This is a genomic window from Paenibacillus tengchongensis (genome assembly GCF_008973665.1).
Lineage (GTDB): Bacteria > Bacillota > Bacilli > Paenibacillales > Paenibacillaceae > Paenibacillus_AQ > Paenibacillus_AQ tengchongensis.
The window spans coordinates 1-115,343 of sequence record NZ_WACP01000005.1 but is presented as its reverse complement, the minus strand read 5'-3'; the positions used below and the strand labels follow the sequence as shown (position 1 = coordinate 115,343).

Annotated in this window: 107 protein-coding genes and 1 riboswitch (1 of these 108 running past the window's edge); of the genes, 76 read left to right on the top strand and 31 right to left on the bottom strand. The window is 55.2% G+C overall.

Annotation, left to right across the window (positions count from 1 at the left end; genetic code table 11):
* The 4 genes from pknB to spoVM form a co-directional block, all read left to right on the top strand.
* Positions 1 to 1,206, top strand: partial view of a Stk1 family PASTA domain-containing Ser/Thr kinase gene (pknB, locus tag F1381_RS10230; protein ID WP_151734749.1) — the 3' portion only. It extends 1,008 nt beyond the left edge of the window; only the last 1,206 of its 2,214 coding nucleotides appear in the window; the start codon falls outside the window, past its left edge; it ends in the stop codon at positions 1,204 to 1,206.
* A gap of 122 nt (positions 1,207 to 1,328) precedes the next feature.
* Positions 1,329 to 2,243: a ribosome small subunit-dependent GTPase A gene (gene rsgA / locus F1381_RS10225; RefSeq protein ID WP_151734748.1), complete on the top strand. Its 915-nt coding sequence runs from the start codon at positions 1,329 to 1,331 to the stop codon at positions 2,241 to 2,243.
* 5 nt (positions 2,244 to 2,248) lie between these two features.
* On the top strand, positions 2,249 to 2,917 hold the full coding sequence (rpe, locus tag F1381_RS10220) for a ribulose-phosphate 3-epimerase (protein ID WP_151734747.1): 669 nt from the start codon (positions 2,249 to 2,251) through the stop codon (positions 2,915 to 2,917).
* A 182-nt stretch (positions 2,918 to 3,099) separates the two neighbouring features.
* Positions 3,100 to 3,180, top strand: coding sequence for a stage V sporulation protein SpoVM (spoVM, locus tag F1381_RS10215; protein ID WP_006675261.1), 81 nt, complete (start codon positions 3,100 to 3,102; stop codon positions 3,178 to 3,180).
* 83 nt (positions 3,181 to 3,263) lie between these two features.
* On the opposite strand, the gene rpmB is transcribed toward spoVM, so the two are convergent.
* Positions 3,264 to 3,452 (bottom strand): 50S ribosomal protein L28, encoded by a 189-nt coding sequence (gene rpmB / locus F1381_RS10210; RefSeq protein ID WP_151734746.1) that lies wholly within the window; start codon positions 3,450 to 3,452, stop codon positions 3,264 to 3,266.
* A 193-nt stretch (positions 3,453 to 3,645) separates the two neighbouring features.
* Here rpmB and F1381_RS10205 point away from each other — a divergent pair, with 193 nt between their 5' ends.
* The 4 genes from F1381_RS10205 (at position 3,646) to F1381_RS10190 (ending at position 8,737) form a co-directional block, all read left to right on the top strand.
* Positions 3,646 to 5,424 carry a DAK2 domain-containing protein gene (locus F1381_RS10205; protein WP_151734745.1) on the top strand — a complete coding sequence of 593 codons (1,779 nt, stop codon included), beginning with the start codon at positions 3,646 to 3,648 and terminating at the stop codon, positions 5,422 to 5,424.
* Positions 5,425 to 5,454: 30 nt separating this feature from the next.
* Positions 5,455 to 6,315 carry a DegV family protein gene (locus F1381_RS10200; RefSeq protein ID WP_151734744.1) on the top strand — a complete coding sequence of 287 codons (861 nt, stop codon included), beginning with the start codon at positions 5,455 to 5,457 and terminating at the stop codon, positions 6,313 to 6,315.
* Between the two features lie 15 nt (positions 6,316 to 6,330).
* Entirely contained in the window at positions 6,331 to 8,382 is a 2,052-nt protein-coding gene (gene recG / locus F1381_RS10195; RefSeq protein ID WP_151734743.1) for an ATP-dependent DNA helicase RecG, read from the top strand.
* 67 nt (positions 8,383 to 8,449) lie between these two features.
* Positions 8,450 to 8,737 (top strand): stage VI sporulation protein F, encoded by a 288-nt coding sequence (locus F1381_RS10190; protein ID WP_151734742.1) that lies wholly within the window; start codon positions 8,450 to 8,452, stop codon positions 8,735 to 8,737.
* 86 nt (positions 8,738 to 8,823) lie between these two features.
* Here the strand turns inward: F1381_RS10190 and F1381_RS10185 are convergent, their stop codons facing one another.
* Together F1381_RS10185 and F1381_RS10180 are read right to left on the bottom strand one after the other, a co-directional pair.
* Positions 8,824 to 9,678: a YitT family protein gene (locus tag F1381_RS10185; RefSeq protein ID WP_151734741.1), complete on the bottom strand. Its 855-nt coding sequence runs from the start codon at positions 9,676 to 9,678 to the stop codon at positions 8,824 to 8,826.
* A 73-nt stretch (positions 9,679 to 9,751) separates the two neighbouring features.
* The gene (locus F1381_RS10180; protein WP_151734740.1) at positions 9,752 to 10,114 is read right to left on the bottom strand and encodes a hypothetical protein; all 363 of its coding nucleotides are present in this window, start codon (positions 10,112 to 10,114) and stop codon (positions 9,752 to 9,754) included.
* A gap of 182 nt (positions 10,115 to 10,296) precedes the next feature.
* On the opposite strand from F1381_RS10180, the gene F1381_RS10175 reads away from it, so the two are divergent.
* Together F1381_RS10175 and F1381_RS10170 are read left to right on the top strand one after the other, a co-directional pair.
* Entirely contained in the window at positions 10,297 to 10,707 is a 411-nt protein-coding gene (locus F1381_RS10175) for a DUF2500 domain-containing protein (RefSeq protein ID WP_246187977.1), read from the top strand.
* Positions 10,708 to 10,795: 88 nt separating this feature from the next.
* Complete coding sequence (locus F1381_RS10170; protein ID WP_151734739.1) at positions 10,796 to 13,495, top strand: cation-translocating P-type ATPase; 2,700 nt, start codon at positions 10,796 to 10,798, stop codon at positions 13,493 to 13,495.
* 107 nt (positions 13,496 to 13,602) lie between these two features.
* Here F1381_RS10170 and F1381_RS10165 read toward each other — a convergent pair whose 3' ends face one another.
* On the bottom strand, positions 13,603 to 14,523 hold the full coding sequence (locus tag F1381_RS10165; protein WP_151734738.1) for a C40 family peptidase: 921 nt from the start codon (positions 14,521 to 14,523) through the stop codon (positions 13,603 to 13,605).
* Positions 14,524 to 14,906: 383 nt separating this feature from the next.
* Between F1381_RS10165 and F1381_RS10160 the strand changes: the two genes are divergently transcribed.
* The 9 genes from F1381_RS10160 to F1381_RS10120 all read left to right on the top strand — a co-directional run bounded on the left by F1381_RS10160 (position 14,907) and on the right by F1381_RS10120 (position 25,240).
* Positions 14,907 to 15,986 (top strand): ABC transporter substrate-binding protein, encoded by a 1,080-nt coding sequence (locus F1381_RS10160; protein ID WP_151734737.1) that lies wholly within the window; start codon positions 14,907 to 14,909, stop codon positions 15,984 to 15,986.
* A 63-nt stretch (positions 15,987 to 16,049) separates the two neighbouring features.
* A complete protein-coding gene (locus F1381_RS10155) occupies positions 16,050 to 16,976 on the top strand; it encodes an ABC transporter permease (RefSeq protein ID WP_151734736.1) in 927 nt (308 codons plus the stop codon).
* Positions 16,963 to 17,757, top strand: coding sequence for an ABC transporter ATP-binding protein (locus F1381_RS10150; protein ID WP_151734735.1), 795 nt, complete (start codon positions 16,963 to 16,965; stop codon positions 17,755 to 17,757). The genes F1381_RS10155 and F1381_RS10150 overlap by 14 nt, the downstream gene beginning before the upstream one ends.
* 272 nt (positions 17,758 to 18,029) lie before the next feature.
* Positions 18,030 to 18,821: an SDR family oxidoreductase gene (locus F1381_RS10145; RefSeq protein ID WP_151734734.1), complete on the top strand. Its 792-nt coding sequence runs from the start codon at positions 18,030 to 18,032 to the stop codon at positions 18,819 to 18,821.
* A gap of 189 nt (positions 18,822 to 19,010) precedes the next feature.
* Complete coding sequence (locus tag F1381_RS10140; RefSeq protein WP_151734733.1) at positions 19,011 to 19,742, top strand: MgtC/SapB family protein; 732 nt, start codon at positions 19,011 to 19,013, stop codon at positions 19,740 to 19,742.
* 85 nt (positions 19,743 to 19,827) lie between these two features.
* Complete coding sequence (locus F1381_RS10135) at positions 19,828 to 20,817, top strand: aldose 1-epimerase (protein WP_151734732.1); 990 nt, start codon at positions 19,828 to 19,830, stop codon at positions 20,815 to 20,817.
* A gap of 164 nt (positions 20,818 to 20,981) precedes the next feature.
* Positions 20,982 to 22,790 (top strand): LTA synthase family protein, encoded by a 1,809-nt coding sequence (locus F1381_RS10130; protein ID WP_151734731.1) that lies wholly within the window; start codon positions 20,982 to 20,984, stop codon positions 22,788 to 22,790.
* Positions 22,791 to 22,947: 157 nt separating this feature from the next.
* On the top strand, positions 22,948 to 23,616 hold the full coding sequence (locus F1381_RS10125) for a TraX family protein (RefSeq protein WP_151734730.1): 669 nt from the start codon (positions 22,948 to 22,950) through the stop codon (positions 23,614 to 23,616).
* Positions 23,617 to 23,728: 112 nt separating this feature from the next.
* Positions 23,729 to 25,240 (top strand): copper amine oxidase N-terminal domain-containing protein, encoded by a 1,512-nt coding sequence (locus F1381_RS10120; protein WP_151734729.1) that lies wholly within the window; start codon positions 23,729 to 23,731, stop codon positions 25,238 to 25,240.
* 68 nt (positions 25,241 to 25,308) lie between these two features.
* Here F1381_RS10120 and F1381_RS10115 read toward each other — a convergent pair whose 3' ends face one another.
* On the bottom strand, positions 25,309 to 26,730 hold the full coding sequence (locus F1381_RS10115) for a metallophosphoesterase (protein WP_151734728.1): 1,422 nt from the start codon (positions 26,728 to 26,730) through the stop codon (positions 25,309 to 25,311).
* Positions 26,731 to 26,999: 269 nt separating this feature from the next.
* On the opposite strand from F1381_RS10115, the gene F1381_RS10110 reads away from it, so the two are divergent.
* Complete coding sequence (locus F1381_RS10110; protein ID WP_151734727.1) at positions 27,000 to 27,599, top strand: nitroreductase family protein; 600 nt, start codon at positions 27,000 to 27,002, stop codon at positions 27,597 to 27,599.
* Positions 27,600 to 27,679: 80 nt separating this feature from the next.
* Positions 27,680 to 27,874: a DUF2188 domain-containing protein gene (locus tag F1381_RS10105; RefSeq protein WP_151734726.1), complete on the top strand. Its 195-nt coding sequence runs from the start codon at positions 27,680 to 27,682 to the stop codon at positions 27,872 to 27,874.
* A 76-nt stretch (positions 27,875 to 27,950) separates the two neighbouring features.
* Here F1381_RS10105 and F1381_RS10100 read toward each other — a convergent pair whose 3' ends face one another.
* Both F1381_RS10100 and F1381_RS10095 read right to left on the bottom strand, forming a co-directional pair.
* On the bottom strand, positions 27,951 to 29,219 hold the full coding sequence (locus F1381_RS10100) for a peptidylprolyl isomerase (RefSeq protein ID WP_151734725.1): 1,269 nt from the start codon (positions 29,217 to 29,219) through the stop codon (positions 27,951 to 27,953).
* 223 nt (positions 29,220 to 29,442) lie between these two features.
* A complete protein-coding gene (locus tag F1381_RS10095) occupies positions 29,443 to 29,778 on the bottom strand; it encodes a hypothetical protein (RefSeq protein ID WP_151734724.1) in 336 nt (111 codons plus the stop codon).
* A 222-nt stretch (positions 29,779 to 30,000) separates the two neighbouring features.
* On the opposite strand from F1381_RS10095, the gene F1381_RS10090 reads away from it, so the two are divergent.
* Positions 30,001 to 31,080, top strand: coding sequence for a lactonase family protein (locus F1381_RS10090; RefSeq protein ID WP_151734723.1), 1,080 nt, complete (start codon positions 30,001 to 30,003; stop codon positions 31,078 to 31,080).
* Positions 31,081 to 31,219: 139 nt separating this feature from the next.
* On the opposite strand, the gene hfq is transcribed toward F1381_RS10090, so the two are convergent.
* Positions 31,220 to 31,441: an RNA chaperone Hfq gene (hfq, locus tag F1381_RS10085; RefSeq protein ID WP_151734722.1), complete on the bottom strand. Its 222-nt coding sequence runs from the start codon at positions 31,439 to 31,441 to the stop codon at positions 31,220 to 31,222.
* Between the two features lie 117 nt (positions 31,442 to 31,558).
* On the opposite strand from hfq, the gene F1381_RS10080 reads away from it, so the two are divergent.
* On the top strand, positions 31,559 to 32,209 hold the full coding sequence (locus tag F1381_RS10080; protein WP_151734721.1) for a phosphatase PAP2 family protein: 651 nt from the start codon (positions 31,559 to 31,561) through the stop codon (positions 32,207 to 32,209).
* Between the two features lie 94 nt (positions 32,210 to 32,303).
* On the opposite strand, the gene F1381_RS10075 is transcribed toward F1381_RS10080, so the two are convergent.
* Positions 32,304 to 32,780, bottom strand: coding sequence for a hypothetical protein (locus F1381_RS10075; protein WP_151734720.1), 477 nt, complete (start codon positions 32,778 to 32,780; stop codon positions 32,304 to 32,306).
* Positions 32,781 to 33,057: 277 nt separating this feature from the next.
* On the opposite strand from F1381_RS10075, the gene F1381_RS10070 reads away from it, so the two are divergent.
* Both F1381_RS10070 and helD read left to right on the top strand, forming a co-directional pair.
* Positions 33,058 to 34,089, top strand: a complete 1,032-nt coding sequence (locus tag F1381_RS10070; protein WP_151734719.1) for an aromatic acid exporter family protein — start codon at positions 33,058 to 33,060, stop codon at positions 34,087 to 34,089.
* A gap of 121 nt (positions 34,090 to 34,210) precedes the next feature.
* Positions 34,211 to 36,553 (top strand): RNA polymerase recycling motor HelD, encoded by a 2,343-nt coding sequence (helD, locus tag F1381_RS10065; protein WP_151734718.1) that lies wholly within the window; start codon positions 34,211 to 34,213, stop codon positions 36,551 to 36,553.
* A 158-nt stretch (positions 36,554 to 36,711) separates the two neighbouring features.
* Here helD and F1381_RS10060 read toward each other — a convergent pair whose 3' ends face one another.
* From F1381_RS10060 to fsa, 3 genes are all read right to left on the bottom strand, one after another.
* Entirely contained in the window at positions 36,712 to 37,929 is a 1,218-nt protein-coding gene (locus F1381_RS10060) for an MFS transporter (RefSeq protein WP_246187976.1), read from the bottom strand.
* Between the two features lie 14 nt (positions 37,930 to 37,943).
* Complete coding sequence (locus tag F1381_RS10055; RefSeq protein WP_151734717.1) at positions 37,944 to 38,387, bottom strand: MarR family winged helix-turn-helix transcriptional regulator; 444 nt, start codon at positions 38,385 to 38,387, stop codon at positions 37,944 to 37,946.
* Positions 38,388 to 38,602: 215 nt separating this feature from the next.
* Positions 38,603 to 39,250 (bottom strand): fructose-6-phosphate aldolase, encoded by a 648-nt coding sequence (gene fsa / locus F1381_RS10050; RefSeq protein WP_151734716.1) that lies wholly within the window; start codon positions 39,248 to 39,250, stop codon positions 38,603 to 38,605.
* Between the two features lie 211 nt (positions 39,251 to 39,461).
* Here fsa and F1381_RS10045 point away from each other — a divergent pair, with 211 nt between their 5' ends.
* The 8 genes from F1381_RS10045 to F1381_RS10015 all read left to right on the top strand — a co-directional run bounded on the left by F1381_RS10045 (position 39,462) and on the right by F1381_RS10015 (position 46,419).
* Positions 39,462 to 39,938, top strand: coding sequence for a hypothetical protein (locus F1381_RS10045; RefSeq protein ID WP_151734715.1), 477 nt, complete (start codon positions 39,462 to 39,464; stop codon positions 39,936 to 39,938).
* Entirely contained in the window at positions 39,922 to 40,476 is a 555-nt protein-coding gene (locus tag F1381_RS10040) for a macro domain-containing protein (protein WP_151734714.1), read from the top strand. Before F1381_RS10045 ends, F1381_RS10040 begins: the two co-directional genes overlap by 17 nt.
* Before the next feature lie 69 nt (positions 40,477 to 40,545).
* Entirely contained in the window at positions 40,546 to 41,232 is a 687-nt protein-coding gene (rpiA, locus tag F1381_RS10035; protein WP_151734713.1) for a ribose-5-phosphate isomerase RpiA, read from the top strand.
* 46 nt (positions 41,233 to 41,278) lie between these two features.
* Positions 41,279 to 41,707, top strand: coding sequence for a VanZ family protein (locus tag F1381_RS10030; RefSeq protein ID WP_187355282.1), 429 nt, complete (start codon positions 41,279 to 41,281; stop codon positions 41,705 to 41,707).
* Positions 41,708 to 41,739: 32 nt separating this feature from the next.
* On the top strand, positions 41,740 to 42,180 hold the full coding sequence (locus F1381_RS10025) for a GNAT family N-acetyltransferase (RefSeq protein ID WP_151734983.1): 441 nt from the start codon (positions 41,740 to 41,742) through the stop codon (positions 42,178 to 42,180).
* Positions 42,181 to 42,292: 112 nt separating this feature from the next.
* Positions 42,293 to 42,469, top strand: coding sequence for a hypothetical protein (locus F1381_RS28215; RefSeq protein ID WP_187355281.1), 177 nt, complete (start codon positions 42,293 to 42,295; stop codon positions 42,467 to 42,469).
* Between the two features lie 342 nt (positions 42,470 to 42,811).
* Positions 42,812 to 43,264 (top strand): MarR family winged helix-turn-helix transcriptional regulator, encoded by a 453-nt coding sequence (locus F1381_RS10020; RefSeq protein WP_151734711.1) that lies wholly within the window; start codon positions 42,812 to 42,814, stop codon positions 43,262 to 43,264.
* Entirely contained in the window at positions 43,261 to 46,419 is a 3,159-nt protein-coding gene (locus F1381_RS10015) for an MMPL/RND family transporter (RefSeq protein WP_151734710.1), read from the top strand. Before F1381_RS10020 ends, F1381_RS10015 begins: the two co-directional genes overlap by 4 nt.
* Positions 46,420 to 46,755: 336 nt before the next feature.
* On the opposite strand, the gene F1381_RS10010 is transcribed toward F1381_RS10015, so the two are convergent.
* Complete coding sequence (locus tag F1381_RS10010; RefSeq protein WP_151734709.1) at positions 46,756 to 47,427, bottom strand: tetratricopeptide repeat protein; 672 nt, start codon at positions 47,425 to 47,427, stop codon at positions 46,756 to 46,758.
* A 184-nt stretch (positions 47,428 to 47,611) separates the two neighbouring features.
* On the opposite strand from F1381_RS10010, the gene F1381_RS10005 reads away from it, so the two are divergent.
* The 4 genes from F1381_RS10005 to F1381_RS28210 all read left to right on the top strand — a co-directional run bounded on the left by F1381_RS10005 (position 47,612) and on the right by F1381_RS28210 (position 51,509).
* Positions 47,612 to 49,243 carry a stalk domain-containing protein gene (locus F1381_RS10005; protein WP_151734708.1) on the top strand — a complete coding sequence of 544 codons (1,632 nt, stop codon included), beginning with the start codon at positions 47,612 to 47,614 and terminating at the stop codon, positions 49,241 to 49,243.
* Positions 49,244 to 49,347: 104 nt separating this feature from the next.
* Positions 49,348 to 50,163 carry a Cof-type HAD-IIB family hydrolase gene (locus F1381_RS10000; protein WP_151734707.1) on the top strand — a complete coding sequence of 272 codons (816 nt, stop codon included), beginning with the start codon at positions 49,348 to 49,350 and terminating at the stop codon, positions 50,161 to 50,163.
* The gene (locus F1381_RS09995) at positions 50,160 to 51,158 is read left to right on the top strand and encodes an aldo/keto reductase (protein WP_151734706.1); all 999 of its coding nucleotides are present in this window, start codon (positions 50,160 to 50,162) and stop codon (positions 51,156 to 51,158) included. Before F1381_RS10000 ends, F1381_RS09995 begins: the two co-directional genes overlap by 4 nt.
* Before the next feature lie 192 nt (positions 51,159 to 51,350).
* Positions 51,351 to 51,509 carry a hypothetical protein gene (locus F1381_RS28210; RefSeq protein ID WP_187355280.1) on the top strand — a complete coding sequence of 53 codons (159 nt, stop codon included), beginning with the start codon at positions 51,351 to 51,353 and terminating at the stop codon, positions 51,507 to 51,509.
* A 108-nt stretch (positions 51,510 to 51,617) separates the two neighbouring features.
* Here F1381_RS28210 and F1381_RS09990 read toward each other — a convergent pair whose 3' ends face one another.
* The 3 genes from F1381_RS09990 to F1381_RS09980 form a co-directional block, all read right to left on the bottom strand.
* Positions 51,618 to 51,923 (bottom strand): HNH endonuclease, encoded by a 306-nt coding sequence (locus tag F1381_RS09990; RefSeq protein ID WP_151734705.1) that lies wholly within the window; start codon positions 51,921 to 51,923, stop codon positions 51,618 to 51,620.
* 2 nt (positions 51,924 to 51,925) lie between these two features.
* Positions 51,926 to 52,138: a hypothetical protein gene (locus tag F1381_RS09985; RefSeq protein WP_151734704.1), complete on the bottom strand. Its 213-nt coding sequence runs from the start codon at positions 52,136 to 52,138 to the stop codon at positions 51,926 to 51,928.
* A 143-nt stretch (positions 52,139 to 52,281) separates the two neighbouring features.
* Positions 52,282 to 54,864 (bottom strand): glycosyl hydrolase, encoded by a 2,583-nt coding sequence (locus tag F1381_RS09980; protein ID WP_151734703.1) that lies wholly within the window; start codon positions 54,862 to 54,864, stop codon positions 52,282 to 52,284.
* A gap of 288 nt (positions 54,865 to 55,152) precedes the next feature.
* On the opposite strand from F1381_RS09980, the gene F1381_RS09975 reads away from it, so the two are divergent.
* From F1381_RS09975 to asd, 16 genes are all read left to right on the top strand, one after another.
* On the top strand, positions 55,153 to 56,523 hold the full coding sequence (locus F1381_RS09975; RefSeq protein WP_151734702.1) for an ABC transporter substrate-binding protein: 1,371 nt from the start codon (positions 55,153 to 55,155) through the stop codon (positions 56,521 to 56,523).
* 111 nt (positions 56,524 to 56,634) lie between these two features.
* Positions 56,635 to 57,585: a carbohydrate ABC transporter permease gene (locus F1381_RS09970; RefSeq protein WP_151734701.1), complete on the top strand. Its 951-nt coding sequence runs from the start codon at positions 56,635 to 56,637 to the stop codon at positions 57,583 to 57,585.
* Complete coding sequence (locus tag F1381_RS09965; RefSeq protein WP_151734700.1) at positions 57,582 to 58,445, top strand: carbohydrate ABC transporter permease; 864 nt, start codon at positions 57,582 to 57,584, stop codon at positions 58,443 to 58,445. The genes F1381_RS09970 and F1381_RS09965 overlap by 4 nt, the downstream gene beginning before the upstream one ends.
* Positions 58,446 to 58,587: 142 nt before the next feature.
* Positions 58,588 to 60,312: a sensor histidine kinase gene (locus F1381_RS09960; RefSeq protein ID WP_151734699.1), complete on the top strand. Its 1,725-nt coding sequence runs from the start codon at positions 58,588 to 58,590 to the stop codon at positions 60,310 to 60,312.
* 13 nt (positions 60,313 to 60,325) lie between these two features.
* Positions 60,326 to 61,693, top strand: a complete 1,368-nt coding sequence (locus F1381_RS09955; RefSeq protein WP_187355279.1) for an ABC transporter substrate-binding protein — start codon at positions 60,326 to 60,328, stop codon at positions 61,691 to 61,693.
* Positions 61,694 to 61,715: 22 nt separating this feature from the next.
* Positions 61,716 to 63,314, top strand: coding sequence for a response regulator transcription factor (locus F1381_RS09950; protein WP_151734698.1), 1,599 nt, complete (start codon positions 61,716 to 61,718; stop codon positions 63,312 to 63,314).
* 194 nt (positions 63,315 to 63,508) lie between these two features.
* Positions 63,509 to 64,579 carry a Delta(5) desaturase DesA gene (gene desA / locus F1381_RS09945; protein WP_151734697.1) on the top strand — a complete coding sequence of 357 codons (1,071 nt, stop codon included), beginning with the start codon at positions 63,509 to 63,511 and terminating at the stop codon, positions 64,577 to 64,579.
* Between the two features lie 139 nt (positions 64,580 to 64,718).
* On the top strand, positions 64,719 to 65,855 hold the full coding sequence (locus F1381_RS09940; protein ID WP_151734981.1) for a sensor histidine kinase: 1,137 nt from the start codon (positions 64,719 to 64,721) through the stop codon (positions 65,853 to 65,855).
* Positions 65,852 to 66,454, top strand: coding sequence for a response regulator transcription factor (locus F1381_RS09935; protein WP_151734696.1), 603 nt, complete (start codon positions 65,852 to 65,854; stop codon positions 66,452 to 66,454). The genes F1381_RS09940 and F1381_RS09935 overlap by 4 nt, the downstream gene beginning before the upstream one ends.
* Before the next feature lie 186 nt (positions 66,455 to 66,640).
* A complete protein-coding gene (locus F1381_RS09930; protein WP_151734695.1) occupies positions 66,641 to 68,080 on the top strand; it encodes an SWIM zinc finger family protein in 1,440 nt (479 codons plus the stop codon).
* 41 nt (positions 68,081 to 68,121) lie between these two features.
* Entirely contained in the window at positions 68,122 to 69,954 is a 1,833-nt protein-coding gene (locus F1381_RS09925) for a HEAT repeat domain-containing protein (RefSeq protein WP_151734694.1), read from the top strand.
* Between the two features lie 37 nt (positions 69,955 to 69,991).
* On the top strand, positions 69,992 to 71,095 hold the full coding sequence (locus F1381_RS09920; RefSeq protein WP_151734693.1) for an ATP-binding protein: 1,104 nt from the start codon (positions 69,992 to 69,994) through the stop codon (positions 71,093 to 71,095).
* Positions 71,092 to 73,434 (top strand): DUF5682 family protein, encoded by a 2,343-nt coding sequence (locus F1381_RS09915; protein WP_151734692.1) that lies wholly within the window; start codon positions 71,092 to 71,094, stop codon positions 73,432 to 73,434. Before F1381_RS09920 ends, F1381_RS09915 begins: the two co-directional genes overlap by 4 nt.
* The gene (locus F1381_RS09910) at positions 73,431 to 74,636 is read left to right on the top strand and encodes a VWA domain-containing protein (protein ID WP_151734691.1); all 1,206 of its coding nucleotides are present in this window, start codon (positions 73,431 to 73,433) and stop codon (positions 74,634 to 74,636) included. Before F1381_RS09915 ends, F1381_RS09910 begins: the two co-directional genes overlap by 4 nt.
* A 480-nt stretch (positions 74,637 to 75,116) precedes the next feature.
* Positions 75,117 to 75,563: a hypothetical protein gene (locus F1381_RS09905; RefSeq protein ID WP_187355278.1), complete on the top strand. Its 447-nt coding sequence runs from the start codon at positions 75,117 to 75,119 to the stop codon at positions 75,561 to 75,563.
* 263 nt (positions 75,564 to 75,826) lie between these two features.
* Positions 75,827 to 76,915 (top strand): aspartate-semialdehyde dehydrogenase, encoded by a 1,089-nt coding sequence (gene asd / locus F1381_RS09900; protein ID WP_151734689.1) that lies wholly within the window; start codon positions 75,827 to 75,829, stop codon positions 76,913 to 76,915.
* A 90-nt stretch (positions 76,916 to 77,005) separates the two neighbouring features.
* Here asd and F1381_RS09895 read toward each other — a convergent pair whose 3' ends face one another.
* From F1381_RS09895 to F1381_RS09860, 8 genes are all read right to left on the bottom strand, one after another.
* Entirely contained in the window at positions 77,006 to 78,847 is a 1,842-nt protein-coding gene (locus tag F1381_RS09895; RefSeq protein ID WP_222850432.1) for an ABC transporter ATP-binding protein, read from the bottom strand.
* Positions 78,848 to 78,873: 26 nt separating this feature from the next.
* The gene (locus F1381_RS09890) at positions 78,874 to 79,323 is read right to left on the bottom strand and encodes a MarR family winged helix-turn-helix transcriptional regulator (RefSeq protein WP_187355277.1); all 450 of its coding nucleotides are present in this window, start codon (positions 79,321 to 79,323) and stop codon (positions 78,874 to 78,876) included.
* A 154-nt stretch (positions 79,324 to 79,477) separates the two neighbouring features.
* Positions 79,478 to 80,137 carry a thiamine phosphate synthase gene (thiE, locus tag F1381_RS09885; RefSeq protein ID WP_151734687.1) on the bottom strand — a complete coding sequence of 220 codons (660 nt, stop codon included), beginning with the start codon at positions 80,135 to 80,137 and terminating at the stop codon, positions 79,478 to 79,480.
* Positions 80,134 to 80,964, bottom strand: coding sequence for a bifunctional hydroxymethylpyrimidine kinase/phosphomethylpyrimidine kinase (gene thiD, locus F1381_RS09880; RefSeq protein ID WP_151734686.1), 831 nt, complete (start codon positions 80,962 to 80,964; stop codon positions 80,134 to 80,136). Before thiD ends, thiE begins: the two co-directional genes overlap by 4 nt.
* Before the next feature lie 34 nt (positions 80,965 to 80,998).
* Positions 80,999 to 81,802: a hydroxyethylthiazole kinase gene (thiM, locus tag F1381_RS09875; protein ID WP_151734685.1), complete on the bottom strand. Its 804-nt coding sequence runs from the start codon at positions 81,800 to 81,802 to the stop codon at positions 80,999 to 81,001.
* A gap of 206 nt (positions 81,803 to 82,008) precedes the next feature.
* Positions 82,009 to 83,067 carry an ABC transporter substrate-binding protein gene (locus F1381_RS09870; protein WP_151734684.1) on the bottom strand — a complete coding sequence of 353 codons (1,059 nt, stop codon included), beginning with the start codon at positions 83,065 to 83,067 and terminating at the stop codon, positions 82,009 to 82,011.
* The gene (locus F1381_RS09865) at positions 83,064 to 83,843 is read right to left on the bottom strand and encodes an ABC transporter permease (protein WP_246187975.1); all 780 of its coding nucleotides are present in this window, start codon (positions 83,841 to 83,843) and stop codon (positions 83,064 to 83,066) included. The genes F1381_RS09870 and F1381_RS09865 overlap by 4 nt, the downstream gene beginning before the upstream one ends.
* Positions 83,821 to 84,582, bottom strand: coding sequence for an ABC transporter ATP-binding protein (locus F1381_RS09860; protein WP_151734683.1), 762 nt, complete (start codon positions 84,580 to 84,582; stop codon positions 83,821 to 83,823). Before F1381_RS09860 ends, F1381_RS09865 begins: the two co-directional genes overlap by 23 nt.
* 148 nt (positions 84,583 to 84,730) lie before the next feature.
* A riboswitch (TPP riboswitch) is annotated at positions 84,731 to 84,834 on the bottom strand.
* A gap of 225 nt (positions 84,835 to 85,059) precedes the next feature.
* On the opposite strand from F1381_RS09860, the gene F1381_RS09855 reads away from it, so the two are divergent.
* Genes F1381_RS09855 through F1381_RS09845 form a run of 3 tightly spaced genes read left to right on the top strand, consistent with a single transcriptional unit; the run spans position 85,060 to position 87,378 of the window.
* A complete protein-coding gene (locus F1381_RS09855) occupies positions 85,060 to 85,902 on the top strand; it encodes an amino acid ABC transporter substrate-binding protein (RefSeq protein ID WP_151734682.1) in 843 nt (280 codons plus the stop codon).
* Between the two features lie 23 nt (positions 85,903 to 85,925).
* Entirely contained in the window at positions 85,926 to 86,594 is a 669-nt protein-coding gene (locus tag F1381_RS09850; RefSeq protein ID WP_151734681.1) for an amino acid ABC transporter permease, read from the top strand.
* 34 nt (positions 86,595 to 86,628) lie between these two features.
* A complete protein-coding gene (locus tag F1381_RS09845) occupies positions 86,629 to 87,378 on the top strand; it encodes an amino acid ABC transporter ATP-binding protein (protein ID WP_151734680.1) in 750 nt (249 codons plus the stop codon).
* A gap of 92 nt (positions 87,379 to 87,470) precedes the next feature.
* Here F1381_RS09845 and F1381_RS09840 read toward each other — a convergent pair whose 3' ends face one another.
* Positions 87,471 to 88,145 carry an S-layer homology domain-containing protein gene (locus F1381_RS09840; RefSeq protein ID WP_151734679.1) on the bottom strand — a complete coding sequence of 225 codons (675 nt, stop codon included), beginning with the start codon at positions 88,143 to 88,145 and terminating at the stop codon, positions 87,471 to 87,473.
* Between the two features lie 226 nt (positions 88,146 to 88,371).
* Here F1381_RS09840 and fur point away from each other — a divergent pair, with 226 nt between their 5' ends.
* Positions 88,372 to 88,854 carry a ferric iron uptake transcriptional regulator gene (gene fur, locus F1381_RS09835; RefSeq protein ID WP_151734678.1) on the top strand — a complete coding sequence of 161 codons (483 nt, stop codon included), beginning with the start codon at positions 88,372 to 88,374 and terminating at the stop codon, positions 88,852 to 88,854.
* Positions 88,855 to 89,011: 157 nt separating this feature from the next.
* Positions 89,012 to 89,248 (top strand): hypothetical protein, encoded by a 237-nt coding sequence (locus F1381_RS09830; RefSeq protein WP_151734677.1) that lies wholly within the window; start codon positions 89,012 to 89,014, stop codon positions 89,246 to 89,248.
* Here F1381_RS09830 and F1381_RS09825 read toward each other — a convergent pair.
* Positions 89,185 to 90,045 carry a helix-turn-helix domain-containing protein gene (locus F1381_RS09825; RefSeq protein ID WP_151734676.1) on the bottom strand — a complete coding sequence of 287 codons (861 nt, stop codon included), beginning with the start codon at positions 90,043 to 90,045 and terminating at the stop codon, positions 89,185 to 89,187. The two genes, F1381_RS09830 and F1381_RS09825, sit on opposite strands and share 64 nt — an antisense overlap.
* A gap of 318 nt (positions 90,046 to 90,363) precedes the next feature.
* On the opposite strand from F1381_RS09825, the gene F1381_RS09820 reads away from it, so the two are divergent.
* The 7 genes from F1381_RS09820 (at position 90,364) to abnB (ending at position 97,639) form a co-directional block, all read left to right on the top strand.
* Positions 90,364 to 91,131, top strand: coding sequence for a sugar phosphate isomerase/epimerase family protein (locus tag F1381_RS09820; protein ID WP_151734675.1), 768 nt, complete (start codon positions 90,364 to 90,366; stop codon positions 91,129 to 91,131).
* On the top strand, positions 91,124 to 92,221 hold the full coding sequence (locus F1381_RS09815) for a Gfo/Idh/MocA family protein (protein ID WP_151734674.1): 1,098 nt from the start codon (positions 91,124 to 91,126) through the stop codon (positions 92,219 to 92,221). Before F1381_RS09820 ends, F1381_RS09815 begins: the two co-directional genes overlap by 8 nt.
* Positions 92,222 to 92,289: 68 nt before the next feature.
* Positions 92,290 to 93,375 (top strand): Gfo/Idh/MocA family protein, encoded by a 1,086-nt coding sequence (locus F1381_RS09810; protein ID WP_151734673.1) that lies wholly within the window; start codon positions 92,290 to 92,292, stop codon positions 93,373 to 93,375.
* A gap of 30 nt (positions 93,376 to 93,405) precedes the next feature.
* On the top strand, positions 93,406 to 94,374 hold the full coding sequence (locus tag F1381_RS09805; protein ID WP_151734672.1) for a sugar phosphate isomerase/epimerase family protein: 969 nt from the start codon (positions 93,406 to 93,408) through the stop codon (positions 94,372 to 94,374).
* 117 nt (positions 94,375 to 94,491) lie between these two features.
* The gene (locus F1381_RS28205) at positions 94,492 to 94,638 is read left to right on the top strand and encodes a hypothetical protein (protein WP_187355276.1); all 147 of its coding nucleotides are present in this window, start codon (positions 94,492 to 94,494) and stop codon (positions 94,636 to 94,638) included.
* Between the two features lie 306 nt (positions 94,639 to 94,944).
* The gene (locus tag F1381_RS09800) at positions 94,945 to 96,015 is read left to right on the top strand and encodes an ABC transporter ATP-binding protein (protein WP_151734671.1); all 1,071 of its coding nucleotides are present in this window, start codon (positions 94,945 to 94,947) and stop codon (positions 96,013 to 96,015) included.
* A gap of 190 nt (positions 96,016 to 96,205) precedes the next feature.
* Positions 96,206 to 97,639, top strand: a complete 1,434-nt coding sequence (gene abnB / locus F1381_RS09795) for an arabinan endo-1,5-alpha-L-arabinosidase AbnB (protein ID WP_151734670.1) — start codon at positions 96,206 to 96,208, stop codon at positions 97,637 to 97,639.
* A gap of 80 nt (positions 97,640 to 97,719) precedes the next feature.
* On the opposite strand, the gene fabF is transcribed toward abnB, so the two are convergent.
* Complete coding sequence (gene fabF / locus F1381_RS09790; RefSeq protein WP_151734669.1) at positions 97,720 to 98,958, bottom strand: beta-ketoacyl-ACP synthase II; 1,239 nt, start codon at positions 98,956 to 98,958, stop codon at positions 97,720 to 97,722.
* A 148-nt stretch (positions 98,959 to 99,106) separates the two neighbouring features.
* Here fabF and F1381_RS09785 point away from each other — a divergent pair, with 148 nt between their 5' ends.
* Positions 99,107 to 99,952 (top strand): helix-turn-helix transcriptional regulator, encoded by an 846-nt coding sequence (locus tag F1381_RS09785; protein WP_151734668.1) that lies wholly within the window; start codon positions 99,107 to 99,109, stop codon positions 99,950 to 99,952.
* A 124-nt stretch (positions 99,953 to 100,076) separates the two neighbouring features.
* Positions 100,077 to 101,183 carry a citrate synthase/methylcitrate synthase gene (locus tag F1381_RS09780; RefSeq protein ID WP_151734667.1) on the top strand — a complete coding sequence of 369 codons (1,107 nt, stop codon included), beginning with the start codon at positions 100,077 to 100,079 and terminating at the stop codon, positions 101,181 to 101,183.
* A gap of 129 nt (positions 101,184 to 101,312) precedes the next feature.
* Here F1381_RS09780 and F1381_RS09775 read toward each other — a convergent pair whose 3' ends face one another.
* Complete coding sequence (locus F1381_RS09775; RefSeq protein ID WP_151734666.1) at positions 101,313 to 101,603, bottom strand: hypothetical protein; 291 nt, start codon at positions 101,601 to 101,603, stop codon at positions 101,313 to 101,315.
* A 172-nt stretch (positions 101,604 to 101,775) separates the two neighbouring features.
* Here F1381_RS09775 and F1381_RS09770 point away from each other — a divergent pair, with 172 nt between their 5' ends.
* Positions 101,776 to 102,549 carry an exodeoxyribonuclease III gene (locus tag F1381_RS09770; protein ID WP_151734665.1) on the top strand — a complete coding sequence of 258 codons (774 nt, stop codon included), beginning with the start codon at positions 101,776 to 101,778 and terminating at the stop codon, positions 102,547 to 102,549.
* A 17-nt stretch (positions 102,550 to 102,566) separates the two neighbouring features.
* Here the strand turns inward: F1381_RS09770 and F1381_RS09765 are convergent, their stop codons facing one another.
* Positions 102,567 to 103,493, bottom strand: coding sequence for an amidase family protein (locus F1381_RS09765; RefSeq protein ID WP_151734664.1), 927 nt, complete (start codon positions 103,491 to 103,493; stop codon positions 102,567 to 102,569).
* Positions 103,494 to 103,585: 92 nt separating this feature from the next.
* On the opposite strand from F1381_RS09765, the gene F1381_RS09760 reads away from it, so the two are divergent.
* The 6 genes from F1381_RS09760 (at position 103,586) to F1381_RS09730 (ending at position 111,442) form a co-directional block, all read left to right on the top strand.
* Positions 103,586 to 103,933: a hypothetical protein gene (locus F1381_RS09760; protein WP_151734663.1), complete on the top strand. Its 348-nt coding sequence runs from the start codon at positions 103,586 to 103,588 to the stop codon at positions 103,931 to 103,933.
* 169 nt (positions 103,934 to 104,102) lie between these two features.
* Entirely contained in the window at positions 104,103 to 105,338 is a 1,236-nt protein-coding gene (locus tag F1381_RS09755; RefSeq protein ID WP_151734662.1) for an aminopeptidase, read from the top strand.
* Between the two features lie 365 nt (positions 105,339 to 105,703).
* Positions 105,704 to 107,656, top strand: coding sequence for a hypothetical protein (locus F1381_RS09750; protein ID WP_151734661.1), 1,953 nt, complete (start codon positions 105,704 to 105,706; stop codon positions 107,654 to 107,656).
* 21 nt (positions 107,657 to 107,677) lie between these two features.
* Positions 107,678 to 109,627, top strand: coding sequence for an S-layer homology domain-containing protein (locus F1381_RS28200; protein ID WP_187355275.1), 1,950 nt, complete (start codon positions 107,678 to 107,680; stop codon positions 109,625 to 109,627).
* Positions 109,628 to 109,791: 164 nt separating this feature from the next.
* Positions 109,792 to 110,322, top strand: a complete 531-nt coding sequence (locus F1381_RS09735; RefSeq protein WP_151734978.1) for a sigma-70 family RNA polymerase sigma factor — start codon at positions 109,792 to 109,794, stop codon at positions 110,320 to 110,322.
* Positions 110,312 to 111,442 carry a DUF4179 domain-containing protein gene (locus tag F1381_RS09730; RefSeq protein WP_151734658.1) on the top strand — a complete coding sequence of 377 codons (1,131 nt, stop codon included), beginning with the start codon at positions 110,312 to 110,314 and terminating at the stop codon, positions 111,440 to 111,442. The genes F1381_RS09735 and F1381_RS09730 overlap by 11 nt, the downstream gene beginning before the upstream one ends.
* 42 nt (positions 111,443 to 111,484) lie before the next feature.
* On the opposite strand, the gene F1381_RS09725 is transcribed toward F1381_RS09730, so the two are convergent.
* Positions 111,485 to 112,147 carry a carboxylesterase family protein gene (locus F1381_RS09725; protein WP_151734657.1) on the bottom strand — a complete coding sequence of 221 codons (663 nt, stop codon included), beginning with the start codon at positions 112,145 to 112,147 and terminating at the stop codon, positions 111,485 to 111,487.
* 322 nt (positions 112,148 to 112,469) lie between these two features.
* Positions 112,470 to 113,069 carry a DUF2441 domain-containing protein gene (locus tag F1381_RS09720; RefSeq protein ID WP_151734656.1) on the bottom strand — a complete coding sequence of 200 codons (600 nt, stop codon included), beginning with the start codon at positions 113,067 to 113,069 and terminating at the stop codon, positions 112,470 to 112,472.
* Positions 113,070 to 113,369: 300 nt separating this feature from the next.
* On the opposite strand from F1381_RS09720, the gene F1381_RS09715 reads away from it, so the two are divergent.
* Positions 113,370 to 113,705, top strand: coding sequence for an antibiotic biosynthesis monooxygenase (locus tag F1381_RS09715; RefSeq protein ID WP_151734977.1), 336 nt, complete (start codon positions 113,370 to 113,372; stop codon positions 113,703 to 113,705).
* A 204-nt stretch (positions 113,706 to 113,909) separates the two neighbouring features.
* Positions 113,910 to 114,914, top strand: a complete 1,005-nt coding sequence (locus F1381_RS09710; RefSeq protein ID WP_246187993.1) for a LacI family DNA-binding transcriptional regulator — start codon at positions 113,910 to 113,912, stop codon at positions 114,912 to 114,914.
* Positions 114,915 to 115,343: the final 429 nt, after the last annotated feature.

The following is a 115,343-nucleotide window of genomic DNA, read 5'->3' as shown; positions in this document are numbered from 1 at the left end:
GGAATTACGCTGGCCGTGCTGCTGATTCTGGGCGGGCTGGCATGGTATTTTACCGACAAATTATCGGTTCCTGAGGTTACGGTTCCCGATGTCAGAAATCATATGCTGGAAGATGCAAAAGCCATGCTTGACGAGGTTGGGCTGATCATCGATGAGCCTGTCACAGCGGAGTACAACCCGAACTACGATGAGAATGAAGTTTATGAACAAAGCAAAGTTCCCGGGTCCAGAGCCAAGAAGGGCACCCACATCGCCCTTACAGTAAGTACTGCGAAGGTGCTGACGCCAATGCCGGGCTATACCGGCCAGAATTACGATGACGTGGTCAAAGCGCTGGGCGCTCTGGGTGTAGACCAAAGCCGGATCAAACCGGACGAGAGATACAGCGAGGAATATGGCGAAGGTCAGGTCATCGGAACCGATCCGGCGGAAGGCAGCGAGTTCGACCCGGATACTCAGACGATCACCGTATACGTGAGCAGAGGCAAAGAAAGTGTTGATGTTCCCGATTTGACCGGAATGACGGAATCCCAAGCAAAGAAGTCGCTGGAAGATATCGGACTGGTGCTGGAAGAGGTCAACGAGGAGAGTAGCTTCAGTATGGAAGCGGGCAAAGTAATGAAGCAGTGGCCTTATGAGGAGGGTGAGTCTGCACAGCGGGGCGAGAAATTTACGATTACGCTCAGCACCGGATATCCGCCGGAGGCGCTGAACTATACGTTCCGTGTGCCTGTTATCCCTACAAGTGAAGGTACGAAGACGGACATCCGGATTGTGTATTCCGATGCCAGCAAGGATGGCGAGAAGCAGGAGTGGGGCACGCGTGCGATTGCGAAGAGCCAGTATTTGCCGGTAGACCTCATCCTGGCTCCGAACAAGGACGGCGCGATCACCGTTTACGTAAACGGTGATTATGTCGAGGCCTATGAAGTCCGTTACTCCGATGCCAAAAACGGGACGGTAGATGAGCCGCAGCTGCCGGTGACGGAAACGCCGCCACCAACCCCTGCTCCTGAGCAGACATCGCCGGATCCGACGATCGAGCCGGAAATATTGCCGCCCAGCGACGGCGGCGAAGGCGGCGAGGCCCCGGAAGGCGAACAGACCGGGTATATTCTCAATGACCAGAACAGCCAGACCAACAACGGGAATGGCAATGGGAAAGGTAACGGTAACGGTAATAAAGACAAGCATAAGAACAACTAAACCTTTGATCAGCAACATCCGGCTCGCTGCCGGTCAGGTTGCACCAGCCAAATGACCCTGCGCGACCCTGGTTGCTGGGGTCATTTGCACAATTACAGGACAGAGAGGAAGGCTTGTAATGTATGCCTGAAGGAATGATCGTCAAAGCGCTAAGCGGCTATTACTATGTTAAACCGTTGGAGGACGGAGCGGTTGCGGCCGGTGAGGAGGCGGTCCAGTGCCGTGGCCGGGGCATCCTGAAGAAGAAGGGCCACACTCCGCTCGTTGGCGACCGGATTATGTACTCGCTTACCGAAAACGGGGAAGGCACGGTGGATGAGATTCTTCCCCGTGAATCCGAGCTTATCCGCCCTCCTGTAGCCAACGTTAACCTGGCGGTGCTGCTTTTCTCCGTGCGTGAGCCGGATATGAATTTGAATTTGCTGGATAAGTTTCTGGTTCATATTGAGCACTCCGGACTAAATACGCTGATTGTGCTGACGAAGCAGGATCTGGAAGAGGAGGACGGAACGGAGGATGCCGCATCCGCACAGGTGAAAGAGCTGTATGAACGGATCGGCTACGAAGTGCTGATTACGAGTTCCTTCAAAGGCACCGGCAGCGCTGAGCTGCGCGAGCGGCTTGCGGGGACAGTCAGCGTCTTCGCCGGTCAATCCGGGGTTGGCAAATCGACACTGCTCAATCGGCTGGTGCCGGGCCTGGAGCTTGAGACAGGCGAGATCAGCCTGCGGCTGGGCCGCGGCCGCCATACGACCCGTCACGTCGAGCTGATGGATATCGGCGGCGGCGCATTGGTGGCGGATACGCCGGGCTTCAGCCAGCTTGATTTCCTGGAGCTGGGAGTGGAGGAGCTGTCCGTCTGTTTCCGCGAATTCACTATCTATGCCGAGAAGTGCAAGTTCCGCGGCTGCAGCCATCTGCATGAGCCCGGCTGCCGTGTGATTGAAGCCTGGGAGGCCGGAGAGATCGCGGACAGCCGCTATGCGCATTACAAGCAGTTCCATCAAGAAATGAAAGACAAAAAGCGGAGGTACTAACAGACATGACTATTATTGCTCCTTCTATTTTGTCGGCGGATTTCGCCGCGCTTGGCGCCGAGGTGGCCGAAGCTGAACGCTGCGGCGGCGACTGGATTCATGTGGATGTGATGGACGGCCACTTCGTGCCGAATATTACGCTGGGACCGCCGATTGTCTCGGCGGTTAAGAAGCATACGGCGCTGCCGCTGGATGTGCATCTGATGATTGAGCACCCCGAGCGTTATCTGGCCGATTTTGCGGCGGCGGGAGCCTCGGTCATCACGGTGCATGCCGAAGCCTGCGTGCATCTGCACCGTGTAGTTCATCAGATCAAGGAGCTGGGCCTGATGGCCGGCGTAGCGCTCAATCCGGGCACTCCGGCGGCTGCCGTGCGCGAGGTGCTGGAGGATGTTGATCTGGTACTGGCGATGACGGTCAATCCGGGATTTGGCGGACAGGCTTTTATCCCCGGAGTCCTGCACAAGATCCAGCAGATTCGTGAATGGGCCAATGAAACGAACCATAAAGGGCTGTATATCGAAGTGGACGGCGGAATCGCCGAAGCCACGGCTCCGCTCGTTACGGAAGCCGGCGCGGATGTGCTGGTGGCGGGCAACGCCGTATTCGGGCGCAGCGACCGCGCTGCCGCCATTGCAGCGATCCGGTCAGCCGCAGAAGGCGGACTGCGTTAAAAGCGGGCTTGGTTACAAGGTATAGGCCAAGTTCAAGGTGCATAACATGGTTACATGAGCAGAAACCTCATGTAGCCTTTTTTTATATCAGAAAGCGGGTTGCCGGAGGTTCTGCGGTTCGTCAGTATGCCCAGACAGGAAAGTATCCTACCGTACGGCATGAATTGATGGGAGGGTAAGGGATGAAATTTTACACGTTTAAGCTGCCGAAGTTTTTGGGAGGTTTTGTTAAGGCGATATTGAATACTTTTCAGAAGAGTTAAGAGGCCCAGGCAAGCGGAGAAACAGCAGACATGAAAAAAAGCACCTTACTAATGTAAAGGGTGCTTTTTGCTTCATATTAAGACTAAACGCGTTCTACTTTGCCGCTCTTCAGCGCGCGGGTGCTGACGTATACACGTTTCGGTTTGCCGTTCACGAGAATACGAACCTTCTGAACGTTAACCCCCCAAGAACGACGGTTGCGGTTGTTGGCATGGGATACGTGGTTGCCGCTGCCTGGTTTCTTGCCAGTTACAGTACATTTACGGGACATGAATTACACCTCCTTGTGTTACTAACACCTGCTTAAAACAATACTCAAATATAATATCACAGCAAAAAATGCTACGTCAACTGCTTCAAAAACATTTATTTCTTTTGGCTCTTATAGTACAATATAGCTTAGTGTATTATGTCCAGTTAATCTACGAATTGATTAGGCATAAAGTTAGGAAGGGGAATTCTCATTGAGTAAGCGTTCTATAAATGGAACAGATTTTACCGCAATGGTTCTCGCCGGAGCGGATATGCTGCATCAGCATGCTGAGCATGTCAATTCCTTGAATGTATTTCCGGTGCCGGACGGCGATACGGGAACCAATATGAATTTGACGATGACCGCAGGCGCGAACGAGTTGAAGAAGAATAATACCGCCTCTCTGGGCCAATGCGCAGGGGTTCTGTCCAAGGGACTATTGATGGGGGCCCGCGGTAACTCCGGGGTTATCCTGTCTCAGCTGTTCCGGGGGTTCGGACGTTACGCGGCCCAGTATGAAGAACTTAATGCCCAGCAATTCGCAGCGGCACTGCAGACTGGCGTAGACACAGCCTACAAAGCGGTTGTAAAGCCGGTGGAAGGCACCATTCTGACCGTGGCCAAGGAAGCGGCGAAGCACGCGACATACCTCGCCCGGCGGACGACAGATGTGACTGAGCTGATGACAGAGGTGCTGGCCAAAGCCAAAGAAGCGCTCGCGCATACGCCGGAATTGCTGCCGGTGCTCAAACAGGTAGGGGTTGTCGATTCAGGCGGTCAGGGTCTGGTCTATATTTATGAAGGCTTTCATCAATACCTGACAGGCGCCGTTCCGGCTGCCGCACCGGTTTCTGTTCAGCAGGGACAAGCTTCTAAGCCTGCCAATGTACCTGTTGCGGATAAGCCTGCAGCACCTGCGGCTTCCATGCATGCTTCGGCGCAATCCCAGCTGCATACAGAAGATATTGAATTTTTATATGATATGGAGTTTTTCATCAACCGCCAGCTCGGCGGGACCGCCAATGCGGTTTTTGACGAGGATGCTTTTAGGAAAGCGTTGTCAGTCAACGGGGATTCCATCATTGTCATCTCCGATGACGAAACGATCAAAGTGCATGTCCATTCCAAGACTCCGGGCGATGTACTGAACCTTGCCCTCTTATACGGGGAAATTACCCAGATCCATATTCTGAACATGCGCGAGCAGCACCGCGACCTGCTGACCACAGGGATGGATATCGCGCCGATGCCGGAGCTCTTCGCGGATATGCCGGCGGAAACGAGCAGCGTACAAGCTCCGGCAGTTCCTCCTGCGGACGACCTGGCACCATACGGCTTCATCGCAGTGTCTTCCGGCGAGGGTATATCGGAAATATTCCGCAGTCTCGGCGTAGATGCAGTGCTCTCTGGCGGACAGACGATGAATCCAAGTACCGAAGATTTCGTCAACGCAATCTCTTCGATTTCGGCCAAGCATATTTACATCCTGCCGAACAACTCCAACATCGTGCTGGCCGCCCAGCAGGCGAAGGAACTGCTCGAAGGCGAGCGGGATATTACCGTAATTCCGAGCAAGAGCATTCCGCAGGGCATCGCGGCCGCCTTCGCTTTCCAGGAAGATGACACGGTAGATGTCAATACCGGCAATATGCTGGAGGCAATCGCCCAGGTCAAATCCGGTCAGGTTACCAATGCGGTTAGAGATACTGTAATTGAAGAGCTGCAGATTAAATCCGGACAGTACATCGGCATCAGCAATTCCAAGATTGTTGCCGCTGACGATGATCTGCTGGCGGCCAGCCGCCAACTGCTGGAGAATATGCTGGAGAACGGCGACGAGATCGTTACCGTACTGACCGGCGCTGATGCCAAAGAAGAAGTAACCGAAGCGCTGGGAGCTTGGCTGGAAGCGGCCTACCCGCAGGTGGAAGTGGAGATTCACGAAGGCGGTCAGCCGCTGTATTACTATTTATTCTCTGTGGAGCCGTAAGAGGCACCAAATCAGTTGGGGAGGAAAGTCATGAGACGCACAGTAATCGTCACCGACAGCACTTCAGATATCCCGCCGGCAATGGCGAAAGAGCTTGGCATCGAGGTTGTGCCGCTAACGCTCATGTTCGGCGATGAATCATACCGCGACGGTGTAGACATGTCACCGGAGCAGTTCTACGAGCGTCTTCCCCGCTCGCCGCAGCTGCCGACCACATCGCAGCCGTCACCGGTCGAATACATGAACGTGTACCGCAGCATTCTTGCGAATTACCCGGACAGTCCGATTCTGTCGTTTCATATTTCATCCGGGCTGAGCGGTACCTATCAATCCGCAGTGCTGGCTAAATCGATGCTGGAAGAGGAGGGGGAGCGGATCACGGTTGTGGATTCACTCTCCGCCTCTTACGGTTTTGGTCTAATGGTTGTGCAGGCTGCAAGATGGGCAAAGGAAGGCATGGCACCGGAAGAAATCCTCGAAGCCGCAGAGCGCCTGCGCCGCTCCCGCAAGCTGTATTTCCTCGTGGATACACTCGAGTATCTGCAGAAAGGCGGGCGGATCGGCAAGGCGTCGGCGATTCTCGGCACACTGCTGAATATCAAGCCCATTCTATCGATTGACGAGGAAGGCATTATTTATGCGGTGGAGAAGGTCAGAGGCCGCAAGAAGGCGGTCGCCCGCATGATCGAGCTGTTCAAATCCGACCTGCCGGGAGTGCACAACATTAACGTAGCTGTGGGCCATACGGCGGAGCCGGCAGCCGGCGAAGAGTTCTTGAAGGAGCTCGCAGCTCATTTCACCCTGAATGAGCAAGTGCTGACCAACGTCGGTCCTGTTGTGGGCAGCCATGTCGGCAACGGAACGCTGGCCGTGTTCATCTGGCCCGCTTGAATATAGGGGTGTGTTATGACATTATCTTTGGAATCCATTGAAGTAAAGCAAGTGAACGGCGTGAGCGCTCAAAAGCAAAGTGAGCTTCACGCCTTTGGCATCTTTAATGTGAAAGATTTGCTGGAATACTATCCGTTCCGTTATGAAGATTTTCGTCCGCGTCCGCTGAATGAAGTCAAGCACGGCGACAAGGCGACGCTGGTGGCTAAGGTCATCGGCATTCCCGTACTGCAGCGTTACGGAGGCAAATCACGGCTCAGCTGCAAAATGGTGGCGGAGCCGTGGATGTTCACAGCTACCTGGTTTAACCAGCATTATGTACGCGAGCAGCTGACGGTCGGCCGTGAGGTCGTCATTACCGGCAAGTGGGATCAGAAGCGCAGCCAAATCACCGTCTCGGACTATGAATTTCCCGACCGCGGCGGCGGCAAGACCGGTACACTGCAGCCGGTATATTCGGTTGGCGGCAAAATCACGCAGAGCTGGATCCGCAAGACGATCAGCCAGGGACTGCAGCAGTTCGGCGAGCTGATCCCGGAGATTCTGCCGCAGGCGCTTATACGGAAATATGATTTTATGCCGCGCAAGCGGGCTATCGCCACCATCCATAACCCGGAGGACACCCGCGAAGGCCAGCAGGGCCGGCGCAGGATGGTCTATGAGGAGCTGTTTCTCTTCCAGCTGAAAGTACAGGCGTTCCGTGTGCTTAATCAGCGGAGAATGGACGGTGTGGTGCATACGGTGGACAACGCAACGGTGCGCCAGTTCGTGCGAAGTCTGCCCTTCGAACTTACGGACGCCCAGAAACGGGTGGAGCTGGAGATTCTGCAGGACATGCGGTCGCCATATTGCATGAACCGTCTGCTGCAGGGCGATGTGGGGTCAGGCAAGACGGTGCTTGCGGCGATTGCTCTTTATGCCACTGTGAAATCGGGCTTTCAGGGAGCGCTTATGGTCCCGACGGAGATTCTTGCGGAGCAGCATATGCGCTCCTTAACCCGGATGTTTGAACCGTTCGGCATCTCTGTAGGACTGCTTACCGGGAGCGTAACCGGGCGCAAGCGCAAGGACATGCTTGCTTCCCTGCAGATGGGGATGCTGGATGTCGTCGTCGGTACACATGCCCTGATCCAGGACGATGTTTTCTTCCGCAGCCTGGGGCTGGTGGTCACCGACGAGCAGCACCGCTTTGGGGTCAACCAGCGCAGCGTACTGCGCCGCAAAGGCTACAATCCCGATGTGCTGACGATGACGGCGACGCCGATACCAAGGACGCTGGCGATCACTGTCTTTGGTGATATGGATGTCTCGACACTGGCTGAACGCCCCAAGGGGCGGGTACCTATTACGACCTATTGGGTCAAGCACGATAAACTGGACCGGGTGCTGGGCCTCGTGAACCGTGAGGTGGATCAGGGAAGACAGGCTTATCTGATCTGTCCGCTGATCGAGGAGTCGGAGAAGCTGGATGTACAGAACGCGATTGACCTGTATGTGCAGATGTCGCAGCATTTTCCCGGCTACAAGGTCGGTCTGCTGCACGGGCGGATGACACCGGCGGAAAAAGACGAGGTCATGCGCGCATTCTACAGCAACGAGGTTCAATTACTGGTCTCTACAACGGTTGTCGAGGTAGGTGTGGACGTACCCAATGCCACGCTGATGATTATTATGGATGCGGACCGGTTCGGCCTGTCACAGCTGCACCAGCTGCGCGGCCGGGTCGGACGGGGCAGCCATGCTTCATATTGTGTACTGGTCGCCGACCCGAAATCGGAGATTGGCCGTGAGCGAATGACCGCTATGACGGAGACCGACGACGGGTTCGAGGTGTCCAGGCGTGATCTGGAGCTCCGCGGACCCGGCGATTTCTTCGGCACGAAGCAGAGCGGGCTGCCGGAATTCCGGCTGGCTGACATGACGGCCGATTTCGAGATTCTGGAGCAGGCCCGAGACGATGCGGCGGAGCTGCTGAAGGAGGCCTCCTTCTGGACATCGCCTGATTATGCGGCGCTGCGGAGGTACCTGCAGAGTGAACAAATTTTTCAGGGCGAGGTCATTGACTAAATAGGCACATGCAGGAGCCTCCGGTCATATACTGTGAATGACGGATATGACGGGAGGTGCTTGTCGTTTGGGATATCAGCAATACGGAATCAGCCCGCAGCTGGTGGAACGCATTAAGCTGAAGATGAAGAACACGGCTGTCAAGGACCGCATCAAAAATATGATTCAAGGCATTTCACGGCAGGAATTGCAAGATCCGGCAGTGGTACGCCGGCTGGTGCGGAACGCCGCAGCCGTGCTGAATGAGAAATTATCTTCAACGCAGGAAGAGCAAATTGTCAAGTTCGTCATCGCCCAGAAAATTGATCCGAATAACACCTTTCATCTGATCCGCTTGTGGAACATGTTCCGCTGACTTTAGAATCCCTTCGGATCATCCTTTACGGACCAAAAAGCGTTCCTGCCTTATTGCGGCGGGAACGCTTTTTGGTTTATTGCAGTTTAATGAGAAAAGGGCATCCGTCTCGTCTGACTGCCGATAACAATCTCACCCTGGCGATCGAAGCTGTGCACGATGGTAGTGAGCGCTTCCTCTTCCATGCGGCTGGCCAGACAGAATAAGGTGCCGGGCTGGCCTTCCGGGCCGGCGTCCTGCACCAGCTTGGATTCGCGCTCCAGCTCATCACGCAGCGCCGCTTTGATCTCCGTACAGCGGCTTGTGGTTATCCATACCGGCCGGGAACGGGTGAGGTCGCGCAGAGAGAAGCGGACTCCTTCAAAGGCAAGCAGGTAGGCGAGGATCGAGTACATGGCCTGATCCCAGCCGAACAAGGCGCCTGCGCAGAGCAGAATGGCGCAGTTCAGCAGCATCAGAGCAGTCTCAGCCCATTTGGGCGGCCCGCTGCGCAGAAACATAAATCCCGATTCCGGTGCCGGACCGCCTACGCCGCCGAAGCGGATGGATATGCCAAGCCCGAGGCCGAGACAGAGACCGCCGGCGAGAGCGGCCGGCAGCGGCTCGGTAATGACAGCCGGGAACCGGTGCAGGGCCAGTGAGCCCGCCGTCAGGCAGATCAGACCGAGCATGGTATACAGTGCAAACTTCAGGTTAATCTGCTTGCGTGACAGCAGAATAAACGGCAGATTCAGCAGGAACAGAAACAAGCCAAGACGCATTTCCGTCATATGCGACAGCAGGGCCGACAATCCGGCGATACCTCCGGTAATCAGCTTATGTGGCATCAGGAACAGTTCCAGTCCAACAGCTGCTATAAGACCGCCCGCGATGACAGAAAGTGTGCGCACTCCCTTACGTCTGTGCAGGGGGGGATACTCGCCACTGTAATTTCGTTTCATCTGTGATCCTCCCTTCTTGAAGGGAAATATATTTTGCCCGGGTATATAGAATGGAGAGCTATATATTCAGCCGCTAAGCATAGTCTACAAACTGCGAGGTGAATTTCAGCGGATACAGCAGCATCCGCTTCAGCCGGAGATAAATGACCGGCAGAAGCGATACGGCTAAGACAGCTGTGGCTGAAACGCCGGCATTCCAGGAGGTGGTCCCGTGCTGCGCAGGCCGGATCAGCGGCATATACTTGTGCAGCGTGGTTTTTTTCCACACTGTATGCGTAATTTTATGTTCATAGCGTTTAACTTTACTGGAGTGATCGTCGGAATCCGCTGAATGAAACCTTCCGGCCGAAGCTGCGAGCATGCTGAACAGCAGGAGCGGAATCAGGGCCGCCCGCAACAGGCGGGAGAGCCGGCTGCAGCTAGGATATGTCATCATGGGACCACCTCCTTACGGAATAAAGTATATGTAAAGCATAACATACGATTTTACGTCAGCCAAATTGAAAGCGGATTTTATAAGGCGGCAAACGGCTGTAAAATTGAAACCGGAGCAGATAACGGGCGTATCCAGAAGTAAATGTATGGCAAAAACTTTTTTTGGGGGAAGGATGGGGCATTTTGAGCGATTGGAGTCAAGCAGCGAGTTTTTCAAATCCGAGTCCCTTTGGCTCATTCGGCGGCGGAATACAGTTTTTTGGAACGCTGATTATTTTGGCTGTCATCGGTATATTTGCGTATGGAATCATTAAGGGATTAACGCAGTGGAGCAGAAATAATGCCAGTCCGCTGGTGACGGTCAATTGCGTTGTTGTCGGCAGACGTACTGAGGTATGGGGCGGCCGGGGAGAGACTAGTGCCAAAACAAGCTATTACATAACATTTGAAACGGGTGAAGGTGAACGGCTTGAATTAGAACTGTCCGGTTCTGATTACGGAGTCATTGTGGAAGGCGACCAGGGACGACTGTCTTATCAGGGGACGCGTTTCAAAGGCTTTCAGCGGATGTCTGAGCGTGCTTACAGAGATTGAGCTTCCGTAGAATCTCCGGACTAATTTTGGGTAAAACTCCTTATGAGGGTTTTAATTATAACCATTAGATGCGGAAGGAGCTGGCGGTTTGAATCCTGTTGAAGCTACAAAGACGGAAACGGAAAGCCCCATAGCATTTCATACGTTGGACAGCAATGAGGTGCTGCAGCGTCTGGAGAGCAGCGAGGCAGGGCTGCGCCCGGAAGAAGCGGCTGCGCGGCTGGAGCGCCACGGAAGGAATTTGCTGCAGGAAGCTAAGAAGAAGACCTTATTGGCCAAGTTCATTGAGCAATTTAAAAATGTCATGATCTTCATTCTGCTGGTGGCTGCGGTACTCTCCGGCATATTGGGCGAATGGACCGATACCATCATTATTCTGCTGGTTGTCGTGCTGAATGCGGTGCTCGGCGTCGTTCAGGAGAATAAGGCGGAGCAGGCGCTTGAGGCGCTCAAGAGCATGTCCTCGCCGATGGCCCGTGTCCGCCGCGGCGGACAGGTGACGGAAGTGAAAAGCGAAGAACTGGTGCCCGGCGATATTGTCCTGCTGGAGGCGGGCAATGTGGTTCCGGCCGATGTGCGGCTGCTGGAAGCGGCCTCGCTGAAGACGGAGGAGGCAGCATTGACCGGTGAGTCTCTGCCGGCCGAGAAGCAGACCGGTGTGCTGGACGGAGCCGATCTGGTGATCGGAGACCGCACGAATATGGCTTACATGAGCAGCAGCGTAACTTACGGCCGGGGCGTAGGTATTGTAACGGCCACTGGGATGAAGACGGAGGTCGGGCGGATCGCCGGATTTATCTCTGAGGAAGAGAATGATGTAACCCCGCTGCAAAAAAAGCTGGATGAGCTGGGCAAATATTTCACCTTTATTATTCTTGGGGTGTGCGTGGTTATTTTCGCCGTGGGGCTGCTGGAAGGACGAGAGCTGCTGGATATGCTGCTGACCTCCATTTCACTGGCCGTAGCGGCCATTCCGGAAGGCCTGCCGGCCATCGTCACGATTATTCTGGCGCTGGGCGTGCAGCGGATGGCGGGGCGTAAAGCCATTATCCGCAAGCTTCCGGCGGTCGAGACGCTCGGCAGCACGGAAATTATCTGCTCGGACAAGACAGGGACGCTTACCCTGAACAAGATGACAGTGGAGAAGCTGTATCTGAACGGCGGGCTGATGGATGCGACGGAGGAGTTGCCCGGGGTACCCGGCGGCGAACGGCTGCTTGAGATCATGACACTCTGCAATGATTCCAGCATTGATGAAGGCGCCGGAGCCGGCGGGGGCAAAAGCGGCAAGGCGATTATCGGCGATCCGACGGAGACGGCGCTGGTGGATTATGCCCTGAGCATCGGCACCGACAAGCGGGAGCTGGAGCAGAAGCAGCCGCGCACAAGCGAGCTGCCGTTCGATTCGGATCGCAAGCTGATGACGACGATCCATCAGGTGGAAGGCGGCTACCGGGCCCTGACGAAGGGGGCACCGGATGTGCTCTTATCCCGCTGCAGCCACATCCTTGAGGCGGGTGAGTTGGTTCCGCTGACGGAAGAGCATACGCGCAAGATTGCCGCCGGCAACAAGATGCTTGCGGATGAAGCGCTGCGCGTGCTGGCATTTGCCTTCCGCGACTCTGACGGGCTGCCGGCGGAGCTATCGCCGGAAAGCACGGAGAAAGAGCTGGTATTCGTCGGCCTCGCCGGCATGATCGATCCGCCGCGCGAAGAAGTCAAGGCGGCCGTAGCCGTCTGCCGCAAGGCCGGTGTCCGTCCGGTGATGATTACCGGCGACCATAAGGATACTGCTGCGGCGATTGCCAAGCGGCTCGGAATTATCGAGGACGACAGCGCGGTGCTTACCGGCCGGGAGCTGGATAAGATCAGTGAGCGGGATTTTGCGGAGCGGGTTGCCGACTACTCCGTTTATGCCCGGGTATCGCCGGAGCACAAGGTACGCATCGTCAAGGCATGGCGCGCCAAGGGCAAGATCGTCGCCATGACCGGCGACGGCGTCAATGACGCACCGGCGCTGAAATCGGCTGATATCGGCGTAGGTATGGGAATTACGGGAACGGATGTCGCCAAGGGCGTATCGGATATGGTTCTGGCGGATGATAATTTCACCACCATAGTTGTCGCTGTAGAGGAAGGGCGCAAGGTCTACAGCAATATCCGCAAAGCGATCCAGTTCCTGCTCTCGGCGAATCTGGGCGAAGTGCTGACGTTGTTCATCGCAACCTTGATCGGCTGGCGCATACTGGAGCCGATTCATATTCTGTGGATCAACCTGGTGACGGATACGCTGCCGGCGCTGGCGCTGGGCCTGGAGAAGGCGGGCAGCGACGTGATGGCGAAGAAGCCGCGGAAGGCGAACAGCAGTATTTTTGCCGGCGGGGTCGGCATAGGGATTATCTATCAGGGGATATTGGAAGCACTGCTGACGCTTCTGGTTTATTATTGGGCGCACACCCACTATGATGAAGGCGTTGCTGTTACAATGGCGTTCGCTACGCTTGGGCTGCTGCAGATCACTCATGCCTTTAACGTCCGTTCCAATACGAAGTCGCTGCTGCAGATCGGCTTGTTCTCTAACCGCTACATGCTTGGCGCTTCGGTAATCTCCACCCTGCTGCTGGTGCTGGTCATTATTATTCCCGGGCTGAACGAATGGTTCGGTGTGCAGCATATGACCGGAACGCAGTGGCTGATCGTTGTAGCCGCCGCAGTCGGCATTGTTGTGATTGTCGAGCTGGTGAAGCTGGTGCTCCGGCTCAGCGGGAAGGGTAAGACCTGGGATTAAAGGTGAAACTGGCCGGTTGTTGTCTTTCATAAGCACAAAAACGAGAAGAGCAGCGATTCTCCATAAATATTGGAGAATTGCTGCTCTGTCTTTCAAATGGCGTTATTTTACAGTACCCGTGTCATATGAAGAATTACGTCATGCCAGTATCCCGTATCGAGCTTGCTGATCTGCACACCGGGCTCTCCCCAGGTATGGATGAACTTGCCGTCTCCGATATAGATCCCGACATGGCCCGGGACAGCATCGCTTTCAAATCGGCCGGGGACCGTAAAGAAGATTAAATCACCTACATCCAGCTCACTGCGGGACACGCGTCTGCCTACATTATCCTGATCTCTGGCCAGACGGGGCAAAGTAACGCCGAATTTTTTAAACACATGGCGTGTAAAGGAGGAACAGTCGAATTTCTTGGTTTCTTCATAGGAGCCTGCGCCAAAATCATACGGGGTGCCCAGATACCTCTTGGCATAGGCAACCAGCTCGTCTTTGTCGGCCTCCGATAAACTCTGGATGCGCAGCGTTCCGGGCGCGTCAGCACCTTGGGTTCCGGCTTCCTTATCTACGGGCGGAGTGATATTGATCTCTCCGCTGGTTGGATTCCAGCCCACTTCGGTCTGCAGAAATTTGGATAACGCGGTAGGAGTAACGTAAAGCTGCCCCTTGTGCCGGATCGGTGGGTCAGGCAGGGTGATTTTTTCGCCCAGCGAGAAGGCTTGGCTGTAATTGGGCTTCAGCATATACATGACATCCGTATAGCCGATCTTGGCATATCCACCGCTTGAGGTGTCATCCTTCATCCGGTACCCGATGGATGCGGCCGCCGGCTTCAGCGGAATCCAGAAGGTTCCCTTTGGATCTTTATAATAATTCTTCTCATAATAGCTGCCGGCGATATTGCCTGTAGGGGTTACCGAATTTACTTTGGGTTTAGTGTCCTTGGAATAATATCCGCAGGCCGATGTGCCAGTCATCAGAACTGTGAGCGCCACGATGGCGGCGGATTTGGCTGATTTGCTTGTTGGCATATTAACACGCTCCAATATCAGACTGTATCTAAAGTGTGCTCAGCCTGCAGTGGTTTCATCAGAGCAGGGAAACAAAACATATTGCCTGCATTTCCTGATCCTGCATAGATCGGGATATACATCACTAATGATTAATGTCAAGAATTACTACATACATACCTTTGCCGGTTCGCGCGTATTGTGCCTGTTTTGTAATATCTGGCGCAGTGATTAATGATTGACGGATATTGCACCGCCATATAATATTAGTTTAATAGATTTGCTGTATTAAATGTGAGTTAAGTGTAAGGTTTTGCTTTATCGCTTTTAAAGATGAAAGCGATAATGCTTAACCGCTCCCATTGATGCACGCGCTGAAACCGTAAAAGAAAAGGGGTTATTTCATGAAAAGAAAAAATGTGCTGGCCGGTCTCGGCCTATGCCTGATGCTGGCGATATCCGGCTGCGGGGGCAACAATGCGGCGAATACGCAGAATGCTGCTAACTCCGGCAATGGCGCGGCTAATGCAACGAACGCTCCGGCAAGCGAAGCGCCTGCGGCGCAGGATTCCTACAAAATCGCAATTTCCCAGTATGTGGAGCACCCGTCGCTGGATGCAACGCGGGAAGGCTTCCTGGCTGCGCTGAAGGATGCCGGCCTTGTAGAAGGGGAGAATCTGAAGGTCGATTTGCAGAATGCCCAGGCAGACCAGTCGAACAACATTGCGGTGGCTCAGAAGATTGCCGGAGATAAGAATGATCTGGTGCTGGCCATTGCTACGCCTTCGGCGCAGGCAGTCGTGCAGGAGGTGGACAAGAATACGCCGATTCTGTTCGCAGCCGTTACCGATCCTCTGGACGCCAAGCTTGTCCCGGATCTCGCGCATCCGGGCGCTAACGTAACAGGAGCTTCGGATACGAATCCGGAATCAATTACGCGCCTGATGCAATTCATCGCCGGCCAGTTCCCGGATGTGAAGAAGGTGGGACTGATCATTAATGAAGGCGAGCCGAATGCGGTGGTTATGGCAGGGATCGCCAAGGAAGAGCTCGACAAGCACGGCATTGAGCTGGTGAAAGCCCCGATTACGAACACTTCTGAGGTGAAGCAGGCCGCTGAATCGCTGGTCGGCCGTGTGGATGCGTTCTATATTACACTGGACAACTCGGTTGTCAGCGGTGTAGACGCAATCATCCAGACCGCCAATGAGAACAAGATTCCGTTCTTCTCTGCAGACCGCGATACCGTAGAGAAAGGTGCGTTCGCCACAGTAGGCTTCAAATATTATGACCATGGCTACCAGGTCGGCGAAATGGCGGTGGAAATCCTCAAGAATGGCGCCAATCCCGGCGATATGGCAGTCAAGATGCAGGAGAAGCTGGACCTGATCCTGAATCTGAAGGCGGCGGAAGCCCAGGGCATTGAGGTTACGGATGCCATGAAGGCAGAAGTATCTGATACGGCAGACAGCATCATCCAATAACAGAATTGTATAATGGGGCGCTCTCTCGGGAGGCCCCATGCCGCTTAAAGGAGGAAGTCACCCATGATGAATTCGATGCTGGGAGCCTTGGAATCAGGGCTGCTTTATGCTTTTATGGCACTCGGCGTATATATTACGTTTCGCATTTTGGATTTTCCGGATTTGACGGTGGACGGAAGCTTCACCACCGGCGGTGCAATTGCCGCCGTAATGATTACTAACGGTTATTCGCCATGGCTGGCCACCTTGTGCGCACTGCTGGGCGGAGCGCTGGCCGGCATGTGTACCGGTCTCTTGCACACAAAGGGCAAAATCAACGGGCTGCTTTCGGGCATTCTGATGATGATTGCGCTTTATTCGATCAATCTGCGGATTCTGGGCAAGCCCAATGTCTCACTTATGGGCGAGGACACCCTGCTGAGCCCGATTAACTTATTGGTAGTTATGCCGTTTGTGGTTATCCTGGTCAAATTGCTGATGGACGTATTCCTCCGTACTGACCTTGGTCTGGCCCTGCGGGCTACCGGCGACAACGCCCGGATGATCCGCAGCTTCGGTGTAAATACCGATACGACAACCGTTCTGGGAATTAGTCTCTCCAACGGTCTTGTTGCACTCTCTGGTGCGCTGATCGCCCAGGACACCTCCTTTGCCGACAGCTCCATGGGGATCGGAATGATTGTCCTCGGCCTTGCCTCGGTTATTATCGGCGAAGCGATCTTTGGAGCGGGAAGTGTATTCCGGGCGACTCTGGCTGTCGTGCTGGGCTCGATTGTTTACCGGATTGTTGTGGCGCTTGCGCTGCGGGCTCCGGGAATGGAAGCATCTGATCTGAAGCTGATTACGGCAATAATCGTTATTATTGCGCTGCTGTTCCCTTCTATTCAGCGCTATGTGAAGCAGAAGAAGACGGCCCGCAAACGCAGCGCAGAGCTTGCCGAGCAGGCGATTGCCCGCAAGAGAGGGGGAACCGCCAATGTTAAGGCTTGAGAATGTATCCAAGCTGTTCAATCCCGGTACACCGGATGAGAAGATTGCGCTGCTCGGTATCGATCTGGAACTTACGGCCGGCGATTTCGTGACCGTAATCGGGAGCAACGGGGCCGGTAAATCGACCCTCATGAACATCATTTCCGGGGTTATGAAGCCTGATCTGGGGGATGCAAGAATCGAGGGCAGCTCCATCTGCCACCTGCCGGAGTACCAGCGCGCCCGCTGGATCGGCCGGGTCTTCCAGGACCCGATGGCCGGAACGGCGCCGCATATGACCATTGAAGAGAATCTGGCGATGGCTTACAAGCGTGGACAGAGCCGCGGGCTTTCCATTGGCGTCAACGGCGGAAGACGCAACCTGTTCCGGGAGCAGCTCAGCCGGTTGGGCATCGGGCTGGAGAACCGGCTGCGGGCCAAGGTCGGCTTGCTGTCAGGCGGGGAGCGGCAGGCGCTCAGTCTGTTGATGGCTACCTTCACCCAGCCGCAGATTTTGTTGCTCGATGAACATACTGCTGCGCTTGATCCGGCGCGGGCGGAGCTGATTACGAGGCTGACCGAAACGATTGTGCGCGAGATGAAGCTGACGACACTGATGGTGACCCACAATATGGAGCAGGCCATCCGCCTGGGCAACAGGCTGATTATGATGGATAAAGGCTCTATTATTCTGGATATCGACGAAGAGCGCAAGCAAGGCTTGACCGTGGAGCGGCTGCTCGGCGAATTCGAGAGCATCAGCGGCCATAAGCTGGCGGACGACCGGATCGTTCTCGGCTAGACCGTATAACTGGCGGGAACGGTCCGTGCCGTCTGAACCGCTGTTGGACACTAAATCAAAAGACCCGGGGCATGAAGTGGCAGCATTTCTGCCTTGCCGGGTCTTTTTTTGCTTGGGCGGCTGCTTTCCTATTCTCCGATTCAATACCGGGTATGCGAGGTAAAAGTTAAGGAAAGTACTTATTCCGTAACCTTTACACCAAGTGAATGCCGGAAGGCAACACAGAAATCTACAGCAATTCGCCGGCAACTACCCAGGAGGAGATGACGAAGATGGCAGACAAGAAGCTTGAGGGCAAGGTAGCGATCATTACCGGAGGCGGTTCGGGCATCGGCAGAGCGACTGTGCTGGAATTCGCCCGCCAAGGGGCGAAGGTGGCACTCCTCGACCGGACACCGGAGAACGCCGAGAAGGTCCGGCGCCAGGTAGAACAGGAAGGCGGGGAAGCAGTGGTCATTGAGTGCGACATCGCCGAGCCGCAGCAGGTTGAAGCGGCTGTTAAGCAGGCGGCGGAGCGGTGGGGCAGACTGGATATCGTGTTCGCCAATGCTGGCATCAACGGCGCAATGACGCCGATTGAGACCATGGATATAGAAGCGTGGGATCAGACGATTCATATTAATCTGCGCGGCACATTCGCCACTGTCAAATATGCGATTCCTTATTTGAAGGATAACGGCGGCAGCGTGCTGATCAACAGCTCGATCAACGGCAACCGCGTCTTCTCCAATGTCGGCTTCTCGGCCTACAGTACAACGAAGGCCGGACAGGTTGCCTTTATGAAGATGGCTGCGCTGGAGCTGGCTCAGTATAAAATCCGCGTCAATGCGATTTGTCCCGGAGCCATCACCACCAATATCGACGATAATACGTTCCCATCGGAGGATCTGAAAGAAGTTCAGATCGAAGTGCAGTTCCCCGACGGCGGCCAGCCGCTGGAAAAGGGGCCGGGGCGGCCTGACCAGGTGGCCAGACTGGCGCTGTTCCTGGCGTCGGACGATTCGGATCATATTACCGGCACCGAGATCTATTGTGATGGCGCGGAGTCGCTCCTGCACGGCTGATCCGTCTACTTGACCGGGCTGCGGCATAGACTGTAATATAATATTCCGCCGGAAGAAACGGACCCGTGCATTGCTTACTAGTTGCCCGCCTTCACTTGGACCGGGCAGGAGCAGCGGCGTGGTCCGTTTTTACTGTGTAAGCCGGTTCTATTAACCTGCTGTAACTTATCTGCGTCTGGAGGTGGAGCCATGAATATATGGGACATCGATGTCCATACGGAATCTATAGTGAAGCTGCTCGTGGCCATGCTGTTCGGGCTGTTCATCGGTATCGACCGGCAATTAAAGCAAAAACCGCTGGGCATCCGGACCAGTATGGTTATCAGTATTGCCAGCTGTCTGGTCACACTGGTATCCATTCATGCCTACGACAAGTTCGGCGGCGCCGAGCATCCCACCATGGATCCGATGCGTCTGGCGGCCCAGATCGTCAGCGGAATCGGATTTCTGGGGGCGGGGGTGATCTTGCGCCGCGGCGGCGATGCGATTTCCGGCCTGACCTCGGCCGCGCTGATCTGGACGGCATCGGGAATCGGCATCGCGGTCGGGGCGGGGTTCTACGTTGAAGCCGGATATGCTGTGATTCTGCTGATGTTCGCCGTCAATCTGGTCCCGCTGCTGATCAAAATGATCGGCCCGCAGGTACTGAACAAGCATGAAATTTCGGTCCAGATCATTATGGAGCCGGGCTACCAGCTCACGGATGTTATCAACAGAATCGAAGGTCCGGAAGTCGGAATGCACAAGAAAGCGAAAGTGACCGGACGGACCATCCGCCGCATCCGGATCAAGGATCTGGAGGACGGCAGACAGATGATCGATATGGTATTATCGTGCTCCGATCGTGATTATGCTACGGAAGTTTACAATGATGTAAAGAAAATCGAGCATGTGATGAGCGTCGAGGTAGAACAATTGTAAAAATGGCGTGCCGTCTCCTGGGCAGATGTGGTAATCTATTCAGGAGACAGTCATATTGAGATTATGGAAGGAGAATCATGCAATCATGGCAATTAAAGCTTTTGAAGGGCAATATGAAGGAGAATATGCCGTCTGGCTGCAGGCCGGGCGTTATGAGGCAGCGGTGCTGCCGGGAATCGGCGGTAATCTGATTTGCTTCCGCGATACCGAAAACGGTTACCGGTTCCTGCATGAACCAGGCGCAGAGGAGATGGAGGCTTTTAAAGCCAGCCCTGGCATCCACGGGATTCCGGTGCTGTTCCCGCCGAACCGCTACGAGGATGGAGAGTTTCCGTTCAATGGACAAACCTACCATCTCCCGGTAAATGAAGAAGCAACAGGCAACCATCTGCACGGCTTCCTGCATACTGCCGCTTGGGCGGTAGAGGATTTTGGCGCCGGCAAGACGGAGAGCTATGTAACCGTAGCAATCAAGGTGGATGAGAGCCACGCCTCCTATCAATACCTGCCGTTCAAATATACGGTGAAGCTGCGCTACGCCTTAAGTGAAGGTGGCTTGACCCAGCACCTGAGCGTACATAATGACGGTGATGTGCTGATGCCATGTCTGCTGGCGTTCCATACCGCCATTAACGCTCCGTTCGCACCGGACAGCTCCGCCGGGGATTACCGTGTGAAGGCTACCATCGGCGAGCGCTGGGAGCTGAGTGAGCGCATGCTGCCGACCGGTAAGTTCCAGGCGCTGACCGCCGAGGAAGTCTCGCTCAGAGGGGAAGGCGTCAACCCGTTCTTCGGGCCGATGGACAATCATTACACCGCCGTTCCGCAGAATGGCCGCAACAAGATGGAGCTGACGGACACCAAAGCCGGCGTGACGCTGGTCTATGATGTCGGTACCTCCTACAAGCAGTGGATGATCTGGAACAACGGGGCCACCGAAGGCTTCTTCTGTCCGGAACCGCAAATTAACCTCGTTAACGCGCCGAAGGTTGATCTTCCGGCAGAGGAAATCGGCTTGTTCAGCCTGGCGCCGGGAGAATATTGGGAAGAGACAGCACGCCTGTATGTGAAGTAGTACACCCTGATAGTGTCTGGAAGGACGGCAGATCGATTGCTGTCCTTTTTGGTATGTGCGGATATGACTTTATCCTCGCCGCCGGCAGCAGCATGACTTTTTAATCAAAATAACGTATACTGGTCGCTTGAACACTGCTTAGACCAACCCGGGAGTGGATAGCTATGCGACTGCGTTATAACCATCAAGCCGGCAGAGGATTGCGGCGGCTGGCTGCCGTACTTTTGCTCAGCGGCTTTATATTGAATTTCATCTTACAGCTGGCCTCATTTAACCTGGATGTCTATGCCGTATTGGCCTGGATAAGCGAATATTACTGGCTCTTTCTCGCAGGTGCGTTGTGCCTGTTCCTGCTGCTGCTGTGCAGCTCGGTGATTCTGCCTAATCTGTATACAGGTCCTGCGGTCACCGGGTTCTTGCTCATTGCAGTTGCTGCAGCTGCTTACAAGAAGCAGGGGACAACAGGGGAGCCGCTCTTCCCATGGGACCTGCTGATGCTCAGGAATGCTCCGGAAATGCTCCGGATTACGCAAGGGATGATCTCTCCCCTGATGCTGGCAGCGGCGGTGCTGCTCATCGGCGTCCTGGTATGGCTGATCCGCAAGCTGCCGACGATACAAGTGCGCATGACGCTGCGTCTCGCAGTCTTGTTAGCAGGACTGTTCGGCATTGCCGGCTTTGTGGATATGGTCTCTGCCCAGTCTCCGCTGACGGCAACGATGAAATACGAGAACCTGTTCTGGAACCAGAAGGTGAACTATAGCCGGAACGGATTTGTGTTTGCCTTTACGGGCAACCTGCGCCAGAATCTGCTGGAAGAGCCGGAGGGCTACAGCCGGGAGGCGATTGCCGTGATAGCGGACAAATATGCCGCAGAAACGGGAGAAACCCGGAGCGGGCTACAACCGAATATTCTGTTTATGATGGATGAAGCGTTTTTTGATCCGGTCCGGATGAGCGCTTATCAATATAGCGAAGACCCGCTGCCATTTATCCGTCAAGCTGCGGAAGACAATCCATCCGGTTACTTGCTGTCCCCGGAATTTGGCGGCAATACGGCCAATGTGGAGTTTGAGGCGTTGACCGGGCTGTCGATGTATTTTTTGAATGACGGAGCCATCCCTTACCAGCAGCGAATAGTCAAAATGGATACGCTGCCGTCCATTGTAAGCATCCTGAAAGCACGCGGATACACCGCACAGGCGCTGCATCCCTATGACAGAACCTTTTATAACCGCAACAGGGTGTACCCGACTCTTGGCTTTGATGAATTCACCAGTGAGGAGGACATGCCGGATGCAGAGCGGCTCACGCCGAACGCCTATATCTCTGACCGGGCCGCCGTTGCCGAGGCTGTGGGCAAGCTGAGGTCTGCTTCCGGGCCGGCGTTTGTTCATCTGGTGACGATGCAGAATCATTTTCCCTTTACCAAAGGCCAAAACGGCCCCAATACGGTCAGTGTAACTGGAGTGCCGGAGAAGAACCGCGACGAACTGGAGACTTATGCGCAGATTACGAAGCTGACCGACGAAGCGCTTGTCTTTCTGCAGCAGGAGCTGCAGACGATTCAGCGGCCGACCATTGCCGTCTTCTGGGGAGACCATCTGCCAGCGCTCTCTGACGGGATATACACCGCTGCGGACTGGAACGGTAACCCGCGGCTGAAGCATGAAACAACCCTGCTGATCCTGGCGAATTTCGAACTGGGAGAGCAGCAATTGGGCACGTTAAGCCCAGTTTTTCTTGGACCCGAGGTGTTCCGTTTGACCGGACAGGACATGCCGCCTTTCTACCGGATGCTGACAGAGGTGCGCAGCGAGCTGCCGGGTTTGAGCAAAAGCGTGCTGCTCGGCAAGTCCGGCGAAGAACTGCGGGAATTAAACGCGCATCAGCAGGCATTACTGAACGATTACCTTCTGGTGGAATATGATCTTCTTGAGGGCGGGCAATATGCCGCTGACCTGATGTTCTGAGCCTGTACCCAGGCGAAACTTGAACCCTGAACCTGCGTAAGTGGAGGAAGGGTTCTTTTTATTTGCAAAATTTGCTTCCTGCTGATGGCCAAGTGTTGCGTTTCATCGTAAACGCAGGGATAATTACTAGCAAACACCCTAATACAGGAGGCTGCAGATGCAAATTATCGCCATGCTGACGATGCTGATCGACCATGTCGGCTATATTTTTTTTCCGGATGATTTAAGGTGGAGGTACATTGGGAGAATTGCCTTCCCGATCTACTGCTACTTGCTGGTGCAAGGGCATATACATACTTCATCGAAGAAGCGTTACATGGTCAGGCTGTTGATCATTGCGCTGATTTCCCAAATTCCGTTTAATCTCGCGCTGACGCCGGACGGCTGGAACGTTGTGTTCACACTGCTGCTGTCTGAAATCGTGCTGATTGTTCTGGATAAGCTGCCGAATGTGTGGCTGGGGATTCCGGTCGTTCTTGCCGCGTTCGTGGTTATGGACCATTTCCCGATTGACTATAACGCTTACGGGCTGTTCCTGGTGCTGATTTTCCGCTATCTGCGTTCGTATTGGCTTGTTCTGGGCCACTTCGTTCTGAACTTTATCTATCTGTTCTACTATTATTGGGAAGTCCAGATGCTGAGCATCGTTCCGACGCTGCTGATCGGTCTAATGCCGGCCTACCTTAAGGCGCTGGAAGCCCGCAGATTGCCCCGCTGGGTGTGGTGGTCCTTCTATCCGGCGCATCTCGCTATACTTGCGGCGATCAAGATTCTGGATTCAGGTGAATGGGTAAATATGGATTGGCGAAGTTTATTCCTCATTTAACCGATGTTGTCATCCACGGCAACGTTTATGCTCATCCAAGACAGGTCCTTCCTCTATCGAATAGAGCTGATGGATATACGCAATTACACATTTCAGTCAAAGGAGACATGCTATGAGGACAATGAAGGCAAGAAGCAAGTGGCTGCTGCCGCTGCTCGCGCTGGTACTGATTCTGGCCGGCTGCCAAAGCGTGGCGGGATTTGATGTCAACAAGGCGCTGCTTGGGGATCTCGACGTGAAATCCTCGGAATCTAGTACCACTTTATCTGTAAAAGCTGTACCCGCAGCGGGAATCAGCAGTGATGACCAGGCTGTGGTCGATCTGATCAATTCATTTTCGCTTGATGTGGCTCACGTAAAGCTGCAGGATAACGGCAATGTATCTGCCGCGGGTACACTTCATTACAAACAGCTCGCCATTCCGTTTGCTTTCTTTGTGGATACGGAAGGCGTTGTATTTACGGTCGAGGGAGCGAAACAGCCGTTCTATGCGCCGATAGCCGGATATGACGAAGAGCTGAATCTGGAAGGGCTCGATGAAGCCAAGGCGCTGGAGGTTTCGAAGCTGCTGACCAGCTTTGTGGTGAAGAATCTTCCGAATCCGGGCACGATCAGCGTCTCTTCCGTTAACGAAGCCGTTTATGGACAGAACCTCAACCTGACGAAGCTTCATGCGGAAATTACTGGTGAAGAGCTGCCTGCACTGTTAAAAAGCTTCCTGAAATCCGTGTCGCAGGATACCGAGGGCTTCAAGAATCTGATCAGCGGATTGTACGACTATCTGCTTCCGGTGCTGACGGCGGCCGGACTGGATGCCGAGCTGGATAATCTCGGCTTCGGCGATATTCCGCTGGAGGACAAAGAGGCTGTAGTTACGGTATTGCATGATGCCGCCAAGCTGGCGGTTGATACGCTGCTGCTTGTCTATGACAAGCAGGTGCAGGCGATGTATGAAGATTCCGATGTCGGAGTCATTCTGGGTAAGGATACGAAGCTGAACATTGATCTCTTTGTGGACAGCGGCTTCCATATCCGCAAGCAGAATATTAACCTGAACATTGCATTGCCGGCAGGTGAAGATCTGCCGCTGCAATCGATCTCCTTCCAGCTGGAAAGTGAAGTCTGGAACGTGAACGGAGCCGTAACGGCCGATCCGATCAGCACCGAGGGAGCGATCGATATGATGAGCGCAGAACTGACACCGGGTGAGACGCTGCGCAGCTTCGAGGAAGACTCGGCAGTCTATGGACTGCTGAAGAACGATCTGGGTATCACCGCCCGTTCGCTCTATATCGAGCCGGAGGATGAGTATTATTATCCGATCGTCGAGGGTGGCACCACTTATGTGCCGCTGCGCTATGTGGCCGAAGATCTGGATGCAACGGTAGAATGGGATGCTGCCAACCGGGCCATCGTAGTCACTGAAGACGTATACGGCGATCAATTGATCTTCCGTATCAACTCGGACCAGGTGCTGGTGAACGGCACAGCAGTGAAGCTGCCGAAGCCGGTATTCGTTGATGAGTACGGCGATGCTTATGTGTCGCTGCGGTTCCTGGCAACCGCGCTGCATGCGACAGTGGAGGTGTACGAGGACGGATACATCCTGGTGAATCGTCCATAACCGCAATTTAAAGCAAGGGCCCGCAGCCATACATGGCTTGCGGGCCCTTGCTTTTAGGAATTATTTAACTAAGGTTGAGGAGCGTCCAGCACCATTTCCAGCGACACATTGCTCTCGCTCTTCTCATCCGCCATACTGCGGATATAGCCGGACATGAAGCCGCCCTCCGTCTGTTCCCACAGCTTAAAGCCCGGCATGGCCTTGATTTCCGTCAAATGCTCCTTGGCTGTCCCGGCAAAATAATAGACGTTCAGCCTGGCCATGGCTTCGGCCATGGATGCCCGCTCAGAAGCGCTGAATGAGCTCTCCGCCAGCCGCTGCAGCGATTTGTTGTAGGATGAGGAAGCAAAGTTATCCTCCGCATATGAGCTGAAATCCAGCAGGTTAGGGTCACTGCTGCCCTTGGCAGCCGCCCAGCCCTCTACGTCCACTGCGGTGCTGGTATAAGTGACCTTCCGGGTGAGCGGATCAAAGGTCATGGCCCCGTATTGATGAGGATTTACAGCGTAGGCGCTTGTGGCGATATCATATACCGGAGATGTTACATCAGTATTGCCGGCACCTTGATCACGCCGGATATCCTGCATATGGATGTGGCCGGAGAGCACCAGATTAAGGCCGTCCTGGCGCAGCTGTCCGAGCACCTCCTGGCTGTTGTTCAGGCGGAAGCCAGACACCTGCATCGAGGTGTGGTTCAGCAGATTATGGTGCATAACGGTGATAACCGAAGCCTGCGCCTCGGAAGCCAGCTTTGCACAATCCTCCATCCATTCCAGTGTGGAGGGAAGAATCCGGCCGTCCGTCTGCGGGAAGCCGTATTGTTCATTCTTGGCGTACTGGGCGCTGTCGATCATTAGCAGCCATAGCCGGGGAGCGGCTTGTACCAGATAGCTGAGGCTCTTCTCATCCCGGGAGAGCGCTTCGTCATAGCCGAAATCGGCATAGAGCTTGTCAAAATCCTTATCGGTAATATGCTTGGCAACGATCTGGTTCTCTCCGCTGAAGGAGCGGGCCCACGGGTTATTCAAGTCGTGGTTGCCAGGAATGACATATACCGAAGTACCTGCCTGCTCAATCCGCTTCAGCTTCTTCACCAGTTCCTTGTGGCTGCTTGTTTCTCCGTTATTGGTCAAATCCCCGCTGAGAATCAGGAAGGCGGGCTTCTTCTGCTCCGCATCATACACCAGCGCTTCCAGCAATTCATCGCTATAAGGCAGCATTTTGCCGTCGCCACCGTTTACATAGGCTTCAAAAGCCGCTCCGCCGTCAACCAGCTTCTTGTCCAGATAATGCGTATCGGTCGCAACCCAGAACGCGACGGGGCCTGCAGACTCTGCTGTCAGAGCCTCGACTTTAGCCGAAAGGGCGGAGGTGGCAGTTTCGTCCTTGCAGCCTCCCAGAAGCATTACTGCGGCCAATAGGGGCAAAGCGATGAGGTGTCTCCGTTTGTGGTTCTTCAGCGGTTGCAGGATCTGTTTCGTAATCTTCATTGGCTTGACCTTCCTTCAGCTTATGTGCCTGTTATTGTAGCCTATTTCCGCCGGCTAATGTTTATCTGAAATGTGAACAGTGTTTCTGTACAGCCGGATTGCTTTAAAGAAAAACAGAGAGTATGCATAAACATTCCGATAATCGCGACAATATAATGTGGAACAACCTGCAGCAAAGGAAAATTTCTGAAAAAGCTGTTGTGCTCACAAAATAAAAGTGTTATTATGTTAAAAAGTTAGTTACTAAAATAAATGGAGGTAGTTATTTTATGTCGAAAAGCTTTTTAGATGCAGTCAAAGCCAGACGTTCCGTGTATGCCATTGGTAAAGATGCTGCGATTTCCGATGCCCAGATCCAAGAAATCGTGGAAACGGCGGTTTTACATAGCCCGACTTCCTTTAATTCGCAAAGCTCGCGCGCCGTTCTGCTGCTTGGCGATAAGCACGATAAGCTGTGGGATATCACAACAGAGACGCTGCGCAAGATTGTTCCGACCGAACAATTCGAAGGCACAGCCCAGAAGCTGGCTTCGTTCAAAGCAGGACACGGTACGGTTCTTTTCTATGAAGACCAGAACGTTGTGAAGAGCCTGCAGGAGAACTTCGCCCTGTATGCCGAGAATTTCCCGGTCTGGTCCAACCAGTCCTCCGGGATTCTGCAATATGTGGTGTGGACTGCGTTCTCTGAAGCCGGACTCGGCGCTTCCCTGCAGCACTATAACCCGCTGATCGACGATGAGGTCAGAGAGACCTTTGATATTCCAAGCGAATGGAAGCTCATTGCGCAGCTGCCTTTCGGCAATGTCGTTACTCCTCCGGGCGACAAAGAGTTCCAGCCGATTGAAGAGCGCGTGAAAGTGCGGAAATAAGCTTACGGTTTGCAATAAGCATGTTTAGAACCTCCTTAGCCGGGCTAATTATTGCTATAGCCCACTAAGGAGGTTTTACTATGCCTTGGAATAAGGATGAATATCCGGATTCACTGAAGAATTTCACAGCTCCGGTCCGTAATAAAGCAATTGATATTGCCAATGCGCTGCTGGAGGACGGATATGAAGAGGGGCGGGCCATTTCGATTGCGACCGCACAGGCCAAAGAGTGGGGCGAGAATCATGACAAGCAAGTCCGCAAGAAAGGCCACTGATTGCTGGAAGCCGCGGAATGCAACAAAAAAGGACAGGCATGGGAGCCTGTCCTTTTTTGCTGACATGGTTTAAACGTTATTCCGTTGCCGGGGCTTCGGAAGCAGCAGGAGCTTCAGAAGCTGCCGGAGCGTCAGATGCGGCTGGGGCTTCGCTCTCTTCCGGTTTATCGGTCAATGAGTTGGTGATTGTCGCATTTGTCGTCAGATCCGAGAGCCAGGTGGAAGACATTTCGGACACCTTCTGTGAAGTGAGGGTCTTCTTGATTTCGTCTTTCTTTTCTTCCAGTGTATATTCCTTGGCTTCCTTGCGGTCGGTTACTTTAATGATGTGGTAGCCGTAATCCGATTTAACCGGTTCGCTGGTTTCGCCGACCTTCAGGTTAAAGGCCGCATCGGAGAACTCGGCAACCATATCGGCACGTGTGAAGAAGCCCAGATCGCCGCCATTATCCTTGGAGCCGGTATCGGTTGATTTTTCCTTGGCCAGCTCAGCGAAGTCAGCGCCTTCTTTCAGCTGCTTCACGATGGCATCAGCTTCTTCCTTGGTCGCAACCAGGATATGCGAAGCTTGGACCTGTTCTTCCTCGGAGAAGGAAGCTTTGTTGTCGTTGTAGTAAGTGGAAATATCTTCGTCAGTTACCGTAACCTTAGGTTCCAGCAGCTTGCGGATTTCGACCTGCAGCGGCATTTGCGCCTTCAGATCGTCCACGGTCATGCCGCTTTGCGCCAAAGCGGTATTGAAGGCTTCTTCGCCGCCGAACTGAGTCTTGAGATCCTCAATCTCCGCATTGATATCTTCATCCGTAACGGTAACGTTGGCTTTCTTCGCTTCCTGGTCCACCAGTGTAGTCGTGATCAGGTTCTGCAGTGTGCTTTCGCCGCCGGCTTCGACCAGCTTGTCATAGAACTGGCCTTTGGTAATGTCTGCGCCATTGACTGTCGCTACGGCTGTGCTGTCATCGTCCTTCTGGAACGGCGGCTTGATCAGCACAATAATCAGCGCGGCGGCGAGAATGATCGAAGCGATCATCCAGCCTTTGCCGCCCTTGCCTCCCGGAGCGGAGGACGAATCAGCAGGCTCGCCGACCTTAGTCATCACAGGAACATTGGCGTTGCCGGAAGCGGGGGTGGCTGTCTTGACCGGCTCCGCAGGTGTAACCGGTTCTACCGTACGGTCTGCCGCCTCAGCGGCGCCGGAGTTTACAGCAACCGGTTCAGCAGTTTCCGGTGTAATGCTCTCCGGTCCTTCGGATTTCAAATCGGAAGAGGCTGTTTCTTCCGGTGTGTTGTTCAGTGTTTCGTTTGACTCCAGGTGTTCATTGCCGTTTACATCTTTTTTGTCCATTAGAATTAATGACTCCCTTCAATAATAGGTGATGCCTGTCCTTTCTACAACTTTACCAGAAAAAAGGATTTCAAACCTTAAGAAAGTATAAAAAAGTGAAGAACCTTTTTAAGTTTGCTTTAAGTTTGCAGGCATAAAAAAAGCCGGAACAGCAGGGGAACCCGTGCCGCTCCGGCTTTTACAGCTTCTGCGAAAGCTCCTTGGCTCGCTTACGCCACAGTGATTACGAGTGCAATTGTTGCAGTAAATGACGGATATTCTCCTGCTTCCGCCGCGGGATCCGCACATTCTTGGCGTAATGGCCCTTCTCCCCGAAGTAAATGCAGTCATCCTCAATGCCGCTGATCTTGTTCAGGTTGACATAGCAGCCGCCGTATACATGATAGTAATTGGCGCTCGACAATAAGCGGTTCAGTTGTTCGGCAGTCATTCTTTTTTTAATATTGTAGTTTCTGCCGTGAAAAATGACCAGGTCGTGGTCACCGACCTTAAAGAACAGAATGTCCGTCTCCACCTCGAAGTCCTCATATACATTTCTGGTCTCGAGCAGGCTGCTCATTCGTGTTCCCCCTTTATAAAAATAGACATGTATGTTAGCGCTTTCATTATAGCATAGATTTTTTGTTTTGAGAAGTCTTATTTTTGAAATGTTTTTTGTCATTCTATCCAATGTATTTGTCATAGGAGTCGAAAAATTGTAAATTATAAAGATGGCCGTATTTTTCAATGATCTGGAGCAGCCTTGTTTCCAGTTACATCTTGCCTAAGGAGGATGAGTTAGATGAATCATCAGAAGCAGCTGTTATTTGTCGGTTCTTATGCGGCAGCAAGCGATAACGGGGTACAGGTATACGAGTTCGACGGCGCAGCCGGAGGGACCTTAACACTGAAGGACAGCGTCACAGGCATCATCAATCCTACCTTTCTGCATGTCGATATTCCGGGGCGCAAGCTGCATGCCATCGGGGAACGGCTGAATGAGGCGGGCGGGAAGGAAGCGGAGGTTGTAACCTATGCCATTGATCCGGCAACGGGGACTTTGAACGAACTGAAGCGTACCGCCGCGATGCCGGCGACGGAAGACCGTAAGCAAACGACCGCATGCCATATCAATCAGGACTCCGGGAATGAATATATGATTGTCTGCAGCTATCACGGTGGGATGGCCGGACTATTCGCCATGGACGAAGACGGGCTGCCGGCACGTCTTACCGATACGGCCGTACATACCGGCGAAGCGAAGCCTCATCTGCACTCAGCGATCTTCAGCCCGGACGGACGTTTTGTGTTTCTGTCCGATCTCGGACTCGACCTGATCCGTACCTACAAGATCGACAAGGACAGACAGCGGCTGGAGGCTGTCAGAGATACCACGCTGCATCAGGGAGCAGGTCCGCGCCATTTCCTGTTCCATCCGGATGGCCGCAAGGCTTACGTCATCAATGAGCTGGACAGCACGGTTACCTCTTTCCGCTATGACAGCGAGACAGGTGAATTAAAGACACTTGCTACGGTCTCAACTTTGCCGGAAGGGTACAGCGGGGATAACAGCTGTGCGGAAATTGCCATTTCGGAAGACGGCCGGTTCCTGTACGGCTCAAACCGCGGCCATGACAGCATTGTCGTCTATGCTGTCGGTCCTGAGGCAGAGGAACTGACGCCTGTGGAATATGTGGCGACCCGGGGCGGACATCCGCGCCATTTCGCCCTGCTGCCCGGCGGCGATTTCCTGGTGGCTGCCAACCGGGACGGCAACAATCTGGTGGTATTCAGCGTAGACCGCGAAAGCGGAAGGCTGACTTTCACCGGAAATACGGCAGAGACGGGCAAGCCGGTCTGTGTGAAGCCCGTGATTTTTTAACTGCTCAGGGCTGAGGCCGCAAGCGGCGCCAATAGCATGACCGGACGCAAAATGCAAAAGGAACACCGGTAGACGCCGGTGTTCCTTTTGGCTTCACATGATTTCTTCCAGGCGAAGCGATGCGTTCCGGAAGTGCCGGTTACTTGAGCGAGACCGGCTTGAGGGGAACGACCGTCGAAATCGCCGATTTGAACAGCACATTCTGTCTGCTGTCGTTCTGCCCCTGCAATGTGATGGTATACGCATCATAAGAAGTTATAAGACCCTGCATTTTTACACCGTTCGTTGTAAAGATCGTCACGGGCATCTTGCTCGAAATACACTGGTTCAACAAGCGCTCCTGCAGCTTGAGAGTTTCCACTTTGGCAGCACTCCATCTTTTTTAGGAATTGTCTTCTCTGTTTGCATTATAACATGGGAAGGGCCCGCTCAGGAAAGAGGCACAAATAAATAACTGACACAGAATAAGGAGGAAGACATGTTATCTTACCGGAGCTGGTCCGCCAGCTTTCGTTATCTCTTGTGGTTCATGCTCGGCTTTGCTTTAATTGTCACACTCGTGGTGATGGAAGGGACGCTTGCTTTTGACAGACGCGTTATCTCCTTTGTCCAAGGTATGGAAAACACGGGTCTGACCTTTCTGGCCGAAGGCTTGTCGCTGATCGGTTCAACCAAGCTGGTGATCGGTATTTCACTGGCTGCCATGGCGCTGCTCTTCTTTATACTGAAGCACCGGACGGAGCTTGTGTTCTTCCTGGCCGCCGGGCTGGGCTCGCAGCTGCTGAACTCAGCGATGAAGCTCTGGTTCCGGCGTGAGCGTCCAACCTTTCACCGTCTGGCAGAAGCGACAGGCTACAGCTTCCCGAGCGGGCATTCCATGGCTGCGTTCACCTTATACGGAGCGCTTGCCTTCCTGCTCTGGCGGCATATGCGCTCAGGAAGGGAGCGGCTGCTGCTGCTGCTGTCTGCGGTGCTGATAACGGCGGGAATCGGCTGGAGCCGGATTTACCTCGGTGTGCATTACCCGAGCGATGTCATCGGCGGATATGCGGCCAGCGGCGCCTGGCTGATGCTGTGCATCGCCTGCTTTGAGGCATACCGGCGACGCCGCGGGCGCAGAAACGTATAAATGGCATAGTGCAGCGGCCGCGCACACAAAAGGCGGATGCCCGCATAACCTGCTGCGGCAGCATCCGCCTGTGTCTGTAAGTCCGACCGGTCAATCAGTGGCTATGCCCAGGCATGGGCTTGGTACCGTGGAAGCTTTCAGCGTTGCTGATTGTCAGCTTCAGCATGGCCGGCAGTCCGGCCTTTAGCTTGGCTGCTTCCTCTTGTGTAAGGCGGCCTTCCTTGACGGATTCGTCCACCTTGCCGCCGGCCGCTTCGCTCAGCTTTTGCAGATACTGCTCCTCGCTCCAGCCTTTCTTCTCCTTGGCGAGTGCATAGAGGGTTGTACCGCTCTTCAGCCTGCTTATTACTTCGGAGCGCTCCATGTCCAGCAGCCTGGCTGTTTCATTGAGGATGAAATAGCCGCCGGCGCGGAAGCCTTTGCCGTGAGGGTGCGGATGCCCTTTCTGCATAGGACTGTAGGCTGCGGCTGCGGGCGTCTGCCCGGCAGTTTCCGCAAGCGCCGCTCCGGGAGCAGCGGCCAGTATGAGCGCAGCGGTAAGGCCGGTGATTTTACGGATAACGCTATTCATGGGTTCACCTCTTTTCCGTGACTGGATGGGTTGTGTACAGGTACATCCCGGTGAAGACCGGCAAGCCGGGCCGCCCTAAAGTGCAGGGCAATTCGCCGGCCTGCATCATGGGTAAATAAACCATGTACCCTATTCAAAATTCACCGAACAGCCGAAGGATATACATAACCCGGGGAAGAATAAATGGGAGCAGATACTCCCGAAGCTGGTTTTTATACGATGACCATTCAACAAGGTGCCGCTACATAATGTACAAAAAGTTGGAGGAGGGATGAGTTTGGCCTTCGGTGCCCGCATACTTAAAACAGGGATGGCAGTGACATTAGCACTCTATTTATCCGTACTTTTCCAGTTCTCTTCGCCTGTCGGTGCGGGAATCGCCGCGATCTTCGCCTTGCAGCCTTCGATCTACAGATCCTGGCGCTATTTTCTCGACCAGATCCAGACGAGCACTATCGGAGCCGTTGTGGCGCTGCTGGGAGGGATGCTGCTGTCGAATGAGCCGATTGCGGTCGGCCTCGTCTGCATTCTGGTGCTGATGCTCAGCATGAAGATGAACCGTGCGGATACAGTAGGCCTGACGCTGGTAACCGTCATTTCTGTCATGGAGGCTTCTGGCCAGTGGGAGTTTGCGCTGACCCGTTTCCTGCTGACGCTGGTGGGGATTTTCTCCGCATTTATTATCAATATTGCCGTCTTTCCGCCGAAGCCGCGCGAGCAGTACATCCAGCAGATTGAAAATGTCTTCAACAGCCTGTCGCTGCTGCTGCGTACGGCGGTATCGCATGAAATGAAGGAGAGCGTCTTCCGCGATGAGAAGAATGCACTGGCAGGCTCCATCAAAGCGCTGGCCGACAAATACAATCTGTTTGAAGAGGAGCAGAAGAAGCTCCGGCGGGCCAAATACAGCCAGTCCCGGCAGCTGGTGGTCTACAAGACCCTGCTTGAATCCCTGCAGAAAGGCTACGGGGTGCTGGATGCCATCGACCGTCATTATTTTCAGGCGGAACGTTCCGAAGAGACCGATGCCCTGTTTGACAGGCATCTGGAGAAGCTGATCAAATATCATGAGCTGGTTCTGCTCAAGTTTGAGGATAAGCTGAAACCGGGCGGCAGCGAGCTGGAGCCGTGGGTGAACGACAACGACAGCTTTCTGGAGTCGGCGATCCGCGGCTATGATCCGGAAAAAACAGGGCAGCTGCGGCTGTCAGTTGTGGCGACGGCCATTTTCGAATACGGCTATCAGCTGGAGCGGCTCGACAAGGTGGCGGAACGGATGAACCGTCCTGCCGGTGAGGACAAGGAATGATGGGAACGGTAACAGGCTAACAATATAAACCTTCCAGGGACTTGAGCTCCCGTCCGCGGGCTTCGCTTGATTAGAAGCACAAACATTGGTAAGATAAAACGTCCAAAGGGGATGAATCATATTGGATACACAAGACAGCCAATGGAATGAGGAGCAGGAACGGGTAACGCTGGTTACGAGGCAGCTCGCTTCCCATATTAGAGCGCTGCAGGAGGAACTGGGGACACACCGCAGTGATGTGGTGGATATGCGCAAGGATTTCTGGGAAGAGGTCACTGTGAATTTCAGCAGTCCGGACGATCTTGGCGAAACCTCCACGAGCCTGCGGCAGCAGTCGCAAATTCTGAACGAGCGTGAGCGTCATCATCTGCAGTCCAGCAAAGCGCTCAAAAAATATAAAAAACTGGTGGTATCGCCTTACTTCGGACGCATTGATTTCCGGGAACAGGGCGTTGAACAGGCGGAGCGGATCTATCTCGGCATCGGCTCGCTGATGGAGGATGACGGTACCTTCCTCATCTATGACTGGCGTGCGCCCATCTCAAGCCTTTATTATGACGGTGCGCCCGGACCGGCTTCTTATGAAACCCCAGGCGGCGAGATTGCGGGAGAGATGGAGCTGAAACGCCAGTTCGTCATCGACCACGGGGTCATAGAGGTAATGTTCGACACCGGCATGACCATCGGAGACGAGCTGCTGCAGCAGGTGCTCAGCCACAGTGCGGATGACCGGATGAAGAATATCGTCGCCACGATTCAAAAAGAGCAGAATGCCGTCATCCGCAATGACAAAAGCCGGATGCTGGTGGTCCAGGGTGCGGCCGGCAGCGGTAAAACCTCTGCGGCTCTGCAGCGTGTCGCTTATCTGCTATACAAATACCGGGAGGTGCTGCAGGCGGACCAGATGCTGCTGTTCTCGCCGAATCCGCTCTTCAACAGCTATGTCTCCACGGTTCTGCCCGAGCTCGGCGAAGAGAATATGCAGCAGACGACCTTTCAGATGTATCTGGAGCACCGGTTGGGGCAGGAGTTCCAGCTTGAGGATGTCTTCAGCCAGACCGAGCGTCTACTGAACGATCCGGACGGCCCGCAGGCGCTTGTAAGCCGGGATGGGATTGAGTATAAATCGTCGGTAGCTTTCCTGGATGTCATCCGCACATATGCCAGTCAGCTGGAACGTGAGGGGATGCTGTTCAAGCCGCTGATGTTCCAGGGACGGGCGATTGTCGACCGTGAGGAAATGGTGCGGCAGTTCTACAGCTACGATCCAGCCATCAGGCTGGCGAACCGGATAGACCTGATGATCGGCTGGCTGCTCAAGAAAATCGCCGCATTCAGCGTAGAAGAACGGAATGCCCCTTGGGTGGAGGAGCAAATCGAGCTGCTGGATACCAGCGACTACCAGAGGGCCTATCAGATGGTGCGCCGCAAGGGCGGCGGCCACAATGAAAGCTTTGAGGATTTCGATCTGGAAAAGAGTTCTTTGGCGCGCTATGTAATCAGCCAGCGGCTGAAGCCGCTGCGCGGCTGGACCAAACGCGGCCGTTTTGTCGATGTGAAGGGGCTGTACTGCCGGCTTTTCTCCGACCGCGAGTGGATGGAGGAGCTGAACGGTCATGCCCCGCTGCCTGAGCGGTGGGAGGAGATCTCGGCCCAGACGCTGGAAACCATTGGTGAAGGGAACCTTGCTTTCGAGGACGCGACGCCGTTTCTGTATCTCAAGGAACTGAGCCAGGGATTCCGCACGAATACGCTTATCCGGCATGTCATCGTCGATGAAGTGCAGGATTATTCGCCTTTTCAGCTGGAGTTCATGCGCCGGCTGTTTCCTCGGGCCAAGATGACCGTACTTGGGGATTTAAATCAGGCCATCTATGCCCAGGGTGAGGTGCTTGGCGATCTGGCCGGGCTGGTCAGCATCTACGGCGCGGAGAACACCGAAGTAATCTCGCTGACGAGAAGCTACCGTTCCACCTACGAGATCGTTGAATTTACCCGCTCGATGATACCCGGAGGGGATAAGATCATTCCGTTCAACCGGCGCGGCGAAGAACCGCTTGTATCCGCTGTAGGGACGGAGGCGGAGCTGGTTGGGGCCGTTGCGGACGATATCTTGGAGCTGCATGCCCAGGGCTACCATTATGTAGCCGTTATCTGCAAGACAGCCGAGGAAAGCGGATTGGTCCATGCGGCGCTCAAAGACCAGCTGCCGGTGCAACTGGTCACCAAAGAAACGCCGAACTTCCAGAAGGGAACGCTGGTACTGCCGGCCTATCTGGCCAAGGGCGTGGAATTTGATGCCGTCATTATTTACAACGGCTCGGCGGAGCGGTATAACCGTGAGAATGAGCGCAAGCTGTTCTACACCGCCTGCACGCGGGCAATGCATGTTCTGCATATATTCAGCCTGGGACAGCCCAGCCGTTTCCTGCCGGCGGTCAAGGCGTTTGCCGCAGAGTCTTAGCCAGAATTGATGTTAATGAGGCCGTTCCGGAAGCCGTACACAGGGCTTGCGGGACGGCCTCTTCACTAATAAAAATACGGCTGCTCCAAGCGCCAAATATGATGGCGCCGGGGACAGCCGCATTAAGGGAGCCCGGTGGGCGGATCTGGTGCGGGTGGCTATTCGGCCGCTGCCGCACCTGCTTCGGCTGCACCGCCGCTCTTCCCGCTGCGGCGCTTGCCGGCAATAATACTGACATAGACAAGCAGCAGCAGAAGCGGAGCCAGGGTGGAGTAGCGGTACATCTCGGCGTAGCTGGTGTACAGGGCGACTGATCCCAGCGCCATTGTGCCAAGGGCTACGCCAAGGTCCAGCGAATTAAAGAACATGCCGTTGGCCGTCCCGCGCTGGCTCGGGCTGACCGCCTGGATCATCCAGGTCTGCAGCGCAGGCTGCATGGAGCCGAAGCCGGCTCCGTACAGCAGCGCTGCCGGAAACAGGGCGGCAGTCGATCCGGCCCAGGAGAGCAGCAGCAATCCGGAGATAACGAGCAGACTGCCGGGAATGAGCAGTGCAATCGCTCCGTACCGGTCATAAATCTTGCCGGACAACGGGCGGACAATGACGATTGCAACTGCGTTAAAGAGGAAGAAGTAGGCCACATTCTGCAGATGAACTTCTTTGCCGAAGAGAGCCAGGAAACCGAGCAGGCCCCCATACGAAACGGACAGCAGAAAATTCAGCAGACTGGGCAGCAGCAATCTGCGGAAGACGCCGCCTTTGCCGCCCGCGGAAGCCTCTACGGGCGGCTCTTTGTGGCCCGCCGGGAGCGATTTCGTCAGCTGCCGGCCCAGCGGAACGATGAGCGCGAGAATGACAGCCGTGCTCAGCACCAGCGAGCCAAAGCCGGGCCCCTGCAGCAGGGTGAGCCCGATCATCGGTCCCGCCGACATCGCCAGGCTGGTGGATAAGCCGAAGTACCCCATGCCTTCGCCCATGCGGCGGACGGGAATAACGTCCGAAGCCATCGTCGGAAAGGCGGTGCTCGCCATCCCGAAGCCGACGCCGAACAGCATGCGCAGCAGCAGCAGGCCAGTAATCCCGCCTGCCCAGTAATAGCCGGCAACTGCGGCAAGCGCGATGGCAAGGCCGAGGAAGATCAGCAGGTTGCGTCCGCCTTTCTCCATGGCTTTGCCGGCTATGAGCCGGGAAGCAATGGCGCTCAGCGCAAACAGGCTTGTTACTAGGCTGACCTGTACGGACGTGGCACCCAGCGATTCTTCGGCATAGGCCGGCAGTGTCGACAGCGTCATTTGCAGTCCGATGAACAGCATAAAGTTACAGAGGGTCAACAGTATAAATGATTTGGTCCATAAACGGTCTGATGTGTTAGTCAATAGTATGTTCTCTCCTATTCTTGATGCGTCTTACCCGTGTTGTGATAGATATGCTCCAGCATGGCACGCAGCTCTTCCAGCTGCTCGGGCCGGAGCCCGGCTACGGCGGCATCGATGGTCTGCTGCTCCAGGGATTGCGTATTCTCAATCAGCGCTTTGCCCTCTTCGGTGGCATAGAGCAGAAAGGCGCGCCGGTCACTTTTGCTTGTTGATTTGGTGATAAAGCCCTTCTTAAGCAGCAGCTCGACGATCCGTGCAGTCGTAGGCTGGTCCTTGGCTGCTGCTGCAGCAACCTCCTTCTGGTTGATGCCGCCGCGTCCGGAGATCATCAGCAGTACCGACCACTGCTCCGGGGTAATGTCATAGGGCTTTAAGGCTCTGGCAAAAGAATTGGAAATCCGGCGGTATGTAGAGCCGAGAAGAAATCCGAGGAACTGCTGCGGCGATGAAATCGGCATAAAGCAACATCCCTTCTGCATGAATAATACTTGTCATAACAATTATTATTGTAGCATGTAAATATTCTATTCTGCAATGAAAATTTACATTCCGGCTTTCAAACAAGGTGCCAACATGTATTAAGCAGACAAAAAAACACCTTCTGTCCCTGCAGACCGGGTACGGTACTGCAGGGCAGAAGGTGTTGCTTGGCTGGTTTGGCTAGGTGTAGCTATTAAGCTTGAGGAACCTTTTCCCAGTCCTTGAGGAAACGTTCGATGCCGTTGTCGGTCAGCGGATGCTTCCAGAGCGAAGGCAGCAGCGAGCCCGGAATAGTGGCGATGTGGGCACCAGCAATAGCAGCCTGTTCAACATGCGCGATGTTGCGGATGCTGGCGGCGATAATTTCCGATTGCAGGCCATAGTTCGTCAGGATGGTCTTAAGGTCTTTGATCAGCTTCATGCCGTCAACGCCGATGTCGTCCAGGCGTCCGACGAACGGGCTGATATATGTTGCGCCGGCTTTGGCGGCCATCAGGCCCTGAGCCGCAGAGAAGATCAGCGTTACATTGGTTTTGATGCCTTTCTTGGTCAATTCGTAGCAGGCTTCCAGACCGTCTTCGGTCATAGGCAGCTTGATAACGACGTTGGGAGCCCATTCGGCGATTTCCAGAGCTTCTTTAAGCATTTGCTCTGCAGTGAGGCCGATAACTTCGGCGCTGACCGGACCGGGTACGATCTCAACGATTTCTTTAATAACATCCTTGAACAGTCGGCCTTCCTTAGCGATCAGCGACGGGTTCGTGGTGACGCCGTCAACCAGACCGAGCCGGGTAATCCGTTTGATTTCTTCAATATTACCAGTGTCCAAGAAAAATTTCATTGAAAATATCCTCCCTTGATCTCTATGAGTTGGCAAACCTGATCACAGCTTTATTATGAGTCATGCCAACCAAAGTTTCAACTGTTAACTTGAATATTTCAAAATAACTTTATAGAATACAGAAAAAAGCGATTTCTGCCGTTTGGACCATTTGCGGTCTGAACGCTCCATGATAATATAGTAGAGTGTTTGTTGACTTCGGAAAAATGGGGTGGCAGAGCTGTATATAGAGTTCGCAGGGATTGTGCTGTTTCTGCTGCTGGCCGCCGGCCTGTTCGCCCGGCAGAACCGGAGGCTTCTCGGCGAGCGGCAGGCGGAAGAGAACGATATCCGTTTGAGCTCACGGATGTACTCGATCCGCCACAGGTCCTTTGCGCCGCACGAGAAGCTGCCCGGGGCGGTCCCCCTGTTCCAGTTCACTGTTCTGGCGGGAACCGGAGAGGAAACTGCGGCGGGGGAATCAGGCAGGGCGCTGGCACTGTGCCGTGTCCCTGCCGGCAGCGGTCAGCTGGACATGCAGAGTGCGGAACGGTTAATGATTCAGCATATCCGCTCCGCTGCCATTCAGGGGGACAAGCCGGTGCCTGAAATGTTCACGGAACATGCGGACCGGAAGGGAGAGCGGGAGTTAATCAGGCGTCTTATGGCCGTTATAAAGGAGGAGACCGGACATGCAGGTTCATATTGAACAAGTGCTGCTTGAGGTTATTGAAGGCGATATTACACGCTGGCAGGGGGATTATATCGTAAATGCCGCCAATTCGGGCCTTTATGGCGGCGGAGGCGTGGACGGCGCCATTCACCGGGCTGGCGGACGGCGGATTGCCGAAGAATGCGCCGCTATCCGCCAAAGACAGGGCAAAGTATTGCCCGGCGATGCCGCGCTGACCTCTGCCGGAAGCTTGCCATTCCGGGGGATCATTCATACGGTAGGGCCGATCTGGAAGGGCGGAAGCGCGAACGAAACGGCGGTCCTGGCCGAATGCTACAGCACCAGCTTGAATCTCGCCTGCGCCGAAGGGGCGCAGAGCATCGCTTTTCCGAATATCGGGACCGGTGTGTATAATTTCCCTAAATCGGCGGCAGCTCAAATCGCGGTAACGTCTGTAGTGCGTTTCATCAGGGAGAAGACGGCTGCGAATATGCCGCTGAAGCGCATTGCTTTCGTCTGCTTTGAGCCGGATAATGCCGCGATTTACCGCGAACTGCTGGAAAGCTGCAGGTAAGAGACAGACCTGCGGGGGATAAGGGAAACATTGCTTGGGTTATATTACGGATTATTTAGGAGGCTAATCATGAGTGTCAATGTAAAGCAGCTAGCGGCAGAGAAGGCCGTGGAGTACATAACGGACGGCATGAAGGTCGGGCTGGGTACCGGCTCTACCGCATATTGGGCCATCCGCAAGCTGGGCGAGAGGGTCAAGGAAGGGCTGCAAATTACGGCGGTTGCCACTTCACAGGCTTCGGAGGATCAGGCCCGCGAGCTCGGCATTCCGCTGCTGGCCTTCGGGGATATCGACAGACTGGATGTCACCATCGACGGGGCGGATGAGCTCGACGGCGGACTGCAGCTAATCAAGGGCGGCGGCGGCGCGCTGCTGCGTGAGAAGATTGTAGCGACAGGCAGCGCCCGGATGATCGTCATCGCCGACGAGAGCAAGGTCGTGGATACGCTGGGTCAATTCCCGCTGCCGGTCGAGATTGTGCCTTTTGCCTGGGAGTGGACGCTTGCCGCGCTGGGCAAGCTGGGCTGCCAGGCCGAGCTCCGGCGCAAGGGCGGCGAATTGTACAAGACGGACAACGGCAACTATATCGCCGATTGCCGCTTCGGGGCCATTGCCTCCGCACCGGAGCTGGCCCTGGCGCTGCAGCGCATCCCGGGCGTTGTGGAACACGGCCTCTTCATTGGCATCGCTTCGCTGGCCATTGTCGGGCATGCCGACGGTAGCATCACGGTTATTGAGGGTGAGGGGCATCGCTAAATCGAACAGCCGCAAGACCCGGTCTTCGCAGACTGCGAGGACAAGTGTGAAACAGCCGCGCCGCATTTGGGCGCGGCTGCTCCTGTTCTTTTACGCCGGGACAGTGATATACTGGATGTTCATCGGATTTGGACGCACGCCGGACCCTGAAGGTCCGCTGCAGTACAATCTGGAGCCGCTGCGGACGATCAAGCTGTATTTTAACCTGGACAACGGGGTGTCCTATGGCTACAGGCTGGTGAATCTGCTCGGCAATGTCGCCGTGTTTGTTCCGTTCGGCTTTTTACTGCCGCTGGTCCGGGGAAGGCTGCGTTCCATCGTACGCCTGACCCTATATTCCGTTCTTTGGATTCTGCTCCTGGAATGTCTGCAGATGCTGCTGCATGTCGGCAGCTTTGACATCGACGATCTGCTGCTCAATCTGCTGGGCGTGTGGATCGGATATGCCCTGCTCGGGTTCGCGAAGCGGAAATAAGGGGAAGTATCTTTACTTTAGGAGGATAAATGATGCTAGTTGATTTAAAGACACGTACCGGCTCGCCTGAAGTGCAGGAGCTGTTAGGCTATGCCGTAATGGAAGATCCCGAGGCCCTCGCTGGTGTCTCAGCCGAATATGGAGAGTCCAGCGCTTTGCAGCTTGCCGGGTGGGAGGAAGAGGAGCTGCTGGTCGGGCTGGTCGGATACGAGGAGACCGAAGACGGCTCCCTGGAGCTCCGCCATATCGCCGTGCTGCCTGAGAACCGGGGCAAAGGCTACGCCCGGGGGATGATCCTGGAGCTGATGGCGGCCCGGAATCCGCGGTACGTGCTGGCGGAGACCGAAGACGAGATTGCCGCCGACTTTTACCGCAGCCTCGGCTTTATGGTCTACAGCCTGGGCGAGAACGCGGCAGGCATTGAGCTGTTCCGCTGTGTGTATGAGGTGGACGAGTTGGAGGATGAGGAGTAATCCGTTTAGGAAACGATAGCTGTTTTGTACTGAAATAGAGCTTTGTTCATTTCGAGAGGAGATCCGTGATACGGATTTTCTCTTTTTTTCGTGTGAAATGAGCTGAGAACAATTGAAGAAACAAGCGTGGATGATTCTCTCTGTCTGCGGGACATTGGCGGTCTACGGCTTTGTTTGGAGCAATAACGAAAGCTATGAAGTGCAGAAAAAAAGCGCTGGTGTAGCGCATGCAACAACAGAAGATGGACAGAAATTAAAGGAACTTGCGGGCAAGGCCGGAGAACTGTAAGCCGAACTCCATCCGTAAAGCGCACTGGAGAAATTCAATAAGGTGAACTGAAGCAGAAAGGGGAATTGATTTACAGTTTGACAGCAGGCGGAGCGCCAAGCCTTAAACAAATCCACCACAGGCGAATCCCTGCTGGATCAGTTCATGCAAGCGGCAAGCGAGCTGAATCAAGAGCTGTACCCGGAACAATTTAATAATAGGAGCTAGGGCTGCCCCATTGAGGGGGCTTTTTTGGTGTGCGCAGATGCGGAATCCGCATTGACTTTTCAGGTGGGGAGCCATATAGTTTTACTGTAGAACAGTTCGATTATAAAACTATTATTGAGATTAGGAGGTTCGCTGATGAATGAAGAGGCGGAGAAGTGGATTAACCGCTACATAGACGCTTACGGCATTGTGACCAGGCAGGTCAGCTCCCGCATAAAAGAACGGATTCCGGATGGGCTGACGAACGATCAGTTCAGCATCCTGCGGCTGATCCGGGGACAGGAGCACTGCACCTCGACTTACCTGTCGGAAGCCGTTGCCGTCGGCAAAAGCTCCATTACCGCAATCATCAACCGCTTGGTGGATGCGGGGATGCTGGAGCGGACGCGTGACGAACAGGACCGGCGGCTGGTGTATTTGACCTTAACGCCGCACGGCGAAGAGGTGTACCGGATTGCCGAAATTGAGGTGCAGCAGATCATTGCGCCGTATTTGCTGCATTTTAAGGAAGATGAGATTGAGATGTTCGTGACCCAGTTTGAGAAGCTGGCATCGCTGATGCAGGAGAGTGGAGGGAGAAATCCGTGAGATTCATTCTGAAGGCCAAATGGGCCATCATCGCCGTCTGGCTGGCGATCGCTGTAGTGTTGTTCCTGACAGCGCCGGGGATGGGCGATCTGGTGCGCGAGAAGGGGCAAATCGCCGTTCCGGAGGGCTATCCGTCCTCCCGGGCTGCTGAAATACTTAGAGAAGTATCCGATGCCAAGGGCGGGGAGACCCTGCACCAGGTGGCGCTCGTATTCCACAATCCGGATGGATTGGGCACTGAGGCGAAGGAGAGCGTAAAGCAGGGCGTGGAGACGCTGGCTGCGAACAAGGCGGAGCTGAATGTGGATTCGATCAACGATCCGTTCACGGTGCCGGGCCTTGCGGATACCCTGATTTCCACGGACGGCAAAACCATTATGGTTGCATTATCCGTAAGCGGCGGAGAGGAAGCCGTCAAAGAACTGCCGGACAAGGTCGATGAGCTGCTGGGCGGAGTGCAGGCAGAGCATTATCTGACCAGTGAGGGGCTGATTACAGAGGACACCATTGTCAGCTCGGAAGCGGGTCTTAAGAAATCAGAATACATTACCGTGATCTTTATTTTGCTGATTCTGTTTGTCGTGTTCCGCTCGCTGGTGGCTCCGTTCGTGCCGCTGCTCACCGTCGGGCTGAGCTATATCGTATCCCAGTCGGTCGTGGCGTTCCTGGTGGACCGCTTTGATTTCCCGCTGTCGACATTCACGCAGATCTTTATGGTAGCGGTGCTGTTCGGGATCGGTACGGACTATTGTATTCTGCTGATCAGCCGGTTTAAGGAAGAGCTGTCCGCGGCGGAAGACACGCAAAGCGCAATTATCGCAACCTACCGGAAGGCCGGGGGAACGGTGTTTTATTCCGGGCTGGCGGTGTTCGTCGGCTTTGTGGCGATTGGACTGTCGAAGTTCATGCTGTACCGTTCCGCAGTGGCGGTGGCAGTCGGCATTGCCGTAATGCTGCTGGCGCTGGTGACGATTGTTCCTTTCTTTATGGCGGTGCTGGGCAAGAAGCTGTTCTGGCCGTCGCGCGGCAAGCTGGAGCACAGCGAGAGCAAGATCTGGGGAGCTGCAGGTTCCTTCTCCTTCAAAAGACCCTGGGCGGCGCTGCTGCTGGTTGCGGTCATCGTCGTTCCGTTCCTCGTCACCTATGACGGTAAGCTGTCCTTCAACAGCATGGATGAAATCGGCTCAGGCTACGATTCGGTCAAGGGCTTCAATATCATCGCGGACAGCTTCGGTCCGGGTGAATCGATGCCGGGCAAGATTGTCATCAAGAACGACGACCGGATGGACAATGCGGAATATATGGGGCTGGCGGAGAAAATCAGCCGCGAGCTGGTGAAGGTGGACGGTGTGAAGTCCGTGCGCAGCATGTCCCGGCCGACAGGTGAACAGATGAATGATTTCCTGATTCCTACCCAGGTCGCTACACTTTCGGAAGGACTGGATCAGAGCAATGAAGGTTTAAGCCAGATCCAATCGGGACTGGCGGAAGCCGGGGAGCAGCTTAGGGGCAATGAGCCAAAGCTGGCGGAGGCTGCAGCAGGCAGCGCGCAGCTGACCGAAGGCACGGCCGCGCTGAAGGAAGGCATCGTCCAGCTCGGCGAGGGGCTGGAGCAGATCGGGAACGGCATCCGCAGCGGCTCCGCCGGCGCCGGGGAAATCAAGGACGGGCTTGCCCGGGCAGCGGCCAGCGCCAAGCAGCTCGCGGATGCAAACGCCCGGCTGCTGGAGGGTTACAAGACCGTCGGCACGGGGCTGAATGCGCTTGGCGGCGGTCTTGGCGAATTGGAGACACAGCTGCAGGGGGTATCCACAGCCTTGAACGGACTGGAAGCTTCCTTCACAGGTCTGGAGAGCGGACATCCGGATCTGCTGCAGGATGCGAATTACCAGACCATCAAAGGGACAGTCACGCAGACGGGAGCCGGAGCGGCCCAACTGGCAGCCGGACTCGGGGAGATCACCGGGCAGCTTGAAGACGCGGCCGCGGGCCTGACGGAGGCGAATGCCGGCTATGCCCAGGCAGTAGCCGGACAGACGCAGCTGGCCCAGGGGCTGAACCGGCTGGTTGCCGGAATCGGCCAGCTGCAGACTGGGCTGAATCAGGCGGCGGCCGGTCAAGGCCAGATCATTGACAAGATTCCGTCCATTACCGGCGGACTGGAGGAGCTGCAGGGCGGCCAGCAGCAGCTCGCTGACGGTTTCGCCCAGCTCTCCGGCCAGCTTGGCCAGTTGACGGACGGACTGGAGCAAAGCGCCGACGGACTGGCGCAAATTACCGGAGGCCTGGATTCGGCGAAGGGGTATCTGCAGCAAATCCAGAATCTGCAGGATGATGAGCTGAGCGGTTTCTTCGTCCCGGCGGAAGCGCTGGAAGCGGACGGTATCCGGCAGGTGTTCGACACCTATCTGTCTGGGGACCGCAAGGTCATGACCCTGGATGTGATTTTTGCCGAGAATCCGTACAGTGAGGCGGCCATTGACAGCGTGGATGATATCCAGTCTGCTGTTGACCGTGCTGTTCAGGGGACCAAGCTGGAGAACGCCGAAACGGCAATCAGCGGCGTAACCAGCACGTACAATGATTTGCAGACGATTTCGGGCGAGGATTATACACGGACGGTTATCCTGATGCTGGCGGGAATCTTTATTATTCTGGTGGTTCTGCTGCGTTCCATTGTAATGCCGGTCTACCTGATGCTCTCGCTGGTGGTCACCTACTTTACCGCACTCGGCATCACCGAGGCGATCTTTGTCAATCTGCTGGACTACTCCGGCATCACCTGGAGCACGCCGTTCTTTAGCTTTGTCATGCTGGTCGCCCTCGGCGTCGATTACAGCATCTTCCTGATGTCGCGCTTCAACGAGAACAAGAGCTGGAATGTGCGTGAAGCGATGCTGCATGCTATGCGCAATATGGGTACGGTGATCCTGTCTGCGGTGCTGATCCTGGGCGGAACCTTTGCCTCTATGTATCCGTCCGGCGTCCTGTCCATGATGCAGATTGCGACCGTCGTTCTCGCCGGTCTGGCACTGTATGCGCTGCTGTTCCTGCCGTTCTTCGTGCCAGTGATGGTGCGGATGTTCGGCCGGGCCAACTGGTGGCCGTTCAGCGGTTCGGCAAGCGAGGAGAAGGCGAATACGCTGAAAATGTAGTCTGCAGAGTACAGAACAGCAGCTGAAAAATTATCCGATAAGAAATGGCATCTGCAGAAGCAGCAATGTTAAAAAAGCAGTAACGCGACAGAAGCAGTAATATTACAGAAGCTCTAAAATTACAAAGAGCAGGCCTCCCGGTTGGGGGCCTGCTCTTTGTGCAGCTACAGTATTTTCATTGGCGAGGATAACGCCGGCTACGCGGAATGCTTAAGCGGCTTTCCACTTTCATCTCTATTTATAGCATCCAGGTTAGGGGACCACAGCTGAGATTGCCTACCCGTAACGGACTCCGGCGCACGGCGCACGATGATATTTGTACGGGATAAGCGCCGCTTAACGCAGCTTAGCCAGATAGCTGCGCAGCGCCCAGCCCCGTTCCTGGCGTTTCTTGTATTTCGGCAGCGAACGGTAGATGGCGATGGATTCGTCAAAGGCCTGACGGGCTTCCTCATTGCGGTCAAGCGCTTTGTACATGGATCCGGCCAAATAATAGGCTTCGCTGGAGGAGGTCTGGATCTCCTGGAACTGTCCCACATAGTGGAGGGCCTTGTCCTGATCGCTGCTGCGGAAGACTTCAGCAAGGCGCAGATAAGGCTGGCCGTATTGTGCCCGGCGGTTGATATCCAGCCCCTGCAGCATCTGTGTTTCCCCTTCGGCCAGCTGGCCGAGGCGCAGGTTGGCGTAACCAAGCTCCACCCAATATTCGGCGGACTGCTCATAACGGTCTTCGATCTGCAGCAGGAGCTCCTTGGCTTCCGCATACCGCTTCTTCTCAATCAGCAGCCGGGCCAGGTCGAACTTGGCCGAGACATCATTGGGATTGAGCGCAATGGTATTGCGCAGCTTGGATATCTGCCGGCTGCGGCGGAAGGGCTTGCCGAGGCTGGGGAATATTCCGACATACCGGCGGTCGAGAATGTACAGAATGGCAAATAAAACGATCAAGGCAATGATAGGATTGCCGAAAAGGTTCAGCAGTGCAATAAATCCGATAAATTTTAACATGTGTTCCCCCCGTTATCTAATACTCCTATGTATTTTAGCACAAGGCTGCAAAGCAGGGTAATTATACCATAAAGGCCGGTATTCCCATATGCTATTTTTGCGGCCGGGGAACAACCTTTGCAGGGAAAGAGCGTCTATACTACTGCCATGACCAAAACCTATTATTTACCAAAGGAGAAACATCATGAAGCATAACTTTAGGAGAACTATCCGCTGCACAGTTCTGCTGATGACAGCGGTTCTAGCCGTTCTCGCAGCGAGGCCGGATGCAGCCGCTGCCGCAGGATCGGCTGGCGGAGTGCAGAATAATGCCGGGAGTACAGGCAAGCTGTCCGGCATCAAGGAGATCGTCGCTTCCTCCGGCTTCTGGGGCGGGAGCTCCTTCGCCCTTAGGCAGGATGGCAGCGTATGGGTCTGGGGCAGCAACGTCTTCGGGCAATTCGCGAAAGGAACGGCCAGTCCCGAAGGCTGGACGGTTACCCCGCAGCGGATTGCCACCCTGGACGGCACACGCCAGCTTGTAATCGGCTATGGATTTTATGCTGCGTTAAGCCGGGATGGCACGGTGAAAGCGTGGGGCGGCCGGCTCCTGGAGCAGAGCGGTACCGCTGAAGGCGGCACAAGGGTCAGTACCCCGCAGCCCATTGCCGGGATGAACGGCATCGTTAAGCTTGCGGCGAGAGACGGCGGGCTGCTGGCCTTGCGCAGCGACGGAAAGCTGATGAACTGGGAAGTTCCGGCAGCGGACGGTTCCTATGTCGCCGGTGTGCCGGCGGCTTCGGAGGTCCCGGGAATTACCGATGTTAAAGATATCGCCAGCGGCGGTGCCTTTCATGCCGCGCTGCGCAGCAACGGAACGTTATGGCTTTGGGCGGACGAGGATCAGGGAGCCGGCCGGCTGCTTCGCACGAAACCCGCTCAGATTCCTAACCTCTATTATGTGAAATCCTTCGTTCTGGACGGCAGAAGCCTGGTGGCCCTGACGGAGAGCGGGAGTGTCTGGGCGACGACAGGCATTGATTATGAGCATTTTCTGCCGCAGGCGGTCAAAAAAATGAGCAAGCTGAGCGGCATTGTGTCCATTGAAACGAAGGAAAGCCTCAATCTGGCGCGCAGCGCTAAGGGTGATACGTGGGTCTGGGAATCGGAAACCGACCAGCGTTCGCTGCAGAAGATCACCGCTGTTCCCCAGATGGCCAGGGTTTCACTTATCCCGGACGGGATGATCATCGTTCAGAAGAACGGCACGTCTTGGAATGTTGGCAGGGAGTGGGCCGGGGAGAAGCTGACGTTTAAACGGCCGTGGCAAATCAAAGGCCTGTTGAATCCGGTCTCCTTCGCCAGCGGTGAGAACAGTAAATATGCCGTGCTTAAAGACGGAACTGCGGTTGCCTGGGGCACCAATATGTTCGGCCAGCTCGGGATCAACACTCCGGAATCCAGGCCGTTCACAGCGTCGCCAATAATGAAGCCTGTCTCTTTAAAGGTTGACGGACGGAGTGTAGAGTCTGAACAGTCGTCTATTCTGCTGGAGGGCAGAGTTATGGTTCCCGTGCGCGCATTCGCCGAAAGCCTCGGGTACACCGTGTCCTGGGATAACGGTATTAAGCTGGAACGGAACGGGCGCACGGTGCGGATTGAGGGCGGGCAGCTGTCGGTGGACGGCAAGACGGTACCGCTGACACCAGCCCCGCTGAAAGTAAGCTACACCCAGCTTGTTCCCGCCGGGCCGCTTGCGGCAGCTCTTGGCGCTGCCGCCAAATGGGACAGCGCTAACTATGAATTGACGATTTCGCCAATGACTGCCGGGCAGTAAACCTGATGATCATCTGTCTGTTAAGATAAATGTTATTGACAGCCAACCCGATATCAGCGTTACTCTATCAGTAATAAAGACCGGCATAAAGCGGAGAGGTTGGGATGAAACTGAAAGCGGCCGTAATCGATTTGGACGGAACTTTGCTTACTTCAGGCAAAATTATCACAGATAGAACAGCAGCAGCCCTGCTTGCCGCGAAGAGCAGCGGACTGCAGCTGATATTTGCCACGGCCCGCCCGCCGCGGGCAGTGGCTTTACTCCAGCCGGACTTGAGACAGCTCGGATCGGTTGTCTATTACAATGGCGCGCTTTATCATTGCAGCGTCAGCAAGCAGTCCTTTCATTTTCCGATTCACAGGGAATTGGCGGGGGAGATCATCGGGTATTGCCTGCAGCTTAACCCGGAGGCAGCGCTCAGCATTGAGGTGATGGATCACTGGTACAGCTTTCGTCCATTGGATTACACGAAGACGATCCAGGCGAAAGAGCCGCCGGCGGTGCTGGAATCCGCTAAGATTAACGAATATGACTGCACCAAGATTCTGCTCGCCGATTTCAGCCATGCGGATCGCCTGTACGAGAAATATGACGGGCAACTTCATATAGTGGTCACCGATGACGGAGCGCTGGTGCAAATCATGGCCGGCGGTGTTTCCAAGGAGGCGGCGGTCCGGCAGCTTTGCGTTAACCTCGGCATTGAAATGAAGGACGTCATGTGCTTTGGCGATGATTTCAATGATCTCGGACTGTTCGGGGAATGCGGTTACCCGGTGGCAATGGGCAATGCCGCCCCGCAGCTGAAGCAGGCGGCATGCGAGATCACGGATACCAATGACCTGGATGGAGTGGCCCAGGTGCTTGAACGGTGGCTTAGCGCAGATGCACCGCAATTTACCGGAAAGAAGGTCGGTTCATGACTACTTTACATACGGCAGTAGCGCTCCGTCCGCTGGGACAGTCGGAGCTCATGGTATCCCCGCTGGGTCTTGGCTGCTGGCAGTTCAGCCGGGCCAGCGGAATCGTCGGCAAGTATTGGAGCAATCTGGGCGATGACGACATCGCCGCCATTGTGCGGACCAGCCTGGAAGGCGGAATGAATTGGGTCGATACCGCGGAAATATACGGCGGCGGCAAGTCGGAAGAAGCACTGGCCTACGCCCTGGACATCCTGCAGCGGGAAGGGAATCCCCATGCGCAGCCGCTGATTGCGACCAAGTGGTGGCCGCTGCTGCGCACGGCAGGCTCTATTCCCGCCACAATCGACGAACGCATCCGCTGCCTTGGGGGGCGGAGCATCGATCTGTACCAGATTCACCAGCCGTTCTCCTTGTCTTCGATCGCCAGTGAGATGAAGGCAATGGCCGGCCTCGTGCAGGCAGGCAAAATCCGCTATGTCGGCGTCAGCAACTACTCGGCGAAGCAAATGCGCGAAGCGCACAGGCAATTGCAGCAGTACGGGCTGAGCCTGGTCGCCAATCAGGTGAAATATAATTTGCTGCACCGCACTATTGATCGTAATGGTACCATGGAGACGGCGAAGGAACTGGGCATTTCCATTATTGCCTATTCCCCGCTGCAGCAAGGTGTGCTGACCGGGAGATTCCACCAGGACCCGGCCCAGATCGGCAGGCTGTCCCGCATCCGGCGGATGCAGTCGGGCCTCGGCCCGCAGCAGCTGGAGCGGAGCCGGCCGCTGATCGGCGAACTGCAGGCCCTTGCGGGCAAATACGGGGTAACTCCGGGCCAGATCGCCTTAAACTGGCTGACCCATTATCATGGCGATACCGTAGTCGCGATTCCCGGGGCTTCCAAAGTGCGGCATGCGCAGGAGAATATCGGCGCGATGGGCTTCCGGATGACCGCAGACGAGCTTTCGCAGCTGAACGAAGCTTCCTGGGCGGCTCTGCGCTAAACGAAAAGATGCGTATTTATACCAGCCTCCAGCCGGATTTCCGGTACGGAGGCTTTTTTTGCTGCCTATTAATAATATTTGACTAAAAAAATACAGAAAACTGTTTGGGGATGGAAAAGAAGGGTTAATAGAAGATAACCAGCTGCATACGTGCGCAAAAGTGAAGATAGACCGCAAGGAGGAGGAAGCTAAATGAACATGACCGTACATAATCTTATGGGCTTTAACCATCAGTTTTTTAGACCTCAACCGGTGGCTACACCCAAGCCCAGCCGTGAGCAGGAGCAAACTCAAAGCTTTCAGGATATCCTGAATGAGAAGCTGAAGAATGTCAATTCCATCCGCCATTAAGTATCGTTCTCCCATACGCAGCAAGCAATGAAATTAAAGAAGCCGGATGATGACCATAAGGTCGTCAATCCGGCTTCTTTATGTTCTTCAGATATATACTTGCTACACTCAGCGCTTGCCCCGCACATGGCGGGATTTGCGCAGCTTGGGTTCTGCTCCGGGCGGCTGCTTGCGGATCCACTTCAGATAGGCGGCCATCTGCGGGTTCTGCCGCAGTGCTTCAAGCGTGGTCAATCCGGCAGTGACGAGATCCCGGTTCGTAAATAGAGCGTGCAGCTGACGGTGGCAGGCCCGGCACAGCCGCGCCGTGGGGAGAGAAGAGCCGCCTTCCTCCCGGGGAGTCAGGTGGTGAACCGTTGTCGCCAGCGGAGAACGTCCGCACAGCTCACAGGTTTCTTCGGCATGGGAGTCCATATCTAGGGTCTGACTTCAAAGAATTCACAGCGGCGGCGGGAATAATAGGTCAGATCGCTGACCCGGGACTGGATCACCACATCGGAATCGGTGAAGCGGATGACGGTGCCTCCCGAATTCACCAGATGATCGTCCTCGAATACGCGTACCGGCAGCTTGCGGTCGACGGCCTCCTGCAGGTCGCTGTCGCTCAGCAGCGGGCGGTTAATAGGCATGATGTTTCTCTCCTTTAGTGAGGCAGCGATGATGGCGAAACCATCATCAGTATAACCGGACGCCGCCGATAAATCCACTGAAGGAGAGAACATGCCCCGTTTCTATGCCAGGCCCCACTTTATGGGGTAATTATGGAGTTGTTTTATGGTTCAATTCCCCATACAAGCTGACCGTTCACATATCCGGTAACCTGTTCGTTGTTGGCGAACTGGCTGAGGGATGCCTTGAACGAGTAGTCATTGGCCTGGTTATAATTGGACCAGTCGGATTTGGAGAACCGGGTTTGAATTTCGGCGCTTTGGCCGGGATTCAGACTTCCCGCCGCAGCCGTGAAGCTGATCTCCAGCGCGTAATCGGCTCCGGCGACCGGAGACGCAAGTTTCACGAAATTGCCGGTCACATTTGCGCTTCCGATGCTGGCCCAGTCAACCCAGAGGCTCTGCGCTTTGTCTCCGTCAACCGTATAGTAATAACGGAGCTTCACGTTGCTGAGCTGGACGGCCGAATTGCCGTTGTTGACAATTTTGAACTTGGGCGAGATGCCGTTGGTGGATGCACCTGTGTTGCCGTTAAAAGCCTGAATCGTCAAGGCTCCCGCAGGTGCGGGAACGGTGCTGTCTGCTACGTTAACAGTAAGCACAGCGTTATTGCCGCCGCTGAAATGGAAGGTCAGCGCCTGCTGGCTCACCGGCAGTGTCGACAGATACGCCTTGCTCAGAACAACCGCAGTGCTTGAAGCGGTATAGTCCTGGCCAGATTTCAGTGTATAGCTTCCGTTCGTAATGCTGGTCAGCTGGTGTCCGTTTAAAGTGAGGGCTACGGAGACATCCTGCTGCAGATTTACCGCTTTATCAAAGGCCGCAGTTACTGGGGCAATGACAGCGTTCGGCGACGGTGTGGAGTCGGTGATTTTGACTTTCAGCACGGGATCCTGTCCCTTGTTGAAATCAAGGACAAGCGAATGCTCACCGGCCGGCAGCTGGGCCATGAACGCTTTTTTGAGTAGCAAAGAGCTTCCGCTTAAGGTATAATCCGTGCCTGCAGCCAGTGTACTGGAGCCCGACCGCACAGCGGTTAACGTATTGCCGTTGGCATTCACGGTTATGGCCTTGTCGCTTTGATTAGGCGCATATTTGTCGAATTCAATGCTGGAAGGGGTAATCGACGCACTAGGGACCGGATTATTGACACTAAGGTCCGGCAGTTCATCCAGCGTAATGACATAATCGCTTTGATAAAGCGTTGTCAATGTTGCCGGATAGTTAAAAGCGGTGCTCATGAGATGCTCGCCGTACCAAGGGCAGAAGAAGAGCCAGCCGGCTTTTTCCTCAGTCAGATTCTGCACGCTCGGAACAGTGTCATTCTCGGTCATGGCTACCATCTTCTTGCCGTCCGTCAAATCGACAAGCTGATAGAATATTGAAGTAATGGCATCTTCATTCGGCACACCCGACAGGCCGTCATAGCGGTTGTAGACCGTATTGTATTTATCATAACCGACGATATCCACCTGATCGTCCCCGGGATACCAGGCCGGAGAAGTGCTGTAGGTGTAGCTGTTATAAGTCCAAATTAAGTTGTGCAGTCCGTAGGTCTCCGTAAGCTCGGTGTAAAGCTGATCCCACAGCTGCTTGTATACCCCGGCACCCGCCGAAGCCCACCAGAACCAGGCGCCTTCCCCGTTCAGCCCGCCGTTGCCCTCTGCTTCATGGAAGGGACGGAAGATGACAGGGACATTATTATCCTGCAGAATCTGCAGCTGCTCGGCCAGATCCTGGACAGCCATTCTTACATATTGATATTCCTTTGTACCGGGAACCACCGCATTGGCGGTATTGAAATTGGTTTCCGTCGGCTTATAGGTGGCTTCCTTCCAATCCACAAAATCGCCGAGCTGATAGGCCGTGAAATTCCGCGGCACGGTGATATGCCAGCTGTTAGTGGCGATGCCGCCGCGGTTATTCACCCAATCGATCATCCGGGCGGTGGTACCGTCCTCCCAGCCGTAAAGCGGGTTATAGTTCATCAGATCGAAGCCGCGGATGGCCGGATATTTGCCGGTCAAATTGTAGATCCAGTCAAACTCCAGCTCGGAATTGCCGTCATTCCCGCCTCCGTAGATCTCCTGCTGGCCGGAAATAATGTGGTTGCCGTACACCTGGGTTAAATAATTCATCAAGACCTGAGTTTCCGGTGTGGCCGCAGGGTCTGTGAGGACAGGCTGTACATTCAGCGGGTCCAGATCGGCGAAATCCACCGTAAATTTATCGAAATAAGCGAAGCCCCAGCCTGCCTTGAGCTGGATGGTGTTGCTGCCTTGCTTCAGCTTGTGGAAGCCGAAATCAAAATCCGACCATGCCGTTGTATAGGGGAGCATATACGAGCCTTTGGTAACACCATTGACGGTCAAATACTGCATCCGGCCGTCGGGACTGAGCTCCTGCATATAGCGGGTGGAGATCGCGTACATGCCGGTTTCGGGAACGGTTACGTTGAACGTGATGGTGCCGCCATTCTGCATCCAGACAAATCCGCTGCCGGAGTACCCGGGCTTCGGCTGCCCGTAAATCTGCGTGGCCACCTGCAGCTCGGAGGTGAGCTGGGCGTTTTCGCCTTCAATGGTGAACAGCGGTGCGTCGTCTGCATGCGCGGGTACGGTCACGAAACCGAGCAGCAGCGTCAGTGCCAGCATCATCATACTTGCCCTTTTAAACCAGTTGTTCATTCTCATCTTCCTTTCCAATGTAAAATATGACAAATGATTGCTCAATCTAGCAAAACATGGATGCGCTTTCACGATAAACATAGCATGAATACCAAATTTTGTAAATATAACAATTTTGGAAAGTTTTTAGCACCCGGTTGCGTACTGAAGCTAACATAATCTGCTGAACGCGGGTTTATTATCATAATTATTTCCACCACAAATCGGAAGTTTACCACCTCAAAAAATGGAATATCCTCCTGTACACTTAAGCCTGTAAGAGAAACTTTCGAGAGGGGATACAGAGGAATGAGAAAAACGAAGCAACTGGCAGTAACACTGGCATCCATTATGCTTGTAGGTTCACTGGCTGCCTGCGGCGGCAACAATAACAATAATGAAGGAAACAACGCAGCCAAGAATACGGGTAACAACAGCGCTGCAACAAATGCTCCGGCAAACAGCGGCGGAGATGCCACGGAGGAGCCGGCAGAAAAAATCGAGCTGTCGTTCTGGACACTCGGCAACGTCGACTATGAGGATCTGGCGGCCGAGTACACCAAAGAGCATCCGAACATTACATTCTCGATTCAAAATACAGGCGACCAAACAGCGCACCACAATAACCTGACAACTGCTTTGTCGGCTGGATCTGGCGCACCTGATATTTTCCAGCTTGAAATCGGTTTCATGGAGCGTTTCATCAACGCCCAGGATAAATTCTACAATCTCTATGATTACGGCGCGAAGGATATTCAAGCCAACTACCTGGACTGGAAATGGAAGCAGGCAACCTCGATTGACGGCTCCTTCCAGCTCGGTCTGCCTACGGACATCGGTCCGACGGTCGCCTACTACCGCACCGACCTGGCCGAAGCGGCCGGACTTCCTTCCGATCCCGAGGGCTTCAGCGCAGCTATCGACACATGGGATAAGTTCGCGACGGTTGCCAAACAGTTCAAGGACAAAACCGGCAAATACTTCTCAGATTTGACCGACCTGACCTATAACGCGCTGCGCGACCAGTCTCCGGACGAAATCTATTACAGCAAAGCGGACGGCAAGTTCATCGGTGATACCAATCCGCAGGTGAAGAAGGCTTATGACTTCACTGTGAAAGGCATCCAAGAAGGCTGGATCAGCAACTTCCTGCTCTGGTCTCCGGAATGGGGCCAAGGCATGAACGACGGCTCCTTCGCCGTAATTATGGGACCTGCATGGATGGCCGGTCAGATCAAGAGCTATGGACCGGATTCCTCCGGCAAGTGGAAAATCGCTCAGCTTCCTGAAGGTGCCGGCAACTGGGGCGGTTCGTTTATCACGCTGCCTAAGGAAGGCAAGCATCCGAAAGAAGCCTATGAGTTCATTTCCTGGCTGGTTAACAAGGACAATCAGCTGAAATCCTTCAAGTCCAAAGGTCTGATGCCTTCCATCCCGGCACTTTATGAAGATCCTGAGTTCATTAACTTCAAGGATGAATTCTTCGGCGGCCAGCAAATCGCTGTGGAATACGGTAAAGCGGCAAACCGCGTAAAACCGGTATACTACGGACCACTGCATGACCAGACCGATACCTTCTTCAAGAATGCGCTTAAGAACGTTCTTGAGAAGAAAGCCGATCCGGCCAAGGAATGGGACGAAGCGGTGAAACAAGCGAAGACTTTAGCAGAACGCAGCTAAGCCCATAGATTTTTACTGGAATTGTATATCCGGATTCACGGGAATGCCACACACCCTGTGAGTCCGGATTTCACGCAAACAAGCAGTTTTTTATATCTCTGGAGGTGTGACATGGCAGAGCCCGTAATTTCGAGTCCGCATGCCGAGAGCAAACGGCCTTTTTTAACTGAACAAAGACGGAGCCGCATCACTGCGTATACTTTTATTTCTCCTTTCTTTATTCTGTTCTCGATATTTGGACTATACCCGATCTTCTTTACCTTTTATTTGTCCTTCTTCAAATGGGACGCCCTGAATCCAATGAAATATGTCGGATTTAAAAATTATGAACTGATCACCAGCGATCCCACCTTCTGGATTTCCTTCAGCAATACCGTCATTATGGGGCTTATGGGAACCGTGCCGCAGGTGCTGCTGGCGCTGCTGCTCGCGGTGCTCCTGCACTCCGGGATGACCAGATTCAAAAGCGCCTTCCGTATCCTGTACTTTATGCCCAATATCACGTCAATTGTGGCCGTAGCGCTGGTGTTCAGCACCCTGTTCGGAAATAACGGGATGGTCAACTGGATGCTGAACAGCATCGGTCTGGACAGTGTGCCCTTTAACTCCGGCTGGTGGGGCGTCAAGATCGCTATTTCATCGATGGTGATGTGGCGTTGGACGGGCTACAATGCCATCATCTTCCTCTCGGGCCTGCAGAGCATCCCGAGTGATCTGTATGAAGCGGCAAGAATTGACGGGGCAAACCGCAGACAGCAGCTGTTCTCCATTACTCTGCCGCTGCTGAAGCCGTTTATTATTTTCGTATCCCTGCAGTCAACCATTGGCGCCCTGCAGCTGTTCACGGAGCCTTATGTGTTCCTGGGGCAATCCGGTACCGGCTCTACCCGCCAGGAAGGAATCACCATGGTTACTTATCTGTACAGTGAAGCGTTCCGCAACAGCTTCTTCGGTACCGCGGCAGCCACAGCTGTACTGCTGTTCATCATCACTATCATTTTCTCCATCATTAACATGCTGATTTCCAGAGGCACCGGAGAAACGGGAGGGGTTAAAGCGTGAGCACTCTGCGCGTATTCAGAAAAAAACCAGATGACCTCGGCTTCTTCGGCAAGCTGGGCTTCTACTTCCTGCTGATCTTTGGTGCGCTGGTTTCCATTTTCCCGTTCTATTGGATGTTTGTAGTCGGAACCAATGACAAAAGCGCCGTTTTTAATGTGCCGCCGATCCTTACGGTAGGAGATCAGTTCTTTACAAATTTCCAGCATGCCCTCGACAAATCGGCCTTTTTCCAGGCACTCGGCAACTCGTTGTTCGTCGCGTCGATGGTAACGGTATCCGTAGTCTTCTTCTGTACACTCGCCGGATATGCCTTTGCCAAATATGAGTTCCCGGGCAAAAGCTGGCTGTTCATCTTCGTCATTGCGACACTGGTCGTTCCGCAGCAGCTCGGCGTACTGCCGACCTATGTCATTATGGCGAAGCTGCACTGGATCGATACGTACAAAGCCCTGATCGTACCGGCCATGGTCAATGCCTTCGGCATCTTCTGGATGCGGCAGTACATCGCTTCCGCCGTGCCGACCGAATTGATCGAAGCCGGACGTATTGACGGCGGCGGCCACTTCCGGATCTTCTGGAATATCGCCGTTCCGGTCATTACACCGGCGATGGCTACGCTCGGCATTCTCAACTTCATGACGGTCTGGAATGATTTCTTCTGGCCGCTGGTGGTTCTGAAGAACAAAGAGCATTACACCATACAGATTGCCCTGCAGCAGCTGTTTACCCAGCGGGACGGATTGGATTACGGCATGATCATGTCGGCCACCTTCACCGCAACGCTGCCGCTGCTCGTTGTATTCCTGCTGTTCAGCCGGTGGGTGATTGCCGGCCTGACTTCCGGGGCCATCAAGAGTTAATTGGATTTCATTGTTAAATCCGCAAGGAATACGGTACGTGGATGAAGAATAGTTAACATGAGAGGGTACGGTGCCGTCCTTGGAACAGGGACGGCATTCGCCTGCCCGCAGTCCGGAGTCAGCAGGGGGAAGGTTTGGAACAATGAAGCTCAGGCGCAAAATCTTGTTCGCTATTATTCTGCTCGTGTTTATCCCCGTAATCGTGATGGGGTTGGTTACTTACGTCAACTTCTCGAATGCAATGGAGAAGAAGTCAAGCAACTTCTATTGGATCTCGCTGCAGGAGACCGACCGCAAGCTGAAGTTCGCCCTCAGCGAAATATCGTCCATCACCAATTCGGCCATTACGCAGCCTGCGATCCAGCAGTCGCTGAAGCAGCCGAATTTCGTGCTGACGTATGACCGTAAGCAGGAGATTAACAACCTGCTGATCAATCATCCGATGATCACCTCCTTCAGCCTGTACGGGAAGGACCGGCTGCTGTATCACTACAACGCCCCGATGGCTTTTGCCGATCTCCAGAAGCAGCTCTGGTACGGGCCGATGGAGCAGGCCGAAGGGCGTCCGGTCTGGTCGGGTCCCGGCGAGAACGGTTCCGAAAGCGCCGGCCGGCCGGTGCTGATTCAGGCGCGGATCATCAAGGATTATTACTCACTGGAGGATATCGGCTATCTGGTGGTCTATGTGAAGCCGGATCTCCTGGACCAGATTTTCTGGGAGGCCGCCACGCTGAAGGAAGGCGATATTCTGCTGGTCAACAGGCAGGGCAACATTGTGTTCAACAAATCCGGCGAGTATATCGGTCAACGGACGGAGTTTCCTTTTTTACAGGAGGATTATGTTCAGGAACAGGACTACTATATCGACAGTTACCAGGGAGTGCGGTCGCAGATCACCTTCCTGCCTTCGCATAATGCCGACTGGTATCTGGCGGCGATTACGCCGATGAATCTGATCACCTCAGAGTCGAATTCCATCCGCAATATTGCGGTTATTCTGGGCACGGTCTCACTTCTGTCCGCATTCCTGTTCGACCGGTATTTCGTGCGCAGGCTCGTCCGCAGTATCAACAGCGCCGTGAACGGAATGAAGCGGGTCAAGCAGGGAATATTCACACCGATTACGACGCCGCTGCATTCAAACGACGAGAGTGATCTCCTGATCGACGGCTTCAACCGGATGAGCGCCCAGATCAGCGAGCTGATCGAGCAGGTGCAGACGGAGCAGGGACGCAAGAAGGAAGCGGAGATGCAGGCGCTGATGGCGCAGATTAATCCTCATTTTATCTATAATTCGCTGGAATCGATCAACTCCATGGCCGTGCTGGCCGGCAACCGCGACATCAGCAGAATGGTTGTCTCCCTCGGCAAGCTGCTGCGGATCAGCATCAGCCAGAACCAGGAGCTGATTCCGCTGCAGATGGAATTCGAGCATGTGCGGCATTATCTGGATATCCAGAAATTCCGTTTTGAGGATAAATTCACCTATGAAATCGAGCTTCCGGAAGCGCTTAAGCATTTCATGACCCAGAAGCTGATCGTTCAGCCGATTGTCGAGAACGCCCTCTACCATGCCATCGAGCAAATGGAGGAGCATGGTGTGATCACCATCAGGGCGCAGGAGGCCGGAGGAGATCTGATTATCATTGTTCAGGATAACGGTCCCGGCTTTGCGCCTTCGACAATGCTGAGCCTTTGGGACCGGGAAGGCGGCAACCGCAAGAAATACAGCGACAGCGGTGTAGGCTTGAAAAATGTGCATGAACGCCTGAGCATCCGTTTCGGCAATCCGTACGGTCTTATCGTCTGCTCATCCCCGGGCTTCGGATCAACCATCCGCATCCGCATCCCGCGGATTCGGCCATGAAGGAGGGTGCGGGATGAGCAAAGAACGAAGACCAATAAAATGGCTTCTGAACTGGGGCTGGATTCTGATGTACGCGGTCATCATGTCCGCCGCTGTTCTGTTTATCACTCTTATGGACAGGGAGCCGATTGAAGACAATTCCCCGGAGAAGATTACGCTGACCTTCCGCCATTTCTGGCTGAAGGAGCATGACCGGCCGCTATTGGCCATCTTTGAAGAGGTGGTGCAGGCGTACCAGCTGGAGCATCCCAATGTTAAGGTGAACTTCGAAGGGCTTGACCAGACCATCCACCGTGAGCAGAAGCTGAAGAGCGAAATGGTCACCGGCACGCCGCCCGATATGTTCGTGCTCTTCGGCGGAGCGGAAATCGAGCCGTATGTCCGGTCGGACCGGCTGATGGACCTGACGGATTTTGCCGCAGAGAACGGCCTGACCGGACAATTCAAGGACCTTCAGCTGTGGACCTTCAACAACCATATTTACGGATTGCCGATTGAAGGCAATGCCGAGCCGCTCTATTACAACAAAACGATCTTCGAGAAGCTGGCGATTGTCCCGCCGACTACCTTAAGCGAGCTGGATACGACTATCCTGCAACTGCAGAATGCCGGGTATATCCCGTTCGCGCTCGGGAACGAAGACCGCTGGCCCGCCCTGATCTTCGCCCATTATCTGATGGACCGCTATGCCGGACCGGAGCTGATTCAGAAGCTGGCGACGGGCGGCGACGGAGCAACCTTCCAGAACGGGGATTATGTGCAGGCCTTCCATATGCTCGGCCGCTGGATCCGGCAGGGGGCGTTCAGTCCGGGCGCCAATGATCTTTCGACAGAGAATGCCGTCAAGCTATTCACCGGAGGGCAAGCAGCCATGTATCTGAACGGCAACTGGGATATCAACCTGTTCAACGGAGAGACAGCGCCGGCCGATTTCGAGAACACGGTGGGCGTCATTCCGTTTCCGGCGCTGGCTAAGGGCTCAGAGCCGTCTATTGCCGGCGGCTATACCATCGGCATCGGCCTGTCCTCAAGCCTGACAGGCGCGAAACGCGAAGCGGCGCTGGAGCTGATGAAAGCCTTTTATACGAAAGAGGTGCAGACCCGGATCGTCTATGAAGGATTGCGGATTCCCTCCATGCGGCTCGATTTCGACTCCGCCAAGACGGGACCGGTCTTCGCCCAGGTGGTGGAACTGATGGAACGCTATAATCACAGCTTCGTGCCTTACGACAATTTGCTGTCGCCGGAAGTCAAGAAGATGTTCCTCGGCGTTGTCGAAGAAATGATCGGACGCAGCACAGGTCCCGATCAGGCGCTGGCGGATTTGCAGTCGGCCTCGCAGCAATACTGGAATCTGATTCGCAGTACGGAATTGCAGTGATCTTCTTGGGGGTGGTTATCATATGGGCGAGCGTCAAGAGAAATACAAAGTGCTGCTGGTGGATGACGAACCGATTATTCTCCGCAGCTTAAAGGTGGCGATCCCGTGGGAGGAGCTGGGGCTCCGAATCGTGGGGGAAGCCCGGAACGGCGAAGCGGCACTGAAGCTTATCGAAGAACACGCGCCGCATATTATCATCAGCGATATCCGCATGCCGGTCATCGACGGTATTGCCCTGATGAAAGAGGTGCTGCCGCGCAGCTCGCGGCTGATCTTCATCTTTATCAGCGGGTACGGCGAGTTCGAATATGCGCGGGAGGCGCTGCGGCTCGGCGCCTTCGATTACCTGCTGAAGCCGATCGACCATGATGAGCTGGGCGAGATGCTGGGACGGGCACGGACGAAGCTTGACAAGCAGCGGGAGAACGAGCAGCTGATGCATTCCGTGCAGATGCTGTCCACGCTGGCCAGAGAGCGGATGTTCGCCGAGTTCACGCTCGGTAATCCGCGCCCGCTCCAGCATCTGCGGTGGCTGGAGAACAGCGAGCTGGAGGGCGAATATTTCATGGCGGTCGTGCGGCTGGACGACTATGCCGCCCTGTCGGCCAAGTGGAGCCCGGAGGAGAAGCATCTCTGGCTGTTCGCCGTGCGCAACATTCTGGAGGAATGGTCGCTGAATAGCGGCGCCTTGTCGGTGTTCCCTTTCTATAACGGCGAATGGGTGCTGCTGTTTCCGGGCAGCCTCGGCGCCAGCAAACGGGAGCTGGGCGAGGAGCTGATCGCCGGCATCAAGCGCTATTCCAAGCTGGCCTGCTCGGTGGGCCTCAGCCGCTGCACCCGCGGCATCGACCAGCTCAGCACGGTCTATCCGCAGGCCTCCAAAGCACTGTACCAGCGCTTTTATTCTGGGCAGGCCGGCGTATTTATCGAGGAGGAGACGCCGGAAACGCAGGGGCGCGAGGTGAAGTATCCGAAGGAGCTGGAGCTGTCGCTGCTGGAGAGCATCCGCACCCTCAACATGGAACGGATGCTGGTGCTGTTCGACGAGATGGCCTGCTTCATCGGCGCCCAGGCGCTGGAGAAGGAGCTGGCGGAGAGGATCATCATGGAGATGGTCGTCGTGCTGTACCGGCAGATCGAGCATCTTCAGCTGCAGAATGACTGGTCGCTGGAGGGCCTGTTAAGCCGGCTGCATCAACTGGGTACGCTGACTGAGATGATTGAGGCGGTCAAGGCCGAATTCCGCGGCTGGATGCGCAGCAGCAACAAGTCGGATACCCGCGAGGACGGCCGCAGCGTGGTCGAGAAGACGATGCGTTTCATCGAAGCCAATTACCACCGGGACCTCAGCATTGAAGAGGCGGCCGAATTCGCTGCGCTGTCCATCAGCCATTTCTGCAGCCTGTTCAAGCAGGTCTCCGGCTATACATTTCTGGAGTACGTCACGTACTGCCGGATGGAGAAGGCCAAATACATTCTGCAGAACAGCAATGTGAAGGTGTATCAGGTCGCTCCGCTTGTAGGCTACCAGGACCCGCGCTATTTCACCCAGGTATTCAAGAAGGCGACCGGCAAGACGCCGTCCGAGTTCCGCGAGGAGCATGCCCAGCAGATCCAATAGCTGTAATTATCACCAATCCTTTATGCCGCTGCCGGCCGGGCAGATGCATAAAGGATTTTTTTGACCCGTGATAAATGTCATACTGTTAACCTTGATGTTTATGCATACCGGGAGCGGCCCCGCTTCTATATACTGGAACTATACTGGAACACTTAAATCGCCTCCTTCATTGGAGCCGCTCCGGAGGTCAAGCCATGACACAAACGCAAGATCTGGTTAAGCTCACCAGCCTGAAAAAGAGCGCCAAACCGTATGAGCATACCGACCGCAAATCGAGCATCAGACAAATTGTCAACACGCTGGGCCCGCTGCTTATCCTGTGGACGGCTGCATTTCTGAGCCTGCAGGTCTCTTACTGGCTGACGCTTCCGCTCTGTATTGCGGCGGCTGGTTTTGTGATCCGCACCTTCATTATTTTTCATGACTGCTGCCATGGTTCGTTCTTCAAGAGCCGCAAGGCCAACGACATCCTCGGCACCCTGACGGGAGTACTTACACTGGTTCCCTACCGGCAGTGGAAACGCAGCCATTCGATCCACCATGCGGGCAGCGGCAACCTGGACAAGAGAGGCATCGGCGACATCTGGATTATGACCGTGGATGAATACCGGGAGGCCGGCCCGTGGAAACGGTTCTGCTACCGGGTGTACCGCCATCCGCTGACCTTGTTCGCCATCGGACCGTTCGCAGTGTTTGTCGTGCAATACCGGTTTAACGTCAAGAGCGCCAAGCGCCAGGAACGCATCAACACTTATCTGACCAACATTCTGATCGCTGTTCTGTACGGAGCCCTCATCTGGGCGGCCGGCTGGCAGGCCTTTCTGCTCGTGCAGCTGCCGATCATCTTTGTCTCGGGCTGTCTGGGCATATGGCTGTTTTATGTGCAGCACCAGTTCGAGGATACCTATTTCGAGCACGACGAGGAATGGAGCTATGTCAACGCCGCCGTGGAGGGCAGCTCGTATTACAAGCTTCCGGCGCTGCTGCAGTGGATGACCGGCAATATCGGCTTTCACCATGTGCACCACTTGAGCCCGAAGATTCCGAATTACCGGCTGGAGCAGGCCCATGACGATATTCCCCCGCTGCAAAAAGCGACGACCATCACGCTCCGCACCAGTCTGAGCGCACTCCGCTTCCGGCTGTGGGACGAGGAACACAAGTGTTTTATCGGCTTCAAAGAGGCTGTGGCCCGCATCAAGCAGAAGCAGAATATGACGGTCAGAGCAGTGCCTGCGGGCCCTGCCGCTGCTAAAATAGAATAGTTGCTCCCAGCCCCGCTTTGCGGGGTTATTGCGTCTATAAAGAAAGTTTAATTTATCGGGGGTATTAACACATTGCCGGATCAGGGAACGTTTATGCTAAAATGGAGGTAGAATTTTGCTGGCGATAAGGGTGGCGGGTATGCAGAAGTGGCATCATATTTTTCACAAAAGCACGGGGCTCAGCCCTTATGTGTGGGTTGTATTCTATATTCTTCCGTTTTATTTCATCTTCCGTTCCTCTTCGGTGGACCGCTGGGTATACGGGATCATCATGATTATGATGTTCTTCACCTGTTACGTGCTTTCCTTCAAATCGAAGGGCTGGGTGGTTTATTTCTGGACGAGCGTACAGCTGGTTGTATCCATCACTATGACACTGGTGTTCGGCTATATGTATTTTGCGCTGTTTCTGGCCTTCTTTATCGGGAATCTGCAGAACCGCATCGCTTTCTTCACACTGTATACGATTCATCTGCTGACTACGATCGTGGCCATCAACTATGAGCTGATTACGCGCAATCCCGTCTTTATCTCCCAGCTGCCGTTCGTGTTGGTCAGCATTATCGCAGTGGTGCTGCTTCCGGCAACAACCTACAACCGCAATAACCAGGATAAGCTGCAGGGGCAACTGGAGGATGCGAACAAGCGGATATCCGAGCTGGTCATTATGGAAGAGCGGCAGCGGATTTCCCGGGACCTGCATGATACGCTCGGGCAAAAGCTGTCCCTGATCGGGCTTAAGAGCGATCTGGCCGGCAAGCTGATGGAGAAGAATCCGGTGCAGGCGCGGAATGAAATCAACGATGTGCGGCAGACGGCGCGCAGTGCGCTCAAAGAGGTGCGCGAGCTGATCACCCAGATGCGCGGCATCCGTCTGGAGGATGAACTGGTGCGGGTAGCGCAGTTGCTGGCAGCGGCGGAAATCCGCCTGGAGCTTGGAGGCGAGCCGCGGCTGAAGAATGTGTCGCTGGTGGCGGAAAATGTGCTCGGCATGTGCTTGAGGGAAGCGGTCAACAATGTGGTTAAGCACAGCGGGGCGGATGTCTGCCGGATCGTAATTGAAGATCTGCCGACAGAAGTGATGATACGGGTACAGGATGACGGCAAGGGAATAGAGGGAAGCCATATTTATTATAAAGGCCATGGACTGCAGGGCATGCGGGAACGGCTGGAATTCGTCAACGGATCACTGGAGATCGCCGGGGACGGAGGGACATCCATTGCGTTCAAAGTGCCTGTGGCCGTAAGGCCGGAAGCGGAGGTGAACCATTCATGATTCAGATTGTCATAGCCGAAGATCAGCGGATGCTGCTGGGTGCGCTGGCGTCCCTGCTCGATCTGGAGGAGGATATGAAGGTGGTGGGTAAAGCGGCAGGCGGCGAGGAGGCTGTCAAGCTGGTGCGGGAGCTGAAGCCCGATATCTGCATTATGGACATTGAGATGCCGGGCATGAGCGGCCTGGAGGCGGCGGAGGCGCTGAAGGGCAGCGGTTGCAAAATCATGATCCTGACCACCTTCGCCCGGGCCGGCTATTTCGAGCGGGCGATGAAGGCGGGAGTGGATGCGTATCTCCTGAAGGACAGCCCCAGCGAGGAGCTGGCCCAGTCGGTCCGCAGCGTCATGGCCGGCCGGCGGCTGTACGCGCCCGAGCTGCTGGAGGAAGCCTACAGCGGCGAGCCGAACCCGCTCACCCAACGGGAGAAGGAAGTGCTGGGGCTGATCGCTGACGGCAAGAATACGAAGGAAATTGCGAGCCAGCTGTTTATCACTACAGGTACGGTACGCAATTACATCTCGGTTATCCTGGATAAGCTGGATGTCGGCAACCGGATCGAAGCGATTACGCGCTTCAAGGAGAAGGGCTGGTTTAAATAGCAGGAAGGCAAAGGGCGGCGGAAGCTGCTCTTTTTTTATTATTCCAGAACCCCGAGGCCCGTCTGGGTCTTTGTTATCATTTTGTCTCCCTGAAGGGTAATAGGATTGGAAGAGGAGGTTACATTTGCTAATATAAAAGCAAACATGTGCTCTTATATTTCATTATTCCAGTCGGGAGGAAAGACATTGCCAGATATTACAGCAACCTATGTGGATTCAATGGCCCCGAATGCGGCCGCGGCCAAGAACGGCCAGAACCTTGTGCGCAAGAACAGCTTCACCGAGTTGAGCCGTACGGAGTCCGGTGACCTGCTGTTCGGAAAGTGCGCAGGCAGCGGCAAGCAGCCTTACGTCTGCTCGGCTGATTTTATCATGCCTGATAAGCCGGTCTTCCGCTGCTCCTGCCCAAGCCGGCAGTTCCCCTGCAAGCATGCGCTGGGCTTGCTTTACGCCTATGCCGAGGGCAGGGGATTTGCGGTGAAGGATGTGCCCGAAGATGTGGCAGCGAAGCGGGAGAAGGCGGAGAAGCGCGAAGAGAACAAGGCAAAGCAGGAGGAAGGCGGCGCGGAGGCCAAGCCGAAGAAGGTCAATAAATCGGCGCTGCGCAAAAAAATGCAGGCCCAGCTCGAAGGCCTGGAGCAGCTGGAGAAGCTGGTGCTGTCGCTTGTACGCAGCGGACTGGCGACGGTGGATGCCAAGCGCCTGAAGGAGCTGCAAGGGCAAGTGAAGGAGCTGGGCAATTATTATTTGCCCGGAGCGCAGAACGAATTGCGCCGGCTGGTGATCCTGTTCGGGGAAGGGGAAGTGAGCGAGGAGGGCTATTCTTATCTGATGGAACAGCTTACGGTCATTCACGCCCTGATCCACAAAGGCCGCTCCCATCTGCATGCGCGCATGGAGGACCCGGAGCTGCTGCTGGACCCCGAGTCTACGATTGACGAGTGGCTGGGCCATGCCTGGCAGCTCTCCGAGCTGAAGAGCTTCGGCCGGATCAGGGAGAACGCCGAGCTGATCCAGCTGGCCTTCCACAGCTATAATGACCTGGCCCGTGCAGAATATGTCGATGAAGGCTTCTGGCTGGATCTGGGTGCAGGAGACGTCCACAGAACGATAAACTACCGCCCATATAAAGCGGCAAAGCTGATGCGGGAAGAAGACAGCTTCTTCGGTGTCGCGCAGATTCCTTGTTTATATGTCTATCCGGGCGGGCTGAACGCCCGTGTGCGTTATGAAGAGATGAGCGTCCGCCCGGCAGAAGCCGCTGATTACCGTGACATCCGGGAGGCGGCCCGGCGTTCCTATGCCGAAGCGGTGAAGACGGTCAAGCAGCAGCTCAAGACCCCGCTCGGCGACAAACGGCCGGTGCTGCTGCTGCATGCGGCCCAAGTCGGTGTTACAGCGGACGGACAGTTCACGGCGACGGATTCAGAGGGGCAGAGCCTCGTGCTGGAGGATATTTATCCGCTGGCCGAAGGCACCGTGCAGCTGCTGCCGTTCCTGCCGGCCGAAGCGCTCAGCGATTGTACGCTGCTGGTGATGTTCCACCATAATCCGGATACGAACCGGCTTACCGCCCAGCCGCTGACAGTCTTCAAGGATGAAGAAGCTTTCAGGATGTTGTACTGAGCATTCCAATGAACCCGATTAGACCATAAGGAGGAGAAACAGTGAGTACAACATTGCTGCAAGAACTTCATCAGGAGACCAGAAGGCTGTATATCGCCGGCAGCGATTTGGCGGCGGGCGATTTCCGGCTGAAGCGGCTGCTGCCGCAATTCCGCCAGCTCGGTGAACGCTCGGCCGTATTTAAGCGGATCGGAGAGGGCATTGCCGCGCTGGTGGAACCGGAGGCATCCGCAGAACCGCCTGCGGTGAAGCTCCAGGAGCTCGCGCTGCTGCTGGAATCGGTGCTTTATACACAGGGGACTTCCACGCCCGAAGGAAGTCCGGGTCCCATTGAAACTGTACCTGTGCGGACCCGGACAACGCTTGCCTACCGCAGGCTGGCGCCGATCCGCGATGCCCTGACGACCTCAGGCGGCGGCAGATATGAGATTATTATGGAGGCGTATAAAGAAGGAGCCTTTCAGGATCTGCGGCTGCTGCCGCTGGCCATCGGGGCGCTGGACGATCCTTACTCGGAAATTGCCGATTATGCCATGACGACGATCCTGCCGTCTTATGGCCAGGATATCGCCGGGGTGCTTGCCGGGCAGCTTGATCTGCAGGGCGGAAAGAATGATGTGCGCAAGCTTAAGGTTATAGGCGCTGCCGGCGGTCCCGAATGGCGCGGACTGCTGCTCTCGGCGGCCAAGGACGGCAAAGAAGCTATACGGACGACGGCCATTGAATTCCTGGCCGGCGAAGCGGATGTTGTGCCTCTTCTGCTGGAATGGTCCAGGGAATCTCGCAGCGCCATCCGCAAAGCGGCTTATGCGGCACTGGCCGAAGGCGGTTCGGTGGAAGGCGAGGAACGGATTATGGAAGCCTTTGCCGGGAAGGACAGGGAGGCGGCCGGGGAGGCGGTTTGCGGGAAGGTCAGTGCCGGGCTGGCCCGGCGGCTGACGGCGCTTTTTCATACAGAGCTGAATCAGGTAGAAGCCCCCCCTAAAGACGGCAAAGATAGCGAGAAGCTGTGGAGCCGTCTGCAGCCTTTTATTACAGCCCTTCGCGGGCTGCAAAGCCCTGAGCTGCTGGAGGCGTACCGCCATGTGCTGCGCAACTACAAGCGGTTCGCGCCTGTCGGCGGTTCATCGCTGCTTACACGGGCTGCCTCTTATGTGGAGAAACATGGAACTTATGAGGATTTACAGCTGATGCAGGAGCTGGAGCGCGAGCATGTGGTCTATGCGCATCAGCATTTCCATTTGGCCCGCAGGCTGCTGGCTCCCGCCGAATTGTATCACAGCTTTGCCGGCTCGCTGCTGGAGACGCTGAAGAATCTCGGCTCCAAGAGAAAGAATCAGCGCGAGCATATCTTGCTGGATGCCATTGAAGCGCTAGTGCTGCGCCGGGAATGGAGACAGGTGGAACGGGTGTGGGAAGGCTCCGGCTTCTATAATTCCCTGGACTATTTGATGCCCGGGGAAGAGGAACTGGACACATGGGATGCACGCTGGCTGGACTGGTTCGTGGCGAGAGGCTCGCTGAAGCTGACGGCGGCTTTTGCCCGTCCCGGGCATTCTGGGGCGCAAAGCTTTATGCTGAAGCATCTGGGCACACTGGAGCAGCGGGACAGGAATGAGCTGGTGCCCATTCTGTTCCAGGGGCTGGAACGGACCGGAATGCCGCTGCCTGAACGTCAGGAACTGCTGGTATCCCTGCTGGAGCAGGAGAAGAGATACTACCGGCCTTATGATTTTGACGGGGTTCTGTTCGGGATGCTGCTGGAGCTTCCGGCAAGCTATGCCGGCCGTATTGAAGCCTTGCTGCCGCGTTACCAGTATGAGGCCAGAAAGCAGCTGGCGTATGTGCTGGGCCAGGTTCAGGCTATGGCCTGAGCCAGCAGGCTGAAGCGAATATAAAGGAGAGGTGTACATGTCTACGGGACAAGAGAAGCCCGAAAGCGTTCTGCGGCTGCCGGCGGAAGTGCTGTACCGCGAAGAACTGGAGGCGCTGCGCAAGCAGGATAAAGACAAGATTCCGGCGGGGTGGCAAATGTCGCCCCGTTCGGTGCTGACCTTCATTACCGGCGGCAAGGCCGGCAAAACGCCGATCACCCCCAAATATATCGGCAACAACCGGCTGATTGAGATGGCTGTGGCCACGCTCGTCACCGACCGGGCGCTGCTCCTGATCGGCGAGCCGGGAACGGCGAAGTCCTGGCTGTCGGAGAATCTGGCTGCCGCCATTTACGGGAATTCCGGACTGGTAGTGCAGGGGACGGCGGGTACGAGCGAGGAGCATGTCCGCTACTCCTGGAACTATGCCATGCTGCTGGCTAATGGACCGACTCCGGAGGCTCTGGTCAAAAGCCCGATCATGCGGGCCATGGAGCAAGGCGGGATTGCCCGGTTCGAGGAAATTTCGCGCTGCGCCTCGGAAGTGCAGGATGCGCTGATCTCCATTCTGTCCGAGAAGACGATCTCTGTGCCTGAGCTCGGCGGCGAGACAAGCGCCCGCAAAGGCTTCTCCATCATCGCTACCGCCAATACCCGTGACCGCGGCGTCAATGAGATGTCGGCGGCCCTCAAGCGCCGCTTCAATATCATCGTGCTGCCCGCTCCCGCCGATCTGGAGACGGAAATGGCAATTGTGAAGAAGCGGGTGGGCGAAATTGCAGCCTCCTATGAGCTGCAGGCCGCTGCTCCGGCAGACGAGGCGCTGCTGAAGGTGGTGACGATCTTCCGCGAGCTGCGCAGCGGAATGACGCTTGACAGGAAGGAGAAGGTCAAAACGCCCGCCGGCGTCATTTCCACGGCGGAGGCGATTTCCCTGCTCACGAACAGCATGGCGCTGGCCGCGAGCTTCGGCAGCGGCGAACTGACCGACATCGACCTGGCGGCAGGACTGCAGGGTGCGATCGTCAAGGACGACGATAAGGACCGGCTGGTGTGGAAGGAATATCTGGACAATGTGATGAAGAAACGGGGAACGGAGTGGCGCGGCCTGTATCAGGCCTGTAAGGAGATGAATGAGTGATAACGGATGCCAGAGCGAGCGTAAATATATTCGGGGTGCGGCATCTGTCGCCGGGTGCCGCCAAGCATCTGCTTAGCTTCCTGAATGAAATCCAGCCGACAGCGGTGCTGATCGAAGGACCGGCCGATGCCGACGGTGAAATCCGCCATTTGACGCAGCCTCTTACGAAGCCGCCGGTGGCCATTCTGGCTTTTACCGATGAACTGCCCGTCCGCACGGTGCTGTGGCCCTTTGCCGTCTATTCCCCGGAATATCAGGCGATGAAATGGGCGGCGGAGCACGGGGCGGAGGCCGCGTTCATCGATCTTCCTACTTCGGTCATGCTCGGACTTCAGGATAAGCTTGAGCGTAAAAGGGCTGCCGTCCGTACAGAAGAGACCGGCCCGGCGGAGCCGGCCAATCCGGATGCCGGGATTGCAGAAGAATCGCTGTACAGCCGGATCGCCGCCTTGGCCGGTGAGTATGATTACGACATGTACTGGGAACGGCATTACGAGCACAACCTGAACAGCGGGGCCTACCGGGAGGCGATTTCCGCGTTCTCCGGAGAGATGCGTGAGCTATCCGAGAGCCGGGAGCAGCAGGAGCAGCCGCTCGAATATGCTTACAATGCGCTTAGAGAGTCGTATATGCGCCGCAGGATTGATGAAACCATTGCAGCGGGCCACCGGCCCGACAAGATTGTCGTTGTCTGCGGAGCTTATCATGCCGCAGCGCTGGCCGCCCCGCTGGCCGCCATCAGCGATGCCGAGCTGCAGGCCTTGCCTGCCCGCAGCGCCAAGCTGACGCTGATGCCTTATTCCTATTACAAGCTGTCCACCATGTCCGGCTACGGCGCGGGAAATGCGGCGCCGCATTATTTCCAGATGATGTGGGAGATGATGGAGAGCGGCAGCCTGGACACGCTTCCCCACCGCTATCTGTCTGCGGTGGCGGGTCATGTGCGGCGCGCAGGAACATACCGCTCTACAGCCGAAGTCATCGAGGCTGTACGGCTGGCGGAATCGCTGGCGGCGCTGCACGGCGGCAGCGCACCGACACTGCGCGATCTGCGGGACGCCGCGCTGACACTGCTCGGCCACGGCGAGCTGGCGCCGGTGTCCGAAGCGCTCGCCAGAGTCGATGTGGGCACGGATATCGGCAATCTGGCCGAAGGTGTCAGCCAGACCCCGATTCAGGATGACCTGAACCGGCTGCTGAAGCGCTATAAGCTGGAGAAGTACAGAAGCACCGTTGCCGGCGAGCTGCTGCTCGATCTGCGCGAGAACCGCCGGGCTGCGGGCGAGGAAGCCGCGTACCTCGATCTGAACCGCTCCATCCTGCTGCAGCGGCTCCGGTTCCTCGGCATCGGCTTCGCCCAACTCCGGCCAGCGAGGCAGGACGCGGCCACGTGGGCAGAAGAATGGGTGCTGCAATGGTCCCCCGAGGTGGAAATCCAGGTCGTGGAAGCGACGCTGCTCGGAGAAACGGTGGAGGTTGCCGCGGCCTTCATGCTGCGGGAGAAGCTGAGCCAGTGCAGGACCATCGCCGAAGCGTCGGCTTTGATCAAGATCGCCTGCCTGTGCGGCATGACCGCGCAGATTGAAGAATCCACCCGGGTGCTGCAGCGCCTGGCTGTCGACAGCCGCGACGTGACCGGCATCGCCGCTGCGGCGCGCGATCTTGCCGCCATTACCGGCTTCGGCGGCATCCGCAAGGTGGATACCGCACCGCTCGTTCCGCTGCTCGCGGAGCTGTTTACACGGGGCTGCCTGTTTCTTCAGGAAGCAAGCGGCTGCAACGACGAAGCAGCCGGCGGGATGCTTACGGCGATGAATGAGCTTAACGCCATCTCCCTGGACTACAGCGGGACGGTGGATGAAGAGCTGTGGCTGCGTGAGCTGCTGGGGCTGGCGGAGCGGGATGACCGCAATCCCCGCCTGTCGGGCCTGGCCTGCTCCATTCTTCTGGAGCGGGGGACGATGGACGGCGAGACGCTTGCCGCCGAAGTCTCGCGGCGGCTGTCGCCGGGCAGCCCGGCCGATCTCGGCGCCGGCTGGTTCGAGGGTCTGGCCATGCGCGGCCGTTATGCCTTATTGTCGCGGATGAGCCTGTGGGAGCAATTGAACGATTATATCAATCAATTAGAAGACCGGGAGTTTAAGCGGGCACTCGTATTTCTGCGCCGGGCGTTCAGCTCTTTCACCGCGCGTGAGAAGACGCTTGTCTCCGAGCTGCTGGGCGAGTTATGGGGAGTGAACGCAGAATCGGCCGCTGAGTTCTTGACCGGTGAACTGAAGGAGGAGGAAGCCAAGATGCTGGAGCAGCTGGACGATTTTGACTTCGATGATTTGCTATGAACGGTAACAGCAAGTTGAACGCCCATACGGCGACGCGCTGGCGGCTGATCCTTGGGCAGGAAGCCGAGCAGGCGCTGTCGCAGAGTGTTCCCGGGGGCTCAGTGGAGCTTACGGAAGAGGAGCTCATTATGGATGCGGCGCTGGCAGCGATCTACGGGGGCGAGAACGCTGAAGATCCGGCGGCCCAGGGGAGAGGCAAGGGGGCGGGAAGCGGACGCAGTGCCGTGCATCTCTCCAAATGGCTGGGCGATGTGCGCAGCCTGTTCCCTGATGATGTGGTGTCCGTGATCCAGAACGATGCGATGGAACGCAAGGGCTGGAAAGAGCTGCTGCTGGAGCCGGAGCTGCTGGCTTCGGTGAAGCCGGATATCGCACTCGTGGGCACGCTGCTGTCGCTGAAAGGCAAAATCCCCGAGAAGACCAAAGATACGGCACGTATGCTTGTGCAGTCACTTGTGGATGAGCTCGTCAAGCTGCTGGAGACCGATATCCGGCAGGCGGTCACCGGAGCGCTGAACAAGCGGCAGCATTCGCCGCTCCCTTCCCTGAGCGGCCTGGACTGGAAGCTGACGATCAACCGGAACCTGAAGAACTACGACCGGGAGCGGCGGATTGTCATTCCCGAGCGCATGTATTATTTCGACCGCTCCCGCCGCAGCAAGGAATGGACGATCATCGTGGATATCGACCAGAGCGGTTCAATGGCCGATTCTGTGATCTGGGCCTCCATTGTCGCCTCCATCTTTGCGAGTATCCCTGCACTCAACACACGCGTCGTCGCTTTCGATACCGAGATCGTCGATTTAACCGAACAGTGCGGTGATGATCCGGTCGATATGCTGTTCGGCATTCAGCTGGGCGGCGGAACGGACATCCATAAATCGGTGAAATACTGCGAGCAGTTCATTACAGAACCCCGCAAAACCCTGTTCATTATCGTCTCCGATCTCTATGAGAACGGTAATCAGGCCGGCCTTGTACGGCGGATGCGTGAGCTGCGGGAAGCGGGCGTACGGACCATGACGCTGCTGGCCCTGTCGGATGAAGGGAAGCCTTCCTATGACGAGCGCCTTGCGGCCCAGCTTTCCCGTGACGGCACGCCGTGCTTTGCCTGCACTCCGGCCGTGCTGCCCGCTCTGGTGGAAGGGGCGCTGAAGGGCCAGGATCTGGCTGGACTTGCGAAGCGCTTGGGGGCGCTGTAAAGTGAACTGCACCCGTCAAATAGACAGCTATCCATGATCCCGATTGAATCGACTTTTGCCAAAATCCTGCTAGGGCAATAACACAAGCTTGATATTGTAATAATAAGCAGAGCAGCGATTTTCTCGCTTCAGGGAGAATCACTGCTCTGCATTTCTGTCCAATCTGTTACCTATTTGATTGATGGCTGCATAATAAATATCTTCACTTGATCGGCTCGTCATCAACCTTCCTATGAAGTGAAAGGCGCATGAGTGCCAAATTAGCATTGATGGCCTACGTTTATTGATAACTAAATTGTGAGATAATATTCGTTGCATTAAGATTTGCGCTTAATATACTAATGTTAAGTGCAAATCTTTTCTTATTTTTCAAAGGAAGAAGGCTAAAATAAATTGACTAAAATGTATTCTAAAATCTTCATTCTGGTTTTGTGCATATGTGTATTAGTCCTTTCTTTCTTCTTCAATTTCCCCAAAAAAGTGAACATATCCAGAGATGCTGTGACATTTATCGAAAACAACCAATTGACAACAGTTAGTACGAAAATAAGAATCTCTGGTACATTATATAGACCGTTATTACGTCAACATAAGTTTAAAGGAAACATATTTATTGAAGGTTATGATTTTACAAACAATAACATAATGACTGATATCGCTATTACAAAAAGAGAAAATGGAATAAATATGGGGGGGCTACAATATCAATCGTTCACTAGTTCTCCCTCATCGATTAAAGAGATTGGAAGCGGAATGATATGGTTCGATAACAATTTCCGGAATATTAATATTTGGACCACACCAACTTGGGGACAAAAGAATGGTAAAGAACCTAATTTCTTTATTGTTACGGGTATAAATTACGGGCAAGCGATTAAAACCCAACAGAGTATGAAGGGAAAATTTGGTGAAGGTTTTGTCCCATAATCACTGTATTTATTTTACTGCTAAGAAAGTAACAATGGGCGTTTATTTGACGATCAAGATCATGTAATACCTGGGATAGAACCTGATCATTCAGAAGACTTATGATCCGTTATTCGCGGTCAATGTGCTGTAAAGCTCTTTCACGCTAAAAAAGGCAAGACTTACTTTTCGTTCACATATTGTGTAAGCTGCACATATCCTTTATAATCGGGAATTAAAAAGCGCCTATCACAGGGAGCTGCTTGAAAGGAATTGAAGTTCTTATGTCAAGTAAGTTGAGAGCGGGTATCGTGGGCGGTACCGGTATGGTGGGTCAACGTTTTATCGCACTTCTTGAGAATCATCCATGGTTTGAAGTTACGGCCATCGCGGCAAGCGCCAATTCGGCGAACAAGACCTATGAGGAATCGGTCAAGGGCAGATGGAAGCTGTCCACGCCGCTGCCGGAAGGCGTCAAGCATATCGTTGTACAGGATGCCTCCAAGGTGGAGGAGGTAGCTAAGGATGTCGACCTGATCTTCTGTGCAGTGGACATGAAGAAGGAAGAAATCAAGGCGCTGGAAGAAGCCTACGCGAAGACCGGCACGCCGGTCATTTCCAACAACTCTGCGCACCGCTGGACAACGGATGTGCCGATGGTCATTCCGGAGATCAATCCGGAGCATCTGGAGGTTATCGCCCAGCAGCGTAAACGCCTGGGTACGGAGACCGGGTTTATCGCCGTGAAGCCGAACTGTTCGATCCAGAGCTACATGCCGGCGCTCAATGCGCTGAAGGAGTTCAAGCCGTCCAAGGTGGTTGTTACCACCTATCAGGCGATTTCCGGCGCCGGCAAGACGTTCACCGATTGGCCGGATATGGTGGACAACGTCATTCCGTTCATCGGCGGAGAAGAAGAGAAGAGTGAGCAGGAACCGCTGCGCATCTGGGGCTCGGTTACGGATGAGGGCATTGTGAAGAGCGAAAGCCCGGTCATCACCACCCAGTGTATCCGCGTGCCGGTAGCCGACGGCCATCTGGCGGCGGCGTTCGTCTCCTTCGAGAAGAAGCCGACCAAGGAAGAGATTCTTGAACGCTGGCAGAGCTTCAGCGGCCGTCCGCAGGAGCTGGGACTGCCGAGCGCACCGAAGCAGTTCATCACTTACTTCGAGGAAGAGAACCGTCCGCAGACCCGCCTGGACCGTGACATCGAGAACGGCATGGGCGTCTCGGCCGGCAGACTCCGCGAAGACACGCTGCATGATTATAAATTCGTCAGCCTCTCCCACAATACGGTCCGCGGCGCAGCCGGCGGCGCCGTGCTGATCGCCGAGCTGCTGAAAGCGGAAGGCTACATCGTACCGAAGCAATAACTTGCTGCTTCTGCAGCAGGGTAATATCCCCCAGCACAACAAAGCCCGCCCTGGCCGGAGATGTTCCGGTCAGGCGGGCTATTTGGGCTTTTATACCTGTTTAGTCAGGCTGCCGGCTCCGAACTGGGTTTCATACAAGTCCCTGTATATGCCATCCTCTGCCAGCAGCTCTTCATGCCGGCCCTGCTGCACGATAGAACCGGCCTGTACGACCAGGATTTGGTCCGCAGAGATAATCGTGGAGAGGCGGTGGGCGATGACGATGCCGGTCTTGTTCTGCAGCAGGCCGTGCATCGCCTCTTGGATATAATGCTCCGACAGGGTGTCGAGCGAAGATGTCGCCTCGTCCATAATGATGACCGGCGGATTCTTCAGCAGCACGCGGGCGATGGAAATCCGCTGCTTCTCCCCGCCGGACAGCTTGATGCCCCGGTTGCCCACCACAGTCTCATAGCCCTCCGGCAGTCCCATAATAAAATCATGAATGTAAGCCGCCCGGCAGGCCTCCTCCACTTCGGCGGGCGTGGCGTCCGGGCTCGCATACAGCAGATTGTCGCGGATCGTCCCGTTGAACAGGTAAGTGTCCTGCGTGACCAGCCCAATCTGGGAGCGCAGCGAGGCCAGGGTGAAGTCCCGGAGATCGGTGCCGCCGATCGTAATCCGGCCGGAGGTGGCTTCATACAGCCGGGGGATGAGATTCGTGATGGTCGTCTTTCCGGCTCCGCTCGGGCCCACCAAGGCGGTCAAGGTCCCGGCAGGGGCGGTAAAAGATACCCCGTGCAGCGCCGGTTTGTCCGGCTGATACGCGAAGCTGACCTCTTCAAAGACGATATTCCGGCCTGCGGCTTCCAGCGGACGGGCACCCGGCTGATCCGTTATTCCGGGCTCCATATCGAAGTAATCGAATATCCGTTCAAACAGCGCCGCCGATCTTTTGATATCGACATAGAGATTGGTCATCTGCATCACCGGGCTATACAGCCGCCCCAGCAAAGCGACGAAGGTGACGATCGTACCGACGGTAAGCTCCCCTTGAATGAACAAATAACCGCCGTACAGGTAAATCAGCATCGGACCGACCGAAGTAAACGTGGTCAGTGCCATCATGAACCAGCGTCCGGCCAGCGACTCTCGGATCTGCAGCCTGGTCGCTTCCGCGTTCGTCCGCTGAAACGTATGGTATTCCTGATCCTCCCGGGTGAAGAGCTTCATCAGCAGATAACCGCTGAGGCTGAGCGTTTCCTGGACCACCTGGTTCTGCTCGGCGAATTTCTCCTGTGTCTGTTTGGCGAGCTTCCAGCGCAGGCTGCCCATTTTGCGGGTAGGCACGATAAAGAGGGGAACCACGATAATCCCCAGCAGCGCAAGCTTCCAGTTCATCAGGAATAAGGCTGCGCCGGTGGTAGCGAGAATAAACAGATTGCTGGCAAAATTGACAATCGTGCTGTTGAATACCCCCTGCACCCCGGAGATATCGCTCGTCATACGTGTGATAACCTCACCCTGCCGGACCGAGGAGAAGAACTGCAGGGGCATCCGCTGCAGATGGCGGTACATCTGGTTCTTCATATCATGGACGATGTGCTGGGAGATAAAAGAGTTTAAGTAATTCTGCAGCACGCCCAGCAAACCCGAGACCACTGTAGTTGCCAGTGAAGCCAGCACAAACATAAACAGCAGCCGCAGATTCCGCTCCGGAAGCGCCCGGTCGATAATCTGCTGGATCAGGATCGGGGGCAGCAGACCAAGGACAGCGGAGACACACAGTACAGCGATTACGAGCAGCGCCGGTTTCCAGTAAGGGGTAAAATACTGAAGAATCCGCAGGAGCAGCGCTTTGGACAAATGCGTCTTGCCGCTCTCATCGTCAAATTTAAACTTGGCGTGCCCCGGTCCCATACCGAAGCCCCCGCCGCCTATATCTCTTGGCATGAGCCATCACCTGCTTTAATCCAAATTCATTGTTCGGCAGCCTGCTTCAGCTTACCCAGCAGCTCCAGATTCAGCTTCAGCAGCCCGGCTGTTTCGCTTTCCGTGAACCGGCTTAGCGCTTCTTCAAGCACTTTGAAGGCGGCAGCTTCGGTATTGTAGCGCAAGCAGCATTCCTCACCGGCAGCGGTAATATACAGCCTGGTTTCCCGGCGGTCCTGCTCGGAGGCCCTGCGGTCCACCAGCCCCTTCTCCACCAGCGCATCAATATGCAGACTGACCCGGCTCTTGGCAAAAACCAGCTGCTCCGTTACTTCCTTCTGCGTCAGTCCGGGACGCGCCAGTACGGTATTTAATATGCCGATCTGGTGTACGGTTAGTCCCAGCTCCGCTGCGCTTTGATGGGCGAGCTTCTTGAGCTGCCGGGATACGGCAAAGAAAGAGTTATAAATGTCGACTGTCCGGGGCTGAACTCCCATAATATCCCGCCTCTCCATAAAGTTACGCTTGTAAACTGTTAACAATGTAAACTAAATATACACCTGCCGCAGCCAAAAGTAAACCAGCTGCTCATTATCTCCGGTGCCGCCATAAAAAAACACGCAGCGCCTAATGGCTGGCTGCGTGTCTGTCTTATTGCCGCATCGCGTGCCGGAAACCGGCTGAGGCTTGGCGGATGTCTTCGGCCGCTGCGATGGCCGAAATGACGGAGACGCCGTCGGCCCCGGCCTCAATCACCGGCCGCGCCGAGCCGGCGGTGATTCCGCCGATGCCGACGAGCGGAATATCCAGGCCGCAGCGCCGCAGCTCCTCCAGAATCGGCGGGCCTTGCACCGCTCTGGCGTCGTCCTTGGAAGCGGTGGGGTAAATCGGGCCGATGCCGAGATAATCGGCTCCGTCGGCAACGGCCTGCCGCGCTTCGTCCACCGTATGGGCCGAAACGCCGATAATTTTGTGCGCGCCGAGCCGCCGCCGGAGCTCCCGGGCCGGCGCATCGTCCTGGCCGACATGGACGCCGTCGGCATCCAGAAGCTCCGCCAGCCCGATATCGTCGTTGACGATAAAGGGCACGCTGTTCTCGCGGCAGATCGCCTGCAGCTGCCGCCCGAGCTCCAGCGCTGCAGCTCCCTGCAGCGCGCCGGCGCCCTTCTCGCGGTACTGGAACAGCGTAACGCCTCCGGCTATTGCCTCGCGCAGCGTATCGGCGGGCGAGAGGCGCGGGCAGTTCACGCTGCCCATAATAAAATACAGCCGCAGCAGGCTGCGCATGGCAGCAGGATCGATCCGGCTCATGCCTGCCCACCCCCGGAGCCGCCGCGTTTGCGGTAGGCGCTGTGGTTCGTCGGGCCGGCGCCGGCGCCGAGCTCCAGGCTGTCTTCGATGGCCGCCTGGATGAACGCTTTGGCGGTCCGGACGGCTTCCTGGACCGTACGGCCCTTCGCCAGCTCAGCTGTCACCGCAGCGGAGAAGGTGCAGCCTGTGCCATGCGTGTGCCGCGTGGCAATGCGCGGGCTCTGCAACAGCGTGAAATGTTCGCCGTCATATAACAGATCGCTGACGGTACCGTCAGCACTGTCCCCGGCGTGGCCGCCCTTCAGTACGACAAACTGCGGCCCCATGCTGTGAATCAGCCGGGCGGCCGTTTCCCGGTCCGCGTTGCCGGAAATGGTCATGCCGGTCAGGATTTCCGCCTCGGGAAGATTCGGCGTAACGGCCAGGCAGAGCGGCAGCAGCTCCCTGATGAGCGCCTGCACCGCTTCCTGCTGCAGCAGGGGGGAGCCGCCCTTGGCGACCATGACCGGGTCGACTACGAGCTTCTCCCAGCCGTATTCACGGACTTTGCCGGCGGTAATCCGTACCAGCTCACCGCTGAACAGCATGCCGGTCTTGACGGCATCCGGCGGCAGGTCGGCGCCGACGGAATCGAGCTGGGCCGCCAGAGCCTCGGCGGACAGCGGATAAACGCCCTGCACGCCGAGCGTGTTCTGGGCTGTGACCGCCGTCAGGGCGGACATTCCGTAGACGTCCAGCTCCTGGAAGGTCTTCAGGTCCGCCTGGATGCCTGCGCCGCCGCCGCTGTCCGAGCCGGCGATGGTCAATGCTTTGTATACTTGGGTCATCGTATCTGCTCCTTGTCTGTGTATGGGGCGGTGCTTACATTTGGTCGGCCAGCAGCCGGATTTGCGCCCGCTCGCGGTAGATTTCCGGTGTCACTGCGGCCAGCTGGTTCAGAAACTCGATCTGGAAGCTGCCCGGTCCAAGCCCGGCTGTCTTCTCTGCCGCCAGCTCGGCGGCAACGGAGTAGAAGGCCAGCGCTTCAGCAGCAGCCGTAATCCAGGACCCGCCGCTGACAGCCAGGAAAGCGCCGACCACCGCGCTAAGGAGGCAGCCTGTACCGGTTACCTGGGTGAGCAGCAGATGTCCGCCGCCGATTACATAGACGCTGGCGCCGTCAGTAATGACGTCCTCCGGTCCGGTAACAATAACGACGCAGCCGAGCTTCAGCGCCGCCTTGCGCGCGAGCGCAACGACATCCCCGTCGCCGGTGCCGGCGTCGACGCCCTTGCTGGCCCAGCGTTCGCCGGCGATGCTGGCGATTTCCGCAACGTTGCCGCGCACCGCCGTGAACTGCAGCGCATGAACCAGCTGATAGGTCACCTCGCTGCGGTACGGCGTTGCGCCCGCTCCCACCGGATCAAGGACAAGCGGCACCTTATGGTGATTGGCGCTCCGGCCGGCCAGCAGCATGGACTCGATGGCGGCATCGTTCAGCGTGCCGATGTTCAGCACGACCGCTCCGGCCATCGCGGCGACATCCTCCATCTCCTCGCGGGCGTCGGCCATGAACGGCGAGGCGCCGAGCGCCAGCAGGCCGTTGGCGGTGAAATTGGCCACAACGATGTTGGTGATATTGTGGACCAGCGGCTTCTCTTCACGAAGCTTCTGAATAAATGACATGTATAATTCCTCCTAATAAATATTGTATTGTTTTGTTGCCTGCTTTGCTTTGTAGATAGATCCGCCAGCGGATATATCAACTTCGGCTGTTAAGGAATCAGATGACCTTATTCTCAATATCAGCGCATCCCAGGCGGGGTGAAGGGGCTAGCCTTCTCCATCCTCTCACCAAATCAAAGCCTCCAATGGCTCAATCTGCAGGCGCATTATAAATTGACAAAAGCATCTCCGCTCTGCACTTCGCTGTCCAATAGGCCATTCTGCTTCAGCCATTCTGCGACCTGCTCCCAGACCGCCCCGTCCTGATCCCCGAAAGGGTGCTTCCCGGCATCCATCAAGGGCAGCAGCAGCTCCAGGCTGCGGGCTTCGATGTCGCGTTCCAGCGGGGCGGTGGCGTCCTGCTGTGCCAGCAGCAGGTCCAGGGCCTCCTGCGGATGCTCCGCAGTGAACTGCTGGCCCTTGCGCGCCGCACGCAGGAACGCGGCGTACGCCTCCTGCGACTGCTGCAAGCCGGGTTCACTGGCCACCAGCACCAGCTCATAATAATCCGGCACCCCATAGTCCGTCGGATCAAAGGAGGTCATCGGCACGCCTTCCTTCTCCAGGAGCAGGGCTTCATGGTTGATGAAGCCGCCGATAATGCCCTCGACGCGGCCGGTGGTCACGGCCGGAATCAGGTCATAGCCGACGTCAATCATATTGAGGGAAGCGGCGTCGCCTCCGTCGTAGTTGACCATCGCACGCAGCATGGCCTCATACAAGGGGATGGAGGAGAAGCCGACGGCATGTCCGGAGAGATCCTTCGGGCTAGCGATGCCGCCGCTTTCGGGAACCAGCAGATGGTTCAGCGGGTGACGCACAAGTGCGGCGATGGAGCGGACCGGTATCTCTTCTCCGCGGGCCATCAGCACCTGCGGCTGGTAGCTGAGCGCCAGATCGGCCTTGCCGGCGGCGACCAGCTTCAGTGCGTCATTGCTGTCCGCCGGCATTTGGATCGTCACGTCAAGTCCTTCTTCGTCGAAATAGCCTTGTTCTTCAGCCGCGTAAAGAAACGTGTGTACGGCGTTGGGATACCAGTCGAGCATCACCGTGAGCGGCTGCAGCTTTGTTCCACTGCCACTGCCGCTGCCTGCGGATTCGTTGGTAGCAGACGGCGTTCCGGCGGCATTGCCGCAGCCGCCCAGTGCGGGCAGCAACAGTGCCAGGCACAACAGCGGAATCCAGCCGGTTGTCCGTCTCCGGTACCTCTTTATTATTGGGTTCATAGAAGTAATCCCCTTTTCTTCAGAATGATTCTCTCAAGCAGGGCCATAGCCAGAAATAAGGCCATCCCCAACAAGGCCAGCAGAAGAATCGCGGCAAACATTTCGGCGCTCTGCAGATTGCCGGCCGTGCGGCGGCTGTAATAGCCGAGCCCTTTGCCGCCGCCGAGCCATTCGCCGATCGTCGCCCCGATCACGCAGTAGACGATGCAGAGCTTGAGACCGGAGAAATAAGCCGGCAGCGCCATGGGAATCTGCGTCTTGAAGAACAGCTGCCGGCGGCCAGCGCCGAGTGTAAGCAGCAGATCCTTGTACATATCCCCGCCCGCGCGCAGACCGTCGAAAGTGCCGACCACGACCGGAAAGAAAGCGGTCAGCAGCACGACGGCCAGCTTACTCCACAGCGTGTATCCGAACCAAAGGATAAATACAGGAGAGAGCGCGATCATCGGAATCGTCTGGCTGATGATCAGCAGCGGATACAGCGCCTTTTCCAGCGGCCCGTACAGATGCATGGCGGCTCCCAGCACAGTTCCGCCGCCTGCCGCCAGCGCGAAGCCCAGCAGCGCTTCCGTCAGCGTCGCCGGCAGATGCGTACCCAGCAGCAGCGGAGCCTGGCTAAGGAGCGCGGCCCAGACCGCAGTCGGCGCCGGTAAAATAAAAGCAGGAACAATCCCCGTACGCGCGGCCGTCTCCCAGCACGCCAGGATCAGGAGCAGCAGCACAATGAATGGTCCGTAACGGCGCAGCTGCATATTAAACCATCCGGTGATCCGCATACAGGCATCGCTCCATTTCCCGGCGCAGCGCCGCAAATTCCGGAACATAGCTGAGTTCCGGGGTACGCGGGCGCGGCAGAGGGACGGCCAGCTCCTGAAGTGTGCCGCCTGCCATAATGTAAATCCGGTCGCTGAGGAGCAGTGCCTCCTCCAGGTCATGGGTGATAAGCAGAACGGTCTTGTCGATCCCGTTCCACAGCTCCAGCAGCCAGCGGTGCAGCTCCCGCTTGGTGATGGCGTCGAGCGCGCCGAAGGGCTCGTCCAGCAGCAGCAGCGGCCGGCCGGCGGCGAAGGTGCGCAGCAGCGCGATCCGCTGGCGCATGCCGCCGGAGAGCTGCCGGGGGAAGGCCGTCTCCGTACCGGAGAGGCCGAAGCGCTGCAGCAGCTCCCGGATCTGCGCGACCGCCTGGGCTTTGCTGCCGTCCCTGCGGATCTCCCAGGGCAGCAGGCAATTATCCAGCACGGTGCGCCAGGGGAGCAGCAAATCCTGCTGCGGCATGTAGGCGACCCGGCCCAGACGCTCTGCGGCGGCTCCGGCCGGCTCTCCGTAGAGAGAGATTTCTCCGCCGCCATGCTCCAGCAGGCCCGCAATGATCTTGAACAGCGTGCTTTTTCCGCAGCCGCTGGCACCGACAATGGCAACGAATTCGCCCCGGCCGGCGGTAAGGGAGAGATTGTGAAAGACGGTTCCTGTTCCGGGCGGGCCATACGAATAGGACAGACCGGTAATAGACAACATAGCTATGAGGCTGTACCCCCTTTTGTAACAAATGCCGGATAGATGATCACCGCTGCCCGGTCTTGCACAACAAAAAAACCCATTGATTTCCGGAGGGAAACAAATGGGTTCTGAACGTTTTAGGGCGGCAACGAAAAACATTTCGCTAAAGACGTCTGCTCCACTTCCCTCCGCTGGTATGATCCAGATCAGGTTCCAAGGGTCCGGAAGCTTAAGCTCCGTCTCAGTCGGCCGACTCCCCTAGTGAAATAACAGGCATTCAAGTTTGCAATTGCTAATTAATATACCATAATTTTCAGGCTTGTAAAGAGAGACCGAAACAGAAGCATGCCGGAAATGCCATCGTTTTGGAGACAGATCCGGCATATTGGGGCAATCTAATCCGGCAAGCGCAAGGCGCAGGAGGCAAGTCTGCAACGTACACCGTATACCGTTGGGCAGTCAATTAAATACTTACTGTGGAGGGAGCTTTTTTCCATGAAAAAAACGTTGATGATCACCCTGCTGCTTGTCCTGCTCGTGCTGCCGGGCTGCGGCGGCAATAATACAGGCAGCAACAATACAAACGAGGGCGCAGCCAATACAGCTGCCAATGAGGCGGAGAACCAGGAAGCATCGGGAAGCCTGGCTGCAGTTAAGACAGCCGGCAAGCTGCGGATCGGTACGGAGGGAACTTACGCCCCGTTTACCTATCACGGCACGGATGGCAAGCTCACCGGCTTTGATGTGGAGATCGCTGCGGAAATTGCCAGACGGCTGGGCGTCGATGCCGAGTTCGTGGAAGCGCAATGGGACGGATTGTTCGCCGGGATGGATGCCGGCCGGTTCGATACCATTTTTAACGAGGTGTCGATTACGGAGGAGCGCCAGGCGAAATATGATTTCTCCGAGCCGTATATCGTTTCCAAAGCGGTACTCATTGTCGCCGAGGACAATAATGACATCAAGAGCTTCGCCGATCTGAAGGGCAAGAAATCCGGCCAGTCGCTGACCAGCAATCTCTCGCAGATCGCCAGGGATAACGGTGCGGAAATCGTAAGTGTAGAGGGCTTTAATCAGGCGATCGACTTGCTGGTGTCGGGGCGTATTGACGCAACGGTGAATGACGGGCTGTCTTTTCTGGATTTAAAAAAGCAGAAGCCGGATGTGAAAATCAAGATGGTAGACGAAGAAGAAGGTGGCTCCCGCAGTGCTGCGGTGTTCCCGAAAGGCAAGGCGGACCTGGTGCAGGCGGTAAACGAAGCGCTGGCCGCCATGAAGAGCGATGGAACATATCTGCAAATCTCCGAGAAGTACTTCGGAGCCGATGTATCCAAATAAGCAGTGCAAAGGATGGCTGAATGATGGATGAGCGCAAACTGCAAATACTTCAGGATTCGCTGCTGCCCCTGCTGCAGGCCGGGCTGGCCTATACGCTGCCGCTGGCTTTGCTTTCCTTTGTGCTGGGACTGCTTCTTGCGGTAGCAACGGCGCTTGTCCGGATCTCCTCCTGGTATATTCCGCAGCAGATCGCCCGTTTCTATGTCTGGGTCATCCGCGGCACCCCGCTGCTGGTCCAGCTGTTCATCATCTTCTACGGGCTGCCTGCCGCCGGCGTCGTGCTCGATCCGTTCATTGCAGCGCTCATCGGCTTCACGCTCAGTGTCGGCGCGTATTCTTCGGAAATCGTGCGGGCGGCGATCCTCTCGATCCCCAAAGGGCAGTGGGAGGCAGCGTACTCGCTCGGGATGACCCGTAGTCAGGCGCTGCGGCGGATTGTGCTGCCCCAGGCCGCCCGCGTCAGTGTGCCGCCGCTCAGCAATTCCTTTATCAGCCTGATTAAGGATACCTCGCTGGCGGCAGGAATCACTTATGTGGAGATGTTCCGTACTGCCCAACAGATCACCGCTGTCACCTATGAGCCATTGCTGCTCTACAGCGAGGCGGCCGCCGTCTATTTGCTGTTCTGCTCGGTGCTGTCGGTACTGCAGCATCTCCTGGAACGGCGCTTTGACCGTTACTCGGCGGCTTAGGCCGCGCATTGTGAAATAGGCAGGAGGAAATTCAGTGATTGAAGTCCGTGATTTGCACAAATCTTTCGGTCCGCTTGCGGTGCTTAAGGGAATCAACCTGTCCCTGGCACATGGTAAAGTGCTGGTCATTATCGGCCCCTCAGGCTCGGGCAAAACTACGCTGCTCCGCTGCCTGAACCTGCTGGAGATTCCGGATACGGGCAGCCTGGGCATCGGCGGGCAGCGCGTCGAATTCGCGGCAGGGGGCGGGGTGCCCGCCAAAGCGGTCCGCGCACTGCGCCTGAAGACAGGGATGGTATTCCAGTCCTTTCATCTGTTTCCGCACATGACGGCGCTGCAAAATGTAATGGAGGGTCCGGTGACTGTGCAGAAACGGAGCAGGACGGAAGCGGCGCTGCTCGGCCGGGAGCTGCTCGGCAAAGTGGGTCTTGCCGGAAAGGAGGATGCCTATCCGCATCAGCTCTCGGGCGGGCAGCAGCAGCGGGTCGCGATTGCCAGGGCCATGGCGACATCCCCGGAGGTGCTGCTCTTCGACGAGCCGACCTCGGCACTCGATCCCGAGCTGGTGGGCGAAGTGCTCAAGGTTATCCGGCAATTGGCCGCCGAGGGGATGACTATGGTAATCGTCACGCATGAGATGAAATTTGCCGCCGATGTTGCCGACCAGCTCGTACTGATGGACGGGGGCGTTATTCTGGAGCAGGGTCCGCCGGAGCAGGTATTTGACCATTCTGCGCATCCGCGTGTCCGGCAATTCCTGAACCGGCTCGGCGGGGAGGAGTAGTGGCAGGTTGATAGAACAGCAATAAGCCATCCGAAAGATTCTTCCGGATGGCTTGAACTGTTTCAGCGGTTTCTGCCGCAGCGCAGGCCTGGTTAGTTCCCGGCTGAGCCCGCCGCCTTGGCATTCAGATAATCCAGGGCATTGTAGAGCATGACGGCCGCTTCGGCCCGGGTCAGCTCGCTCTTTGGATTGAAATTGCCGTTCTTGTCAAGCGTATTAATGCCGTACTTCAATGAGCGCTGGATGGTACCCTGGTAAGAAGGGTTGATGTCCTCCTCATCCGAAATGTCGGCCGGTACGATGTTGATCAGCGGCAGATTGCCGGCCTTTTCAGTCGCCTGGATCAGCAGGCTGGTGAATAGTTCCTTGGTCATCGGCTTGGCCGGATCAATGTTTGCGGGGATATCCACATCATTGTAATGAGCATTCACGAAGGCTTCGGCATACCATGCGGTGTCCTTCACTTTACTGAAGATATCGCTGGCCAGAGGCGCTTTGTTGAAATCGATGGCTGCGAGGCTGAGCTGCAGGCCGCCCGATATAAACTGTACGCCTTGCGCATTGGAGACGATGGAGCCGGGCTGGAACTGCGTGTCGGAAATGCCTTTAATCAGACCTTGCTCCTTCAGGGCGATAATTTTGTCCTTGCCTTCTACCTTATCGATATCCTTGAAGGTGTTGACGGCTGCAAATGCGGGTCCTCCCAGGGAGAATGCGAGAAGTGAAACGAATGTCGCCGCCGCTATGGTGCTGTTTTTCATGTTCATCAGAATTCCACCTCTTGTCTAGGGTTTGCCGTTTGGCTGATTTCAACTCCTTAAACGCAGCAAAAAGTGGAAAGTTGCAGGGAAGACCGTTTTTTTGCGAAAATAAAAAGCTGCGTCTGCACAGAAGACTTTTCAAGCAGCGGCTTATTTGCTATACTTAGTTTATAATAATTCTAAAATAATATTAAATTTAATGATACTGCTCTATGAAAGGCGGGAGAATTGCATGAACGAGATGGCGAAGATCAGCCAGCAGTTTGCGGCCCACAATTATAAGCTGACACCCCAGCGCGAGGCTATCGTCAACTTGTTGCTGGAGAATGAGAATGAGCATTTAAGCGTGGAGGAAGTATATTTGCGGGTGAAGGGCAGTTATCCCCATCTGGGCCTTGCGACCGTCTACCGTACCCTTGAACTGCTGAGTGATCTGCATATTGTGGAGAAAATGAATTTCGGCGACGGCGTGGCGCGTTATGATCTGCGCGGCAGCGAGCATGACCATATGCACCATCATCTGATCTGCAACAGCTGCGGCAGGCTGGAGGAAATCAAGGATGACTGGCTGACCGAGCTGGAGCAGAGGGTGGAGCGTGAATACGGCTTTAAGGTGACCGACCACCGCCTCGACTTCAAGGGCACGTTCAACACCTGTTCCCGCAAAGGCTGCAAGTCCAGCCAGAAACGGCAGGAAGTGCCCTGCGGGGCATAACGGCTGACTGTGAACATAGAAAGACCGGCGCTTGCCGGTCTATTACTGTGCCGCTGCTCCAAGGAAAAATCTTTTTTAACCGTATTGTCCAAGGCGAAAAGCCAGCCGGATATGCTATTATAAAGCTAATCATACATTTACGAGGAGTGTTGCTGCCATGGCACGAACGAACAGCCAGAAAGCCCTGCGCAAAGCGCAGCGTGCCGGGACCTGGAGTCCCGTCAGCATGCGCAGAACGAACGAAGATTACGGTGCGATTTCCCAGCATGTCCGCGTTGCCCCGAGTAAACGCCAGCAATTAAATAAGGTGAAGCATAAGGAGCGGTTCTTTCATGAAGACGCTCCTTTTGCTTTGTCCGGCGGACTTGTGTCTACCTGCTGTTCCCGGCTGTAAATGCGGTACTGCTTGGGCGACATCCCGAAACGGCTGCGGAAGATCCGGTGAAAATAAGTATAATTCGCGAACCCGCAGGTCTCGGACACATGCTCCAGCGGCATGGGGCTGAAGGTGATGCGCTCGCGCGCCATTTCCAGCCTGACCTCGTTGACGTATTTGACGATGCTGATGCCGAACGCCTCCTTGAACAAATGCACCGCTCTGGAAACGGAAATGTCTACATGGGCGGCGACTTCCTCCAGCCGGACCGGGTAGGCGGCATGCTCTTCTACATATTGCTTCATGCGGTAAGCCAGATAGCCCTTTGGCGAGACCGTCGGCTGATCGTTCATCAGCCGGTCAATTTCCAGACAGATAATCTGCAGATAACAAGCGGAGATCTCCGGCGAGGAGTCGGAAAGCCGGCGGTGCTCCAGAACAAGCTGGCGGAACAAGCCGAGAAAATGCTCGTTCGGCGGCAGCTTCAGCAGGAAGGGGCGCTTCCGGCGGCTCCACCATTCCTCAATCCAAGGTCCTCCGCAGAAAATGTGGTAGTCCCCGCTTTCCACCCGCGGTTTGCCGGCAGGATATTCTTCCTTCTCAATGCCGAGGTAGTACGGATCATTAGGCGCGAACAACATCAGATTGCCGCTCTCCACCGTCGAGAGGATACCATCGACCATCGTCCGGCTTTTGCCCTCTGACTGCAGCCGCAGCAGATAATTCTGCACGCCGTCGCTGCGCGACATATGGAAGGGCTTGCGGTGAAAAGAGAATCCGGCGGTTAATACCTGGCAGGCTGCATTCTGTGTCATAGGACCTCCCGTGAATATAAATAAATGATGACCAAATTGTTCATGTAATAATCATATTCTTCATTTTAATATATACGCTTTCATATTACCATAATTCTTAGCAAAAACAGTTGCAGAGTGCCGTGAAGAGCTTCTGAAGGGCTGCCTGAGCGGTTGTCCCGACAAAAGCAAGACTTACGAGGTCTTGGACAGAGGCTTGCTGTATTTTCCAAATGCAGCCTTTTTGTTCAGGTAATAAGATTGTTAATCGAACAGGGACTATCCATCCTGTTTTTGCAGAATAGATGTTCATACTACATAGTCGGGAGTGAAGAGAGCATGCTGAAGATTGGTTTGCAGCTGTACACATTACGGGAAGAGCTGGAACAGGATTTTGAAGGTACGTTGCGCAAAGTCGCGGATCTTGGTTATGCCGGCGTGGAATTTTATCATTTTTTTGGCCGCAGCCCGGAGGATGTAGCCGCACTGCTGAAGGAGACCGGACTGGTTGCGCTGGGAGCGCACCGTCCTTATGATGCCTTGCTGAACGATGCGGAGCAGGAAATCCGTTACAATCTGGAGATCGGCAACAGCAGACTGATTGTACCGTATCTGACCGAAGAGCAGCGTAATTGGGAGCAGGTCGCGGCCGACTTCCGCACCATCGGCGAAGCCTGCAAATCGCAGGGTGCCCAGCTTCTGTATCATAATCATGAATTTGAATTTACAGAGAAGAACGGGGAGCTCACCGTCTTTGATTCCATCTTTGCCTCGGTGCCGGGCGACCTGCTTGAGGTCGAGCTGGATACTTGCTGGGCCTATTACGGCGGGTATGATCCGGTAGAATACATCCGCACTTACGCTGGACGGCTGCCGGTCATCCATCTTAAGGATATGAAGAAGCGCGGGGACGGGTCGGCGGAAACGGTGGTGCTGGGAGAAGGAGAAGTGCCGCTGCATGCCATCCTCGAAGCTGCGGACGCAGCGGGCGTGGAATGGGCGGTCGTCGAGCAGGATTTCTGCAGCCGTCCGGCTCTGGAAAGTGTCGAAGACAGTATGAAATGGATCAAAACCTATGCCGCTCAAGGAGGAAAAGTTCATGTCTAACAAACTTAAAATTGCTATTATCGGCTGCGGAGGGATCGCTAACGGCAAGCATATGCCGAGTCTCTCCCGCCAGGCGGATGCCGAAATGGTCGCATTCTGTGACATCGTTGAAGAGCGTGCCCAGAAGGCAGCGGAAACATACGGTGCTGAAGGAGCGGTAGTATATACCGATTACAAGGAGCTGCTGGCCGCCGGAGGGTTCGATATCGTGCATGTATGCACCCCGAACGACAGCCACTCCGAAATTACGGTAGCCGCGCTGGAAGCGGGCAACCACGTGCTGTGCGAGAAGCCGATGGCCAAGACGTCGGCCCAGGCCAAGGAAATGCTGGACGCTGCCAAGCGGACCGGCAAGAAGCTGTCGGTCGCTTACCAGAACCGTTTCCGCGACGACAGCCTGTATCTGAAGGAAATGTGCGAGAACGGTGAGCTCGGCGATATCTATTACGGCAAAGCGATTGCCCTGCGCCGCCGTGCTGTTCCGACCTGGGGCGTATTTCTGGATGAAGAGAAGCAGGGAGGGGGACCGCTGATCGATATCGGTACGCATGCCCTCGACCTGACGCTGTGGCTGATGGATAACTACAAGCCGCGCATGGTTGTCGGCTCCACGTTCCACAAGCTCGGCCAGCGCAAGAATGCGGCGAATGCCTTCGGCTCCTGGGACCCTGAGCAGTTCAAGGTTGAAGATTCGGCATTTGGCTTTATTACGATGGAGAACGGCGCGACGATTGCCCTGGAATCCAGCTGGGCGCTGAATGTGTCCGAATTCGGCGAAGCGAAGACGCTGCTTGCGGGAACCGAAGGCGGTGCGGACATGAAGGACGGCCTGCGAATCAACGGGGAACGCTCCGGCAAACTGTTCGAGACTAAGATTGATATGGATGCCGGCGGTGTAGCCTTCTACGACGGCAAGAGTGAAACTGACGCCGACCGTGAGGCCCGGATGTGGCTGGAAGCGGTAAGAGAAGATAAAGAGCCGCTGGTGAAGCCGGAGCAGGCGCTGGTGGTCACCCAGATTCTGGAGGCCATCTATGAATCTGCACGTACCGGACGCGCCGTCTATTTCGACGGAAACGCGGATGCCTAAAACAGCTCAGCCGGCCCCTGGCCGGCTGCCGCTGCAGGAATTGATCAGAATACGGGAGTGAAGACAGCATGAGTTCAAATAAGCATTCGGTAGTCATCGTCGGTTACGGCGGGATGGGAAGCTATCATACGCAGCTAATCAAAGAGTGCGGCCGCCTGGAAGTGGCCGGTGTATTTGATCTGCTTGAAGAGCGGAGTCTAGCGGCGCAGGAAGCCGGATTAACCGCTTACGCCGCCTTTGGGGATGTACTGGCCGATCCGGCGGTGGAGACGGTGCTGATTGCTACGCCGAACGATGTGCATAAGGATATTGCGGTTGCGGCGCTCCGTGCGGGCAAGCATGTCATCTGCGAGAAGCCGGTCGCCATGTCGTCCAGCGAATTCAAGGAGATGACGGCCGCAGCCGAGCAGGCCGGACGGGTGCTGATGGTTCACCAGAACAGACGCTGGGACGAGGATTTCCGTATCGTTAAGGAGATGTACGAACAGGAAACCATCGGTTCCCTGTTCCGCATTGAATCCCGCGTGCACGGCGCCAACGGCATTCCCGGCGACTGGCGGCATGTCAAAGCCCAGGGCGGCGGCATGCTGCTGGACTGGGGCGTGCATCTGCTGGACCAGCTGCTGTTCATGATTGACAGCCCGGTGGTGAGTGTAAGCGGCAGCTTAAGCTTCATCCTCGGCAATGAAGTGGATGACGGCTTTGAAGCCGTGCTGGAATTCGGCAACGGCATTCAAGCGGTTGTCGAAGTGGGCACGACGAATTTCATCACCCTTCCGCGCTGGTATGCCAAAGGTCTGGAAGGCACTGCTGTCATTGAAGACTGGTCGCTCACCGGCCGGATCGTCACCCGCAACAGCGACAGCGAGAAGCGTGAGCCGACCCCGATCCGCGCAGGCGTCGGCCTGACGAAGACGATGGCACCTCCTTCGGAGGGCGCTACGATTACCGGAGCGCTGCCGTCGGCTGCAGAACTGCCGTCGAGCTTCTACGATAACTTCGTCGATGTGATCGAAGGCAAGGCGGAGCCGATCGTCAAGAATGCCGAAGTGCTGCGGGTACAGAACCTGATCGAGGCGATATTTGCGGCGGCGGAGCAGCGGCAGACTCTTAAGGACTTCGATATCTATGAACCCCAAACCATTTCAATCTAATATGAATCAGACAAGGAGAGGCGACAAACAATGAAACTGGGAGTATTTATGGTATTGTTCGGCGGCCGCAAGCTGGAGGACGCACTGGACTATGTAGCATCGAAAGGGCTGAAGGCCGTCGAGATCGGCACCGGCGGCAATCCGGGGAATGCCCATTGCGATCCTAAGCTGCTGCTGGAGAATGAAGCGGCGCTGAAGGAGTTCAAGCATGCCGTGGAGTCGCGCGGGCTGATGATCAGCGCGCTCAGCTGTCACGGCAATCCGCTGCACCCGCAGGCCGACCTGGCCCGCAAGGACCACGAGGATTTCGTGAATTCCGTCAAACTGGCCCAGAAGCTTGGCGTTCAGGTGGTCAACACCTTCTCCGGCTGTCCGGGCGACCATGAGGGAGCCAAGTATCCGAACTGGCCGGTAGCTCCTTGGCCGAACGATTTCAAGGAGATTCTGGACTGGCAATGGGAGAATAAAGTGATTCCATACTGGACAGAGATGGGCAGATTCGCTGCGGATCATGGCGTTAAGATCGGTCTGGAGCTGCACGGCGGTTTCTCGGTGCATACGCCGGGGACGCTTCTGCGTCTGCGCGAAGCGGCAGGCGAAGCGATCGGCGCCAATCTCGATCCGAGCCATATGTGGTGGCAGGGCATTGATCCGGTTCAGGCCATTCATATCCTCGGCCGCCAGAATGCGATTCATCACTTCCATGCCAAGGATACCGTTATTGATCCGATGAATGTGAACATGCACGGCCTGACGGATATGCAGCCGTACACCAAGATGCTGGACCGGGCCTGGCAGTTCCGTTCGGTGGGCTACGGCCATGATGTTAAAGTGTGGGCGGATATCATGAGCGCGCTGCGTCTGGTCGGCTACGATTATGTTGTCAGCATTGAACATGAGGACGGTCTGATGTCCGTTGAGGAAGGCTTCTCCAAGGCCGTGGATAATCTGCGCCAGGTGCTGATTGAAGAGCCGCTGAGCGAGATGTGGTGGGTCTAGGCACGTGTCGTGTGGAGAGCTATACCAAGGTTAAGCTCAGCAAAGAGCAGCTGGAGGGGCTTGTCCGGAAGGCGTTCGGTCCGGAGCCGAAGCTGATCCGCCGCACGGAGCTTAATCGTGGCTTTCAATACCGGTTACGTTCTGGATCTTACAGACGGCCGTTCGGTGATTGTGAAGGTTGTCCTGTTTCCTGAGACCGAAGCGCTCGCCTACGGACGGGATAACATGTGTTATTCTTTCGCTGGGCTGCAAGGCTCGGCGTAACCCCAAAGATCAAAGCCGGCTCTCCTGTCCCGGGAGATGCCGGCTTTTTACGGGTAACCGCCAGAGTCATGCAGGAGGCAGCTGTACCAGATTCAAGTATAATAATTAACATCCTAATGACAAAATATAAGCTATAGTAATGGTATTGCGCTCAGAAGAATTGAAAAGATTTCCTTCATGTAAGCTTTGTTTTCAGAAAGGCCTTGACGGACAGGCGGTAAGCTAGATAAAATATTACTTATTGCTCTCTATCTATATGCTGAGAACCGTTATCATAATTTGAAAAGGAACAGAGAGGGTGGCAGAATGGAGCGCCTTTTAGAGGTAAAAGACTTAGCAATCTCATTCAAAACACGCGGCGGAGAGGTACAAGCCATCCGCGGCGTCAACTTCCATGTCAATAAAGGGGAAACACTCGCGATCGTCGGCGAATCCGGATCCGGCAAGAGCGTAACCTCCCAAGCGGTGATGAAGCTGATTCCGCAGCCGCAGGGCATGTACAAGCGCGGACAGATTCTGTTCGAAGGCGAAGACCTTATCGGTAAATCCGAGAAGCAGATGCAGAAGATCCGCGGCAAGGAAATCGGCATGATTTTCCAGGATCCGATGACTTCCCTGAACCCGATGATGAAGGTCGGCAAACAGATTACCGAAGTGCTGTTCAAGCACGAGAATATCTCCAAAGACGCCGCCTACAAACGTGCCGTTGAACTGCTCGGGCTGGTCGGCATTCCTTCCCCGGAGAAACGCTTCCAGCAGTATCCGCATGAATTCAGCGGCGGGATGCGCCAGCGTGTCGTCATTGCCATGGCGCTTGCGGCGAATCCGAAGCTGCTGATTGCCGACGAACCGACAACTGCGCTTGACGTTACGATTCAGGCTCAGATTCTGGATCTTATGAAGGATCTCCAGAAGAAGATCGGCACGGCTATTATCTTCATTACCCATGACCTTGGTGTCGTAGCCCGTATGGCTGACCGTGTTGCGGTAATGTATGCCGGACAAATCGTTGAGATGGGTACGGCCCAGGAAATCTTCTACGATCCAAGACATCCTTACACTTGGGGCCTGCTCGCTTCCATGCCAAGCCTGGAAAGCAAAGGCAGCAAGCTGACTGCCATCCCGGGAACGCCTCCCGATTTGATCAAGCCGCCGAAGGGCGACGCTTTTGCTCTGCGCAGCTCCTATGCCATGGCGATCGATCTGGAGAAGGAACCTCCAATGTACAAGGTATCAGACTCGCATCTGGTCAAATCCTGGCTGATGCACCCGATGGCTCCACAGGTGGAGCCGCCGGAAGTTGTGAAGAAGGTCCGCCGCATGCTGCCGAATGCTTATCCGGAGCCTGTACTTGTGAATGCCAACGAGGCGTATTAAACTTTTAGCTTAACCGCATACTAATCCTATTAGCGTCAGGCCGTAGTAACGGCTTGGCGCTTTTTTGGCACAATGTAATGTAATGTTTTGTTTTATATATATCTAAACTATTATAAAATTACTTAAATAAAAGTATTGACTTTACGCGCATTCCGCAGCAAAATGAAAGGGTATAATAGGAGGTAGAGGAATGAGAAAAAGCACAGTCACCACTTTGGTATCCCTGTTGTTATTAACAGCCTGCAGCGGCGCAGGCAGCGGGGGAGAGCCAAGCTATGACAATGTATCAGTACATGACCCGTCGGTCATCAAGGTGAAGAACACCTATTACGTGTTCGGCTCGCATCTGGCTTCGGCCAAATCGAAGGATCTGATGTCCTGGACACAGATTTCCACTGAGGTGTCTGACGATAATAAGCTGATCCCGAACGTAACAGAGGAATTAAGTGCCACCTTTAACTGGGCCCAGACCAATACGCTGTGGGCGCCGGATGTGATTCAACTGGAGGACGGCAAATTTTACATGTATTACAATGCGTGCAAAGGGGATTCCCCGCTGTCGGCCATGGGCATCGCCGTAGCGGACAAGATTGAAGGCCCGTACAAGGATCAGGGGATTTTTCTGAAATCGGGTATGGCCGGTGTCGGCTCCGACGGGGAAATCTACGACGCTACGCAGAAACCCAATGTCGTGGACCCCGATGTGTTCTTCGACAAGGACGGCAAGCTGTGGATGGTGTACGGCTCCTATTCGGGCGGGATTTTCATTATGGAAATGGATCCGGCCACAGGCTTCCCGTTACCTGATCAAGGCTACGGCAAGAAGCTGCTGGGCGCGAATCATGCGCGGATTGAAGGGCCTTACATGCTTTATAGTCCTGAAACCGATTACTACTATCTGTTCCTCTCCTATGGGGGGCTGGACTCCCACGGAGGCTACAATATCCGGGTAGCCCGCTCGAAGAATCCGGACGGCCCGTTTGAGGATTCCGAAGGAAAGCCGATGATTGAGGCCAAGGGGACGGAAGGCGTGTTGTTCGATGACCCTGCTTATGCACCTTACGGAGTCAAGCTAATGGGCAATTTTGTCTTTGACAGCACGGATAAGGAATCGTCTGTACTCGGGGCGGGTTATATTTCTCCGGGGCATAATTCGGCGTACTATGACGAAAAGACCGGGCAATATTACCTCCTGTTTCATACCCGGTTCCCTAGCCGCGGTGAAGCGCATGAGGTCCGGGTGCACCAGATGTTCATGAACGAGGAGGGCTGGCCGGTGGTGGCGCCGCACCGCTACAGCGGGGAGAAGATGGGGACTTACACCAAAGAGCAGATTGCCGGGGCCTATAAATATATAAATCATGGCAAAGATATTACCGCGGACATTGTCAAATCTCAGCTTATTGAGCTGTCGGCCGACGGTCAGATTACCGGTGCTGTGAGCGGAACCTGGGGGCTGATCGGGGAACACACAGCGGAGCTGACGATTGACGGAACATCATACAGCGGCGTCTTCCTCTCCCAGTGGAACGAAGCGACCGGCAGCGAAGTGATGACCTTCACTGCAATTTCGCAGGAGGGCGTCGCCGTATGGGGCAGCCACGAATCGCCGAAGAGCGAGTAAAGCCGGACAAGACGGTTTGAAACCGCTGAAGGAGCAGCCTGATGAGGCTGCTCCTTTGCTGTGAGTATAAATATGGATGCCTATTGCTCATATTTACGAAGCACGATGACGGCATTGTGCCCTCCAAAGCCGAAGGAATTCGAGATGCCGACCGAGATATCCGCCTTTCTGGCGGTATTCGGCACCACATCCAGGTCGCAGACCTCGTCAGGTATCTCCTGATTGATCGTAGGCGGAATCAGGCCTTCCTGCAGGCTCTTGACCAGCGCGATGGCTTCCAGTCCGCCGGCCGCCCCCAATGCATGGCCGGTCATGGATTTATTGGCTGTCACCGGTATCCGGTAAGCAGCTTCGCCGAACATCCGTTTGATGGCCAGCGTCTCCGAGCGGTCGCCGAGCAGAGTGCCGGTGGCGTGTGCGCTGATGACATCCACATCAGCAGGCCGAAGGCCGGCCTCGTTCAAGGCCATCGCCATCGCCTGGTACGCTCCGAATCCTTCCGGATGGGTCGCCACCATGTGATAGGCGTCCGAGCTGGAGCCATAGCCCAGCACCTCTGCATAAATCATCGCGTCCCGGCGCAGGGCATGGGTAAGCGATTCTAGGATCAGCACCGCGCCGCCTTCGGCGATGACGAACCCGTCCCGGGCGCCGTCGAAAGGCCGGCTGGCCTTGTGCGGCTCTGCGTTGCGGGTGGAGAGCGAGGTGGCATTGCTGAAGCTCGCCAGAGAGATCGGCGTGACCGCCGCTTCGGCGCCGCCGGCAATCATGCAATCGGCCAGGCCGAAGCGGATCAGCCGGAAGGCTTCGCCGATGGCCGTATTGCCGATGGAGCAGGCGGTAACCGGTGACATCGAAGGTCCATGGGCGCCGAGCCGCATGCTGATCATCGACGAGGCCATATTCCCGATCATCATCGGAATCAACGTAGGGCTGACCCGTTCGGGTCCACGGGTCCGCAGCAGCTCCGCCTGCTCCAGCAGCGTATGAATCCCGCCTACTCCCGAGCCCACATACACCCCCAGCCGTTCCCGGTCGAGCGATTCGGTCTGCAGGCCGGACTGCTCCCAGGCTTCCTCAGCGGCCGCAAGCGCATACTGGCAAAAGAGATCCATCCGCCTCGCCTCCTTGCGCCCGAAGCGGGCCACGGCATCGAAGCCGCTTACCTGTCCGGCGATCGTTGATTTATAGTTAGCCGTATCGAAGGCTGTAATCGGCCCGACTCCCGATTCGCCGGCCGCCAGCCGGCGCCAGAAATCATCGACAGTATTGCCCAGCGGCGAGATCAGCCCCATACCTGTTATTACTACACGTTCCATTGTCTATGTGCCTCCCTGAATTACTGAATTCTTCCGTTATAACCGGGATACAAGTATTGTTTCATTTTGGTTATCCTATTACAAGTTGCAGATTATCCTAGTATAATTACTACTATTATTATAGTTACCGCTGGAACGGAGGAGCACAATGTCCAATCAGACTAGACTGCAAGCCTTGTCGGAATTTCTGAAATCACGCCGCGCTGCGGTATCTCCTGCGGCTGCAGGACTGCCCGAGGGCACGCGCAGGCGGACGCCGGGCCTCCGGAGGGAGGAAGTGGCGCAGCTCGCCGGTGTCAGCAGCACCTGGTACACCTGGCTGGAGCAGGGGCGGGATATCAAAGCTTCGCCTTCTGTCCTGGAGTGCATTGCCGGTGCGCTCAGGCTGACCAAGGATGAGCGCAGCTACCTGTTTGCCCTCGCGCTGGATAGCGGGCCGGCCAGTCCGGCGTACAGCCTGGAGGAAGAGCCGGAGATCAGCCCGGCACTGCAGAAGATTCTCCGCGAGCTGACGACCTGCCCGACGATTGTTTCCGACCGCAGATGCGCTATTGTCGGCTGGAACGAAGCTGCGGCGCAGGTGTTTCTTGATTTTGCCAAGCTGGACCGCAAAGAGCGCAATATGATCCGGCTGTTGTTTGTGCGCCAGGAATTCAAACGGCTCGCCGTCAACTGGGAGGAGTTTGTGCGCGGCTATCTTGCCATTTTCCGCGCATATTACGGCCAGTATGTCGACGACGGCTGGTATGATGAATTTATCTCTTCGATGAAGGCGGAGCATCCGGAATTTAACCGGCTGTGGGAGGAGAGCAGGGTCAGTTCCGCACCGGATGTTGTGCTGGAATTCCGTCACGCCAAAGCAGGGAAGATGCTGTTTCATCTAACTTCACTGCAGGTACACGGCGGAGCGGATTTGCGCTGCAGCATTTATACACCGGCCGGAGATTCCAATACGGAAGGCAAATTACGCAGGTTGCTGGAACGGCAGGCGTGAGGGTGTTGATTAATTTTTTTTATGAATTCATAAAAAACTATAAATATGCAATATTAAATTTCGCGTATATACTCCTATTAAGGGGATTAATCCTTACATGAGACGGAAAGGATGTACATGTGAAATGGTGAAAGTAACCGGATTGGAAGGGGTAGTAGCCGGAGAAACCGATATCGGCCTCGTGGACGGCGAGAAGGGGTATTTGGTCTACCGTGGTTATTGGGCGAAGGAACTCGCGGTCAGCAAGAGCTATGAAGAGGTCGCATACCTGCTGTGGAACGGCCGGCTGCCTGATGAGCAGGAACGGGCTGCACTGGAGCAGGAGATGGCTTCGCAGCGGGCATTGCCGGATTATCTGAAAAAGATGATCGACCTGATTCCCGCCTCTGTGCCGCTGATGCTCGTACTTCAAAGCGCGGTGGCTGCGCTGGGCAGTCAGGACCAGACCACCTGGCCTCCTACGCACGGGCAGGCGGTAAGACTGACTGCTGTGCTGCCGACGATTATTGCCTACCGCTACCGCCAGCTGAAAGGGCTGCCCGAGGTAGTGCCGCTGAGCGAATTGAGCCATGCCGCCAATTATCTGTATATGCTGAACGGTCAGATTCCGGAAGAGGCTCATGTGCAGGCGCTGAGCGCTTATCTCATTCTCTGCATGGAGCACGGGATGAATGCTTCAACGTTTGCCGCGCGGGTTGTTCTGTCGACTGAATCGGATATGTGCGCTGCAGTTGCCGGGGCGATCGGCGCGATGAAGGGACCGCTGCACGGCGGGGCGCCGTTTGAAGTCATTTCGATGCTGGAGAGCATCGGCAGCAAGGAGAATGCGGAGCCGTGGATCCGCAATGTGCTCGACAACAAGGGCAAAATCATGGGCTTCGGCCACCGGATCTACAAGACCAAGGACCCCCGCGCCGAAGCGCTGCAGATCGCTACGCAGCAAATGATCGGCAAGGACGAATCCTTCGACCTGGCCATCCATGTGGAGCATACGGCAATCCGTCTGCTTGAGGAATATAAGCCGGGCCGCCGGCTGTTCACCAATGTCGAATTCTACGCGGCGGCGATTCTGCGTGCACTCCATCTCGACCCGGCCATCTTCACCCCGACCTTCACCATGGGCCGGATCGTCGGATGGACGGCGCATATTCAGGAGCAGGCGGCGGGCAACCGTATCTTCCGTCCGCAGTCGGTCTATACCGGTCCGATGCCGGCGCTTGAGCAAGTATAGCTGACACTGCATGATCCCTCCCTCCATACCAAAAACCTCCCCGGAACACGCCGTTTAGCGTCCGGGGAGGCCTGAAGAGGAGGGGTTATGAGCGAGTATGGGCGGATACTCAAGGCTGCAGGGTATTACTTAGAACACGGATGTGGCGACTGTAAGGAATCCTGTTGCTGGGTTTACCGGATCAGTATTGAACAGACCGACATACAATACAGGGCTGGCCTTCAGCGTCAGACTTTGAAAAGCGGGGACGAGGTAATTTACAATTCCTCTGTTAACAATCAGAACCTCCACTCTAACGGTAGTAATAAAGTTATTGATGACAGTTACCGCTGCAGTGCTGCCGCCGGTTAAGTCCTCGTAGTAAGAGCTTCCGGACAGCGGGTCCAGGGTGAAGGGTTGCTGCTGAAGCAAGACAGACATTCTGTTAACCTCCTTTGCCGTTTGATAGATTATCCTATTCGGATAAGCTGTGAAGTGTTTTATCAGATGACTTAGGAGATTAACACATTTGCTAGATTTCCCGAGAGATAAGCGGCTAGCCGATTCTGTGGTACACTGGAGTATATTCTGGTCTTAGTTAGGAGAATGTACTTTGGTTAAACTGGTATCATGGAATGTCAACGGTTTAAGGGCTTGTGTCAACAAGGGATTCAACGATTATTTCCGGGAATGCAATGCGGATATCTTCTGTGTACAGGAAACGAAGCTGCAGGAAGGGCAGATCGTGCTGGAGCACGGCGGGGAGTACCGGCAATACTGGAATTATGCGCTGAAGAAGGGGTATTCGGGAACCGCGGTTTTTACCCGGATTGAGCCTCTTTCCGTCCGTTACGGTATGGAGGAGGACTCGGAACCCGAAGGACGGATCATCACTTTGGAGTTCGCTGATTTCTATCTGGTGAATGTATACACGCCTAATGCCAAGCGGGACTTGTCACGGCTGGATTACCGGATGGAATGGGAGGACCGGTTCCGGAGCTATCTGCTGGAGCTGGACCGGCTGAAGCCCGTCATTGTCTGCGGTGATCTCAATGTGGCCCATCAGGAGATTGATATCAAGAATGCCCGGTCCAACCGCGGCAATTCCGGCTTCACCGATGAAGAACGGGGCAAGCTGACGAGCCTGCTGGAATCCGGGTTTATCGATACCTTCCGGTACTTTTATCCCGAGCGGGAAGGGGCCTACAGCTGGTGGTCCTACATGCCGAAGATCCGTGAACGGAATGTCGGCTGGCGGATTGATTACTTCCTGGCTTCGGAGCGCCTGGCTCCCCGTCTGGAGGATGCCGATATCGACTGTTATATTCTCGGCAGCGATCATTGTCCGGTAGTATTGAAGCTTAAGGATGCAGCCGGAGCGGAATAATATATTGTCCAAAAAAATCAGGGACTGACCCGTAGCCGGTAACAAGGCTCCGGGTTCAGTCCCTTCCTGTTTAAGCGGCCGCCCGAATAACTTGCGGATTTCACCCGTCCGGCATCGAAATAGCCCGTATAATCCGTATTGCTGCTGCTCCGGTTATCCGCCTGGGGCAAACCTCTGCTGCCTGAGGTGCGCATCGCCCCGAGCAGAATGGCTGCATCCCGGACTGACCGCGTCATCGGTCTGGCCGTGTCCTGGCTGCCGATGGCCGGGATCATTCCTGCGGAGCTGACCACTCCGGCACCCGGCTTCAGGCCGACGATGCAGTTCTGGCTTGCGGGACCGACGATGGAGCCGGAGGTCTCTGTGCCCACCGCTGCGGCAGCCAGGTTAGCGGCGACGGCGCTGCCTGAGCTTGAGCCGCCGACGAACAGCTCGCCGGGCCCGTAAGGGTTAAGGGTCAGCCCGCCGCGCGAGCTGTAGCCCGCCCACATTGAGGACGACATATAATTGGCCCATTCGGTCATGTTGGTCTTGCCGAGAATGACGGCGCCAGCTTGGCGCAGGCTGCCCGCCACAGCGGCATCTGCGGCTGCCGTGGAAGCCGCGAGCGCAAGGGAGCGGGCGCTGGTGTGCAGCTTGTCCGCCGTACCGATATTGTCTTTCAGCAGAACAGGTATGCCGTGCAGCATACTGCGCGGACCTGTTTCTTTGCGTTCACTGTCCAGCTGCCGTGCAAGCTCCCGTGCATCCGAATTCAGCTCCAGGACGGCTTTCAGCAACGGATTGAAGGTATGTATGCGCTCCAGGTACAGCGAGACCAGCAGCTCGGCCGTTAAGCCGCCGCGCTCCATTTCTGTCTGCATCCCGCAAATATCTGCTTCAATCAGCCATTCATGCCATTTGGCCCGATCTTCCTGCGGGATATTGAATTCGAGTTGTTCCATGTTTCAGCTCTAAAATTTAACTATGAAGGCTATTCCATTGTAGATTTCCCGGGCTCCTGCATACACATAACTGAAGGGAGCGTGAACGAAACATGGAGACAAAGGTGAAGCAGTATTTTAAGCTTAAAGCCAAGCAAAAGGAGCTCGAACAGGAGCTGGCAGAACTGCGGCGGGACATTGTGGCCTACTGCCAGGAGAAAGAGCAGCAGGAGACGGTAATTGGCGGCTATAGAGTAAAGCTGGTGACGCAGCAGCGTAAGGAATATGACGATGATAAGCTTTACAGCGCTTTGCCGGATCCTGAGGTCTGGAGATTGTTGTCCAAGACTGATCCTGCCAAGGTAACCGCGCTTGCCAAGCTGAACGTGATCCCGGAAGCGGCGATTGCGCATACTTATGAGCTCAAAACGGTAACCCTGCTTCATGTGGACAAGGAGTAGCTGTACTGCCGCTGCAGCTGCAAATTAAGGCGACGTAATCGGACCATATTCAGGACGATAGCTTCCCCCTCCGTAAAGAGATGCAGTGCCGGAGATTTTGCGATAAAATAATAAGGACGTTGGTCTTTGGCCTGCATCATACGGCATTACGGATACGGAGGAAATAAAAATGAAGGATTTTGCATTGTTGCTGGAGAAATACGCCGAGCTGGTAGTGAAGGTTGGAGTGAATGTGCAGCCCGGACAGGTGCTGATGGTGCATGCTCCGCTTGAAACGGCGGAGCTTACCCGCCTGATTGTCGGCAAGGCTTACGAAGCAGGCGCCAAATACGTCATGGTCGACTGGGACGACGAGCAGGTAACGCGCATCCGGTATGAGAAGGCGCCGGATGAGTCTTTTGGTTATTACCCGCAGTGGCATGCGGATATGCTGGAAGGCTTTGCCCAGGAAGGCGGCGCTATATTACATATCAAGGTTCCGGACCCGGAGCTGTTTAAAGGCATAGATTCCGCCAAGGTATCCACTGCAGTGAAGGCTGCAGCCATTGCCCGGAAGAATTATCAGAACTATACCCGCAGCAGCAAAATCAGCTGGTCGCTGATCAAGGCGCCGACGCGCGCCTGGTCGGACAAAGTGTTCGCCGACCTGCCGGAAGAGCAGCGGATCGATGCGATGTGGGAAGCCGTGTTTCATATGAACCGCGTCGACGCCGCCGGCGATCCAGTTGCCGCCTGGCGCGGGCATATCGCTGCGCTGAAAGAGAGTCAGGACCGGATGAACGCCAAGCGCTACAAGAGCCTGCATTACCGGGCGCCGGGCACGGATCTGCGCATTGCGTTGCCGGAAGGCCACTTGTGGCGCGGCGGTGGAGGCGAGAATGCCTCCGGAGTCTACTTCGTAGCCAATATGCCAACGGAAGAGATTTACACCATGCCGCACCGTACCGGCGTCAACGGGACGGTGACCAGCACGATGCCGCTGAACCTGAACGGACGTCTGGTGGACGGCATCACTATCACCTTTACGGACGGTAAGGTGACGGCTTATGACGCCAAGTCCGGCCGTGAGCATCTGACCTCCCTGCTGGAGACGGACGAAGGTGCCTCCTATCTGGGTGAAGTAGCACTTGTGCCGCATGATTCACCGATCTCCCGGCTGAACCGCGTATTCTACAATACAGGCATCGACGAGAACGCCTCCTGCCATCTGGCGCTGGGCAGCGCCTACCCGCTTAACATTGAAGGCGGCGTAGGCCTCAGCAGCGAGGAGCTGGTACAGCGCGGAGCTAATGTCAGCCTCACCCATGTCGACTTTATGATCGGCTCCGCTGAGCTGGATATCGACGGCGAGCTGGAAGACGGTACGGTGGAGCCGGTGTTCCGCCAGGGCAACTGGGTGCTGTAAGCACCGGAGGAGCCGGGCTCTTCCAAGAAAATTGGTACAATAAAGAAGGCCGCAAACTGCCGCAAAGAGGCATTTGCGGTCTTTTTCGTGAAATTTATCGGATAGTAGGATTATCTGAGGCACACGCGCTTTTTTTCATATATACGAACACTCACTTCATGAAATATACTGGGAAATGGATAAGAAAATACTGGTAGAGGAGATTGTGAATGTTCCGTAATTTCAAAAGAAAGCTTGCAGTACTCAGCATTATTGTTTTATGTGTTACCAGTATTTTGCCTCATGGTTTTATGGCTGCTGGGGTCAGTGCCCAAGGGTCAGCGGTATCAGAAACGTCCATTAATGTGGGCTCCAGTATTGGAGGCATGAAGCTGGATGAACAGCGGGGGCTCCTTTATGTAACGGCCTCTGAGAAGAATGAACTGCTGTTCATCAGCAAAGATACACTGCAGATTAAGAAGAGACTTGCAGTCGGTAATAACCCGCAGGGTATGGAGCTGGCCGGCAATAAGCTCTATGTGGCTTTGGGCGGGGCGACGCTTATTGCTGTGGTGGATCTGGATTCCCAGACGGTGGTGAATACGATACCGACCCAACTGAAGCCTTACCAGGTAGCAGTGGACGGCAACAGCCTGTTCTATGCCGACGGCGACCAGTGGTGTGATATTCACCGCATCGATTTAAACACAGGCAAAGATACAACCCTTATGAACATGATCTATACGCCGCAGCTGGCGGTTGACCGGGAGCAGCATATTTTATATGCCGGTGAGTCAGGCAGCCGGATTGCAGCCTTCAGTGCGACCTACGGAGATCTGCAGGGAGTGTTTGAACCGGAAGGCGGCGGATCGTCGTTGGTCATTCATTCGGAGGAAGTGTATTTCGGCAGCCTGCAATTGGATTTTGCGAACCGAAGGATCCTTTCCTCCTATTCAGGCGGAGTGCTCGCGGTTGACGGGTCTTATATTTATACCGGAAATGGAATTTATACCAAAGCTGAAGGCATTCCTGTTGTCAAATATGAGGACAGCTTTAATTATCCGGACGTCATTGAAGTTGACCAATCCCATGCAGTATACAGCTTTAGCCGCTGGAGTCCGCTGCTGTATAAGCGGGTATATGATTTGCCGGAGCAGCCCAAAGCGGTAGAATACCAGAACAGCTCTGATCAGATTAGACTTAACCGCGACCTGAATGCCTGGGCTGCCGGGAACGATGAACGTTATTTCTACGCAGTCTCCACCGAGACCAACCGGCTGCTGCAGATCGACAGCCATTCTTTTGAAGTCCTGGCAGACCGTTATATCGGTTCTATGCCCACGGATGTAGATATCAGAGACGGTATTATATATGTGGCGCTTAATGGCAGCACACATATCGCCAAGATTGATACCGCGGATGAGACGAACTTCATGGCACCGATCACAGAACTGGAGATCGGTCAGACTACCCTGGATGTGGCAGCCGGTAAAGGGAAAGTGTACTACACGGGCAGAGGCGGCTGGGGGAAAGTCGGTGTTTTTGAATCGGTGTATACGATTTACCCGCAGACGTACAGCAGCCCTCATCTCACGATGAATGAAGATGCGTCAATGCTTTATATCGGGGAGACCGGGATTTCAAGAAGCAATCTCTTCATGCTTGATACTAGGACTGATTCCGTTCTGCAGAGCACTAATGGCGATTTCGGATTCGGTTCCCCGGTGATTATCCCCGACGGCGAGTTTGTGTACTATACAGGACAACGGATAGACGCGGACAACCTTAGTATGTTATACGGTTCGTACAAAGACGGTTATTATACAGCGAAACTGCTGGCTGCCCGTGACAAGCTGGTAATTGGCAGTAACACGATTTATGACCGGGATACATTTAATCCGATCTACAAGCTACCCTTCATTGCCTCATATGGTTACATTAAGAAAGACGGATCTATTCTTTTATTTTCTGAAAATGCGGGGCAATACTCTCTGACCAAGTACGACAGCTTTGACAGTATGAAGAGTGACCAACAGGATGGAATGCGCCCCGTGGCAGCTTATTTTATCGATGAGGACTGGGACGCGCTATCCTTAGATGGTGAGCTTACATTGTTCCCGGGTCCGCAAGCGGTGAATGTCCAGTATTATAAGATCCGCTATCTGGATGCGGGCAATCAGGTTGTTAACGGCGTCAGCGATGATTATATCTACGCCTACGAAAAGCAGGTTGATGGTTACTATATTCATCAATTAAGCAAGCGGGTTCCTGCAGAAGTCCAAAAAATCGGCCTCATCCCGGTAATATCAACCGCCTATGGTGAGCCGCAGGTGCTTTAGGATTCCCAGCTTATTATCCGTTTGTGGGATAATGACACTTATTATGCGGAAAATCTGGCTTTTACGGACACAGATCCATCTGCTGACCATATTGGCGGAGCAGTCAGCTTTGCCGGAGCGGCGGATGAGCAATCCGGGGACAGCTATGCTGTGCTTTTCGCCGGGGAGGACGGATTTATCGGTGATGCTATTGGAACGGTCACTGGTTCAGGAGCGGAGAGCTACCGGTTTAATATCGCGCCGGGTACGGTAATCCCTGATGGTGCTATAATGATTGCCGTCGTCCTTGTGGATCAGGAAGGCAGCGCCGCACCGGGATATACGCTAACAGAAATTACGGACCGGATGACACTGGCCCCTAATCCGGAGCAAATTACAATTTCGAATGCGCCGGGGAAAAGTGATTCGGTAACAGTAAACGGAGTACAAGCCGGGGATATCGTACGTCTGTATTCCTATTTTGGTGATGCTTATGGTGAACAGACCGTGGGCGGCGGCCAATCTTCAGCCTTCTTTAACGGATTAAGTCTGGATGATGTATACAGGCTGCTGCTTGTTACGGTAACGGCACCGGGCAAGCATGAAAGCTTCTATACAGCGGTGGAGTATCCTTATGTTGGAACCGGAAGCGGAAGTTCCGGCGGCGGGGGCTCCGGCTCAGGCGGAGGCTCTGACGGCGGTGGAGGCGGCCCTGCTGGTGGAGGCGGCGGAGGCGGCGGAGGCGGATTATCCGGCATCGTATCTCCATCCGCCGGAAACAGCGGCAAACTGGCTGTGTCTGAAATAACCAAGAATACCGACGGTTCCTCGCTGGCAGCCGTTAAGCTGGAAGATAAACAGCTCGATACGGAACTGGCGAAGTGGAGCGGTAAAGGGAACACGCTGAAGGTCGCACTGACAGAAGCTGCGGATGTTACAAAAGTAACACTTACCGGAAGCCAATTAAGCAAAATTACTGCCAAGGACAAGAATGCGGTGCTTGAGCTGCAGGGTGCGGACAGCGGGCTGGTTATACCGGCGGGAGCCTTCGGAGCGGGTGCTGCGGATGCCGGAAATACCAATTATATACTGAACATTGCACCTTTGAAGGGAACTGCCGCTGAAGCTGCCCGGAATCTGCTGAACGCGCAGAATATCCGGCAGGTGGGCCAATTCTACGAATATACCCTTACCAAAGAAGTTGCGGGTCAGGCAGCGGTCGAAATCCGTAATGCGGACCGCTATATCGGGCACATCATCAAATTGACCCAGCCTGCCCAGTCCATCCATACTTTGGCCGCTGTGATGGTGGATGCGGCATCAGGAGCTGTAACTCCTGTACCTGCTGCATTTACACAGGATGGCGATAAAGTTATTGCGACCATCTACCGCAAAGGGAATTCCGCCTATACGGTCATTTCCGGACAAAGCGGCTTCAAAGATGTGCCGGAAGCTCATTTTGCCAAGTCAGCAATTGATAAGTTATCGGTGCGCACCGTAGTAAAAGGCTATAGCGATAATACCTTTAAGCCTGACAACTCGGTCACCCGTGCGGAAGCGGCCACACTTCTGGTGAAGACGCTCGGCATTATGCCTGCGTCCGGAACCTCCGGCAGCTTCAAGGATGTGAAGGCAGGGGCCTGGTATGCCGGCAGCGTAGCAGCTGCAGTTGAAGCAGGCCTGTTCAAGGGGTACACCGACGGCACGTTCAAGCCTGATCAAACCATTACGCAGCAGGAAATGATGGCGATTATTTATCAGGCTTTGCTGTACGGCGGGTATGAGAAGGACAGCAGTGCAGCACAAGGTACGCAGCTGTTCGATGCTTCTGCCGGCTATAAGGCCTGGTCGTCTGAAGCGGTTAATGCGCTGCTGACTGAAGGAATTGTGAAGACGAAGGATGCGTTCCCTATCCGTGCAGACAAGACTACAACCCGCGCCGAAAGCGCCGAGCTGCTCTACCGGTTATTAAGTACGCTTAAGCTGATCTGACAGACCGGCTGCAGGAATACAGAGGGAGCTGTCCCCACTCGGGGCAGCTCTCTTTTGTTTGACAATAAAGTATGAAGGTAACAGCGGGCGAAAAAAAGAAAAACGGTTTAGGCCGCTGCCCCGTCTTAAACCATAGAAAGAGAGAGGAGGGGATTGACGTGACGATGACCCGGGTAGAGATGCGCAAGCTTACCGCTGCCGTGCCGCAGGAGGAAGGGGACTTCTATGAGCTGGTGCTGGAGCACAGCGACCAGCTTTACAGCATTGCTTACAGCTATCTGCGCAGCCGCCATGACGCGCTGGAGGCGGTACAGGAGGCGACCTGCCGGGCCTGGATCAAGCGTAACACGCTAAAGCACCCGCAGGCTTTCAAATCCTGGCTCATCCGGATCCTGATTTATGTCTGCATTGATGAGCAGCGGAGAAGGAAACGGACGGTGCCGGCGGCGGGCGACCCCATGGCCGAAGCCGGTGCATGCGACAATACCGCGAGGCTGGAAATGCTGTGGGTGCTGGATCAGGTCAAGCCGAAATACCGCCATGTGCTGCTGCTCAAGTATTATCACGACATGACGCTGAGCGAGATCGCCGAAACCTTCGGCAAGCCGGAAGGGACCATCAAGACCTGGCAGCACAAAGGGCTGAAGCAACTGCGGGCCATTATGAAGGATCGGAGGGAGTGGTATGAATATTGAGCAATTGGAACGCCGCATGCAGGCAGAGTCCGAAATATTGAAGAGGGAGAGCGGGGAGACAGGGGAACCGGGACAGCTCCGGCTTGCGGTAATGCAGGGGCTGGAGCAGGGACACAGCAGGGAGCGTCAGGACTTCCCGCGGAGAGGAGTGACCTTTGCGCTGGCGGCAGCGGCTGTGATCGTGCTGCTGCTGTTCATGGTTCCGCAGCTTCAACAGCCTTCTCCGCAAACCGCGCAAGTGCAGGAAGTAGACTGGGGAGAACTGGAAGGGTTTAAACGCTTGTCACAGTTTGATATGGAGCATGAATCACTAGAGTCCGCTGTCCGCCATAATTATATTCAGCTGATCGGGAAGAGCGTCCAAAGCGGTGCTTACCGGGTCACTCTGGATGCGGTCACGGCCGATGAGAACATGATTATTATGCTGTATTCGGCCACCACCGATGACAGCCAGGAAGTATACGGCATCAGCAGTGCGAGGCTGAAGGAGAGCGGGGCCGGCAGTTATCTGGAGACGGGTAACGGGATAAGCGGAAATGAAGTGGTGGCCGGAGAAGAGAATTATCATAAGTATTATGGCAAAAGAGTGTTCTACCTGGATCGGAGCAAGCCTTTTCCGGAACGGCTGGAAGCGGATTTCCAAGTTGCGTCGGTAAATCCCGGCAAGATGGGCCAGCCGAAGACCGGAACGATTATGGCAGATATGCACTATTCCCCGCGGCTTAAGATCAGCTTTACACTGAATGCCAAATTTAAGCAGTATGCCACCAGAATTATCTATCCCGATGAACGGTTCACATTGGCAGGTCATGAAGTGTCGCTGGCCCAAGTAGAACTGTCACCGTTATTGGTACGGATCAGAATGGCATTCAGCAATGAGGCAGACAAGGCCTGGCCGGTGCGCCGTGAAATTTTTCAGGCTGGAATGTACACAGAAATGGTTTCTACAGTCCTTGGAGGCCAGGTTGAACTTAAGTCTTCCACCGGCTTCAGCACAGAGGCTGGATATGAACGGCTGTACAGCAGCAATATGCTCGATGATCCTGAATCGCTCGAATTAAAGATCCGGACCCAGCCGGGGGAAGAGGACGGTGTCCTGCGGTTTGAGCTGCTCGAATGAGGGAAGCAGGTTGAATCCGGATGCTCTGTATACGGTCTGCGGCTACGGATTCAACGTATGCTCCAGAAACCACTTATATAGCTGGGGATTGCGGTAAGCTTCCGTCCAGGCATCATGATCCCCGTCCGGATAAAGAGTAAGCCTGGCGTTTCCGCCGACTGCATTTATGGCGGCAATATTGCCGGAAATCTCTGCGGCCGGGACAATATCATCCTTAGCTCCATGAAAAGCCCATACCGGCACGTCCTGCAACAGCTGCAGCCGCTCTTGGGAAGCTGATCCGCTCACAGGCGCGATTGCCGCAAACCGGCCGGGGTATTCCATGGCAAGATCCCAGGCGGCGTAGCCGCCCATGCTGAGTCCCGTCAAATATATACGGGACCGGTCCACCGGGTGAGTCCGGGCGACCTCATCCACAATCGCCATAACGCCATCGAATACTGCCGGCCATATACAGTAGCCCGGGCATTGCGGAGCTATAACAATAAAGGGAAGCTCCGCGCCTTGCTCCAATTGTTGCGGAATGCCCCGGTCCTTCAGCAGCTCCAGGTCCTCGCCGCGTTGATCGCGGCCATGCAGGAACAGGATAACGGGCCAATTCGCGTCTCTGTTCAGAGCAGGGCCGGGCAAGTGAAGCAGAAAGGGAAGCCTGACATGTTTGCTGACCATAATATTTTGATCGAATAGACAGTTTTCCAGTGGCATAAGCACACTCCTTCGTTGCTGTTTGTCTCTTTACTCTACTGCAATTATGGAACGGGTGGGAAGCAGCAGGAAGACGCAAGCCGGACTGGAGATATCCAGCGTATCCGTTAAGCTCCCGGCGGACGAGCCGGATCGTATTCCTGCGCGATTTTTGTTGACTTTTCGGCGTTTCGGGCTTATGATAATTTTCCTTTCAAGACTCTTTCATGCGAGCTAAATCTGCTTCGGGGATGTATTTGCCTTAGTCCCTATGTAAGAGCTTCCGTCTGAACTTACTAACCGGAATCGTTTTTCCCCGTTGTCCATCTGCTGATGAACGGCTTTAATCCCCAGCAGAGAATTCATCGATAATTTCTACCACTTCAATTCTTCCGTTAATCAACAGCTCAGGAAGCTCATTATTGACATTACCTTTCCAGTATTCGCTGGCTTGTTCGATCTTACGGGCGAAAGGGGCTCCCTCTTCTTTGGGTAAAAGACTGCCGTCTCCTTCAAAGATAGCTCCGTTAACCCTAAGCTTCACGATCTGCAAAACCCGGCGCTGGTAAGAATCAAACAGCTCTTTCCATTTCAGGGCGTCCTGATAGCTTTTTGCAGCGTATAAGCAGGACAGGCGTGAAGGATATTCAGGATAATCCTGCAGCCTAACCATTTCAACGATAGTCTCTCTAATGGCTCTGATGGTTTGCCCCACATATCTCATGGCCACATCAGCATTCTCTTTATCCAAATTCAAACCGTCATCCGTATAGTGGCCGCCCATGATTTGCATAAAATCTTCACCTTTGGAATTCAGCTGCTCCTGCTCAAAAAAGAAGTGATACAAGGTGTTTTTCTGGTTCTTGTCAAAACGGATGATTTGGCCTAAGGCCATTTTCTTCCTGGTTACAATATGATAGACATACAGATCTTCTTCTTGCATAGTCAGCCTCCTTGAAAAGTTAATAACAATATCCTGCCGTTTACCTTAATGAAGCATCGTTATTGAAGCGAAATGCCAGCTTGTACCCGTCAAAAGTCTCGCGGTATGCCTCCTCATAGCTGCCTTTAGATTTAGAGTTAATATATTCCAATCATACCGGCAGCCGAAAGAGTGCACAATACTAAAACTAGCAATGATAATGATTATCAATTAGAATAGAGAGAGAAACCAACCATAACGCTGCCTACATAATGTCTGCGGATTTGCAGAACCTAACGGCAAGCATAGGAGGAACAGATGATGTTAATTCAAACCAGAACCTTTACAGTAGAGAAGGGCAACAGCGATAAAGTAGTGGAACGTTTCAGCACACCGGGGCCGCTGGAGGAGATGGAGGGGCTGATCGACATCAGCGTTTCGGTCAACAAGAAGAGCAAGGACGAGGAAGAGGTTCTTGTGCTAGTCCGCTGGGAGTCGGAGGAAGCCTGGAAGAACTGGGAGAAGAGCGACGCGCATATCCAGGGCCACCGCAACAGCAGAGGCCAGGAGAAGCCTGCTTACATTCTGGGTGTTAACGTAAATATGTATGAAGTGAAGACGGTTAAGGAAGGCAAGGCATCCGGCAAACAAGCCTAAGCGCTTGGCTGCATACGGATCGGCATGCGGCGGGCATCAGCGGTCTCTGAGGTCAGGGGGCGTCCGGTTGCCCGCTTCTTTCCGCTTGCGCCTGTCAGGCTGCGGCCCGGACACTTGAGCAGACCGGGGGGAAGCGTTATGATAGATAAGCCTATTATAGCGATTGACAGGTAAACTCTGGCAAGAGGGTGAACAGGCTTGCAAGTGACGATCCAGCATATCGCAGACCAGTTGGGATTATCCGTAAGCACGGTATCGCGCGCGCTGAACGGCAGCTATGGCGTACATCCGAAGACGGTGGCCCGTGTCCGCGCGACAGCCGACGCGCTCGGTTATGTCCCTAATCTGGGCGCCAAGCAGCTGGTTACCCGCAGGAGCAATCTGGTAGGCATCTTTATCGCCGATATGCCCACGGAGGTTGTCCGGGGCAGTGATTACATCCTGCCCTCGCTGAGCAGAGTGCTGCAGGAGCAGCAGAAGGAAAGTCTGCTCTTCTCGCTTCCGCTCGGCGGATACAAGCCGGGCAGTCTGAGCGAGTGGGTGCGGATGCGTAGTCTGGAGGGCTGTGTATTTATGGCCCCCTTCGCTAAGGATCACCCTATGATCCGGGAAGCGATGGAGCTGCAGGTACCATCTGTGAACATGGGTGCAGCGGAAGGTCCCTATATGGCGCTGGCAGCTTCGCATAACCGTGAAGGCGGAGAGATGGCCGGGACCCACCTGCTGGAGATGGGACACAGGAGAATCGGTTATATCAACGGGCCTGCGCATTTACATATCTGCAACGAACGGTACGGTGGTTTCTGTGATGCTTACCGCGCCGGAACGGGAACGGAATTTCCGGAACGGCAGGCGGTAAACGGCGATTTCAGCGGGGCCAGCGGCGGCAGGGCCGTGCTGGAGCTGCTGGCGCAGTTCCCCGGTCTGAGCGCCGTCTGCTGCGCCAATGATTTAATGGCCATGGGCGCGATTATGGAGCTGGCCCGCAGCGGGATCAGGGTGCCGCAGGACATCTCGGTGCTCGGCTTTGACGGTGCGTTCTTCACTGCCTATACCAATCCGCCGCTGTCGACCATCCGGCATCCCTATGAGGAGATCGGTACGACCGCCGCCGGGCTGCTGATGGAGCTGCTGAACGGCAGACCGGCAGGCCGGGAGCTGCTGTCGCCGCAGCTTATTGTGCGGGATACGGTAAGGCGGCTGGTTTAACGGCTCCTGCGGATGTATAGCCTGAAATGAAGAGGCTAAGGCTTCCCGCAGGCCAGCTTGTTCCGAATCCATAGGCTTTCACCGGATTTCAGCCCCTTAGAGCGGTTTGAATGAAGGAATCTGGGGGCGGGCAACGGCCGGAAGTCCAAACAGGCCCCGCAGTTATGGCCGAATCTAAAGTGTTTTTAAAAGAGCATTTTATATAGTTAGAAAATCGCCACTTAATTCCACCAGTATGGAGATGACTACCAAGTTAGTTGGAAAATCGCCACTTAATTTGGTTGAAAATTAAGCATTGGCTCATTTCTGCTAAAATTAAGTGGTGATTATCCACTAGCGTTGCATTAACCCTGACATGTAATTAGATGCTGTTTATTAAAGTATCTAAAGGGATGTTTTTACATTTGTTTTTGACTGCCAAGCTAAAAA

Bases quoted from the DNA above. Each gene is read 5' to 3' on its own strand.
- rsgA (WP_151734748.1), top strand. From the start codon at position 1,329: ATGCCTGAAGGAATGATCGTCAAAGCGCTAAGCGGCTATTACTATGTT.
- rpe (WP_151734747.1), top strand. From the start codon at position 2,249: ATGACTATTATTGCTCCTTCTATTTTGTCGGCGGATTTCGCCGCGCTT.
- spoVM (WP_006675261.1), top strand. From the start codon at position 3,100: ATGAAATTTTACACGTTTAAGCTGCCGAAGTTTTTGGGAGGTTTTGTT.
- rpmB (WP_151734746.1), bottom strand. From the start codon at position 3,452: ATGTCCCGTAAATGTACTGTAACTGGCAAGAAACCAGGCAGCGGCAAC.
- F1381_RS10200 (WP_151734744.1), top strand. From the start codon at position 5,455: ATGAGACGCACAGTAATCGTCACCGACAGCACTTCAGATATCCCGCCG.
- recG (WP_151734743.1), top strand. From the start codon at position 6,331: ATGACATTATCTTTGGAATCCATTGAAGTAAAGCAAGTGAACGGCGTG.
- F1381_RS10185 (WP_151734741.1), bottom strand. From the start codon at position 9,678: ATGAAACGAAATTACAGTGGCGAGTATCCCCCCCTGCACAGACGTAAG.
- F1381_RS10180 (WP_151734740.1), bottom strand. From the start codon at position 10,114: ATGATGACATATCCTAGCTGCAGCCGGCTCTCCCGCCTGTTGCGGGCG.
- F1381_RS10165 (WP_151734738.1), bottom strand. From the start codon at position 14,523: ATGCCAACAAGCAAATCAGCCAAATCCGCCGCCATCGTGGCGCTCACA.
- F1381_RS10160 (WP_151734737.1), top strand. From the start codon at position 14,907: ATGAAAAGAAAAAATGTGCTGGCCGGTCTCGGCCTATGCCTGATGCTG.
- F1381_RS10155 (WP_151734736.1), top strand. From the start codon at position 16,050: ATGATGAATTCGATGCTGGGAGCCTTGGAATCAGGGCTGCTTTATGCT.
- F1381_RS10150 (WP_151734735.1), top strand. From the start codon at position 16,963: ATGTTAAGGCTTGAGAATGTATCCAAGCTGTTCAATCCCGGTACACCG.
- F1381_RS10145 (WP_151734734.1), top strand. From the start codon at position 18,030: ATGGCAGACAAGAAGCTTGAGGGCAAGGTAGCGATCATTACCGGAGGC.
- F1381_RS10140 (WP_151734733.1), top strand. From the start codon at position 19,011: ATGAATATATGGGACATCGATGTCCATACGGAATCTATAGTGAAGCTG.
- F1381_RS10135 (WP_151734732.1), top strand. From the start codon at position 19,828: ATGGCAATTAAAGCTTTTGAAGGGCAATATGAAGGAGAATATGCCGTC.
- F1381_RS10130 (WP_151734731.1), top strand. From the start codon at position 20,982: ATGCGACTGCGTTATAACCATCAAGCCGGCAGAGGATTGCGGCGGCTG.
- F1381_RS10125 (WP_151734730.1), top strand. From the start codon at position 22,948: ATGCAAATTATCGCCATGCTGACGATGCTGATCGACCATGTCGGCTAT.
- F1381_RS10120 (WP_151734729.1), top strand. From the start codon at position 23,729: ATGAGGACAATGAAGGCAAGAAGCAAGTGGCTGCTGCCGCTGCTCGCG.
- F1381_RS10115 (WP_151734728.1), bottom strand. From the start codon at position 26,730: ATGAAGATTACGAAACAGATCCTGCAACCGCTGAAGAACCACAAACGG.
- F1381_RS10110 (WP_151734727.1), top strand. From the start codon at position 27,000: ATGTCGAAAAGCTTTTTAGATGCAGTCAAAGCCAGACGTTCCGTGTAT.
- F1381_RS10105 (WP_151734726.1), top strand. From the start codon at position 27,680: ATGCCTTGGAATAAGGATGAATATCCGGATTCACTGAAGAATTTCACA.
- F1381_RS10100 (WP_151734725.1), bottom strand. From the start codon at position 29,219: ATGGACAAAAAAGATGTAAACGGCAATGAACACCTGGAGTCAAACGAA.
- F1381_RS10095 (WP_151734724.1), bottom strand. From the start codon at position 29,778: ATGAGCAGCCTGCTCGAGACCAGAAATGTATATGAGGACTTCGAGGTG.
- F1381_RS10090 (WP_151734723.1), top strand. From the start codon at position 30,001: ATGAATCATCAGAAGCAGCTGTTATTTGTCGGTTCTTATGCGGCAGCA.
- F1381_RS10080 (WP_151734721.1), top strand. From the start codon at position 31,559: ATGTTATCTTACCGGAGCTGGTCCGCCAGCTTTCGTTATCTCTTGTGG.
- F1381_RS10075 (WP_151734720.1), bottom strand. From the start codon at position 32,780: ATGAATAGCGTTATCCGTAAAATCACCGGCCTTACCGCTGCGCTCATA.
- F1381_RS10055 (WP_151734717.1), bottom strand. From the start codon at position 38,387: ATGCCGATTTCATCGCCGCAGCAGTTCCTCGGATTTCTTCTCGGCTCT.
- fsa (WP_151734716.1), bottom strand. From the start codon at position 39,250: ATGAAATTTTTCTTGGACACTGGTAATATTGAAGAAATCAAACGGATT.
- F1381_RS10040 (WP_151734714.1), top strand. From the start codon at position 39,922: ATGCAGGTTCATATTGAACAAGTGCTGCTTGAGGTTATTGAAGGCGAT.
- rpiA (WP_151734713.1), top strand. From the start codon at position 40,546: ATGAGTGTCAATGTAAAGCAGCTAGCGGCAGAGAAGGCCGTGGAGTAC.
- F1381_RS10025 (WP_151734983.1), top strand. From the start codon at position 41,740: ATGCTAGTTGATTTAAAGACACGTACCGGCTCGCCTGAAGTGCAGGAG.
- F1381_RS10020 (WP_151734711.1), top strand. From the start codon at position 42,812: ATGAATGAAGAGGCGGAGAAGTGGATTAACCGCTACATAGACGCTTAC.
- F1381_RS10010 (WP_151734709.1), bottom strand. From the start codon at position 47,427: ATGTTAAAATTTATCGGATTTATTGCACTGCTGAACCTTTTCGGCAAT.
- F1381_RS10005 (WP_151734708.1), top strand. From the start codon at position 47,612: ATGAAGCATAACTTTAGGAGAACTATCCGCTGCACAGTTCTGCTGATG.
- F1381_RS10000 (WP_151734707.1), top strand. From the start codon at position 49,348: ATGAAACTGAAAGCGGCCGTAATCGATTTGGACGGAACTTTGCTTACT.
- F1381_RS09995 (WP_151734706.1), top strand. From the start codon at position 50,160: ATGACTACTTTACATACGGCAGTAGCGCTCCGTCCGCTGGGACAGTCG.
- F1381_RS28210 (WP_187355280.1), top strand. From the start codon at position 51,351: ATGAACATGACCGTACATAATCTTATGGGCTTTAACCATCAGTTTTTT.
- F1381_RS09990 (WP_151734705.1), bottom strand. From the start codon at position 51,923: ATGGACTCCCATGCCGAAGAAACCTGTGAGCTGTGCGGACGTTCTCCG.
- F1381_RS09985 (WP_151734704.1), bottom strand. From the start codon at position 52,138: ATGCCTATTAACCGCCCGCTGCTGAGCGACAGCGACCTGCAGGAGGCC.
- F1381_RS09980 (WP_151734703.1), bottom strand. From the start codon at position 54,864: ATGAACAACTGGTTTAAAAGGGCAAGTATGATGATGCTGGCACTGACG.
- F1381_RS09975 (WP_151734702.1), top strand. From the start codon at position 55,153: ATGAGAAAAACGAAGCAACTGGCAGTAACACTGGCATCCATTATGCTT.
- F1381_RS09970 (WP_151734701.1), top strand. From the start codon at position 56,635: ATGGCAGAGCCCGTAATTTCGAGTCCGCATGCCGAGAGCAAACGGCCT.
- F1381_RS09960 (WP_151734699.1), top strand. From the start codon at position 58,588: ATGAAGCTCAGGCGCAAAATCTTGTTCGCTATTATTCTGCTCGTGTTT.
- F1381_RS09955 (WP_187355279.1), top strand. From the start codon at position 60,326: ATGAGCAAAGAACGAAGACCAATAAAATGGCTTCTGAACTGGGGCTGG.
- F1381_RS09950 (WP_151734698.1), top strand. From the start codon at position 61,716: ATGGGCGAGCGTCAAGAGAAATACAAAGTGCTGCTGGTGGATGACGAA.
- desA (WP_151734697.1), top strand. From the start codon at position 63,509: ATGACACAAACGCAAGATCTGGTTAAGCTCACCAGCCTGAAAAAGAGC.
- F1381_RS09940 (WP_151734981.1), top strand. From the start codon at position 64,719: ATGCAGAAGTGGCATCATATTTTTCACAAAAGCACGGGGCTCAGCCCT.
- F1381_RS09935 (WP_151734696.1), top strand. From the start codon at position 65,852: ATGATTCAGATTGTCATAGCCGAAGATCAGCGGATGCTGCTGGGTGCG.
- F1381_RS09920 (WP_151734693.1), top strand. From the start codon at position 69,992: ATGTCTACGGGACAAGAGAAGCCCGAAAGCGTTCTGCGGCTGCCGGCG.
- F1381_RS09910 (WP_151734691.1), top strand. From the start codon at position 73,431: ATGAACGGTAACAGCAAGTTGAACGCCCATACGGCGACGCGCTGGCGG.
- asd (WP_151734689.1), top strand. From the start codon at position 75,827: ATGTCAAGTAAGTTGAGAGCGGGTATCGTGGGCGGTACCGGTATGGTG.
- F1381_RS09895 (WP_222850432.1), bottom strand. From the start codon at position 78,847: ATGCCAAGAGATATAGGCGGCGGGGGCTTCGGTATGGGACCGGGGCAC.
- F1381_RS09890 (WP_187355277.1), bottom strand. From the start codon at position 79,323: ATGGGAGTTCAGCCCCGGACAGTCGACATTTATAACTCTTTCTTTGCC.
- thiE (WP_151734687.1), bottom strand. From the start codon at position 80,137: ATGAGCCGGATCGATCCTGCTGCCATGCGCAGCCTGCTGCGGCTGTAT.
- thiD (WP_151734686.1), bottom strand. From the start codon at position 80,964: ATGACCCAAGTATACAAAGCATTGACCATCGCCGGCTCGGACAGCGGC.
- thiM (WP_151734685.1), bottom strand. From the start codon at position 81,802: ATGTCATTTATTCAGAAGCTTCGTGAAGAGAAGCCGCTGGTCCACAAT.
- F1381_RS09870 (WP_151734684.1), bottom strand. From the start codon at position 83,067: ATGAACCCAATAATAAAGAGGTACCGGAGACGGACAACCGGCTGGATT.
- F1381_RS09865 (WP_246187975.1), bottom strand. From the start codon at position 83,843: ATGCGGATCACCGGATGGTTTAATATGCAGCTGCGCCGTTACGGACCA.
- F1381_RS09860 (WP_151734683.1), bottom strand. From the start codon at position 84,582: ATGTTGTCTATTACCGGTCTGTCCTATTCGTATGGCCCGCCCGGAACA.
- F1381_RS09855 (WP_151734682.1), top strand. From the start codon at position 85,060: ATGAAAAAAACGTTGATGATCACCCTGCTGCTTGTCCTGCTCGTGCTG.
- F1381_RS09850 (WP_151734681.1), top strand. From the start codon at position 85,926: ATGGATGAGCGCAAACTGCAAATACTTCAGGATTCGCTGCTGCCCCTG.
- F1381_RS09840 (WP_151734679.1), bottom strand. From the start codon at position 88,145: ATGAACATGAAAAACAGCACCATAGCGGCGGCGACATTCGTTTCACTT.
- fur (WP_151734678.1), top strand. From the start codon at position 88,372: ATGAACGAGATGGCGAAGATCAGCCAGCAGTTTGCGGCCCACAATTAT.
- F1381_RS09830 (WP_151734677.1), top strand. From the start codon at position 89,012: ATGGCACGAACGAACAGCCAGAAAGCCCTGCGCAAAGCGCAGCGTGCC.
- F1381_RS09825 (WP_151734676.1), bottom strand. From the start codon at position 90,045: ATGACACAGAATGCAGCCTGCCAGGTATTAACCGCCGGATTCTCTTTT.
- F1381_RS09820 (WP_151734675.1), top strand. From the start codon at position 90,364: ATGCTGAAGATTGGTTTGCAGCTGTACACATTACGGGAAGAGCTGGAA.
- F1381_RS09815 (WP_151734674.1), top strand. From the start codon at position 91,124: ATGTCTAACAAACTTAAAATTGCTATTATCGGCTGCGGAGGGATCGCT.
- F1381_RS09810 (WP_151734673.1), top strand. From the start codon at position 92,290: ATGAGTTCAAATAAGCATTCGGTAGTCATCGTCGGTTACGGCGGGATG.
- F1381_RS09805 (WP_151734672.1), top strand. From the start codon at position 93,406: ATGAAACTGGGAGTATTTATGGTATTGTTCGGCGGCCGCAAGCTGGAG.
- F1381_RS09800 (WP_151734671.1), top strand. From the start codon at position 94,945: ATGGAGCGCCTTTTAGAGGTAAAAGACTTAGCAATCTCATTCAAAACA.
- abnB (WP_151734670.1), top strand. From the start codon at position 96,206: ATGAGAAAAAGCACAGTCACCACTTTGGTATCCCTGTTGTTATTAACA.
- fabF (WP_151734669.1), bottom strand. From the start codon at position 98,958: ATGGAACGTGTAGTAATAACAGGTATGGGGCTGATCTCGCCGCTGGGC.
- F1381_RS09785 (WP_151734668.1), top strand. From the start codon at position 99,107: ATGTCCAATCAGACTAGACTGCAAGCCTTGTCGGAATTTCTGAAATCA.
- F1381_RS09780 (WP_151734667.1), top strand. From the start codon at position 100,077: ATGGTGAAAGTAACCGGATTGGAAGGGGTAGTAGCCGGAGAAACCGAT.
- F1381_RS09775 (WP_151734666.1), bottom strand. From the start codon at position 101,603: ATGTCTGTCTTGCTTCAGCAGCAACCCTTCACCCTGGACCCGCTGTCC.
- F1381_RS09765 (WP_151734664.1), bottom strand. From the start codon at position 103,493: ATGGAACAACTCGAATTCAATATCCCGCAGGAAGATCGGGCCAAATGG.
- F1381_RS09760 (WP_151734663.1), top strand. From the start codon at position 103,586: ATGGAGACAAAGGTGAAGCAGTATTTTAAGCTTAAAGCCAAGCAAAAG.
- F1381_RS09755 (WP_151734662.1), top strand. From the start codon at position 104,103: ATGAAGGATTTTGCATTGTTGCTGGAGAAATACGCCGAGCTGGTAGTG.
- F1381_RS09750 (WP_151734661.1), top strand. From the start codon at position 105,704: ATGAAGCTGGATGAACAGCGGGGGCTCCTTTATGTAACGGCCTCTGAG.
- F1381_RS09735 (WP_151734978.1), top strand. From the start codon at position 109,792: ATGACCCGGGTAGAGATGCGCAAGCTTACCGCTGCCGTGCCGCAGGAG.
- F1381_RS09730 (WP_151734658.1), top strand. From the start codon at position 110,312: ATGAATATTGAGCAATTGGAACGCCGCATGCAGGCAGAGTCCGAAATA.
- F1381_RS09725 (WP_151734657.1), bottom strand. From the start codon at position 112,147: ATGCCACTGGAAAACTGTCTATTCGATCAAAATATTATGGTCAGCAAA.
- F1381_RS09720 (WP_151734656.1), bottom strand. From the start codon at position 113,069: ATGCAAGAAGAAGATCTGTATGTCTATCATATTGTAACCAGGAAGAAA.
- F1381_RS09715 (WP_151734977.1), top strand. From the start codon at position 113,370: ATGTTAATTCAAACCAGAACCTTTACAGTAGAGAAGGGCAACAGCGAT.